General features: G+C 45.1%; 116 protein-coding genes, 4 pseudogenes, 7 riboswitches and 1 other annotated feature (1 of these 128 only partly in view). Of the genes and pseudogenes, 36 read left to right on the forward strand and 84 right to left on the reverse strand.

All coding sequences use genetic code 11. The annotated features are described in order from the left end of the window. Positions 1-141 carry the end of a mechanosensitive ion channel family protein gene (locus tag AC1DN5_RS06260; protein WP_188154010.1) on the forward strand. Its footprint begins 666 nt before the window's first position, so 141 of the gene's 807 nt are visible here — the last part of the coding sequence; the start codon falls outside the window, past its left edge; its stop codon occupies positions 139-141. Between the two features lie 33 nt (positions 142-174). On the opposite strand, the gene AC1DN5_RS06265 is transcribed toward AC1DN5_RS06260, so the two are convergent. The 14 genes from AC1DN5_RS06265 to fadH all read right to left on the reverse strand — a co-directional run bounded on the left by AC1DN5_RS06265 (position 175) and on the right by fadH (position 10,473). Then, on the reverse strand, positions 175-420 hold the full coding sequence (locus AC1DN5_RS06265; protein ID WP_013352084.1) for a YkuS family protein: 246 nt from the start codon (positions 418-420) through the stop codon (positions 175-177). Between the two features lie 60 nt (positions 421-480). Beyond that, positions 481-1,605 (reverse strand): N-acetyldiaminopimelate deacetylase, encoded by a 1,125-nt coding sequence (locus tag AC1DN5_RS06270; protein WP_366969451.1) that lies wholly within the window; start codon positions 1,603-1,605, stop codon positions 481-483. 70 nt (positions 1,606-1,675) lie between these two features. After that, positions 1,676-2,386: a 2,3,4,5-tetrahydropyridine-2,6-dicarboxylate N-acetyltransferase gene (gene dapD / locus AC1DN5_RS06275; RefSeq protein ID WP_016936297.1), complete on the reverse strand. Its 711-nt coding sequence runs from the start codon at positions 2,384-2,386 to the stop codon at positions 1,676-1,678. Between the two features lie 81 nt (positions 2,387-2,467). After that, positions 2,468-2,923 carry a flavodoxin gene (locus AC1DN5_RS06280; protein ID WP_016936298.1) on the reverse strand — a complete coding sequence of 152 codons (456 nt, stop codon included), beginning with the start codon at positions 2,921-2,923 and terminating at the stop codon, positions 2,468-2,470. Between the two features lie 26 nt (positions 2,924-2,949). Next, complete coding sequence (locus AC1DN5_RS06285) at positions 2,950-3,843, reverse strand: WD40/YVTN/BNR-like repeat-containing protein (RefSeq protein WP_366969452.1); 894 nt, start codon at positions 3,841-3,843, stop codon at positions 2,950-2,952. Further along, entirely contained in the window at positions 3,833-4,306 is a 474-nt protein-coding gene (locus AC1DN5_RS06290; RefSeq protein ID WP_366969453.1) for a flavodoxin, read from the reverse strand. Before AC1DN5_RS06290 ends, AC1DN5_RS06285 begins: the two co-directional genes overlap by 11 nt. Positions 4,307-4,417: 111 nt before the next feature. Continuing rightward, positions 4,418-5,299 (reverse strand): transcriptional regulator CcpC, encoded by an 882-nt coding sequence (gene ccpC, locus AC1DN5_RS06295; protein ID WP_198698795.1) that lies wholly within the window; start codon positions 5,297-5,299, stop codon positions 4,418-4,420. A gap of 139 nt (positions 5,300-5,438) precedes the next feature. After that, on the reverse strand, positions 5,439-5,882 hold the full coding sequence (gene cbpB, locus AC1DN5_RS06300; protein WP_003154608.1) for a cyclic-di-AMP-binding protein CbpB: 444 nt from the start codon (positions 5,880-5,882) through the stop codon (positions 5,439-5,441). 143 nt (positions 5,883-6,025) lie between these two features. Continuing rightward, a complete protein-coding gene (gene abbA / locus AC1DN5_RS06305) occupies positions 6,026-6,217 on the reverse strand; it encodes an antirepressor AbbA (protein WP_013352076.1) in 192 nt (63 codons plus the stop codon). A gap of 140 nt (positions 6,218-6,357) precedes the next feature. Further along, positions 6,358-6,876, reverse strand: coding sequence for a ribonuclease H-like YkuK family protein (locus AC1DN5_RS06310; RefSeq protein ID WP_016936302.1), 519 nt, complete (start codon positions 6,874-6,876; stop codon positions 6,358-6,360). Between the two features lie 123 nt (positions 6,877-6,999). After that, positions 7,000-7,239 carry a YkuJ family protein gene (locus AC1DN5_RS06315; protein ID WP_003154613.1) on the reverse strand — a complete coding sequence of 80 codons (240 nt, stop codon included), beginning with the start codon at positions 7,237-7,239 and terminating at the stop codon, positions 7,000-7,002. A gap of 445 nt (positions 7,240-7,684) precedes the next feature. Next, positions 7,685-8,905, reverse strand: coding sequence for an EAL domain-containing protein (locus tag AC1DN5_RS06320; RefSeq protein ID WP_007409615.1), 1,221 nt, complete (start codon positions 8,903-8,905; stop codon positions 7,685-7,687). Between the two features lie 132 nt (positions 8,906-9,037). Beyond that, positions 9,038-9,595: a hypothetical protein gene (locus AC1DN5_RS06325; RefSeq protein ID WP_264820068.1), complete on the reverse strand. Its 558-nt coding sequence runs from the start codon at positions 9,593-9,595 to the stop codon at positions 9,038-9,040. Between the two features lie 113 nt (positions 9,596-9,708). Continuing rightward, positions 9,709-10,473, reverse strand: a complete 765-nt coding sequence (gene fadH / locus AC1DN5_RS06330; protein ID WP_047475261.1) for a 2,4-dienoyl-CoA reductase — start codon at positions 10,471-10,473, stop codon at positions 9,709-9,711. A 143-nt stretch (positions 10,474-10,616) separates the two neighbouring features. On the opposite strand from fadH, the gene AC1DN5_RS06335 reads away from it, so the two are divergent. The 4 genes from AC1DN5_RS06335 to AC1DN5_RS06350 all read left to right on the forward strand — a co-directional run bounded on the left by AC1DN5_RS06335 (position 10,617) and on the right by AC1DN5_RS06350 (position 14,004). Then, positions 10,617-11,480: a metallophosphoesterase gene (locus AC1DN5_RS06335; protein ID WP_264820067.1), complete on the forward strand. Its 864-nt coding sequence runs from the start codon at positions 10,617-10,619 to the stop codon at positions 11,478-11,480. 74 nt (positions 11,481-11,554) lie between these two features. Further along, positions 11,555-12,049 (forward strand): L,D-transpeptidase family protein, encoded by a 495-nt coding sequence (locus AC1DN5_RS06340; RefSeq protein WP_095240832.1) that lies wholly within the window; start codon positions 11,555-11,557, stop codon positions 12,047-12,049. A 75-nt stretch (positions 12,050-12,124) separates the two neighbouring features. Further along, positions 12,125-13,417 carry an MFS transporter gene (locus AC1DN5_RS06345; protein WP_264820066.1) on the forward strand — a complete coding sequence of 431 codons (1,293 nt, stop codon included), beginning with the start codon at positions 12,125-12,127 and terminating at the stop codon, positions 13,415-13,417. 122 nt (positions 13,418-13,539) lie between these two features. Beyond that, complete coding sequence (locus AC1DN5_RS06350; RefSeq protein WP_013352067.1) at positions 13,540-14,004, forward strand: YkyB family protein; 465 nt, start codon at positions 13,540-13,542, stop codon at positions 14,002-14,004. Between the two features lie 42 nt (positions 14,005-14,046). On the opposite strand, the gene cheV is transcribed toward AC1DN5_RS06350, so the two are convergent. Next, on the reverse strand, positions 14,047-14,958 hold the full coding sequence (gene cheV / locus AC1DN5_RS06355; protein ID WP_188154002.1) for a chemotaxis protein CheV: 912 nt from the start codon (positions 14,956-14,958) through the stop codon (positions 14,047-14,049). Between the two features lie 188 nt (positions 14,959-15,146). On the opposite strand from cheV, the gene AC1DN5_RS06360 reads away from it, so the two are divergent. Both AC1DN5_RS06360 and AC1DN5_RS06365 read left to right on the forward strand, forming a co-directional pair. Then, positions 15,147-15,308: a hypothetical protein gene (locus AC1DN5_RS06360; protein WP_366969455.1), complete on the forward strand. Its 162-nt coding sequence runs from the start codon at positions 15,147-15,149 to the stop codon at positions 15,306-15,308. A 201-nt stretch (positions 15,309-15,509) separates the two neighbouring features. Continuing rightward, a pseudogene (locus tag AC1DN5_RS06365) lies at positions 15,510-16,723 on the forward strand (aminotransferase A). Here the strand turns inward: AC1DN5_RS06365 and AC1DN5_RS06370 are convergent. Further along, positions 16,704-18,524 carry a PAS domain-containing protein gene (locus AC1DN5_RS06370; RefSeq protein ID WP_269775181.1) on the reverse strand — a complete coding sequence of 607 codons (1,821 nt, stop codon included), beginning with the start codon at positions 18,522-18,524 and terminating at the stop codon, positions 16,704-16,706. The pseudogene AC1DN5_RS06365 and the gene AC1DN5_RS06370 overlap by 20 nt on opposite strands. A gap of 177 nt (positions 18,525-18,701) precedes the next feature. Next, a complete protein-coding gene (locus AC1DN5_RS06375) occupies positions 18,702-20,834 on the reverse strand; it encodes a peptidoglycan D,D-transpeptidase FtsI family protein (RefSeq protein ID WP_366969456.1) in 2,133 nt (710 codons plus the stop codon). 340 nt (positions 20,835-21,174) lie between these two features. Here AC1DN5_RS06375 and AC1DN5_RS06380 point away from each other — a divergent pair, with 340 nt between their 5' ends. Then, entirely contained in the window at positions 21,175-21,948 is a 774-nt protein-coding gene (locus AC1DN5_RS06380) for a CAP domain-containing protein (protein ID WP_016936316.1), read from the forward strand. A gap of 302 nt (positions 21,949-22,250) precedes the next feature. Beyond that, positions 22,251-22,643, forward strand: a complete 393-nt coding sequence (locus AC1DN5_RS06385) for a hypothetical protein (RefSeq protein WP_016936317.1) — start codon at positions 22,251-22,253, stop codon at positions 22,641-22,643. Between the two features lie 476 nt (positions 22,644-23,119). On the opposite strand, the gene AC1DN5_RS06390 is transcribed toward AC1DN5_RS06385, so the two are convergent. The 16 genes from AC1DN5_RS06390 to AC1DN5_RS06465 form a co-directional block, all read right to left on the reverse strand. Beyond that, positions 23,120-23,191 (reverse strand): ATP-dependent Clp protease proteolytic subunit, encoded by a 72-nt coding sequence (locus AC1DN5_RS06390; protein ID WP_349816684.1) that lies wholly within the window; start codon positions 23,189-23,191, stop codon positions 23,120-23,122. A 6-nt stretch (positions 23,192-23,197) separates the two neighbouring features. Then, positions 23,198-24,064, reverse strand: coding sequence for an NAD(P)-dependent oxidoreductase (locus AC1DN5_RS06395; protein WP_016936318.1), 867 nt, complete (start codon positions 24,062-24,064; stop codon positions 23,198-23,200). A 79-nt stretch (positions 24,065-24,143) separates the two neighbouring features. Then, entirely contained in the window at positions 24,144-26,111 is a 1,968-nt protein-coding gene (locus tag AC1DN5_RS06400) for a methyl-accepting chemotaxis protein (RefSeq protein WP_016936319.1), read from the reverse strand. A 127-nt stretch (positions 26,112-26,238) separates the two neighbouring features. Beyond that, a complete protein-coding gene (gene splB / locus AC1DN5_RS06405) occupies positions 26,239-27,267 on the reverse strand; it encodes a spore photoproduct lyase (RefSeq protein WP_045926894.1) in 1,029 nt (342 codons plus the stop codon). 84 nt (positions 27,268-27,351) lie between these two features. Further along, positions 27,352-27,591, reverse strand: a complete 240-nt coding sequence (gene splA, locus AC1DN5_RS06410; protein ID WP_016936321.1) for a splAB operon transcriptional regulator SplA — start codon at positions 27,589-27,591, stop codon at positions 27,352-27,354. Between the two features lie 87 nt (positions 27,592-27,678). Beyond that, positions 27,679-29,394, reverse strand: a complete 1,716-nt coding sequence (ptsP, locus tag AC1DN5_RS06415; RefSeq protein WP_013352056.1) for a phosphoenolpyruvate--protein phosphotransferase — start codon at positions 29,392-29,394, stop codon at positions 27,679-27,681. Further along, positions 29,394-29,660 (reverse strand): phosphocarrier protein HPr, encoded by a 267-nt coding sequence (locus AC1DN5_RS06420; RefSeq protein ID WP_010334034.1) that lies wholly within the window; start codon positions 29,658-29,660, stop codon positions 29,394-29,396. Before AC1DN5_RS06420 ends, ptsP begins: the two co-directional genes overlap by 1 nt. A 96-nt stretch (positions 29,661-29,756) precedes the next feature. Then, positions 29,757-31,853, reverse strand: a complete 2,097-nt coding sequence (gene ptsG, locus AC1DN5_RS06425) for a glucose-specific PTS transporter subunit IIBC (RefSeq protein WP_045926893.1) — start codon at positions 31,851-31,853, stop codon at positions 29,757-29,759. 230 nt (positions 31,854-32,083) lie between these two features. Continuing rightward, the gene (glcT, locus tag AC1DN5_RS06430) at positions 32,084-32,950 is read right to left on the reverse strand and encodes a glucose PTS transporter transcription antiterminator GlcT (protein WP_016936323.1); all 867 of its coding nucleotides are present in this window, start codon (positions 32,948-32,950) and stop codon (positions 32,084-32,086) included. Between the two features lie 50 nt (positions 32,951-33,000). Further along, positions 33,001-33,966 carry a LacI family DNA-binding transcriptional regulator gene (locus AC1DN5_RS06435; protein ID WP_045926892.1) on the reverse strand — a complete coding sequence of 322 codons (966 nt, stop codon included), beginning with the start codon at positions 33,964-33,966 and terminating at the stop codon, positions 33,001-33,003. Between the two features lie 282 nt (positions 33,967-34,248). Further along, the gene (locus tag AC1DN5_RS06440) at positions 34,249-35,343 is read right to left on the reverse strand and encodes a M24 family metallopeptidase (RefSeq protein ID WP_366969458.1); all 1,095 of its coding nucleotides are present in this window, start codon (positions 35,341-35,343) and stop codon (positions 34,249-34,251) included. 114 nt (positions 35,344-35,457) lie between these two features. After that, positions 35,458-37,371: a heavy metal translocating P-type ATPase gene (locus AC1DN5_RS06445; protein WP_366969460.1), complete on the reverse strand. Its 1,914-nt coding sequence runs from the start codon at positions 37,369-37,371 to the stop codon at positions 35,458-35,460. 243 nt (positions 37,372-37,614) lie between these two features. Next, the gene (gene stoA, locus AC1DN5_RS06450) at positions 37,615-38,109 is read right to left on the reverse strand and encodes an endospore biogenesis thiol-disulfide oxidoreductase StoA (protein WP_366969461.1); all 495 of its coding nucleotides are present in this window, start codon (positions 38,107-38,109) and stop codon (positions 37,615-37,617) included. Between the two features lie 62 nt (positions 38,110-38,171). Then, a complete protein-coding gene (locus tag AC1DN5_RS06455) occupies positions 38,172-39,512 on the reverse strand; it encodes a polysaccharide biosynthesis protein (RefSeq protein ID WP_366969462.1) in 1,341 nt (446 codons plus the stop codon). Between the two features lie 112 nt (positions 39,513-39,624). Further along, complete coding sequence (locus AC1DN5_RS06460) at positions 39,625-40,248, reverse strand: cell wall hydrolase (RefSeq protein WP_366969463.1); 624 nt, start codon at positions 40,246-40,248, stop codon at positions 39,625-39,627. Between the two features lie 272 nt (positions 40,249-40,520). Next, positions 40,521-40,715, reverse strand: a complete 195-nt coding sequence (locus tag AC1DN5_RS06465; RefSeq protein ID WP_012117423.1) for a hypothetical protein — start codon at positions 40,713-40,715, stop codon at positions 40,521-40,523. A gap of 163 nt (positions 40,716-40,878) precedes the next feature. On the opposite strand from AC1DN5_RS06465, the gene AC1DN5_RS06470 reads away from it, so the two are divergent. Next, a complete protein-coding gene (locus tag AC1DN5_RS06470) occupies positions 40,879-41,064 on the forward strand; it encodes a YkvS family protein (protein WP_003232446.1) in 186 nt (61 codons plus the stop codon). Between the two features lie 73 nt (positions 41,065-41,137). Here the strand turns inward: AC1DN5_RS06470 and AC1DN5_RS06475 are convergent, their stop codons facing one another. Further along, positions 41,138-41,413 (reverse strand): DUF3219 family protein, encoded by a 276-nt coding sequence (locus AC1DN5_RS06475; RefSeq protein WP_064778825.1) that lies wholly within the window; start codon positions 41,411-41,413, stop codon positions 41,138-41,140. Between the two features lie 442 nt (positions 41,414-41,855). Here AC1DN5_RS06475 and AC1DN5_RS06480 point away from each other — a divergent pair, with 442 nt between their 5' ends. Then, positions 41,856-42,095, forward strand: a complete 240-nt coding sequence (locus AC1DN5_RS06480) for a hypothetical protein (protein WP_021493770.1) — start codon at positions 41,856-41,858, stop codon at positions 42,093-42,095. Positions 42,096-42,178: 83 nt separating this feature from the next. On the opposite strand, the gene AC1DN5_RS06485 is transcribed toward AC1DN5_RS06480, so the two are convergent. Together AC1DN5_RS06485 and AC1DN5_RS06490 are read right to left on the reverse strand one after the other, a co-directional pair. Then, entirely contained in the window at positions 42,179-42,484 is a 306-nt protein-coding gene (locus AC1DN5_RS06485; RefSeq protein ID WP_366969464.1) for a hypothetical protein, read from the reverse strand. 12 nt (positions 42,485-42,496) lie between these two features. Next, entirely contained in the window at positions 42,497-43,912 is a 1,416-nt protein-coding gene (locus AC1DN5_RS06490; protein ID WP_366969465.1) for a lipase, read from the reverse strand. Between the two features lie 50 nt (positions 43,913-43,962). Here AC1DN5_RS06490 and AC1DN5_RS06495 point away from each other — a divergent pair, with 50 nt between their 5' ends. Next, positions 43,963-44,328, forward strand: a complete 366-nt coding sequence (locus tag AC1DN5_RS06495; RefSeq protein WP_045926886.1) for a DUF1433 domain-containing protein — start codon at positions 43,963-43,965, stop codon at positions 44,326-44,328. Between the two features lie 88 nt (positions 44,329-44,416). Here the strand turns inward: AC1DN5_RS06495 and AC1DN5_RS06500 are convergent, their stop codons facing one another. From AC1DN5_RS06500 to AC1DN5_RS06520, 5 genes and pseudogenes are all read right to left on the reverse strand, one after another. After that, a complete protein-coding gene (locus tag AC1DN5_RS06500) occupies positions 44,417-44,749 on the reverse strand; it encodes a hypothetical protein (RefSeq protein WP_021493772.1) in 333 nt (110 codons plus the stop codon). A 131-nt stretch (positions 44,750-44,880) separates the two neighbouring features. Beyond that, positions 44,881-45,120 (reverse strand): annotated as a pseudogene (locus tag AC1DN5_RS06505) (N-acetylmuramoyl-L-alanine amidase family protein); the annotation flags it as partial. 26 nt (positions 45,121-45,146) lie between these two features. Beyond that, positions 45,147-45,227 (reverse strand): annotated as a pseudogene (locus AC1DN5_RS06510) (M15 family peptidase); the annotation flags it as partial. Further along, a pseudogene (locus tag AC1DN5_RS06515) lies at positions 45,221-45,647 on the reverse strand (peptidase G2 autoproteolytic cleavage domain-containing protein); the annotation flags it as partial. The pseudogenes AC1DN5_RS06515 and AC1DN5_RS06510, both read right to left, overlap by 7 nt. Positions 45,648-45,819: 172 nt before the next feature. Next, positions 45,820-46,566, reverse strand: a complete 747-nt coding sequence (locus AC1DN5_RS06520) for an SDR family NAD(P)-dependent oxidoreductase (RefSeq protein ID WP_366969466.1) — start codon at positions 46,564-46,566, stop codon at positions 45,820-45,822. Between the two features lie 168 nt (positions 46,567-46,734). On the opposite strand from AC1DN5_RS06520, the gene AC1DN5_RS06525 reads away from it, so the two are divergent. After that, on the forward strand, positions 46,735-47,091 hold the full coding sequence (locus tag AC1DN5_RS06525; RefSeq protein ID WP_366969467.1) for a winged helix-turn-helix transcriptional regulator: 357 nt from the start codon (positions 46,735-46,737) through the stop codon (positions 47,089-47,091). Between the two features lie 572 nt (positions 47,092-47,663). Here AC1DN5_RS06525 and queF read toward each other — a convergent pair. From queF to AC1DN5_RS06555, 6 genes are all read right to left on the reverse strand, one after another. Beyond that, complete coding sequence (gene queF, locus AC1DN5_RS06530; protein WP_003154673.1) at positions 47,664-48,158, reverse strand: preQ(1) synthase; 495 nt, start codon at positions 48,156-48,158, stop codon at positions 47,664-47,666. A gap of 18 nt (positions 48,159-48,176) precedes the next feature. After that, positions 48,177-48,908 (reverse strand): 7-carboxy-7-deazaguanine synthase QueE, encoded by a 732-nt coding sequence (gene queE, locus AC1DN5_RS06535; protein WP_327814070.1) that lies wholly within the window; start codon positions 48,906-48,908, stop codon positions 48,177-48,179. After that, a complete protein-coding gene (queD, locus tag AC1DN5_RS06540; protein WP_016936345.1) occupies positions 48,901-49,341 on the reverse strand; it encodes a 6-carboxytetrahydropterin synthase QueD in 441 nt (146 codons plus the stop codon). Before queD ends, queE begins: the two co-directional genes overlap by 8 nt. After that, a complete protein-coding gene (gene queC / locus AC1DN5_RS06545) occupies positions 49,342-50,001 on the reverse strand; it encodes a 7-cyano-7-deazaguanine synthase QueC (RefSeq protein WP_003154679.1) in 660 nt (219 codons plus the stop codon). A gap of 96 nt (positions 50,002-50,097) precedes the next feature. After that, positions 50,098-50,142: riboswitch (PreQ1 riboswitch) on the reverse strand. A gap of 110 nt (positions 50,143-50,252) precedes the next feature. Beyond that, positions 50,253-51,374 (reverse strand): hypothetical protein, encoded by a 1,122-nt coding sequence (locus AC1DN5_RS06550; protein WP_366969470.1) that lies wholly within the window; start codon positions 51,372-51,374, stop codon positions 50,253-50,255. 88 nt (positions 51,375-51,462) lie between these two features. Beyond that, entirely contained in the window at positions 51,463-52,509 is a 1,047-nt protein-coding gene (locus tag AC1DN5_RS06555) for a YkvI family membrane protein (protein ID WP_366969471.1), read from the reverse strand. 348 nt (positions 52,510-52,857) lie between these two features. On the opposite strand from AC1DN5_RS06555, the gene clpE reads away from it, so the two are divergent. The 3 genes from clpE (at position 52,858) to motB (ending at position 56,693) form a co-directional block, all read left to right on the forward strand. Next, positions 52,858-54,954 carry an ATP-dependent protease ATP-binding subunit ClpE gene (gene clpE / locus AC1DN5_RS06560; protein ID WP_366969473.1) on the forward strand — a complete coding sequence of 699 codons (2,097 nt, stop codon included), beginning with the start codon at positions 52,858-52,860 and terminating at the stop codon, positions 54,952-54,954. 166 nt (positions 54,955-55,120) lie between these two features. Beyond that, positions 55,121-55,936: a flagellar motor stator protein MotA gene (gene motA / locus AC1DN5_RS06565; protein ID WP_013352039.1), complete on the forward strand. Its 816-nt coding sequence runs from the start codon at positions 55,121-55,123 to the stop codon at positions 55,934-55,936. Then, positions 55,908-56,693: a flagellar motor protein MotB gene (gene motB / locus AC1DN5_RS06570; RefSeq protein WP_095240808.1), complete on the forward strand. Its 786-nt coding sequence runs from the start codon at positions 55,908-55,910 to the stop codon at positions 56,691-56,693. Before motA ends, motB begins: the two co-directional genes overlap by 29 nt. 35 nt (positions 56,694-56,728) lie before the next feature. On the opposite strand, the gene mhqR is transcribed toward motB, so the two are convergent. Further along, entirely contained in the window at positions 56,729-57,175 is a 447-nt protein-coding gene (gene mhqR / locus AC1DN5_RS06575) for a MarR family transcriptional regulator MhqR (protein WP_016936351.1), read from the reverse strand. 200 nt (positions 57,176-57,375) lie between these two features. On the opposite strand from mhqR, the gene AC1DN5_RS06580 reads away from it, so the two are divergent. Beyond that, positions 57,376-58,893, forward strand: a complete 1,518-nt coding sequence (locus AC1DN5_RS06580) for an ATP-binding protein (protein ID WP_327814060.1) — start codon at positions 57,376-57,378, stop codon at positions 58,891-58,893. Positions 58,894-59,100: 207 nt separating this feature from the next. On the opposite strand, the gene spo0E is transcribed toward AC1DN5_RS06580, so the two are convergent. The 6 genes from spo0E to AC1DN5_RS06610 form a co-directional block, all read right to left on the reverse strand. Next, complete coding sequence (spo0E, locus tag AC1DN5_RS06585; protein WP_016936353.1) at positions 59,101-59,361, reverse strand: aspartyl-phosphate phosphatase Spo0E; 261 nt, start codon at positions 59,359-59,361, stop codon at positions 59,101-59,103. Positions 59,362-59,631: 270 nt separating this feature from the next. Then, positions 59,632-60,171: a 1,2-dihydroxy-3-keto-5-methylthiopentene dioxygenase gene (locus AC1DN5_RS06590; protein WP_064778816.1), complete on the reverse strand. Its 540-nt coding sequence runs from the start codon at positions 60,169-60,171 to the stop codon at positions 59,632-59,634. A gap of 15 nt (positions 60,172-60,186) precedes the next feature. Then, on the reverse strand, positions 60,187-60,816 hold the full coding sequence (locus tag AC1DN5_RS06595; protein WP_064778815.1) for a methylthioribulose 1-phosphate dehydratase: 630 nt from the start codon (positions 60,814-60,816) through the stop codon (positions 60,187-60,189). Continuing rightward, positions 60,774-61,478: a 2-hydroxy-3-keto-5-methylthiopentenyl-1-phosphate phosphatase gene (gene mtnX, locus AC1DN5_RS06600; RefSeq protein ID WP_366969475.1), complete on the reverse strand. Its 705-nt coding sequence runs from the start codon at positions 61,476-61,478 to the stop codon at positions 60,774-60,776. Before mtnX ends, AC1DN5_RS06595 begins: the two co-directional genes overlap by 43 nt. Then, on the reverse strand, positions 61,475-62,689 hold the full coding sequence (gene mtnW / locus AC1DN5_RS06605; protein WP_045925658.1) for a 2,3-diketo-5-methylthiopentyl-1-phosphate enolase: 1,215 nt from the start codon (positions 62,687-62,689) through the stop codon (positions 61,475-61,477). Before mtnW ends, mtnX begins: the two co-directional genes overlap by 4 nt. Before the next feature lie 81 nt (positions 62,690-62,770). Continuing rightward, positions 62,771-62,870, reverse strand: a riboswitch (SAM riboswitch). A 36-nt stretch (positions 62,871-62,906) separates the two neighbouring features. After that, a complete protein-coding gene (locus AC1DN5_RS06610; protein WP_366969476.1) occupies positions 62,907-64,103 on the reverse strand; it encodes a pyridoxal phosphate-dependent aminotransferase in 1,197 nt (398 codons plus the stop codon). A gap of 92 nt (positions 64,104-64,195) precedes the next feature. Here AC1DN5_RS06610 and AC1DN5_RS06615 point away from each other — a divergent pair, with 92 nt between their 5' ends. From AC1DN5_RS06615 to mtnA, 3 genes are all read left to right on the forward strand, one after another. Continuing rightward, positions 64,196-64,975, forward strand: coding sequence for a carbon-nitrogen family hydrolase (locus AC1DN5_RS06615; RefSeq protein WP_366969477.1), 780 nt, complete (start codon positions 64,196-64,198; stop codon positions 64,973-64,975). Positions 64,976-65,067: 92 nt separating this feature from the next. Beyond that, a riboswitch (SAM riboswitch) is annotated at positions 65,068-65,222 on the forward strand. Positions 65,223-65,331: 109 nt separating this feature from the next. Then, positions 65,332-66,516 (forward strand): S-methyl-5-thioribose kinase, encoded by a 1,185-nt coding sequence (mtnK, locus tag AC1DN5_RS06620; protein ID WP_045925661.1) that lies wholly within the window; start codon positions 65,332-65,334, stop codon positions 66,514-66,516. A 6-nt stretch (positions 66,517-66,522) separates the two neighbouring features. Continuing rightward, the gene (mtnA, locus tag AC1DN5_RS06625; RefSeq protein ID WP_366969478.1) at positions 66,523-67,584 is read left to right on the forward strand and encodes an S-methyl-5-thioribose-1-phosphate isomerase; all 1,062 of its coding nucleotides are present in this window, start codon (positions 66,523-66,525) and stop codon (positions 67,582-67,584) included. A gap of 241 nt (positions 67,585-67,825) precedes the next feature. Here the strand turns inward: mtnA and AC1DN5_RS06630 are convergent, their stop codons facing one another. Both AC1DN5_RS06630 and AC1DN5_RS06635 read right to left on the reverse strand, forming a co-directional pair. Beyond that, the gene (locus AC1DN5_RS06630; protein ID WP_060675374.1) at positions 67,826-68,323 is read right to left on the reverse strand and encodes a methylated-DNA--[protein]-cysteine S-methyltransferase; all 498 of its coding nucleotides are present in this window, start codon (positions 68,321-68,323) and stop codon (positions 67,826-67,828) included. Further along, positions 68,320-70,539: a PAS domain-containing sensor histidine kinase gene (locus tag AC1DN5_RS06635; RefSeq protein ID WP_198698768.1), complete on the reverse strand. Its 2,220-nt coding sequence runs from the start codon at positions 70,537-70,539 to the stop codon at positions 68,320-68,322. The genes AC1DN5_RS06630 and AC1DN5_RS06635 overlap by 4 nt, the downstream gene beginning before the upstream one ends. Positions 70,540-70,794: 255 nt before the next feature. Here AC1DN5_RS06635 and AC1DN5_RS06640 point away from each other — a divergent pair, with 255 nt between their 5' ends. Then, positions 70,795-71,817, forward strand: a complete 1,023-nt coding sequence (locus AC1DN5_RS06640) for an acyltransferase family protein (RefSeq protein ID WP_188153987.1) — start codon at positions 70,795-70,797, stop codon at positions 71,815-71,817. 41 nt (positions 71,818-71,858) lie between these two features. Here the strand turns inward: AC1DN5_RS06640 and AC1DN5_RS06645 are convergent, their stop codons facing one another. From AC1DN5_RS06645 to htpX, 4 genes are all read right to left on the reverse strand, one after another. Next, positions 71,859-72,029: a hypothetical protein gene (locus tag AC1DN5_RS06645; protein WP_016936366.1), complete on the reverse strand. Its 171-nt coding sequence runs from the start codon at positions 72,027-72,029 to the stop codon at positions 71,859-71,861. Position 72,030: 1 nt separating this feature from the next. Beyond that, entirely contained in the window at positions 72,031-72,705 is a 675-nt protein-coding gene (locus AC1DN5_RS06650; RefSeq protein WP_366969672.1) for a DUF421 domain-containing protein, read from the reverse strand. Positions 72,706-72,801: 96 nt separating this feature from the next. Next, on the reverse strand, positions 72,802-74,154 hold the full coding sequence (locus AC1DN5_RS06655; RefSeq protein WP_047475329.1) for a TrkH family potassium uptake protein: 1,353 nt from the start codon (positions 74,152-74,154) through the stop codon (positions 72,802-72,804). A gap of 158 nt (positions 74,155-74,312) precedes the next feature. Next, entirely contained in the window at positions 74,313-75,206 is an 894-nt protein-coding gene (gene htpX / locus AC1DN5_RS06660) for a protease HtpX (protein WP_045925667.1), read from the reverse strand. A gap of 148 nt (positions 75,207-75,354) precedes the next feature. Here htpX and AC1DN5_RS06665 point away from each other — a divergent pair, with 148 nt between their 5' ends. Together AC1DN5_RS06665 and AC1DN5_RS06670 are read left to right on the forward strand one after the other, a co-directional pair. Further along, positions 75,355-76,056, forward strand: coding sequence for a DUF1836 domain-containing protein (locus AC1DN5_RS06665; RefSeq protein ID WP_016936370.1), 702 nt, complete (start codon positions 75,355-75,357; stop codon positions 76,054-76,056). A 134-nt stretch (positions 76,057-76,190) separates the two neighbouring features. Continuing rightward, positions 76,191-76,385 (forward strand): alpha/beta-type small acid-soluble spore protein, encoded by a 195-nt coding sequence (locus tag AC1DN5_RS06670; RefSeq protein ID WP_013352019.1) that lies wholly within the window; start codon positions 76,191-76,193, stop codon positions 76,383-76,385. Positions 76,386-76,391: 6 nt separating this feature from the next. Here AC1DN5_RS06670 and AC1DN5_RS06675 read toward each other — a convergent pair whose 3' ends face one another. The 4 genes from AC1DN5_RS06675 to AC1DN5_RS06690 all read right to left on the reverse strand — a co-directional run bounded on the left by AC1DN5_RS06675 (position 76,392) and on the right by AC1DN5_RS06690 (position 80,251). Further along, complete coding sequence (locus tag AC1DN5_RS06675; protein WP_366969479.1) at positions 76,392-77,561, reverse strand: anti-sigma-I factor RsgI family protein; 1,170 nt, start codon at positions 77,559-77,561, stop codon at positions 76,392-76,394. Further along, positions 77,558-78,313 carry an RNA polymerase sigma factor SigI gene (sigI, locus tag AC1DN5_RS06680; protein WP_045925670.1) on the reverse strand — a complete coding sequence of 252 codons (756 nt, stop codon included), beginning with the start codon at positions 78,311-78,313 and terminating at the stop codon, positions 77,558-77,560. Before sigI ends, AC1DN5_RS06675 begins: the two co-directional genes overlap by 4 nt. Before the next feature lie 275 nt (positions 78,314-78,588). Continuing rightward, positions 78,589-79,371 carry a TerC family protein gene (locus AC1DN5_RS06685; RefSeq protein ID WP_045925671.1) on the reverse strand — a complete coding sequence of 261 codons (783 nt, stop codon included), beginning with the start codon at positions 79,369-79,371 and terminating at the stop codon, positions 78,589-78,591. A gap of 244 nt (positions 79,372-79,615) precedes the next feature. Further along, positions 79,616-80,251, reverse strand: a complete 636-nt coding sequence (locus AC1DN5_RS06690; protein WP_436627801.1) for a DedA family protein — start codon at positions 80,249-80,251, stop codon at positions 79,616-79,618. Between the two features lie 135 nt (positions 80,252-80,386). Between AC1DN5_RS06690 and AC1DN5_RS06695 the strand changes: the two genes are divergently transcribed. Genes AC1DN5_RS06695 through AC1DN5_RS06705 form a run of 3 tightly spaced genes read left to right on the forward strand, consistent with a single transcriptional unit; the run spans position 80,387 to position 85,571 of the window. Continuing rightward, positions 80,387-82,792, forward strand: a complete 2,406-nt coding sequence (locus AC1DN5_RS06695; protein ID WP_366969480.1) for a bifunctional diguanylate cyclase/phosphodiesterase — start codon at positions 80,387-80,389, stop codon at positions 82,790-82,792. 59 nt (positions 82,793-82,851) lie between these two features. Beyond that, on the forward strand, positions 82,852-83,733 hold the full coding sequence (gene ku, locus AC1DN5_RS06700; RefSeq protein ID WP_366969481.1) for a non-homologous end joining protein Ku: 882 nt from the start codon (positions 82,852-82,854) through the stop codon (positions 83,731-83,733). A gap of 2 nt (positions 83,734-83,735) precedes the next feature. Beyond that, positions 83,736-85,571, forward strand: a complete 1,836-nt coding sequence (locus AC1DN5_RS06705) for a DNA ligase D (protein ID WP_366969482.1) — start codon at positions 83,736-83,738, stop codon at positions 85,569-85,571. 9 nt (positions 85,572-85,580) lie between these two features. Here AC1DN5_RS06705 and AC1DN5_RS06710 read toward each other — a convergent pair whose 3' ends face one another. From AC1DN5_RS06710 to AC1DN5_RS06725, 4 genes are all read right to left on the reverse strand, one after another. After that, complete coding sequence (locus AC1DN5_RS06710; protein WP_016936379.1) at positions 85,581-86,135, reverse strand: YkoP family protein; 555 nt, start codon at positions 86,133-86,135, stop codon at positions 85,581-85,583. A 176-nt stretch (positions 86,136-86,311) separates the two neighbouring features. Beyond that, positions 86,312-86,776, reverse strand: coding sequence for a MarR family winged helix-turn-helix transcriptional regulator (locus tag AC1DN5_RS06715; protein WP_007610911.1), 465 nt, complete (start codon positions 86,774-86,776; stop codon positions 86,312-86,314). A gap of 142 nt (positions 86,777-86,918) precedes the next feature. Further along, on the reverse strand, positions 86,919-87,101 hold the full coding sequence (gene fbpA, locus AC1DN5_RS06720) for a Fur-regulated basic protein FbpA (RefSeq protein WP_016936380.1): 183 nt from the start codon (positions 87,099-87,101) through the stop codon (positions 86,919-86,921). Between the two features lie 89 nt (positions 87,102-87,190). Continuing rightward, positions 87,191-87,346: a hypothetical protein gene (locus tag AC1DN5_RS06725; RefSeq protein WP_101605506.1), complete on the reverse strand. Its 156-nt coding sequence runs from the start codon at positions 87,344-87,346 to the stop codon at positions 87,191-87,193. A gap of 192 nt (positions 87,347-87,538) precedes the next feature. Between AC1DN5_RS06725 and tnrA the strand changes: the two genes are divergently transcribed. Then, positions 87,539-87,871 carry a MerR family transcriptional regulator gene (tnrA, locus tag AC1DN5_RS06730; RefSeq protein WP_003154734.1) on the forward strand — a complete coding sequence of 111 codons (333 nt, stop codon included), beginning with the start codon at positions 87,539-87,541 and terminating at the stop codon, positions 87,869-87,871. Between the two features lie 37 nt (positions 87,872-87,908). Here the strand turns inward: tnrA and mgtE are convergent, their stop codons facing one another. The 3 genes from mgtE to AC1DN5_RS06745 all read right to left on the reverse strand — a co-directional run bounded on the left by mgtE (position 87,909) and on the right by AC1DN5_RS06745 (position 91,262). Beyond that, the gene (gene mgtE, locus AC1DN5_RS06735; protein WP_045925675.1) at positions 87,909-89,264 is read right to left on the reverse strand and encodes a magnesium transporter; all 1,356 of its coding nucleotides are present in this window, start codon (positions 89,262-89,264) and stop codon (positions 87,909-87,911) included. Between the two features lie 234 nt (positions 89,265-89,498). After that, positions 89,499-89,664, reverse strand: a riboswitch (M-box (ykoK) riboswitch). Between the two features lie 106 nt (positions 89,665-89,770). Then, positions 89,771-89,908 carry a transcriptional regulator SplA domain-containing protein gene (locus AC1DN5_RS06740; protein WP_116746191.1) on the reverse strand — a complete coding sequence of 46 codons (138 nt, stop codon included), beginning with the start codon at positions 89,906-89,908 and terminating at the stop codon, positions 89,771-89,773. Between the two features lie 91 nt (positions 89,909-89,999). Continuing rightward, a complete protein-coding gene (locus AC1DN5_RS06745) occupies positions 90,000-91,262 on the reverse strand; it encodes a glycosyl hydrolase family 18 protein (RefSeq protein ID WP_366969483.1) in 1,263 nt (420 codons plus the stop codon). A 148-nt stretch (positions 91,263-91,410) separates the two neighbouring features. Further along, positions 91,411-91,524, forward strand: a riboswitch (TPP riboswitch). Positions 91,525-91,705: 181 nt separating this feature from the next. On the opposite strand from AC1DN5_RS06745, the gene AC1DN5_RS06750 reads away from it, so the two are divergent. Genes AC1DN5_RS06750 through AC1DN5_RS06760 form a run of 3 tightly spaced genes read left to right on the forward strand, consistent with a single transcriptional unit; the run spans position 91,706 to position 94,665 of the window. Beyond that, a complete protein-coding gene (locus tag AC1DN5_RS06750; protein WP_016936385.1) occupies positions 91,706-92,305 on the forward strand; it encodes an ECF transporter S component in 600 nt (199 codons plus the stop codon). After that, positions 92,292-93,929, forward strand: coding sequence for an ABC transporter ATP-binding protein (locus AC1DN5_RS06755; protein WP_016936386.1), 1,638 nt, complete (start codon positions 92,292-92,294; stop codon positions 93,927-93,929). Before AC1DN5_RS06750 ends, AC1DN5_RS06755 begins: the two co-directional genes overlap by 14 nt. Then, positions 93,904-94,665 carry an energy-coupling factor transporter transmembrane component T family protein gene (locus AC1DN5_RS06760; protein WP_016936387.1) on the forward strand — a complete coding sequence of 254 codons (762 nt, stop codon included), beginning with the start codon at positions 93,904-93,906 and terminating at the stop codon, positions 94,663-94,665. Before AC1DN5_RS06755 ends, AC1DN5_RS06760 begins: the two co-directional genes overlap by 26 nt. Before the next feature lie 45 nt (positions 94,666-94,710). Here AC1DN5_RS06760 and AC1DN5_RS06765 read toward each other — a convergent pair whose 3' ends face one another. Continuing rightward, positions 94,711-95,544 carry an STAS domain-containing protein gene (locus AC1DN5_RS06765; RefSeq protein WP_016936388.1) on the reverse strand — a complete coding sequence of 278 codons (834 nt, stop codon included), beginning with the start codon at positions 95,542-95,544 and terminating at the stop codon, positions 94,711-94,713. Positions 95,545-95,763: 219 nt separating this feature from the next. Here AC1DN5_RS06765 and AC1DN5_RS06770 point away from each other — a divergent pair, with 219 nt between their 5' ends. Both AC1DN5_RS06770 and metE read left to right on the forward strand, forming a co-directional pair. Further along, positions 95,764-96,723, forward strand: coding sequence for a S8 family peptidase (locus AC1DN5_RS06770; RefSeq protein WP_016936389.1), 960 nt, complete (start codon positions 95,764-95,766; stop codon positions 96,721-96,723). Between the two features lie 140 nt (positions 96,724-96,863). Beyond that, a riboswitch (SAM riboswitch) is annotated at positions 96,864-97,018 on the forward strand. An 83-nt stretch (positions 97,019-97,101) separates the two neighbouring features. Beyond that, the gene (gene metE / locus AC1DN5_RS06775; RefSeq protein WP_366969484.1) at positions 97,102-99,390 is read left to right on the forward strand and encodes a 5-methyltetrahydropteroyltriglutamate--homocysteine S-methyltransferase; all 2,289 of its coding nucleotides are present in this window, start codon (positions 97,102-97,104) and stop codon (positions 99,388-99,390) included. A gap of 49 nt (positions 99,391-99,439) precedes the next feature. On the opposite strand, the gene yeiL is transcribed toward metE, so the two are convergent. Continuing rightward, positions 99,440-100,111: a transcriptional regulator YeiL gene (yeiL, locus tag AC1DN5_RS06780; protein WP_047475357.1), complete on the reverse strand. Its 672-nt coding sequence runs from the start codon at positions 100,109-100,111 to the stop codon at positions 99,440-99,442. Positions 100,112-100,193: 82 nt separating this feature from the next. Here yeiL and AC1DN5_RS06785 point away from each other — a divergent pair, with 82 nt between their 5' ends. The 3 genes from AC1DN5_RS06785 (at position 100,194) to AC1DN5_RS06795 (ending at position 102,980) form a co-directional block, all read left to right on the forward strand. Then, positions 100,194-101,378, forward strand: coding sequence for an MFS transporter (locus AC1DN5_RS06785; protein ID WP_366969485.1), 1,185 nt, complete (start codon positions 100,194-100,196; stop codon positions 101,376-101,378). A 120-nt stretch (positions 101,379-101,498) separates the two neighbouring features. Further along, on the forward strand, positions 101,499-101,969 hold the full coding sequence (locus AC1DN5_RS06790) for a nucleoside deaminase (RefSeq protein ID WP_045925683.1): 471 nt from the start codon (positions 101,499-101,501) through the stop codon (positions 101,967-101,969). 183 nt (positions 101,970-102,152) lie between these two features. Further along, positions 102,153-102,980, forward strand: a complete 828-nt coding sequence (locus tag AC1DN5_RS06795) for a BclA C-terminal domain-containing protein (protein WP_366969486.1) — start codon at positions 102,153-102,155, stop codon at positions 102,978-102,980. Positions 102,981-102,998: 18 nt separating this feature from the next. Here AC1DN5_RS06795 and AC1DN5_RS06800 read toward each other — a convergent pair whose 3' ends face one another. The 4 genes from AC1DN5_RS06800 to ohrB form a co-directional block, all read right to left on the reverse strand. After that, positions 102,999-104,126 carry a glycosyltransferase gene (locus tag AC1DN5_RS06800; protein WP_366969487.1) on the reverse strand — a complete coding sequence of 376 codons (1,128 nt, stop codon included), beginning with the start codon at positions 104,124-104,126 and terminating at the stop codon, positions 102,999-103,001. A 4-nt stretch (positions 104,127-104,130) separates the two neighbouring features. After that, a complete protein-coding gene (locus AC1DN5_RS06805; RefSeq protein ID WP_316100906.1) occupies positions 104,131-104,595 on the reverse strand; it encodes a hypothetical protein in 465 nt (154 codons plus the stop codon). Between the two features lie 21 nt (positions 104,596-104,616). Beyond that, complete coding sequence (locus AC1DN5_RS06810; RefSeq protein WP_366969488.1) at positions 104,617-105,207, reverse strand: alpha-helical endospore appendage domain-containing protein; 591 nt, start codon at positions 105,205-105,207, stop codon at positions 104,617-104,619. Between the two features lie 142 nt (positions 105,208-105,349). Continuing rightward, positions 105,350-105,760 (reverse strand): organic hydroperoxide resistance protein OhrB, encoded by a 411-nt coding sequence (gene ohrB / locus AC1DN5_RS06815; protein WP_045925687.1) that lies wholly within the window; start codon positions 105,758-105,760, stop codon positions 105,350-105,352. A gap of 136 nt (positions 105,761-105,896) precedes the next feature. Here ohrB and AC1DN5_RS06820 point away from each other — a divergent pair, with 136 nt between their 5' ends. Beyond that, a complete protein-coding gene (locus tag AC1DN5_RS06820) occupies positions 105,897-106,343 on the forward strand; it encodes a MarR family winged helix-turn-helix transcriptional regulator (RefSeq protein WP_045925688.1) in 447 nt (148 codons plus the stop codon). A 27-nt stretch (positions 106,344-106,370) separates the two neighbouring features. On the opposite strand, the gene AC1DN5_RS06825 is transcribed toward AC1DN5_RS06820, so the two are convergent. The 7 genes from AC1DN5_RS06825 to AC1DN5_RS06855 form a co-directional block, all read right to left on the reverse strand. Further along, complete coding sequence (locus AC1DN5_RS06825; RefSeq protein WP_049628340.1) at positions 106,371-106,796, reverse strand: organic hydroperoxide resistance protein; 426 nt, start codon at positions 106,794-106,796, stop codon at positions 106,371-106,373. Between the two features lie 114 nt (positions 106,797-106,910). After that, a complete protein-coding gene (proA, locus tag AC1DN5_RS06830) occupies positions 106,911-108,158 on the reverse strand; it encodes a glutamate-5-semialdehyde dehydrogenase (protein ID WP_366969490.1) in 1,248 nt (415 codons plus the stop codon). Beyond that, a complete protein-coding gene (gene proB / locus AC1DN5_RS06835) occupies positions 108,155-109,267 on the reverse strand; it encodes a glutamate 5-kinase (RefSeq protein ID WP_366969491.1) in 1,113 nt (370 codons plus the stop codon). The genes proA and proB overlap by 4 nt, the downstream gene beginning before the upstream one ends. A gap of 69 nt (positions 109,268-109,336) precedes the next feature. After that, positions 109,337-109,550 (reverse strand) — a binding site (T-box leader). Between the two features lie 85 nt (positions 109,551-109,635). Further along, complete coding sequence (gene purU / locus AC1DN5_RS06840; protein WP_016936403.1) at positions 109,636-110,538, reverse strand: formyltetrahydrofolate deformylase; 903 nt, start codon at positions 110,536-110,538, stop codon at positions 109,636-109,638. Positions 110,539-110,611: 73 nt separating this feature from the next. Beyond that, on the reverse strand, positions 110,612-110,926 hold the full coding sequence (locus tag AC1DN5_RS06845; protein ID WP_016936404.1) for a DMT family transporter: 315 nt from the start codon (positions 110,924-110,926) through the stop codon (positions 110,612-110,614). Continuing rightward, positions 110,926-111,264 carry a DMT family transporter gene (locus AC1DN5_RS06850; protein ID WP_029575216.1) on the reverse strand — a complete coding sequence of 113 codons (339 nt, stop codon included), beginning with the start codon at positions 111,262-111,264 and terminating at the stop codon, positions 110,926-110,928. The genes AC1DN5_RS06845 and AC1DN5_RS06850 overlap by 1 nt, the downstream gene beginning before the upstream one ends. Positions 111,265-111,330: 66 nt before the next feature. After that, positions 111,331-111,440: riboswitch (guanidine-I (ykkC/yxkD leader) on the reverse strand. A gap of 12 nt (positions 111,441-111,452) precedes the next feature. Then, positions 111,453-111,998, reverse strand: a complete 546-nt coding sequence (locus AC1DN5_RS06855) for a GNAT family N-acetyltransferase (protein ID WP_045925692.1) — start codon at positions 111,996-111,998, stop codon at positions 111,453-111,455. Between the last annotated feature and the right edge of the window lie 77 nt (positions 111,999-112,075).

Raw genomic sequence — 112,075 nt, forward strand, 5'->3', positions numbered from 1 at the left:
CAGGATTTAAGCACATCAGAAATGGTCATCAGAATCATCGCCAAAACAGAAAATATGGAGCAATGGCGGGTTGAACGCGTGCTGCGGAGAGAAATGAAAATCGCGCTCGACCGGTTGAAAAGCGCCTCTTCTGCCGAATAGAAAAACCGAAGCGTAAGCTTCGGTTTTTTCTTTTTAATGAAATTTTTTTTCTACTTCGCTGCAGATTTCGTCAGCTGTCATTCCGGAAGCCGTAATGACGGGAGCCTGAGTTGACGTATCGGCAATGCCTTGGACATTGCTGTCAAGTCCGGTTACGACACAGCAGTCACAATCCTTCGCATCCTCAGGAGTCTTCATCATCACTACGTCATATCCCTTTTGTTTTAACGCCTGTTCTACATCCGATAAAGATTGTTCAATTCCAATTTTTTTCGTCATATTGAACACCTCCGTTACGTAGAATGCTCAAGTTTTGTTAGATTATTCTTCTTTTCGGATTTAATTGGCATACTCCGAAAAATATCCGACCATGACATTTACTGCGGTTTCCATCGCAGCTTCATCCGGATTCAGCTTTGCGTGATGAAGCCCGTGGGAAGAATCGGCACCGAGCCAGAACATGAAGCCGGGATATTTTTTCAGCATATACCCGAAATCTTCTCCGGTCATCGCTTCTTTCGCCGTCTTCACTTCTGCAAGACGATGATCACTGACAAATTGCATAAATTCTTCGGTCAGGCCGCTTGTATTATAAACTTGATGATAAACGGACGGGTACGTGACCTTCCCTTTACAGCGGAAGCCGATTTCAATTCCTTTGACGAGTTCTTCAATCCGCTTTTTCACCATACGCATTGATTCTTCAGAAAGCGTCCGGATCGTTCCTTCCAGATGAGCACGCTCTGCGATGATATTTTGCGCCGTGCCTCCGGTAATCGTTCCGACAGTAATTACCGCGCTGTCAAGCGGGTCCGTATTTCTGGATATGACCGTCTGCAGCTGCGTGACAAGCGTACTTGCGGCGACGACCATGTCGTCTGCTGTATGCGGATATGCCGCATGTCCGCCTTTCCCCTCAAGGTCGATGACAAGCTCGCTCGTATTGGCAAACAGCAATCCGCTTTTGGTAGAGATTGTGCCGACCGGCAGTTCAGGTGCTATATGGAGAGCCGTGATTAAATCCGGCGTCCATTTTTTCAGCACATCGCTTTCAAGCATCGGTTCTGCTCCGCCCGGTCCTTCTTCAGCCGGCTGGAATAAAAAGAGCAGATCATGCTTGACCGGGTGATGGACAAAATGATCAATAATGCCGAGCGCGATGGTCATGTGCATATCGTGGCCGCATGCGTGCATAAAACCGGGATGTTCAGATGCAAACGGAAGCCCCGTCTGTTCTTCAATCGACAAAGCGTCTATATCCGCTCTGTAGGCGAGCATTTTTTCCGGAGCCGTGCCGTTGACTTTGACAAAGATGCCGGTTCTCCACGTTTCGATTTCAATTCGTTCTTCCGAATATTGTTTCAATATATTCAGCAGGTACTGCTGTGTTTTATATTCCTGAAAGCCGATTTCCGGGATGCGGTGCAGATCTCTCCGGATCGCTATGAGCCGCTCTTTTTCCATATGTATTCCTCCTTAAGATAAGAATAAGGCGTGGATTTTATCATCCACGCCCATTCTATCAAACCATTCCTTACAGCTGGCGTAATTCCTGTTTGATTTCTGTTTTGCCTTTTGTTTTTTCATCGATATCTTTGATTTTTTTCGCTGGTGTTCCTGCTACAACGGTATATGGCTCAACGTCATTTACTACGATAGCTCCCGCAGCGACAACCGCGCCTTTTCCGATTGTTACGCCTTCAAGCACAACCGCATTTGCGCCGATTACAACGTCATCTTCTACGACAACAGGCTTAGCGCTTGGCGGCTCAATAACACCCGCTAATACAGAACCCGCTCCGATGTGACAGTTTTTTCCGACAGTCGCGCGTCCTCCGAGCACAACGTTCATATCAATCATTGTGCCTTCGCCGATGACTGAACCGATATTAATGGACGCCCCCATCATGATAACGGCATTGTCGCCGATTTCGACTTGGTCGCGGATAATAGCGCCAGGCTCGATGCGCGCTTTTACATCTTTCAAGTCAAGCATCGGAATCGCAGAGTTGCGGCGGTCATTTTCAATGACGTAATCCTCAATTTTGTCTTTGTTTTCTTCAATTGCCGCTTTAATGTCAGCCCATTCGCCAAAAACAACGCCGGATTGGCCGTTCAGGAATGTTTTAGCGGAATCGCCAAAGCTGATTCCCTCAAGATCGCCTTTTACATACACTTTTACAGGCGTTGATTTTGTACTATTTTGAATAAATGAAATAATTTCATTTGCATCCATCATTTTCATATGTATTGTCCTCCTCTGATTTTCTACCTCATTACTGTAACAAAGGAAGGATGCAAAAACAAGAAAAAAAGGAACAAGCCTTTATTCTGCCGGCTGTCTGCACAGTGCGGCAAACTGTCTTCCGAATTCCCTGAGCTCTTCTTCCTCGCTGCCTTCAGGGTTGTTTTCAATTTTGACCGGTGGCAGCACCACCCGTCCTCCCCGGGCCGTGATCACTTTTTCTAATTCGTCAACCGCTCCGCAAAAAAACGCGTAGGACGTATCTCCGGAACCGAACAGAGCAAATGTTTTCCCTGCAAACTCCAGGTTTTCCATATCTTCAGCGATATCGAGCATTTCATCAGGAAGATCCCCGTCTCCCCACGTATATGTGCCTAATAAAATATACTCATAGTCATTAAAAAGTTCGGCATGGATATCCATCGCTTCATATCTGTCAACAGATGCTTGTGCTTCGATCAGCCCTTTTTCAATCAAATCCGCCATTGCCTCGGTGTTTCCTGACATTGTCGCATAAACAAGCAATACTTTCCCCATCTCCGTCTCTCCTTTATGTATAGAAACTAATGTGCGAGCCGGGCCGCCTCATACGGTCTGACAAACTTACATTCGTAAAGGCCCGCACAAAAAAAGCTTTCTTTCTGATTGGCCACCCGCCATCCGTGACCGCGGATCGTATCAAACCATTTTAATTCTCCGGCGGCGAAATCAGCTTGGTAAATGCGCGAAAATCCGTTTTCGTCCTGTGACGAAGTGACATAAATAATACCGGCATCCTCAGAAACGTCGAGAAATGATTTTTCCCGTACGGCAGGCGCGGCTGAAATGGCAAACGCCTCGTCCGTCCGCACGTTTCGGACGGCAACCTCGCCCCGTTCTCCCTTTGCCGCACCCTTTGCGGCAATGAGCCAGTCCTTCTTGTACATAAGCATGGAAGCCGTCATGCGCTGTCTTTCACGGCTTATACGCCGGATGCGGTCTTCTGTCAGATCGTACGCCCAAATGCCGCCATAATTCATATGAATCCGGGTGCCGATATAAATCGTCTGACCGTGCAAACAAAGCGAGCGAATGACAGGCGGCTCCTTTAAATGTGAAAAGGGCTTAGCCACATGCCAAGTGACGCCGAAATCATCAGATAAGTAGAGGCAGTGCGTGCCGTGCGCACAGACGAACCCGTCATTGCGCCCGGCAACTGCCCAAACGGAGGCGCTGGTCGGAAATCGGGATGCCGTCCAGGTCTTTCCCTGATCGGCCGATCTGAGGACGGCGCCTTTTTCCCCCGCCGCGAATATGTAAGGCCCGATGTAGGTCAGCACATGAATCTTGCTTTTCATCCGGTACAGCCTTTTCCAGCCTTCTTCTGCGGAAAAATGAAAAATGCCTTCGCCTTTTACTGCGACAAAAAAGCCTGAAGACACTGATGCCATGACAGCCGTCGCGCCTTTATGAAACATGGCACCGGTCTCCATGGTGAGCGGCCCATGCAAGAAAACCGCGGACAAATTCTTTGCAGCATTCCTGATCCTCAGCCGTCTCAGGCGCCAATTCGATTTTCAGCGTTTCCGGATATAAATTGGCTCCGGCCTGTTCAAATGCATCGCAAAACAGCGTAACCGCTTCACAAAACTTCGGATAGGCGTGATCGCCTGAACCGAAACAAGCCGTTTTCAGTCCGTTCAGCTGGCGGTGCAGAATATCTTCATAAAAATCTTCCGCTTCGTAAGGAAGATCACCATCTCCCCATGTGTATGTGCCGACAAAAACATAATCATATGCTTCGAGACAATCCGCATCTGCCTCATCCATGTCAAGACAGTCAATTGCAATCTGATGCTCGCTCAGTGTTTCTTTTATAATGCCGGCAATATCCTCCGTATTCCCCGACATGCTTGCGTATATCATTAATGCTTTCTGCATATGATCACCCCGTAATTGATAATGATTTTCAATAACATATACATTACTTTAAATGATAATGATTTTCATTGTCAATAAAAAATAAAAAAAGACAGCCTCATTGCTGTCTTTCTAAAAAGGGCTCTCCTGCTTCAGCATATCTTTGATGACCGAAACGAAAGCCTGCACCTGTTTTAATTCAAATGCCGGCTCATAACCGAGCAGCCATGTGTCGCGGCCGATCGGATGATCCTTTGCATCAAGCAGGGGCATTTTATTTACTTTGTCTTCCTCAGCTAAGGTGACTGACGGCAAAATGGCATAACCGATTCCGTGCAGCGCCATCTGCTTGCACGTTTCAATCTGATCGACGAGGATCGTCTGTTTCGGCGAGGTTTTGAATTTTTGATGCCACCAATGCTGAATTTCCTGAAAATATGTACTGTCACTTTTGAACTGGATAAACGGCCGGTCGGTATGGGCTATATCATCAATGCAGGAAATTTCCGTATCGACCAAATATAAATGATCGGTCATTAGATATTCTTTTCGGCCTTTCCATTCCGGGTTTCCCCGGATAATGCCGATATGTACCTGATCTTCATACAGACTTTTCAGCATTTCGCTGCTCCATCCTGTAATGAGGGAAACCTTTGCATTCGGATAACGCTCCACATATGTTTTTAACACTTTCGGAAGCCAGTGCTGCCCGATAATGGAGGCGACGGCAAGCTTCAATGTGCCGTGAATTTCCCCTTCAAGTTCATCAATATTTTCTCTTATTCTCTCTTGCCGGTCCGTGACATCATTTGCAAATTGTATGATTTTTTCTCCTGCCGGCGTTACCGTGAGTCCTTTTTGAGATCTTAGAAAGATCTTTGTTCCCCAGGCTTTTTCAATGGTCTGCAATCGCTGGGACAGAGCCGGCTGTGACACGAATAACCGTTCGGCAGCCTTCCTCATGTTTAATTCCTCAGCTAAAACTACGAGCATATGAAGCTCTTGAAGCTGCATGTCGTCCTCCTTTTCAATGCCTTTTCGTATTTCTTATCTACCATTCTAATAAATTAAAGGCTGCCGAAGCAAGCGCGACCAATATGTATACGTTTTCTTTTTCTGACATACAAAGAACAAATAGGCTGATCGTGCGAGCCTACTTATTCAATGACCTGATATGACTGCTCAGCTGCTTTAATACGACTCTTCTCGTAAAGATGCCTTCAAAGACGCCTTCATCATTTTCAACGCAGACAAAGCCATTGTTAATGACCATGCTGAACCCTTTGATAATCGGATCATTGATGTGGAGACGGGGAATGTCTTTCAGCATGACCTCCTCAACCGTAATTTGATCCAGCTTCTCAAACTCAATCCGCTCAAGTCCGAAAATGCTGTTCATAATCATATTTGTGCCGATCAAACCGTGCAGACGGTACGAAGCGTCAAGGACTGGAATAGCGGTATAGCCGGTTTTCGTCAGCACTAAAAGAGCATGCTCAAGGTTGTTTCCGACTTGTACGTGCGCCACTTTATCCGCCTCGATCATAAATTGTCCGACTGTTGCATCAAGAAGCTGATCTGATTGTAAGCTAATCATGTCACTTCGACCCCTTTACATTTTTCATCAAACCATGTATTCCCTATATCGCAATAATATAAACATTATCATTTTTTGTCGAAAAGTTTCCGTCAATAAAAAAGATACTCTTTGCAATCGAGTATCAATTTATAGGCCGCTGATTAATTTTCGTTCCGGAAACGGTCATAAAGCGTTACGAGTTTTTTATAAGTGGTTCCATCAACGCTTTTTGACCCTGCTTCTATATCGTTGATTTCGCTGGTCAAAAGCTCAATGGCATATTCATGATTGATCAGGATATTCAGCAGAAGTTTTTGTTCTTCTTCCGTAAATCGTTCACCGATAAGACTCATACGTAATCAGGCCCCCTATTTTTAACTGAATACCTCTGAAAGCAAGATGATATTTGCTTTCAGCTCTACCGCTAGGATAAGTAAACAGAAAAAAATCGTCAACCGCATAATTCGACAATTTGCGGATTCTGTATGACATATTATTTTGTGTAACGATTGGCATAACTGAATGCTGTGCAGGAATCGGGCTTGATTTTCGCTTCAATGCCCATCGAGGTAATACGGCCGGTCATTTCTTGTATCAATTCTTTTGTCAGCCCTTTTTGGCCGATATCCAAGTGCACTTCAAATGTAAGATCCGCTCCTTCATCAGCGAAAGGCAGGAGCAAATCGGTAATTTCCATGAAACGTCCGTCGAGGATATGCGCAGCCATCTCCTGGCTGAATGCGGTTTCCAGCGAAATTTTTTCGCGAAGGCTATGTATCGGTCTGGCGAGATCGTGATTTTTCAAACAGCCCCAAGCTCCCTTGCCTGTACGGTGCAAGTGTATAGCCGTAATAAACTTCGTGAAGTCGCGGTAAACTTGTGAATCAGTCCCCACAGACAGCACGTATGCTGATCGGGGGTCTTTATTGACAAAGCGTTTCAGCCGCTCCATCACGTCTTGAAAGGTCATCTGTGCCTCAGAAAGATTATAAAACAGAAAAGAATCAGCCATGTACGGACACTCCTCTTTCCAAAATCTACAACCAAACGAACGAGCACGGTTCCTTTGCATGATTTAATAAAGCTCCGCTTGCGGAAGACGGGAAGCTTGGTCAGCCTGAAAAATCAAACCAAATTACTGAAGGAGCTCAAAAATTTCAATAGAAATCATGTCAATGTTATCAAACGGATATGTGTTAGGTTTTTCACCTTTTTGGAAAACCGTCAGCTCAAACGTTTGATTCTTTTCAAAATATTTAACACTGCATATTTTCTCACCATTTACTTCGAAGTAACGCTGCATCGGCTCATTAGCCGCTTCGGCTGTTTCTTGCAGACTTTGCAGCCGTGTGATGATACCCATTAATTGTGACATTCTAAAAAAAGACTCCTTTCAAAAAACAACTTCAAATCAACAAGTATTTATTATAATACAAGTTCTACAGAGCATCATACCATAAAGTAGACCGGGATGGCATTTTCCCGCTGGATTTTCAATAAGAAAATAAACGGGAAAACCGTGTTTTCGAATAGTTTGAAGCTTTTTTCGGAATGTCATACACCTTTTATAAATGATTTTTCGCTTTTTGAGCCGCCATTGTCAGATGTATGTGAGAAGAAGCCTTTTTATGCGCAGGAAGGCATAAAAAAACTTGGCGGGGGTAGCGCCAAGCTTTTTCGGATCTTGATCTGATAGAGGGGTTGGGGAACAGAGAGTAACTTCTCTCTATAACTAAATGATAATGATTATCAGTATCATTGTCAATCATTTTTTTAAACTTTTTCACATTTATAAAAAAAAGCGGCTTACAGCAGCCGCTTTATAGTAATCCGTCCTGTTCATATAAATAAGAGTAAGGCAGATCAATAAATAAATACATATTGTCATCCATCGGGTATGAAAAGGTTCTGATCATCTCACCCGTTTCAATATCACTGTACAGGTCACTGAAAAAGCCTTTTCTTGAATTACGCATCTTCATGATGTTTTCTAGAAAGTACGGACGCCAGCTCCAGTTTTTCTCCATGTATTCAGGCTGATAAAGCCATTCGCCGGATTGCTTGAACACATTTCCCGTCAGCTGATAGCCTTCTTCATCACACATATAAATTCTGAAACAGCAGTCCGTCAGGTTTTCCGCCAGTTTCTTAATAAACTCATCATCCGCCTGATGGGTTTTCTTCAGCTCGGAAACTGCCTGATTGACCCGCTTATAAAAATTCTCAGAGTGTTCGTATACTGTCTCGAGCTTCTTTTTTTCTCTTGTGATAAATTGCTGAAACTCTGTTTTCAAGCGTGCTTTTAACAGGCTGCGGTCTATAAAATCGCCGCTCGGCGCCTGCAGATAATAGCCTTGAAAAAATCGGCCTCCGTTTCTCCATGCGTACTGGAGCTGGAAATCAGCTTCTATATCTTCATACAGCAGCGCGGCGCCGATTTTTCTCGCCAGCAATGAAATGCTGTACAGCACATGCTCATATGATGGTGACGGCTGAGATACCTTCAGCGCCTGCAAATCTATTTTCAGAAGGTCCGGTGAAAGGAGCGCGATTCTGTCCAGGTTGCTGCTCTCCTTACCTATATTGTCCACCGCGATTTTAATGCCGTATGTACGATAGTAGGCAAGCATATGGTACAGCTGTTCAATGTCGCCTTCGAAATTGTGCTCGGTGATCTCAAGCACAATACGGTTCAATTCAATGCCCTGCTCTTCGTATTCTTTCAAAAGCTCAAGAAAGCTTTCGCCGTGGTCAAGCATTAATACATTCGCATCCTGATTGATAAAAATCAACAGATCACGATCAGCTTCTTTAAACCTCTCCAGCGCCTGCCTGATGACTCTGTCATCGACCTCAAGCTTATATTCTTCCGGAATGCCGGAATCTAAGAAAAACGGCCCTAGGCTCTCAATCTCCGCATCTGCCAAAATCCGGCCAAGCACTTCGTAGCCTACGACTCTTTGTTCCTCAGCGTTAAAAATCGCTTGGTAATACGGAATGACATCATCAATATTCGTCAGTATATCAAGTGGGTCCAACATGTTATCACCTGCTTCTCTATCTTTGTCTGATTATACACAATTATATCAGCACCACAAATGTTTAGATTAGGGGAAAAGGAGGCAGTATGGCAGCAGCTTAAAGTAAAAGGGGGACATTTTTAAGATCACTCTTTAGACCGGTTCATTAAGGACGTTGTTCATTTGTTTCACAATCACAAATAAAAGTATAAATATAAGAGCATTATAACCGGCAGCTGTCCAAAAGTAATGACTCCAATCGGTACTGTTAAACACCCAATCATCATCATGTTTCAACTGAAAGAAAGTTCCTTTTTTATCTAACGTGCCAAATGTAAGGGTTGTGAACCCGCCAACACTCTTGGAAACGTCAACTCCATACATTGAACCGGCATGATCAGTATGATTTATTGGCATATACGTATAATCAGATAAAATTGTTTCCGCCAGCTTAGTTGGCAGAGACACATATAATACAGCCGATGTATCGCCTCCGAGCCCGCTCAAATACTCCCTGACTTTAATAAATTTCGTTTCATCAGGAAAATCGATGTGATATAGCTTTTCAAATCTGATTATTTCATCAGATGTAAGATGGGTATTTTGATAATACTGTGGAGTAAAAGCACAAATAATAAAGTACCAAATATTAAAGATGATAACTAAACTGCTTAAAAATAGTACAACGAACCATTTTAATAATTTCTTCACTTAATCGCCCCTTAATCTTTCAAAATTATATCATAATTTTGAATAGAAAATAAAACAAGCGAACGGTCGGCTTTGACGTTCGCTTGTTTTGCAAATAGTCAATATACGAAAAATTAAAACGGATAAGGATTCAGCCACTGCCCGCCGTCCATTGTGATACAATCCCCGTTTATGTAGGACGCTTCATCGGAAAGCAAAAACGCTGCCAACGCGGCGATTTCTTCCGGTGTGCCCAGCCGGCCAAGCGGGACACTGTTCATAGTGCGGGACATTGCTTTTTCCGATTCAAACAGCTTCTCCGCACCGCCTGTTCGTTCAATCGGGCCTGGGGCTATCGCGTTTGTGCGGATGCCGTATTTGCCCCCCCATTCAACGGCCAGCGTTCTTGTCAGTGACAATACCCCCGCTTTGGCTGCAGCGGAATGAACGACCCCTGCTCCCGCTCCCCATGCGTATGTGGCGGCCATATTCAATATGACACCCTTCTGCTTTTGCTCGATCCAATGTCTTGCCGCGGCTTGGCTGCAAAAAAAAGTGCCGTTTAAAACAATCTCAATAACCGCTTTCCATCCATTGGGCGTCAGCTTTTCTGCCGGGCAAATAAAATTACCGGCCGCATTGTTAATCAGCGCATCAAGCCGGCCAAAGACTTTTACCGCTTCTGTCATCATGTCTGAAGCGGCGGATTCAGAACGGACATCCATTTGAAAACAGGCGACCTGTCCCTCAAAGGTCTCAATTTCTTTTCTTGTTTCCTCAAGTGCTTCCTGGTTCCTCCCCGTCACCATGACGTGCCATCCCAGTTCAGCCTGTTTTTTCGCCATTGCTTTTCCCATGCCGCTTGAACCGCCTGTAATGATTACTGCTTTCTTATCCATAACAACCCCACCCCTTTTATTGAATGAATAATCATTCATAATTCTATCACAGATGTCTCTGCCCGTCATTACATGCTGAGAAGGGATTTTCCGGCCAAGCTGATGATATAATAGAAAAACTCTTACAAAGGTTGGTTTTACATATGGAGAAAATGACGAGAAGAACATTTTTAAAAAGAGGATTCGGCATTTTTGGCGCGGCTCTTGCGACGGCTTGCGGAGGCTACGGCTATGCCCGGTATATTGAGCCGCGTATGATTGAAATCACCCGGCATACAATTACCAGCCGCCTGATTCCACGCGGCTTTGACAATTTTAAAATCGTTCAATTCAGCGATACGCATCTCAGTGACGTGTTTACAACCGAAGACTTGAATAAAACAGCGGAAAAGATCAATCAGCTGAAGCCTGATCTGCTTATCTTTACGGGAGATTTAATTGATAAGCCGCATTTATATCATGATTATCAGCATGCGCTCGCCGTGCTGCAAAGGCTTGAAGCTCCTTTCGGCAAACTTTGTGTATACGGAAACCATGACCACGGAGGCTACGGCACGAACACGTACAAGACCCTGATGGAAGCGGCTGATTTTCAAGTGCTTCGAAACGGCTATTGTCAGGTGCAGCTGGCAGATGGGAGCCGGATTGAACTTGCGTCTTTGGATGATTTAATGCTCGGAAAGCCTGATTATGAAGGCACTCTATCCCGTCTTTCCGAAGATGCGTTTTCCATTTTACTCGTTCACGAGCCTGATGCCGCACTCAAGATCGGCGGACATCCCGTAAACTTGCAGCTGTCGGGACATACTCACGGCGGTCAGGTGCAGCTTCCGTTTTTCGGGCCTCTCATTACGCCCCCTTACGGAAAAACGTATACCGACGGCATGTATACACTGCATGACACAACCGTTTATGTCAATCGCGGGCTCGGTACGACAAGGCTGCCGTATCGATTTTTAGCAAGACCGGAAATCACGCTGTTCACATTAAAAACTGTACAAAAATAAGACTTTTATCCCGATGCACAAACAGCCCCTCCTTAATATGTATATGGAAAAGAACAAAAAGGAGGGTGATGAAACTGCTGACCTATCAAGTGAAACAAGGAGAAACCATCTCAAGCATTGCACAAGACTTCAGAATAAGCACGGCCGCTCTCCTTCAGGCAAACCCCTCAATCCAATCGGTCATTTATGCGGGACAGCATATTATCATACCGAATCTTCCCGACCCATCCACTATTCCCTATTCCATTGTCGTGTATATCGGAGCGAAGAAACTTGAGTTATACCGCCTTGGCAGGCTCATCCGTACGTATCCGATCGCAGTCGGAAAAATATTGACGACCACACCGACCGGGGAATTTTACATCGTGAATCGCCAGCCTAAGCCCGGAGGTCCGTTCGGCGCTTATTGGCTCAGCCTCTCTAAGCTCCATTACGGCATTCACGGGACAAATAATCCTTCCTCCATCGGCAAAGCGGTATCAAAAGGATGCATCCGCATGTATAATCAGGACGTCACTGAACTTGCCGCTACCGTCCCTAATGGAACAAGGGTGACGATTATAAGATAGAAAGATCTCATTTGTTTATGGAACGAGCTGATGATAATATATTACAGTGGGACCTTTAGGGTAAGGAGCGTGTTTATGGATATATTTAAAAATCGCAATTTTGTCCGTTTATTTTTCGCAGCACTCGCTTCTCAAATGGGAACGACTGTAGGTAATATGGCTTTCGCTTTTTACTTGCTGGATCGCTTTGCCAACCAGCCGGCATACACGACTTTGGCAGAGCTGATGTATTCGCTGCCGACAGTTTTCGTATTTCTGATTGTCGGTGTCGCAGCTGACCGGCTCGACAGGAAAAAGGTCGCAGAAAATTGTGACTGGATCAGAGCGGGACTGACGATCGTATTGTTTGCGGCATTATACAGCGGAAATATTCCTCTCGTATTCTGTATTTTGTTCATCAGAAGCGCCGTGACCAAGTTCTTTTTCCCGGCGGAAGCCAGCCTTGTACAAGCTATTCTGCCTAAGGAGCATTATGCGAAAGCAGCGGGACTTAACCAGATCCTGTTCAGCATCTTTATGGTATTCGGCGTCGGTATGGGTGCGTTTATGTATAAAACGATCGGTGTTCACGGAGCCATTATCCTTGATTTTGTAAGCTTTATTGTGTCAGGCTTTCTGATCCGCGCCTGCCGCATTCCGATAGAAGCCCGTCAGCCGAACGGCCCTTTTAAATGGGGAGATTCGTTTCTGAAAGACTCGGTCGCTGATTTTAAAGAAGGGATCGTATATATTATTAAAAACAAATTGCTTGCTTCTCTTATTTTCGGATTTTTTATTTTTGGATTTGTCAATGGCGGCTTTGCCGTACTTCCGATGTTTACGATGAAATACGGACTTGCGCCCGATCATTACGAATCACACACTTCTATCTTCACCGTCGCACTCGGCGTCGGTTTGCTTGCCGGAAGTGTGATCGGAACGATGATCGCGAAAAAAGTCAAACCGCATCATTTGATGTCGCTTCCGATTTTGGCTGCCGGACTGCTCATTTTTGTCCTCGGCTATACGGATCAGCTGTGGATTTATTATGCGGCGGCTTTTGTCCTCGGCATGTGCATCGGCCCTGTCAATATCGCCATCGGCGGCTGGATGCCGAAAATCGTTCATCCGAAAATAATGGGCCGGGTCAGCGGCTGGCAGGATCCCTTTATGATGTTTGCCCAATCGATTACACTCGGACTTGTGGCCCTGTTATTTCCGAAATTCGTTGCCAATATTGATTACCTTTATTACGGCATGGGAATCGTGATTTTGGCGGTATTTGTGTTCTATTTTATCGCCCTTCCGAAGTACAGCGCCGAGGCGGCGGAAATCGATGTGCAGCAATCATTAAAAGCTGATTCTGAAAAACATGCGAATCCTGTCTAATAAAGGAAAAAAATGCGCCCTTTTCATCAGAAAAAGGCGTATTTTTATATTCAATATTTGCATTTCAACGCTAAAAAAGTATAATCTATATATGAACTTGATCAATGCAAAGGAGAGAAATAATGGACGACCACGCTTATTCGAAAGAGCTGCAGCCAACCATCGAGAATCTTTCAAAAGCTGTTTATACTGTGAACCGCCATGCAAAAACCGCCCCCAACCCTAAATACCTTTATCTGCTGAAAAAACGGGCATTACAAAAGCTTGTGAAAGAAGGCAAAGGGAAAAAAATAGGGCTTCACTTTTCAAATAATCCCAGGTTTAGCCAACAGCAGTCAGACGTACTTATCTCTATCGGAGACTACTATTTTCACATGCCTCCAACAAAAGAAGACTTCCAGCATCTTCCGCATTTAGGTACGTTAAATCAATCGTACCGCAATCCTAAAGCACAAATGTCTTTGACAAAAGCGAAAAACTTATTGCAAAAATATGTGGGCTTAAAGGAAAAACCGCTAGCCGCTAACAGGCAGCAGCCCGCTTATCATAAACCCGTGTTTAAAAAACTTGGTGAGAGTTATTTTTAATTCCGCCGCAAAAAAGCCGATGCATGACGCATCGGCTTTTTTCTATTCAATCACGTACGTATCCACTTTTTTAATTAACTCGCTGATTTCAGGCTTGCTGATCTGTTCATCCGCTCCGACGACTTCGCCCCGGTGGCGCAGGTCATCCGTAATCAGGGACGAAAAGATCATAATCGGCACGTCAGAGCTTTGCGGGTTATCCTTAAGGAGCTTCGTCAAACGGTGCCCGTCCATTTTCGGCATCTCAATGTCACTGATGATCATGTCAATATGGTCTGACAGATTTGCTCCTTTATCCGTCAATTCCATGACATATTCATACGCTTCTTTTCCATTTTCAAACGTAACGATTTCACTGTACCCCGCTTCAGTCAGTTCATCCGTCAAAAGGCGCATAAGAAGCGGCGAATCTTCTACGATAATTAGTTTTTTACCCGCCCGTCTTTCATCAAATCCTTCCTGATGGACATGGTAAGTCTCAACTCCGGATGCCGATTCAATGTCGTAAATGATCTTTTCATAATCAGGTAAAAAGATCATCGTATCTTCCAGTTTAATGATACCCGTTAAGTGCCGCTCCATGCCCTGATTCAGCGAAGTCGGCTTTTCAATCGCCTCCCAGGACACCCTGTGGATCTGTGATACGGAACCGACATGAAAGACGATTTTCCGCTTGTTGAATTCCGTCACGATATATTTATCGTCTTTTGCCCCTTCGGCATCAACGTTGAAAAAGGTGTACAGGCTGATGACGGGAAGAATTTCGCCTCTCAGCTTAATCATCCCTTCTACGTCTTTGTGAGACTGTGGCACAGATGTGACATCTACCGGCTGAATGATTTCCCGGACTTTCATCACATTTATGCCAAATGTATTGACGCCTACTTCAAATTTGACGATTTCTAATTCATTTGTGCCTGAATCCAATAAAATATCGTATTGTTGTAAAGACAATTCAATCCCTCGCTATCCGCATTCAGTATTGTACTGTTTATATCGGCTGTAAACGGAAAAAGTGAATGTATTCGGGCCAACTGGCCATTAACTCTTTATAAAAAGATTCTTTTTTCTGATATCCCATTGACTTTTTGACATCGAGTGGTAAAATAGTCAAGGATTTTTCAGGAAGAAGGGTGTAATAAATGGGTACAGTAGTCATATTCGACCAAGATCAAATGACGGTGTTAGAAGATATCAGCAAAACGGCTTACGTGCAAATGAAAAAAGAAGCGGAAGAGTGTCCCGATAAGCCCGCTCCGTATATTGTATGGCGGGAAAACATCAGCTTTGAATACGGGTATTAATGACATTCGCCACATATCACAATAGATAGATCATGATACAATGAAGACAATCATTTCAGCTGGTTGTCTTATTTTTTTCTGAAAGAAGGTATGTTTTCACATATCGGACATATACTCGGGATAGTTCACTTAAATAGATGACAAATGCTCAGCTAGTGGTAAAATAGGATAAACTCAATATATAGTATAAGGTGATGAATTATGGAACATTTGCTTAATCCGAATGTAAAAGAAATTGAAATTTCAGGAATTCGCAAATTCTCAAATCTTGTAGCTCAGCACGATAATGTGATTTCGCTTACGATCGGCCAGCCGGATTTCTTCACGCCGCACCATGTCAAAGCGGCGGCCAAAAAAGCAATCGACGAGAACGCTACGGCGTATACTCCGAATGCAGGCGGTCTTGAGCTGAGACAGGCCGTACAGCTTTATATGAAGAAAAAAGCGGATCTGAATTATGAAGCCGAAACGGAAATCATCGTCACAACCGGGGCGAGCCAAGCGATTGACGCGTCTTTGCGGACGATTTTATCTCCCGGCGATGAAGTCATTCTGCCCGGACCGATTTATCCCGGCTATGAACCGATTATCCGCATGTCAGGCGCCGTTCCCGTTCATGTGGACACGACGACACACGGATTTAAGCTGACAGCGCGGCTCATTGAAGAATCGCTGACGCCTAAAACAAAATGCGTCATTCTTCCTTATCCGTCAAATCCGACCGGAGTGACATTGTCAGAAGAAGAGCTGAAAAACATCGCAGCCGTACTGAAAGGCAGAAATGTTTTTGTACTGTCGGATGAGATTTACAGCGAATTAACCTATGACAGACCGCATTACTCAATCGCGTCTTTTTTGAGAGACCAGACGATCGTGATCAACGGCCTGTCAAAATCACACAGCATGACGGGCTGGAGAATCGGTTTCATTTTCGCACCGAAAGACATTGCCAAGCACATCTTAAAAGTTCACCAGTACAGTGTGACATGCGCGTCCTCGATCTCCCAGAAAGCGGCGCTTGAAGCGGTGACAAACGGCGTTGATGATGCGCTTATTATGAGAGAACAGTATAAAAAGCGGCTTGATTATGTATATGACCGTCTTGTGTCAATGGGGCTTGACGTCGTAAAGCCGTCAGGCGCATTTTATATCTTCCCTTCCATTAAGTCATTCGGAATGTCATCGTTTGATTTTAGTATGGCTCTTTTAGAGGATGCAGGTGTGGCTCTAGTGCCCGGCAGCTCGTTTTCAAAGTTGGGTGAAGGGTATGTGAGGCTGTCATTCGCATATTCACTGGATACATTGAGAGAAGGTTTGGACCGGCTGGAAGCATTTATTTTAAAAACGAGAGAATCCATGCAGACTATTTAAACAACGGCGTTACGCCGTTGTTTTTTATTGTTTCGGGAATGTAATGTGAAAAGCCGTGCCTTTATCCGGCTTGCTGTCTACTTGGATGGCTCCCTGATGGTTTTTAATAAGGTTGAATGTGACCATCAGCCCCAGGCCGGTTCCTTTTTCTTTCGTTGTCAGAAACGGTTCGCCTATCCGTTTCAGCACGTTTTCCGGTATCCCGTCACCCTCGTCTTTGATCGTCACATTGACGGAATACTCATCTTCTGTCATGAGAATGTGGACCGTTCCCCCATCGGGCATCGACTCAACAGCATTTTTTATCAGATTGATAAACACCTGCTTCAGCTGATTTTGATCACCGTTAATAAACATGCTGTCCCGTTCGTAATCCGTTTTGATGAAAATCCCTTTAAGATTCGCCTGCGTCTCTAAAAGAGCGGTCACTTCACTTATAATTTTCTTTAAGTTTACACGCTCTTTTACGGCATTTTGCTGAGGTTTGGCAAGCATTAAAAGTTCACTTAAAATTAATTCGATTCTGCTCAGTTCAGAAAACACAATGTCAAAATAATGTTCGTTTTCTTCCATCGTCGGCTTCATGAGCTGTAAAAATCCTTTGATCGCCGTCAGCGGGTTGCGGATTTCGTGAGCGATTCCCGCCGCCAGCTGCCCTGCGATAGACAGCTTTTCCGACTTCAGCATTAATTCCTCCGTCTGCTTCCGCTCAGAAATGTCACGCAAAATGACCTGCACGGCCGTTTCTCCGAAAAACGTCGTCGGAATGCAGACCATTTCCGTATAGATCAGCCGGTTTTTAAAAGTAAACCACGATTGTTTAATGATTTCGGACTCGGTCTTTCGGTCGATAATATGTTGAATCCGCTGTTTCACGTCGTCATGATCACAGGGATGAAGCTGATCATAGATGTTTTTTCCGATTAAATCTTCATAGGTTTCTGCTTCAAAAAGCGAAATGCCCGACTCATTCATGAATACCCATTTGTCATTGTGAATCACGGCGATCGTATCAATTGAATTCTGAATGAGGAGCTGATAACGCTCTCTGCTTTTTTGAAGAATCGTCTGGAATTTTTTCCGCGAAGAAATATCAATCAGAAGCAGTAATTCCGCCCGCTGATTTTTATATGTCGTCGGCGCCGCCTTCACTTCTAAATGAATGGGCGTGCCGTCAAGCCTTCTCCACGTCTGTTCAATCATTCCGACTTCCATCCCTTTTTGCATCCGCACAATTCGGTTTTTCACAATGTCATGATACTCTTCTTCGATAAACTCATAAGAGCGTCTGCCGATCACCTCATCTTTGCTGTCGGCTCCCAGCATGGCAAGCATCGCGTTATTGGCGTAGGCGATTGTGCCGTTGATACTGACGTATAGAGGATTCGGCAGCGTTTCAACAAGACGCTCAAATTCGCCGTTTCCAGCCGCTTCTGCTGACTGTTGTTCCGCCTTTTGCTTCTTTTGTTCATACATATAAGACCTGCACGGTGTCTTCTCCTCAAGCACCTTGATTTTAAGGATAATTTCCCGATCTGTCCCCTCCATTTGCGGTGTGACAATTTCCACACCTGCTTCAAGCCAAACAATGGTATGATCTTTTTTAATAAGGCGAAAGGTGCAAGGCATTAAATGATGCTCATTATAGAAGTAACTTTCAACCAAAAATTGATCTTCCTCATGCAGGAACGTTTTGAGAAACGATCCGATCATTTCTTCCTGGGAATAACTGAAATACGATTTGCAGTTTGCAGAAATATACATAATACGCCCATTAGACGTCAAAACGGCATGAAGATCGGTTTTCGATTGAAGCTGTCTGACATGCTGAGTATCCTGTTCCACAGAATCCCTCCTTTGCATTTTACTCACACTGCAGGCTGGTCACGGGCTGATATTAAAAGAATTTCCACTAGATTGATTCGCTAAAAAATGAGCATTCTCCTTCTATTCTTATTGTGAACGTCAATTTTCCTGAATGAAAGAAAGGGCGCACGAGATGTTCGGCCGCCCTTTCATTTGTTATTTTTTATTGTATTTCTTTTCAAGTTCTTTGTAAGCGTCAATTGCTCCTTTGGCAATGTTTTTGCTGACATGATCGTGATCATCCTGAACAGACGGAACGACAACGCTGAATGCCACTCGTGGATGTTCTGACGGATAATAGCCGACAAAGGTCAGGTTATACGTGTATTTCCCCCACCAGTTTTTGTTCGTGCCGTAATAGTGCGTCTCCGCGGTTCCCGTTTTACCGGAAACATCGGCGCCTGAACCTTGGAATGTTGAATAAGCCGTTCCTTGAGGTGAGCTTGTGACCAACTTCATTCCTTTATGAACTTGGTCAAAATCGCTCGGGCTGTTATTTACTTTGTTCAAAATTTTAATATCTCGCTGTTCAATCGCTTTTCCAATTTTGTTTTTGCTGTCCGGTTCATGAATGCTTGTGACGATCCGCGGCTGGACGCGATACCCGCCGTTTGCGATGGCTGAAATATATTGAGCCATTTGAAGCGGCGTATACGTATCAAACTGTCCGATCGCAAAATCCAGCAGCAATCCCCCGACCAATTGCGGATTTGACTGCATTCCCGCTGATTCCTGAGGAAGGTCAATCCCGGTTTTCACACCCAGGCCGAATTGGGCGTAGTAGTTGCGCATTTTTTTAATATCGTCTAACCCGGCAGGCAGCGTGCCGTTCGGGATGTAGGTAATGCCGGCTATATGCATGGCCACATGAAACATATATATGTTTGAACTTCTTTGCAGCGCGGTAAGCTCAGTAATGGTCCCCATTTGTGTCCACGATTGCTTTTCCGTGCCGTCTTTAAACTTAAGCGGTGCATCGACAAACGTTTTACAATGCGGGAGGCCGCTTTGGTAACCTGCGAGAACAGTCGCTCCTTTAACAGCAGAGCCCATCTCATATTGGGTCGTAAATGCTCCGATCGCAAAATCCTGTATTTTATTTGTTTCGAGATCAATGCGTTTCCCCGCCATTGAGAGAATATCCCCGTTGTTCGGGTCCATCATGACGGCAAATCCTCTGTCAACCATATAGTTGCCTGCGGCGCGGCTTCTTCTCAGCTCTTTTTCAATGACTTTTTCGACTTTCGATTGTAATTCCATATCGAGCGAGAGCTGCAGATCGTAGCCCCTGCTGCCTTCATCGACGGGCTTTTGGCTGACGACTTCACCTTTGCTGTTTTCCACATACTCTACTTTTTCTTTATGTGCGTTTAAATAGTCTTCATACTGATATTCGATGTAGCTTTTTCCCACCCGGTCATTCAGTGAGTAGCCTCTTGTGACGTAATAATCTTTCCGTTCGCCTAACAATCCCTGTTCCGGTGTCGTCACACCGCCGAACAGAGAGTACAGCGTTTTGTCGTACGGATATTTCCGTGTCCAGTCATTGATTACGTCAATGCCGGGGAGCTCTTTCAGGTGTTCGGATACGACGGAAACTTCTTCATATGTCAGGTCGCTTTTCGGTTTTTGCTTGTTGTTGTCATGTTCGTCAAGCAGTGAACCGCTGTTTCCGTTTCCGTTCAGCTTATTCGGGTCCATTGATTTGACGACTTGCGGCTGATAGGCGTTGCCGCTTGAAAAACGCGTATAAATCGCCGCAATTTGCAGCTCTTTTTTATCTTTTTTGATCGCATCAATCTCCTGCTTCGGGACGCGTTCAATCTGGCGTTTGTACACTTCTTGGGATTTCAGGCTGTTTTCTGAATCCTTCATAAGCTTTTCCGCCTTCTTCGGATGTGCGGCAAGCCAGTAATCAATGATATTTCGATCCTTCATAAATTCAGTATCAATATGGATCAGTGCGGCGAGATTTTTTGCCGTTTTCAATTTGTCCTTTGCCGAGGTTTTTGAGGTAGAAACGTATACAATTTCAGGCACAGCCTGGTTATCAACCGCCACCCTGTTCCGCTTGTCATACATCTTTCCCCGCGGTGTCGGGTAATAGGCGGTTTTTGCATTTGCCTTCTCCGCATTCTGGCGGTGTTTATCCCCTTCGACAATCTGGACGATGCCGAGTTTAAAAATCAGTGCCGTAAAGAGAAGGAAAACAACTAAAAAATAGAGATTCATTCTCAGCGCTCTGTAACGTTTCGTTTTTTTCTTTGGTTCACGCGCGACTTCAGCCACTTTCTGTTACACCTCTCAAATCATTGAATATATTTACATAAACAGATTTTAATTGTAACATTTTTGTAAAAGTTGTTACAGCGAAAACGGGTAAAAAAAACTGTCAAGATCAAATTATCTTAAAAAATATCTAACACTTCAAATAACTTGAAGTAATGTAACGGATTTTAAAATATAAATACAGATCGTTTTTCCTGATATAAAGCCATTTTTCTATGCTCAATTACAATTATGACAAGAGTTTGTTGTCAAAGGAAATGAATGCCTGCATTATGACAAAAAAGCTGTGATAAGATTTTTCATGTAGAAAAAAACAACTTCTCTGGGAGGCTATAAACTTATGAAGAAAGCATTTCTCTTATCTGCCGCCGCGGCAGTCAGTTTGATTACATTCGGAGGCATTCAGCAGGCATCTGCCAAAGAGCTGTCATGCCAGCACGTCGTTACTGTGAAAAAAGGAAACACCGTACAGCATCTGACTCTTCAAGAGGCTGTTGAAAAACTACATATGAAAAAGAGCGCGAAACAGCTGAGCTTTAAAAATGAGAAAGAACTGAAACAGCAGCTGCAAAAACACGCAAAGCATTCCGATATGACAGTTAAAGACGTTCAAAAAGAAACACCTGCAAAAGCTCCGGCAGCTGCTGAAAAACCGAAAGCCGATCAAAACCAGACGGCTGACAATGCAAAACAGACAGATAACACAAACAACAGCAGCGAGAAAACTCCTTCATCTGTCAGTGCGTATGAAAAGAAAGTCGTTGAATTGACAAACGCAGAGAGACAAAAGCAAGGCTTAAAACCTCTGCAGATTGATGATAAACTAAGCAAATCAGCTCACGCAAAATCACAAGATATGAAAGACAAAAACTATTTCGATCACCAAAGTCCGACTTACGGTTCACCTTTCGATATGATGAAATCTTTCGGAATCACTTATAAAACTGCCGGTGAAAATATCGCCAAAGGGCAGCCGACTCCTGAAGCTGTCGTTAAAGCTTGGATGAACAGTGAAGGCCACAGAAAGAACATCCTGAATCCTGAGTTCACTCAAATCGGTGTCGGTTATGTAGAATCAGGAAACATCTGGACACAGCAATTCATCGGAAAATAAACAAAAAAAGATTGCCCCGCGGGGCAATCTTTTGTCTGTCGAAAAAGTGGCTGAGACGGCGAAAAAAGGGCCTAACACTTTATAAATTTATAAACATTTGAAGCTCCCGGCACGAGGTGCCGGGAGCTTTTTTGTAAAATCATAAACGTGAGGATTAAAATGGTTTTGCTACCCTTTACTTCTTTAGTAATACTTTTTTATAATAAAAAGTAGAATTTACCTATTTTCCGTTGAATATTTTTTCAAAATTTAGTAATATATTGAATGGATTTCTAAATAAAAATGGAGAAAGGAAGTTTCAGTTGAAAAAAATTGTAATGACACTATTCACAGTTGCTCTTTTGACATTCGGGATTTTCTCAAACAGTTCAGAAGCGTTAGCCATGACTTCAAAAGGAGCAATTAAATTCCAAACAGATGCTAATACTTACTCAAAACACGCTACTTCTATTGTCGTAACAGGTACTGTGCCTTCAAAATATGAGGTAAACTGGGGTGTTACAGTTTTTCTTGAAAATAAAAAAGGAGATATAGTCAAATATATAGATGTTAATAGACATAATGTTCGCAATTTTAAAGTAAGCTTTTTGACGAAAAATATTCCAGCAGGCAAGTATGATGTGCAAGTAGCATTGACCTGGGGAACTCAAACCCATATAGGAGAACTGAAACACTATATTACTGTACAACATTAAAATTCATATTGCTAACAAATGGATTTAACGTTGATTTCATCTGGAATTCTCAAAAAACAACATGTAATGATGAAATCTCTGAATCGAGGATGTTTTCGTAAATCTCTTGAATTTTTACGATACATCCTCTTTTATTTTTCAGTTTTGCTAGAAGGCTAATCTATAGAATTTCAATTTTGGATGCCAAATTATTAGGTTTTAATTGCGGGAATCAACTCGATTTATTACTATGTACATTTGGGTTACTCGAATTCATAGTTGAATCAAACATGATACATCCTACTGTTGGAAAGTTGTATTAATCCTTATAATTATTCGGAAATCCCCCTTTTGATTTATAATAGACAGTCTGCATCAAACAAACGAGGGGGATTCCAAACAGTAGAATATTATAAACGGATACACATTAATACATTATCCTGCCAAGTTCCTGTCTTCATTAAGGCCCTAAGAATACAAGATTTGCAGATCATTGTTTATAAAACACTACCAACAATACCGTAAGTATTCGCTTCCTCAGCATCCATAAAATAGTCGCGTTCGGGCAATCTTTTTTATTTCACCCAAAGCTTATAAATGCTTTGAGTTCCGCTGTTTTCTTCTCCTTGCGCGGAAAGCTTGTCGTATAATGATTTGGCCAGCGACAATCCAGGCATTTCTTCTCCCATGAGCTCCGCTTCTTCAAGAGCAATTCCCATGTCTTTAATAAAGTGTTTCACGTAGAAGCCGGGCGCAAAATCGCCTTTCAGCATACGGGGAGCGAGGTTGGACAATGACCAGCTTCCGGCAGCTCCGGTTGTAATGCTTTTCAGCACTTGTTCCGGGTTCAGACCGGATTTTTCAGCGTAAGCCATCGCTTCAGCCACTCCGACCATTCCCGCTGCAATCGCGATCTGGTTGCACATTTTCGTATGCTGGCCGCTCCCTGCCGGCCCTTGATACTGAATATTTTCCCCCATTACGGAGAAAAGCGGCAGACATGCTTCAAACGCTTCTTTTTCTCCTCCGGCCATAATGGCAAGCGTTCCGTTTTGGGCGCCGATGTCACCGCCGGAAACGGGTGCATCCAGGGCGTGAATCGATTTTTCTTTGGCTTTCTCCGCAATCTTCTTCGCCAGAGACGGTTTTGATGTCGTCATGTCAATGACAAACGCCCCTTCTTTTGCATGACGGAGAATGCCGTTTTCACCGAGATAGATTTCCTCGACATCACTCGGATAGCCGACCATGGTAATAATGATGTCAGCTTTCTCCGAAAGGTCTTTGACCGTCTCCTGCCAGACCGCTCCCTTATTCAGAATCTCTTCCGCTTTTTGTTTCGTCCGCGTGTAGACTAAAACAGGATAGCCCGCTTCTAAAATGTGCGATGCCATACTGTTTCCCATGACGCCTAAACCGATAAATCCGACCGTTTTGTTCACTGCGTTTTCCTCCCCTGCTGCGAATCATATATACGATTTCATGTCTATATTACCATATGACAGGCTGATAGAGTCCGCGTTACAAGGTGAATTTAGAAATGGCGCTGATCAGATCTTCGCTCGCGCTCTTTAACATGTCGGTCGATTGCTTCACTTTTTCAAGCGTAACGAGCTGTTCATCAGTTGAGGCATTCACTTCTTCCGCGGCTGCCGCTGATTCTTGAGAAATGGCGGAGATGCTTTGAATCGCTTCTTGGATCGCGGCTTGTTCTTCACTCATTTTTTGAATGTCATTGTAAATATGATCTATTCCTTGAACGAGAGACTGCATTTCCGTCGTAATCAGATTGAGCACTTCGCCCGTTTCATGAATGGCGCTGTTTTGTTCATCATTCATTCTGCTTGCCTCGATCATTGCGTGCGACGCTTCTTTCGTCTCTGATTGAATCAGCCGGACCGTCTCACTGATATGTCCGGAGGAAAGAGCTGATTGTTCAGCAAGCTTGCGGACTTCTTCAGCGACGACGGCAAAACCCCGTCCGCTTTCTCCCGCTCTTGCGGCTTCAATACTCGCATTCAGCGCCAAGAGATTCGTCTGGTCCGAAATGGCGGATATTGCCGTTACGACTTCCTCTATGTTTTTCGTTTGGTTTTCCAGATCGGTCAGCATGGCCTCTACTTTTTTCGTTTCTGAATTGGCTTCGTTTGACTTCATCAGCAGCTGCCCGAGCGCGTCTAATCCTTTGTAGCTGGCGTCCTCTGAAGATTTTGAGAGTTGTTTTATGCTCCCCGCGCGATCGGCGATTCCTCTTATTTTGACTGAGAGATTTTCAGATTTTTCATTGATCGTCTCAACCTCTGACGCTTGCTCAGTCGCTCCGGCGGCGACTTCCTCTATCGCTTTTGCGATTTGTCCGCTCGTTTCATTTGTCTCTTGTGAAATGACGGTTAATTGGTCAGATGTATCGGACACTTTTTCTGAAGAAGTCTTGACCTGTTCGACCATTTCTTTCATATTTTCAACCATTTGGTTAAAGTCTTTTGTTAATTCGCCTACTTCATCTTTTGATTTAGTCTGGGCGCGGACGGTTAAATCTCCCGCTGAGACCGAATTTGTTTTGGCGATCAGCTGCTGAATCGGCCCGGTTATCGTTTTCGCAAGGAAATAGCTGAGCCCGATCGTAATCACAAGGGCGATCAGTGACATAAAAATACTCACTGTATTCATTTTGTCGGCTACTCCCATCAGCTGATCTTTTTCAAACTGCGTTCCGACTTTCCATCCTGTTTCTTTTATCGTTTGATAGACGACCATATTCCCTTGCAGCTCTTTGATGCCTTCTTTGTCTGAGCTGATGTCTTTTAACGCCTGATCTTCCGAAATATTTTTCCCCTGTTTTGACGGATGCGCCAGAAGAGAACCGTTTTCATCCGCTAAAAACGCAAATCCTTTATACGGAACCTTTTGCTGATTGACCATGCTCTGAATGGATGACAGCTTCAAATCTAAGCTCGCCACTCCGATGACGGTTCCGCTGTTTTGAATGGCTTTTGAAGCCGTCACGATCATATCTCCTGTCACAGCATCTTTATAAGGCTCAGTCCAGACAACCGTATCGGGTTTTTCGGCCGCCATTTTATACCACGTTCTATTTGTCGGATCATAGTCTTTGGCAAAGTCAGCCTTCGGATATGTAAACATTTGTTTGTCTGCGGTTCCGACGTATGCAAGCGCGACATATTTGTCATTCTGCCCGATCTGCTTTAACTCATCGTTAAAGAGCCGCGCGGTTTCTTTATTCCCATCTGTTAAAAACGTGCGGGACAATTCACCGCCTGCTAATCTCAATAATACAGTCTCATCATTTTTCAGCTGAAGCTCAATGTTCTGACCGAGTGAATTGGTGACATTTTCTGTCGTGCGTTTTGCTTCATCTGTCATCATCGGCTTTAATGTCAAATATGAAGATACCGTTAAAAAAACAACCGTTACGATAAGCATTGCCGATACAAACACAGCAATTTTGATATGCATTTTTTTAAACATAACCATCCCCTCCTGAGAGTTATATCGGTCTTTCGGCCAAGAAAATGAATAAACCTTGAAATAAATATCAAAAATTTCCGTCATTTGGCGCAGCAAAAAAAAGAGCCGTCATGCCGACAGCTCCGCCTTACGTAAAATATTCGATTTTCGCTTTCGGAAAATAGGTTTCGATATAAGACTCAAGCGTTTCCCTTAAGGTAAGTTCTTCGTCCTTTTGGTATATATATTTGCCGATTCCGTAACGCCCCCATTTGTACCTTCGCTTTTCTTCATCCAGCTCAAGCTTTGTTTTTGGATAGTTCTTCTCGATCACCCGTTTGGCCGGTTTTGTAAAACGGTGCTGGATCAGTTCAAAGGTAATGTCATGCCGGACATCTTCATCAAGTGCCGCATCCAGCTTCTCAAACAGTTCCTTATAGCCTTCCTCCCAGCCATCATGAATATAAATGGGTGCCACGATGAAGCCGAGCGGATAGCCCGCTTTAGCGACTTTGACAGCGGCCTCAATCCGTTTGTCGAGCGGAGAAGTTCCCGGTTCAAAGTTTTTAATGACATAATCCGCATTGATGCTGAATCTGAATCTTGTCTTTCCGTTATGCTTCGCATCAAGCAAGTGATCGACATGATGAAATTTGGTCACAAATCTGAGCTTTCCCAATTCGCTTTGTCCGAAATGCTCAATGGCTCTTTTTAATGTATGTGTCAAATGATCAATTCCGACGATATCAGACGTACAAGAGGCTTCAAATCTTGTAAATTCCGGAGCCCGTTCTTTCATATACTCATCAGCCTGATCCAGAATCTCTTCCACATTGACATATGTCCGGATGTAAGGCTTTGACCCCATCGTCGTCTGCAGATAGCAATAGTGGCAATGCCCCATACAGCCCGTCGCAAACGGAATAGCATATTCGGCGGATGGCTTTGAAGAATCGAATTTCAATGTTTTCCGGACGCCGATCACCAAGGTTGATTTCGCGTTCCGGTATTGCTGCAAATGATTTTTCCCCGGAATATTCCGGACTTGATTATGCGATGTCGTTTCTCTGATTTCAAGCCCCATGTTTTCAAACTTATGTTTCAGCTCTTGTCCTAACGGGTATTCGAGCGCACGCGGTTCAATATAAACAAGCTGGGGAACAAACGGCTTCAGCATAGACAGACACTCCCTTTACATAGTCTCACGTTGTTACTTTCCGTCCAAAAGAGAGTGAATATGCGTTGTAAACATTTCCTTTGATCAGTGGTGCCGGTCTTCTTCAAAAAGCTCGCTGTAAAGCGCTTCCGCTTCTTCATATGTCGAAAAGACCGCATCATCTTCGGCCAGCGGATGATAGGTTTCGTGTAAAAATAGAGACAGTTCCCCCTCATGGTATGGGTGATGAACGATCTCCGCCTCTTTAATATGGGCAACATTGGCGGCATGCGGATTGCGGTAAATGACGTAGACCGTATCCCCCGCTCCAAATGATTTTGTCATGATAATCCCTCCTGTTGAAAGTTATTGTTCCCCCCTTTTTTCCGAATATGAAAAAAACCAGACGGCTTACACCGTCTGGCTGTTGTATTACTTATTGAAAGTTTCTTTAACGAATGCGACAACCTCTTCAGTCGTGCTCATAGACAAGATTGTTTCTTTGAATGATTCAGCTTCTTTTTTAGAAAGCTTGCTGATCTGCGTTCTTGCCGGAAGGATGGATGTAGCGCTCATTGAGAACTCATCTAAGCCTAAGCCGAGAAGAATCGGAATCGCAATTTCGTCTCCTGCCATTTCTCCGCACATGCCGACCCATTTGCCCTCTTTGTGAGCGGCTTCAATGACAAGCGTAATAAGACGGAGAATCGCCGGATTGTATGGCTGATACAGATAAGCCACGCGCTCGTTCATGCGGTCAGCAGCCATTGTGTATTGGATCAAGTCATTTGTTCCGATACTGAAGAAGTCAACTTCTGTGGCAAACTGATCTGCGATAACGGCTGTAGACGGAATCTCTACCATCATACCGACTTCAATATCGTCAGAAACCGTTACGCCGGCTTTGACGAGTTTCTCTTTTTCTTCAAGAAGAATCGCTTTCGCCTGTTTAAACTCGTTTACTGTCGCAATCATCGGGAACATGATTTTTAAGTTTCCGTATGTACTTGCACGAAGCAGCGCACGCAGCTGAGTTCTGAAGATTTCTTGTTCTTCAAGGCAAAGGCGGATGGCTCTGTAGCCCAAAAACGGGTTCATTTCTTTAGGAAGCTGCAGGTAAGGAAGCTCTTTGTCGCCGCCGATATCCAATGTCCGCACGACTACTGATTTTCCTTCCATACGCTCAAGAACCGTCTTATAAGCGTCGAATTGCTCGTCTTCTGTCGGAAGCTGGTCGCGTCCCATGTAAAGGAATTCCGTACGGTAAAGCCCTACAGCTTCTCCTCCGTTTTCAAGAACGCCTTTTACATCATCAGGGGTGCCGATGTTTGCGGCAAGCTCTACATGATGGCCGTCTTTTGAAACAGTCGGTTCATTGACGAGCTTAGCCCATTCAGCTTTTTGCGCCAGGTAGGCACTGTGCTTTTCTTCATATTTCTTTAACGTTTCACTGGAAGGATCGATGATCACATCACCATCGATGCCGTCTACGATCACCGTAACACCGTTTTCAATTGTGCCTGTAGCCGCTTTTGTTCCGACAACAGCCGGGATTTCAAGCGAACGGGCCATGATTGCGGAGTGTGAAGTGCGTCCGCCGATATCAGTTGTAAAACCTTTTACAAACTGACGGTTTAATTGCGCCGTATCAGACGGTGTCAAATCTTCAGCCACGATGACAACCTCTTCTGAGATCATGCTCGGGTTCGGAATTTCCACGCCCAGCAGGTGCCCTGTCACACGTTTTGTTACGTCACGGATATCCGCCGCACGCTCTTTCATGTATTCGTTATCCATTGATTCAAACATGGTCACGAACATGGAAGCCGTTTCTTTCAAAGCGAATTCCGCATTAACTGAATCTGTGCTGATTTTTTCCTTTACCGGGTTTAACAGCTCAGGATCACTCAGAACCAAAAGGTGCGCGGAGAAAATGTCAGCTTTGTCTTGTCCCAGTTCTTTTAAAGCATGCTCTTTAATTTTCTCCAGCTCTTCTTTAGAACGTACAATCGCTTCATCAAAACGGCTTACTTCAGCCGCAGCATCAGCAATGTTTTTCTTTTCAACCGTTAAGTCCGGCTCTTCAAGCCGGTATGCTTTTGCAATCGCAATTCCGGCTGAAGCGCCTATTCCTTTTAATTCTTGCATTACTCGCCGAGTCCTTCGCTTTTCATTGTTTCTTCTAAAGCGTTAAGAGCGTCGTTTTCGTCAGCGCCTGCAGCGGAAATTGTGATTTCAGCGCCTTTAGCGATACCTAGAGACATAACGCCCATGATAGACTTAAGGTTTACTGTTTTGCCGTTATATTCTAAGTTTACGTCAGCATCATATTTGCTTGCAGTCTGTACAAGAACTGTCGCAGGACGAGCGTGGATTCCGGAATCTGCTGTTACTTTAAATGTTTTTTGTGCCATGATTATCATTCTCCTTTAAATTAAAGCTATTTTACTACACAATATTATATCATACAGCCGTACTTGTCATCTGACAAGCACGGCGTATTTATATGCTTATTTTCCGATTTTCACAATATCTTTTTGTTCCCGTTTTACAGTACCTTCGGCCGAAAGGGAAATCGTTTCACCCTCAGCAAGATTTGTAAAGACAATCGGTGTCATTAATGAAGGAACATGAGGTTTAACAGCCTCAAGATCAACTTCAAGCAGCTTTTGCCCCGGTTCAACCCGGTCACCCTCAGAAACAAAAGAAGTGAATCCTTCACCTTTCAGGCTGACTGTATCGATTCCGAAATGAATCAGAATCTCTCTTCCGCCGTCAGACTGGAGGCCGATCGCATGTTTTGTCGGGAAAACATTCAGCACTTTTCCGCGGACAGGCGATACGACGATTCCTTCTTCCGGAAGAATCGCAAAACCGTCACCCATCATTTTCCCTGAGAACACCTGGTCAGGCACATCCGTAATCGGATGGATTTCGCCGGTGATCGGAGAAGCGAACACTTCTTCACCCTGCTCGTTTTGGAGCGGATCCGCGATAACCTCTTCAACCTGCTGGCTGACTTCTTCTTGTGCGGATACTTTCGGTTCAGGGCGCGGCGTGCGTCCAGCGATGATATCCTGCATCTGAGTTTTCAAACCGTCAGAGCGCGGGCCGAAAATGGCCTGAATGTTGTTTCCGACTTCAAGGACGCCTGATGCGCCAAGCTGTTTCAGGCGGGCCTTATCCACTTTCTTCTGGTCGTTGACCGTCACACGAAGTCTCGTGATACAAGCATCAAGGTGTTTAATGTTTTGCTGATCACCCATCGCCTGAAGGATTTCATAAGGAAGGTCGCCGGCTTCGCCTGATGCGCCTGCCCCTTCATCTGCAGCTTCTTCTTCACGGCCCGGCGTTTTCAAGTTGAACTTCCTGATCGCAAACCGGAAACCGAAGTAGTAAATAAGGGCTAATCCTAAGCCGACCGGAATGACAAGCCACCAAGCCGTCCGGTTAGGCAGAATTCCGAACAGGAAGTAGTCAATCAGACCCCCTGAGAAGGTCATGCCGATTTTTACATGCAGCAGCTGCATGACCATAAAGGAAAGCCCCGCGAATACGCAGTGAATCGCAAACAGGATAGGAGCCACAAACAAGAATGAGAATTCAAGCGGCTCGGTGATTCCCGTTAAGAAACTTGTCAGAGCGGCAGAACCCATGATTCCGGCTACAAGTTTTTTCTTTTCAGGCTTCGCTTCATGATAGATTGCAAGCGCTGCCGCCGGAAGGCCGAACATCATAAACGGATATTTCCCCGTCATAAATGTACCTGCCGTCAGCTGTACGCCGTCTTTAATCTGAGCCATGAAAATCCGCTGATCTCCGCGGATAATGTCTCCAGCGGCATCTTTATAGCTGAAAAATTCATACCAGAACGGCGAGTAGAAAATGTGATGAAGACCGAACGGAATCAATGACCGTTCAATCATTCCGAAAATAAAGGCCGCCAAGGTTGGATTCGCTTCCACAAGTCCCGTTGAGAAGGAATTCAGACCATGCTGGATCGGAGGCCAGATTACTAACATAATAAGACCGAGAATTAATGCGGAAATTGATGTGATAATCGGAACGAACCGCTTACCCGCAAAGAATCCGAGGTACTGCGGAAGTTCAATTTTATAAAACTTGTTGAACAATAACGCGGCCAGAACCCCGACGATAATACCGCCGAACACGCCCGTCGCCAAAGTCGGTATCCCCAGCATGTTAATATAGGCCGGATGGTTTTCCGCAAAAAACTTAGCGCGTTCAATTTTGTCAGACGGAATACTGCCGTTTGCCATAAGCACGGCGCTCATGGATACGTTCATGACCAAGTATCCGATAATGGCCGCGATTCCGGCAACACCGTCTCCGTTCGCAAGACCGATCGCAACCCCTACTGCAAAAAGAAGCGGCAGGTTGTCAAATACGATTTGGCCGGCGCTTTCCATAACGTTTGCCACAAGCTGAACGTTATCATTGCTTAAGAAATGCATGACTTGGATCATATCTTTGTTCTGCATGGCATTCCCTAACGCAAGCAAGATCCCCGCAGCCGGTAAAATCGCAACCGGAAGCATAAGAGCACGGCCGATTTTTTGGAGAACGCCGAATAATGCTTTAAACATAAAGAATGTACCTCCCCTGTTAGCTAGTGTGACCTTACAGCGAAAATTCATGACAACGAATTCACAGGCGCAAGTCTTCAGTTTAACCGTTTACATTTGCCCTTTTACACAACAAAAAGCATGAGTAAAAAAGGGTGTGCAAAATAACGGGGCCGTTCTTCCCGTTTTTTACCCTCAATCACTCATGCCTGATCGAATCAGTGACACGTTTTTAAAGGTCTCAACTGAAATTATGAAATTTTATTGGTTAATCGGTACAGATGAAGCGTGAGATAAACCGCTTCCGCCTCATGAACTGGTTTTTTCAGCATTTGCTGTAAGATTTTTATCAGTTTCCAAGCAGTATTGTAGCATAGCGGGTATTCATTTTTCAATAATAACATTAACTTTTCTGGTTCTTTTGTCTGCTCTTCCCGTTTAATCCTATCTATGGTAAATCTGATATGCCGGATCAGCCGCAAATAGTGGACGCTTTCTTTATTGACTTTCATTTGGAAAGATTCCTCTATCACCTGAACGAGCCGGGACATCAGCTGCGAATGCTGGTTGACCTCTGAAAGGGACCGATTCGTCAGGGCGGAGTGGATATGAAGAGCGATAAAGCCGATCTCCCCTTCCGGAAGGCAGATTCCAGTCTTTTCATTAATCATGCCGACGACTTCACGGGCAATCTGAAATTCTTCCGGATAAAGCGTTTCGGTTTCCATAAGAAAAGGGTTTTTAATGTCAAAGCCCTGCTGCAGCCGCTTTACCGCAAAGGCGATATGATCCGTCAGCGCAATATGGATATGTTCATTTAACGGTTGGCTTGTTCGGTTCCTGATATGATAAATGACGTCATTGGAGATGTCGACAAGTGTCTCGTCCACATAACCGAGGAGCTTTTTAAATTGTTTTTGTTCTTTTTCATCCTTTAAGATGAACATCTTGTCATACCCTTTATCTTCAATGACATCCGCTTGTTTTTTTCCAAAGCCGATTCCTTTTCCGATCAAGACGACCTCACTGTATCTATCATGTGTTGCGATCAGCACATTGTTATTTAATACCTTCTCAACTGTAAAGGACCCCTTCATGATCCTCAGCTCCTTTGTCATTCAATACCTCATATCGTACAAAACGAACAGAAAGCGCGTCAATTCTTTTTTTAGACGGTTGATCGTTCAATAAGACGGTAATCAAGAATCTTCCTTGCCGGAGGCCCGCCGCTGATCCGGTTCTTAAGCATGTGAAAAGCCTGCTTTCCCATTTCTTTCGTTTGTATATCTATTGTGGAAATACCTAACATCTTGCTGATATCATGATTGTCGATGCTCAAAATCGCCAGCTCTTCCGGAATGCGCGTCCCGTTTGCCTTGGCTTCAAGGTAAAGACCGGCGGATACTTGATCATTCGCCGCAAACAGCGCAGTCGGTTTGTCATCCCAGCTCTTCCATCTGTGAAAAAGGGCTTTCCCGTCAAGCAGCGTCAGCGCCTTTTCCACAACCAGCTCTTCCCTGTAAGGCCGGCCGATCTTCTTCAGCACCTCTTTGTATGCGGCAATGCGGACTTGACTGTTTTTTCCCTTTTTTCTGGCCAGGCTGATCGCTATTTTTCGGTGACCCTTTTCTATCAGATAATCCAGGCCGTGCCGAAATGCTTCCCCATGCGGATTACTGATTGAGGACAGCTCAGCAGCATCAGTGTGCTGGCAGAGGATAATCGGTTCTTTCACGGTAAGCAGCTGCTCATCGGAAATTGCTTTGGAGCAGATAATGAGGCCGTCCACCTGGCGCTCCTGTAATTGTGATAAAGCAAAGCGTTCTCTTTGCTGCTGATAATCCGTCTGGTATAAAGAAAGATGCACGCCTGACGTTTCGGCAGCCTCGGCAATACCGGCGACAAGGTCTGCAAAATACGGAAGATTCACCGACGGCAGCACAACGCCGATCATATCGGAAAAGCCTTTGGATAAATGCACAGCATGGATGTTGCGCGTATAGCCGAGCGATTGTACCGCTTTTTTCACTCTTTCTCTTTTGTCTTCGCTTACATAAGGATGATCGTTTAATACTCTTGATACCGTTGTAACGGAAACTCCGGCAGCGCCGGCAATGTCTCTGATCGTAGCCATGGCGTCCCCCCTTTCTTTTTTTCCTTGATCTGGAATGCGTTTCATACAGTAAGCTAAAAACAAATACAGCCTATTCATTTGAAAGGAGATTAACGGTGATGGGGATTCTTTGCTTAATCGGTTTGTGTCTGGCTATACTCGGCGGCAGTTATCTTGCTATGCGGCCGTTGCGGGAAAAGCATGATATCAAACCATTTCAGCATTTTGATGACTTTTTCATTTAACAAGGTGATAAAAAAGGACGCTGCGTTCCAGAACCGTCCTTTTTTATCACAAAGCTTTCTATTTCAGGATCGTTAATTCTTTCGGATATTGCGTTAATGCTTCGGCGCCGCCTTTTGTGACAAACACATCGTCTTCAATGCGCACGCCGCCTACATCCGGCACGTAAATCCCCGGTTCTATCGTGTACACCATACCTTCTTTGAGGAGCGTGTCGTTCGCGCTGCTCATTGATGGATATTCATGAACCGAAATCCCGAGTCCGTGGCCGAGGCGGTGGGGGAAATAGTCTCCGTATCCGGCTTTTTCAATAATGCCGCGGGCTTTTAAATCAAGATCGCCGATTCTCACACCGGGTTTGCTTAATTGAAGCGCCGCCTTTTCAGCTTTAAGCACCGTTTCGTAAATCTCTTCCTGTTTCGGGCTGATTGATTGGTATGCGAATGTTCTCGTAATGTCTGAGCAGTAGCCGTCAAGAATAACACCCAGGTCAAACAGAACGAAATCGCCTTTTTTCAGACGGTCTGTACCCGGATTGCCATGAGGCTGGCCTGATTTTTCTCCGAACAGCACCATCGTTGAAAACGACATGCCCTGCACGCCTTTTTTCTTCAGCTCAAACTCAATCTGCGCCAGCACTTCAGTTTCACTCACGCCCTCTTTAAGCGCTGCGACACCGACTTCAACTCCGAAATCCGCAAGTTTTGCCGCTTCCCTGAGAATGCTGATTTCTTTCTCATCTTTTACGAGACGGAATTGGTTGAGCGTTTCTTCTGCCGAAGCGAACGCGGCGCCCCCTGAAGCATGTTTGAGTTGTTCTGAACGTGAAAGCGAGATCGAATCCTTTTCAACCGCGATGGAATCAAGGCGCACATTTCGTTTTGTAAGCTCGGCTTTGATCAGCTCCCACGGGTCTTCGTGATCGCCGTAGCCGATAATTTCATACTCCCACCCGGCGCTGCGGGCTTGTCCGGCTTCCATTCCCGGGCAGACGAAAAACGGCTCCTGTTCTTGAAACAGGAACAATCCCATTAACCGCTCATGCGGATCCGTATAAAAATCAGTTAAATAAAATACGTTTTCCTTTGTATGTATAAACGCCGCATCGTGTCCTTCTTTTTTCAGCCAATCTGAAACACGTTGTAATCTGTTCATTTTTTGTTTTTCCTCCTTACCAAAGTGGCTCTTTATTCATTCTATCAGTTTTCCGGCGTTTATGCTGTGAACGAACATTTAACAAAACAGCCGCCCGATGTGCGGCTGTTTTGTTTATTTTAATAATCTGAGTCCGTTCAGTATGACCAGAATCGTGCTTCCTTCATGCCCGATAACGCCAAACGGCAGTTCCATCACCTGCAGGAAGTTGGCGCAGATCAACAGGCAGATGACCGAGAGCGAAAAAACGATGTTCTGCTTAATAATCCGGTTCATTTTCCGTGAGAGCCTGCACATTTTCACAAGCTTATGAAGATCATTTTTCATCAGGACCAAGTCAGCCGTCTCTAAAGCCACGTCCGTTCCCCCTCCCATCGCAATACCGACGTCAGCGGTTTTCAGAGCGGGCGCGTCATTAATGCCGTCTCCGACCATGGCGATTGTGCCGTACGTTTCTTTCAGTTTCTTTACTTCCTCTGCCTTTTGGTCAGGCAGACAATCGGCAACAACCGTCGTCATGCCAGCCTCTTTTGCGATGGCAGCCGCTGTTTCAGGCTGATCTCCGGTAAGCATGGCCGTTTTAATCCCGAGTGATTCAAGCTCAGCCATTACGGCTTTTGCTTCTGGCCGGATTTGATCCTTTAACGCAAAACAGCCCGCTATCCTGTCATCTTTCTTAACAAAAACCAGCGTACAGCCTTTATCTTTTAACTCATTTCCCGATGTTTTCAAAAAAGCGTCTGCATCCTCTTTCCCTGCAAATCCAGCTTTTCCGATCATCCATTTGGCGCCTTCTATATCGGCCTGAACACCGAATCCGGACGTCTCGTCAATCGATGTATGGCCTGCAGGCACAGCGCCCCGGCTTTCGGCAAATTCAGCTATCGCCTTTGCAAGCGGGTGGCTTGATTGCTTTTCAATCGCATACACCGCTTGCATGACCTCATCCTCATTCACATATTCCGCCGCTTGGAATGCAGCAACTGCAGGCTGTCCCTTTGTGACCGTGCCGGTTTTGTCAAAAGCAATCATCCGGACGCTTCCCAGCTGCTCTAAAAACACACTTCCTTTAACCAACAATCCGTTGCGGGCTCCATTTGAAATAAGAGAAAGCGCAGCAGGCATAATGGAAGCGACAAGAGCGCAAGGGGAGGCGACCACCATAAACACCATCGCCCGGTAAAAGGTTTCACTCCAGCTCCAGCCTAAAGCAAAATGAGGAACGAATAAAAGCAAAGCCACGGCTAAAAGCACGCCTTTTACATAGACACTTTCGAAACGCTCAATAAATGCCTGAGCCGGTGACACGCTGTTTTGAGCCGATTCCACCAGCCGGATGATTTTTCTGAATAGAGACTGCTCATTTGTTTTCGTAACTCGGACCGTTAAAGAGCCGTTTCCGTTTACCGTTCCTGTAAACACAGAGTCTCCGGTTGTTTTTTCCGCCGGCATCGATTCACCCGTCAGCGCCGATTCATCAAGACTCGTCGCGCCTGACTCGATGATCCCGTCTGCCGCTACGCGTTCGCCCGGCTTAATGACGATCATGTCGCCGATCTTGAGTTCAGCGGCCGGCACCCGCTTTTCCTGTCCGTCTTTAAGCAGGGTCGCTTCCTCCGGTTCCAGTTTCATCAAGGAGGTTAAATCACGGCTGCTTTTATTCATCGTATACGTTTCCAGCGCGCCGCTTAACGAAAAAATAAAGATAAGAACAGCGCCTTCCGCCCAATACCCGATAAGGGCAGAGCCGACAGCCGCAAAAATCATCAGCAGTTCAACATTTAAAGCCTTCGTCTCCAGCGTATCTTCAATTCCTTCTTTCGCTTTTGCAAATCCGCCGATCACAAAGGCCAGGATATACAAAGTAACGGACAGGCCTTTTGCTTCGGTGAAAAACCAGGCTGCAAGAATAAGGGCGCCCGATACGAGAGCCGCAATGAGTTCCGCATGCTGGAGCCACTTTTTTCCGGACCGCTCTTCTTGAGTCTGCTGTTGTGAAGGGGTTTGAGTTACCACTTGTTCATTCATTATGAATTCTCCTCTCTAATTGAGAACGCAAATCATCTTCATTTCCCCGATAAAAGCAAAAACTGCCGCCTTACAGGCAGCATTTTCACAGTAATATCGCGGTGTTTTTCTTTATTATAGCATGCCGGCGAAAGATTTCAATTATAATTGTTTTAATTTCTTTTTGATAATAATTATCATTAGAAACCCTTCAGCTGTTCATGATGTGCAAAAAAGGTGCGGGAGGAAATCCCCCGCACCTTTTTATTTCTCAGCCCATTCTTTTAATTGTGAAGCGGTCATCGGACCGATGATCTTTTTTTCGATTTCTCCTTTTTCATTCAGCAGAAATGACGTGGGAATCGTCATGATCCCGTATTCCTTCATAAGCTCGCCCTTAGAGTCAAGAACGACCGGGAATGTGAGATGGTGCTGATTGACAAAGTTTTGAACGGCCTCTTTGTTTCGCTCAGCATTCATGAGATTTACCGTTACAAGACTTACATCATCAGATTGATGCTGTTCATAATACGTTTGAAACTGCGGCAGTTCTTTTTTACACGGCGGACACCACGATGTCCAAAAATGCAAAATGGTTTTCTGCCCTTTATTCGGGACCGATATCTCGTCTCCTTCAATCGTCTTCATCAGAAACACGGCGGGAACTGCCTGTTTTTCTGATGAGGCTTTTGCTTCAGGCATCCAGAGAGAGGCAGCTATCAAAATGACTGCGCATGCAATAAGACGGTTTTTATGCATAAGATCTTCCTTTCACGCGTTTCGGATAGCTTGCCCCTCCTTACTGAAATGTATCAGTCTTTTCAGCTCTCGATCCGGGGTGCTGTTCTTCCGCCGCCGGTCAGGAACACGGAGACACCGAGGTCTTTGCAGATCGTCGCGTAATGTAAACTTGTCAGAAGAATCATGCCGGTATTCATGCCAAGTATAATGCCGAGCATTTGCAGATTCGGCATAGAACCAAGCACATACATCATCGAAAGACCCACAATGCTGCTCCATACATTATGATAAAACGCCGTTTTCACATGACCGATGCCGATCAGACAGGCCTGAAGCGGCATCACAAACAGCTGAAAAAGAAAATACGGCCACAAAAGCTGCAAAAAATACTGCGCTTCCGGAGACTGAAAAAATAAATGGGTCAGCGGGCCGGCGAACTGAAACATGATCCAGACTGCCGGAATGCCATAGCCGAATGTAATAAAAATCGCTTGTCTCAGCCGTTTCAGTACAATGTCATATTGAGACAGCGCGTACGCTTCTGAAATGCTCGGAATCATGACGACCATCAGTGAATGAGCGATAAATGCGGGAAACGAACCGATCGTCACCGCTACACCGGCGAGCATGCCGTATTGATCAATCGCTGCTGCCCCGGCCGCCCCTGAGGCCAGCAGCGCTCCTTTTACTAAAAAAGGTTCAATGGCATTTGTCACCGCGTGAAAAATACGAAGCCCCGTTGTCGGAATGGATACCGCCAGAAGACGTTTCCGCACATCCTTACCGCGGAGATGAATGTGCTGATGGCCGGAAAGCGTCCTCCTCGCCAAAATAAACTGCGTATACAAGTATACGAACACCACGACATCACTTGCGACCAGCACAAATAACGAAATGAGCACGGCCATATCAATTTCAAAAGAGTACCATTGAAAAAAGATAAACAGACAAAGCACTTGAATGATTTTTTTCAAAACATTCGCAACCGCGATTTTCCCCATCTGCTGCACACCCATAAAATAGCCTCTGGCGATGGATGTAAAAGCGACGACGGGAATCAGTCCGATGACAATCCCTTTAATAAAAGGGTGGTACGTATCGAATACAGGAATGAACGGCAGCGCGATACTTGCGGCCGCGGTTGAAAACGCGGTAAATACGGCGGTCATTCTGAAGGCATGCTGGAGCATGCTTTCATGCAGCTTCTGATTGGATTCCGCGATGAATTTTGAGATGGAGATCGGAAGCTCCAGACTGGCGATCACGATAATGAGAAAAATGGTGGGCAGAATGCTCATGTAAAGCCCCATCCCATGCTCGCCAAGCTCCCGCGCCAGTATCATATTCACGACAAATTCCAGACATTCAGCGAAAAAGGCGGCGATGGATAAAAGAATGATCCCTTTCACAAATCGATTCATGGTGTCTCTCCTTGTCTCTCGTTCTTTCATCATCATATGAGACAAGTTCTGAAAATATTTTCGATTTCTTAAAATTGAAAAAAGCATAGCCGGGATATTTGTCCCGCTATGCTTACATAGCAAATACGTGTCTGCCGATCCGTTCGATAATTTTTCGGGAACGGATCCAATGGTCAGAAGCTGTTTTCGGATTGTAGAAAAACAATGCGTTCGTTTCTCTGCCCGGATGGTTAAGCGCCTCATTTGCGGCGGCGATGGAATCCTTATCCGGCTTTTGATTAATGCTTCCGTTTGCTACCGGTTCAAATGCATTCCTTTGATAAATCACACCCCGAATGGTATCCGGGAAGCCTTTCTTTTCAGTCCGGTTCAGCACGACGCTGGCTACCGCGACCTTTCCTTTATAAGACTCACCCTTCGCTTCTGCGTGCACGAGACGTGACAGAAGTTCCCTGTCGGCACTGGAATACGTCTTTTTCGGCGGCTGATAAGCCGTTTTCTCCGGTTTGGCTTTCTGCTCAAGATGAGATGACAGCTTTATCATATGGATCGAATGCTTCTGGTCAGTTTTTGAAAACTTCGGAACCGAACTATTTCTATTTAAATCAGCAACCAGTGTGCTGGACTCTTGCTTTGGCTTCTTCGCTAAAGTAAACAGAGCTTCTGTATGTTCAATTTTTGTTGCAGGCATAAAACAAAGAAAAAAGACAGCCAAGGCAGCAAATTTTGTCGTCATACGCTTTCCTCCTTAAATACTTCACTACCTTAACAAGAGCAGTGCGCAAATTCACGGTTAAAGATTTTCCAGCACTCCCAATCAGCTTTTATGATGGAAGAAGTTCGTTAACGGCCTTATTATTGGCAGAAAAACGGCCGTCATTTTCACAACATTAACCAAATTACAGTAAAAGTATCCATCGGAGGGATTTTACATTTTGTTTACATCTGTTACAGCAAGATGAAATGAGCAGCGAAAACAAAAAAAGACTCCTCATATGCGAGGAGCCGTCAGCTTCTTGGCTGTTCTAAATACTGGAAAACAACATCTCCGCCCTGCTGTGCAATACCGCGGAAATGCTTAAAATCTTCCTGCTTCGATAAAACCGCTCGAAATGCAAGAAAATGTTCTTTCTGCACCCTGAATTCTTTGATTTCACCGGTGCGCATTTGGTTGATACGTTCTGATATTTCTTCAGGCAGCAACGAACACAGCCTCCTTTTCTCGGCTTTTTCCCGAAAATCAATATACCATCTTTCCCCCACTGGGACAATGATCGAGCAGGCCGATACCCATATCGCTTTACTTCTTAAAGAAAATACTGCAAAATATTTTCAAACAGGATTTATGATAAAGGAGAGGAAGCTCGTGAAAATTGCTAAGGTTGGAAACGTCATTGAATTTAAAAACGGATTAACCGGTGTTGTTGAAAAGGTAAATGAAAACTCCGTCATCGTTGATGTAACCATCATGGATAATTATCGTGATCTTGAATTAGATTCCCTCACTGTCGTCAACCATAAAAATTATAAAATCATCAGAGACTCCTATTAACCCCCACTGAACAATCCGAACCATTTACATATCCCGCACAAAAGCTGCCGCCCGGCAGCTTTTTCAAATGATTTCAGATTTCCGTCATTTCAATGAAAAAATCTCCGGTCTCATCTTTATTGTAAAGATTTGTGATGGATGTATGGTAGCTGGTTATTTTGCCGCAGAATTCAAGACCCCGATCGGGCGCCTTAATTTCAAATGTTTTTTCATACAAAAGGACGGCAATGTCATGATACGTTTCAGAGGTCACCTTCAATATAAATGAGATGACGCGCCCGTTTTTGCCCGCACTTTCTTTACAGTCATACATTTCAAGCCTTACACCGTTTAACTCTAACGGCTCCATGACAAACACTCCTTCTTTTTACAGGACATGCTATCATGATGATCATTCATTTACAATTGATCCGCTCCGGATAAGAAAAAAACGGCGCAGGCCTTTACAAACATACGTTCCCTATTTTATAATGAAACAGACGAGCTGCCATCCAGCACCCGTCACGTAATGAAGCGGCGAGTACACTCCCCCCGGGTTTACTCGTCTTTTTCTTTTGTCCAGATGATTTCTCTTTTCATTATACAAGGTCTGTGCGGATATCATGCACCTTTCCGGCGGCGCGCCACAGACGAAAAATACCCCCGCTTAAAAGGCGGGGTTTAGGTTGTAGAGTTTGTAGAGGAGAATTCTACAAACCGTTAAACAAAACCATTGAAATATTGGATTGTCCAAATTTCGGACAATCAAAAGTATTGCAATAGCTGTTATACTGTAAGGAGAGGTGAACGGGATGGAGAAACAAATATTAGAAGCTATTCAGCAGTTATCAAAGGATATTGCTGAAGTTAAACAGGATGTAAAGGAAATCAAGGATACAGTTTCCCGTATAGAGGAAAATGAACCTGAAGAAGTTATGTCGATGCTCAAATTGATCAACAAGAACATCGAACTTGATCATAGTTATAACGATAAGAAATTCTCTAGTTTAGAAAGACGTATTCATGAATTAGAAGAGAGATTGAATAACTGAGTATTTTCGCAGACGTCTGCGAATTTTGCTACATCATAAGTTAAAAAGACCCCCTCACATCTAAAGTGAAGAGGTTGTTTTAATTATTTAGTCCTTATACTCCTCAGAAAAGCACTTCTGTTCTCTGTAGCATTTGTCAGCATTGTCGCATTTTCATTAAGCCTTTGTACTAATACTTCTTTAGCTTTACCTTCAAATGAAGAGAGTAAAGCAACATACACTTCAGCTATAACCTGTTGTGCTGAAGAAAAGTCTGATGCGTTTTTTGTGTCTTCTTTTAGGTTCTGGCAATGAGTTTTTAAACTTGAACCCACAATTTTTTTTAATTCCTCATTCTGTTGTAACCGTCTGTAAAATTCATCTGCATCCATATTAACTCCATATGGCAATTTAAATCCCCCTTATAACCGTAACCAGCTTGCTAATTCATTATCCTTATCTTTTAAATCCTCAGCCATTTTAACAATAAACTCACTAATATCCTCTAAATCTCTAATCAAATAATGAAGAGAAGCCTCAGTTTGATACTGTTCTTCTGAGTCATAAAATGCTGCCCCATCTTTCACATAAGGTGCGTGAAACAATACAGCTTTATCAACATCGCTTGGTTCTAGATCCTTGAATTCTCCCAATCTCTTACCACAAATCGATTTTACGTCATACACCATTTTGCTGTGATCATGAGGGAATCGTTCAATTGCTTGTTTCTTTGTTTTTAAGTCTTCGATAGCTGCCTGTAATCGTTTAGCTAATTCTTTTGCATATTTAGCATCCACTTTAATGGTTTGCCCATTCATACCTGAATAAGCTGAGAACGATTCGATATTCTGGTTATAAATACCTTTGCTGCCATCAACACTCTGGATATTACCATTCTTATCAAATTTAAAATTCGAATCATTTAAACTATGAGTATCAGGATTTTTTGCAAATGCTTGGCCATAGAAAGAAGTAATCAAGTTGGTCAAAATACCAGGAACTCCGTAAGAAGAAATTAGTCTTTGAGCTCGATCTTGACGTGCGATGCTTGGATCTTTCGTATATATGGTTGTTCCGTTGTGTCTGTCGTATTCTAAAAACCATCCTGAGCCCACCATATCATCAGGGTTAATAATTGCCTTATGATACAAATCAAATTCGCCATTTTTGATTTTATTCTGTGTTTCTTCATCGTGCAGTTTAACAATGGAAGGGTTGTTAAAAGCTACACTGTAAACGTTATTGTTTACACCAGCGTATTCCGCATCTGCCCCTCCAAGTGAGTGACCTGTTGTCGAAATCACTGTGTTAGTGCCAGCATACTTTTTCACTTCATTGGCAACGAGCTTATCACCTTGATCAAATTGAGATGTCTTAGTGACAATTTTGTATTCTCCACTCTTAATCATCATTGCTTGTTCCATACTGCCGTTATACTTGGCAATAGCTTTAGAGTTTTCGGACGCATCTTTTTTCATTATGTATTGGACTTTCTTTTTCGGGTCTTTACCCATGACTACGTTGCCGCCATCTGCACTTATAACATCAGCTTTAATTTGTTCCTGATTTGTTCCTTGAAAACCTATAACGACATTTTCTGGTTTTTTTGGTTTTACCCATTTGCCTTCTTTTTTCTTGGCTTGGACAAATACGTAAACATCTAGGCCTGTGTCTGGGTCTTTTTTGATTTTCTCCACGTAAAAAGCCTTTTTTGATCTATTTACAATGGGAGTCTTATTTTCATAGGCTTTTTTCATTTTCTTTTCACTGTATGTATTTTGACTGAGAAAAAAATAGTCTTTATCAGATAAATTAGGTATGTCGGTCTTTGTATTCATGTACAATGCCCCTTCCCTCATGTAAAATGTAAGACAGAAAGGATGGTTTTATGAAAAAATACATAATTATCCTTATAGCTCTGGTTATTATAACACTTGGAGGGATATTTATGAAGGAACAATACGACAAAAAAATGGAAGCCCAAGAAACTCAACAAAAGGAAGAGTTGTACTCTTTGGCTAAAAAAAGAATGACTGACTTTATTAAAACAAACTATAAAGGTATTGAACGAATTGATTACACTGATGATTATGAGGTGAATCCAATGGGTGGTATTGAAATCAATGGTTATCTCAATGGAAATATGAAAAAAGAAATATGGGGAATTTACGACAAAACTAATGACGAAATAGGATCATTTACTGTGGATGCAACCGAGAAGCCTGAGTGCGAAGATAAAGTATGCGAGTATTAAAAAAACCCCTTCACATTATTGTGAGGGGTTTATTTGTTTGGGCAGTCTACATGCCAACAGGAGGATCAAACTTTGCGATTACCATCTTTTATTCTCCTTTTTCTTCTTTATGTCTACAGTAGCCACATAAATCATCTTCTTCAATGTGAACAGCTAAAAGCATTTCTTCCCAAGGAATTTGTTCATAATCCCTTCGGCACTGTGGGACATAATTGATGTCTCCAACACCATGTCTTAAAAATGTATACCACTGCTTGTCAGTTAATCCTTCAGCACCCTTATCAATAATCAAACGGGCAATCCCTAATGCCACGGGATTTTCAATCAAATTATTCGCCAAAACTTCTTCCAGATAATAAGCAAACATGTCTCTTTCTCCTAAAATACGTGCTTTCAATTCTTCTTCTTCATATTTATCCATTAATTGTTACCCCCTCTATAAGTATCCTTAATATACGGGACAACTAAAACAATAGTTTCAAATGTTTGGGTCTTTTTTCCAAATAAATAAAAGAATTCCCTCGAAAATTTTCAAGGGAACTATTTATTTACTTAAACTTGTTTACCGAATTGACCAGAGATGTATCTCCGTTTCCCATCATAAATGACTTCCCAATAACCCTTAGCATTGTTTGAACCTCTTACAGAGCCTGAGATGTTAATTGTCTCACCAAGTTCCAAAATACCGACGTTCTTAGCGTTATTACGGTCTGGTTTGTCCATAACGATTGCAGCGCTTTTTACACCGACAATTTTGATCTTACCAACCGATTTGATGCCTGATGGCTTAGAAGGTCTTCAATCTTAACTGGTTTAGCAGATGAAGCTTTGCCGAATGTATCAGTACCATACCCTTTATAGTTGAATTGAAGATGTGGCTGATCTACAAACCCTGTCCAATAAGTCCAACAATATGCCACTCATCACGCTCCTGTCGTGAAGTGTAGTCTAATTCAGGATCATATCCGGATTGGGCTTAGCAAGGCTTTTCTTTTCAGTTTTTATGTTCCCATCCTTATCTGTGTATTCAACTTCAGTTTCTTCATAGATCAATCCACCGAAATCATTTCTTAAGTATCTGTCATTCCAATAAAACTCAGCACTACCTAATACAACGCCCGCTGTCTCAGAATAACACCTAGCATCTCATCACCTTTTAAAGCCTTGCGAATCTTATCTCCTTCAAGGGTTACAAGGTATCCACTTTCAATCTTTTTGCCATCTGCAGATTCAAAATACTCAGCATAGTCCTTGAAGTTTGAAGCACTTTCAACACGACCAGCACCTAAAATGTTACCGTTTTGTGAGTCTATTTCCCATTAGCATTAGTGGTAGCCCCAGGAAAATGCGAATTTACAACGTTAATCAAATTCAAACATAAAAAAGTCGAATTCCCTGTCCTTTAAGGAGAACGACTTTTTTATACGACTTCTTCAAGTAAATCCCCATTAACCTTTTTTGGGGACTATTTGTAATCTCTGCGCAGTGAAATTATACCTGTGCTAGCCCGCCATCTACGAACAATTCAACACCCGTCAAGTAACTGCTTTCGTCTGAAGCAAGGAAAGATACAGCGTTTGCTACTTCTTCAGGTGTCCCAACTTTTCCAGCTGGAAAAGTATTTCTCGTATTTTCCATGGCTCCTTCAAGTGCATCACCAAAAAGCTCATCGTATGCAGGTGTAAGAATAACTCCTGGACTAACCACATTTACACGGATTTCAGTGCCTTTTAGGTCAAGAATCCAGTTGCGAACTAGTGCTCTTAATGCTGCTTTAGATGCTCCATATACACTAAACGCTGGGTTGCCAATTGATCCAGCAGTAGAGCCCGTTACAATAATAGAACCTACTTTGTCCGGGAATAGTGATAACGCTTTTTGAACAGTAAAGATGGTTCCTTTAACGTTAATGTCGAACGTTCTATCAACCTGCTCTTCAGTAATTTCACCTAATGGAAGGAAGTTGCCGGTGCCTGCATTAGCAAAAAGAATGTCCAACTTACCTTTTTCCTGCTTTATAATGTCATATAGTTTGTCTAAGTCTTCAAGCTTAGAAATATCACCTTGAACACCGGTTACGTTCTTGCCAATTTGGTTAACAGCTTTATCAAGTTCGTTTTGTCTACGTCCCGTGATATAAACATATGCACCTTCGTTTACAAATTTTTGTGCTGTAGCAAGACCAATCCCACTTGTTCCACCCGTTACAAGCGCTATTTTACCTTCAAATTTAACCATACTTAACACTCCTTTAGAATTAATATTATTTTATGTCTAGTACCTTTAAGTACTTGAGGAGCAACTTACAAGATATAGTATCCTTCAGTAAGCACATTATCGGAAGTACCCACTTTTTTGTGATATAGTAACTAAAAAGTAATAAATGTGGAATGGAGAGCTTTAGACATGAAAAAATTTAGCTGTGGGTTTGAAGTGACAAAGGAAGTTATTGGCGGAAAATGGAAAGGCCTTGTATTATACTTTTTGATGAATGGACCAAAGAGAACGAGTGAATTAAAGCGCATTATCCCAAATATAACTCAGAAAATGCTGATTCAAACACTTAGAGAGCTTGAAGCCAGTGGACTTGTGAGCAGAAAGATGTATAATCAAGTACCGCCGAAGGTTGAATATTCATCCACTGAACTTGGAGAATCTCTTAAACCTATCTTGCAGGAGCTCTGTCAATGGGGAGTCCATTATGCAGAGCAAGAGTATGCAGAAGGTGAATATGAAATTGTACAACCAGAACAACTAAGTTAGGATTGATGTAGCTGCTGAAGTAAATGCTAAACAACTTCATCACCTAACAGATGAAGAACAGTCAGAAATAAATGAGATATTCAATTTTGAAAGTGAAGTTCTAATAAGAAGTGTCATGGACATATTCAGGAGAACTTTGATGAAATTCAAAAAAGAGCTGTTTCAAATGTTAAAGAGAAGGTTCAGAAACTTAGCCAAAAAATAAATGAAGATATTGATAATAATATTTAATGCCTGTGATCTCTAGATAGGCATTTTTTCTTTCGGATAAAAAAGAAAAGACGTACAAATTGTACGCCTTTATCTGCTTCTGTACTATCAATTTTTCACTGCATAAAAGTCACAGTTCAGGTTGCACCTCAGGTCACACTTTTTAATACAATTCCATGAGTAGAGCCATTTTCAGATGTGACTTTTCCCACTTTTAGTGTGACCAGGTCACACTCCGGTCACAATTCCGCTGAAAATTAGCACTGAATGTTCGGGTTTTACCGTGACCTCACTCCGTTTCACACTTCGGACCACAATCGGGGGTATTTAGGTTATAGTCCGAGTCCGTACTCCGTCTGAAATTACCGATTATCAATCGTCTCCGGATACATATCATGATTCATCATGCGATGTTCAGCCATTTTTTCATATTTTGTTCCGGGTCTGCCGTAGTTTGTATACGGGTCAATGGAGATTCCGCCTCTTGGCGTGAATTTACCCCACACTTCGATATAACGCGGATCCATTAATTCGATCAAGTCATTCATGATGATGTTCATGCAGTCCTCGTGGAAGTCTCCGTGGTTGCGGAAGCTGAAAAGATACAGCTTTAACGATTTGCTTTCCACCATTTTTTCGTCCGGAATATAGCTGATGTAAATGGTTGCAAAATCCGGCTGTCCCGTTTTCGGGCAAAGCGACGTAAATTCCGGGCAGTTGAATTTAACAAAATAATCACGGTTCACGTGTTTATTCGGGAATGATTCCAAAACCTCCGGCGCATATTCAAATAAATAGTTTGTCCCTTGATTCCCCAGGAGTGTAACTCCTTCTAATTCTGATTCTTTTCTTGTCATGTAAATTCTCCCTTTCTATTAAACTCCCCGTTTATTGCCCCAAAGCAATGTATGAAGCTGAGGCAGGACTCTGACGAGATTCAGATCCGAATCGGCAGAAACCTTATCAACGAGTTTTTCATATTTTTCGAGCAGATGCGTAATTAATGCCCGGTCATCCGTCGTGTGGACATTATCGTTTCCGACCTGAAGATAAAACGGGATATTCGGATACCGCTTATGCACGGTTTTCGCGAATTGCAGATCTTCATCATTAAAAATGACGACCTTTAAGCTGACTGCGCTAAGCCTTTCAGCCGCATCAAGAGAAGATACGATGTGATCGAGCTTTGCAAAGTCGGTTGTCATTCCTGAACTCGGCGGCTTCGGTGAAATTGTCAGGTCGTTAATCATTGTAAACCAATCCTGATAGACCGTTCCCTGCGTTTCTAAAGCGGCGCGCACACCATGCTCTTTCAGCAGCAGAATCAGCGCGTCAAGCTGCTTTAACAGCGCCGGGTTTCCTCCTGAGATGGTAACATGGGAAAAGGCGTCTCCGCCGATTTCTCTCAGCTCACGGTAAATGTCTTCCGCCGTCATCCAGCGGATATCTTTTTTGGCTGAGCCGTCCCATGTAAAGGCGGAGTCGCACCAGCTGCAGGAGTAGTCACAGCCTGCCGTGCGGACGAACATGGTTTTCTGGCCGATGACCATGCCCTCTCCTTGTATCGTCGGTCCGAAAATTTCTAAAACCGGGATTCCTTTAGCCATTCAAATCACCTTTTTTCGGGCGGTATACGCAATAGCTTGTCGGGGTTTCCCTGACAAAAACCTGGACGCAGACCGGCTGATTCTCCAATGTTTCAAGGTAGGACTGAACTTTATCGTAAATCGTTTTGGCTACGACTTCGGTTGTCGGCAGCGAATATCGGTCATCATCGGAAAATTCGTCATGGTCATTCAGCAATGTGTGATCATAAGCGCCGTGCACCAATTTCTTCAGCACGCTGAAATTCACGAGAAAGCCTGAATCATCCAGTTCATCCCCTGCAACTGTAATATTTACTGTATACGTGTGGCCGTGGACTCTGCTGCACGCTCCGGCACTTTCACGGGGAATAAAGTGCGCTGCTGAAATGTGCATGTCCTTATTCAGCTCAAACGAATAAGGATGCTGAACCTGCGGGTAAATTTGAGAAAGCAATTAGTTCCGCTCCCCTTTCATTTTCATATATTCATCGTATCCTTTATTGCGGAGCAGGCATGCCGGGCATTCTCCGCATCCGTCCGCAATGATGCCGTTATAGCAAGTCAATGTGTTATTCTTTACAAAATCAAGCGCGCCGAGCTCGTCAGCAAGTTTCCATGTTTCCGCTTTGTTCAGCCACATAAGCGGCGTATGAATGACGAACGGCTTTTCCATCGCCAAGTTGACGGTGACATTGCAGGACTTGACAAACTCGTCCCGGCAGTCAGGATAGCCGCTGAAATCAGTCTCGCATACACCGGTGATGATGTGGCGTGCGCCGATTTGATATGCAAGAATCGATGCAAAGGATAAAAATACAAGGTTGCGTCCCGGCACAAACGTTGTCGGCAGTTCCCCGTCCTTCGCTTCAATTTCGATATCATCCCGTGTCAGCGCGTTTGGCGCAAGCTGGTTTAAAAGAGACATATCAAGCAGATGATTTTTGACACCGAGCTTTTCGGCAATCGATTTAGCTACATCAATTTCTTCTTGGTGACGCTGATTATAATGGAATGTAACGGTTTCTACTTCTTCAAAGTTTTGCAAAGCCCATAATAAACACGTCGTGCTGTCTTGGCCTCCGCTGAATACCACAACCGCTTTTTCTTTTTTCATGTCTTTCTCTCCCTTATCTATCATTCAATAAAAAAAGCGCCTTTCTCGGAGAAGGCGCCCTAAAAAACATAAAAAAACCGTATCCAAGGATACAGCTCGTCCTTAGTTTTTTATAGAGGGTGTAGCTAGAACCTCTCCCGCATCAATACGGATTTTCTTCTTTTTTTCACTTTTGCTATCATACCATAATGCTGTTTCCCGTGACAATAAAAAAAACAGCCTGAAACTTGTGTCAGGCTGCAAAAACCGATTTAAGCCCGGCTTTTCTTTTTCGGAAATGCCATCAGTGCAATCCCGATCAGCACAAATAAGGCAGGCCAGAAAACAGAAACCGGGATGATCGGCTGATACATCATCGTAAAGCATAGCGCGGTCAAGGTCAGAACCGCAACCGGAATGAGCAGCGCCTTTTGTTTCCCGCCGAACAGCCACAGTTCAAATAAACCGAATGCCGCTGCCAACAGGTAAACAGGCCATGTCACACCGGAATAGGTCCATTGGGTCGCCGTTTCAAAAACAAACAAGATCCCTGTAACCAATAAAATGCCGCCCGGTACAAGAAGTCCTGCGTTTTTGACCAGTTTCGGACCGAAAATCGGAATGTGAAAAGCGGCTGCAAGCAAAAGAATGAGCGCGGGCCAGCCGCGTTCGCTGATGACTTCATTTGCATTGGTGAATATGCCGAAAATGCCCGCGGCGCACAGAACCGCCGCAGCAGTCAAAAGCCCCCTTTTCTTTCTTCCGAACAGCCAGGCTTCAAACAGGCCGAACGCGACGGCAAAGAGGTAGACAGGCGATGTCATAGTTGCGTATGTCCAATCCGTCAGAGTTTCAAACCATAATAACCCGCCAATCACAAGCAATGTTCCGCCCGGAATGAGAAGGCCCGTTCTTTTTTTCGGCTGCATGAAGGCAGCGGCGTGAAACAGAACCGCTACTGCAATGATCAAAAGCGGCCACAGCCCTGTCAACAGCATACCGGCAAAGCATAGGGCACCCGTCCCTGCCAAAATCATAGCAGGAATCAATACGCCGATCTTTCTCCCGCCGAAATACCACAGCTCAAACAGACCGAGAGCAGGCGCCCATATATAAACAGGCCACGTCACGCCTGAATACGCCCATCCCGTTGCGGTCTCAAAACAAAACAGGCAGCCCAGCACAAGAAAAAGACCGCCGGGAACGAGCAGTCCCGTCTGTTCAGGCGTTTTTTTCGAAAAAACAAATCCGGCGTGAAACCCCGCGGACATTATAATGAAAAGAAACGGCCACGCCGAACCCGCGGAAAGATGTATAACTCCCGCCTTCTGTAAAAAAAACGCAATGCCGATACAAATAAAAATAAATCCCAATAATACACGTCGATCTTTCATCCCTTACTCCTCCCCATCATTTCCCAATTCATTATACAGAAATGACAGGAAAAAAGAAGGGGAATTCCCAAAAATACAGACATTTTCCTTATTTATGTTGTTTTTCTTTCGGGACTTTTTTGCAAACCAATGCGCCGATAAAAGCCAGACTCACATATCCAAACACCGGATAAACGGTAGAAATCAGCTGTCCGTAGCCGATTTGACTGACAATAAACGCAAACATCAAAATGCCGCCGTAAATATATGTACTTTTTATATGAAGAAAACTGTTTAATTGTTTTTCCAATCCATATAAATTGCCGATAACTGACGTAAACACTTCCCCGAAAATAATAAACAAATAGATGATATGAAGCGAGCGCGAATACAAATACACAACTTGAGCCATCGGGATGTCAAACTCCAGTACATCCGGCAGCACCGATAATGATAAGAAGCTCGCGGCAAGCACTAGTGTCAAAAGAGCGCCGCCTAAATAAGCCCCCCTTCTGATCACTTTCTCTGAAGACATTTCGTTCGCAAGCGGCACAAGGACGGCTTGGGCAAGCGATAAATTTAACGCGCCGTAAGAGACGGCGGACAAAAGCCAGTTCCACTTGTCAGGCCATACCCATTCGTCCGCGTTTCTCGTGCTTGTAAATACAAATGAATCAGCTGTCACGATAAAAGAGAAAGAAATTAAAAGCGGCACAACCAATATATTGACGCCGAACACACCTTTAACACCGCTTGTCATGACGGCAAAGCTCAGTACGATCGTCAGAAGGATCCCCGCCTGTGCGGGCCAGCCAAGCTGCTCATGAAACAGCGCTCCAGCTCCGGACAGCATGACGGAGGTCACTCCCAGCAAGATAAACATCATAAATATGTTCACGGCGCGGCCGATGGACCGGCCGAATAAATATGTGTTCAATTCCTGATAAGATGCTGCATGAATCCGTTTGGAAATAATCATGATTTTGGCGCCTAAATATGTAAACATCAGACCGCTTACCATAATACCGAACAGACCGATCCAGCCAAACCTCAGAAAAAATTCAACGATTTCCCGTCCCGTGGCAAAACCGGCTCCTACAACCGTTCCTACGTATACGAATGCAAGCTGACTTGCAGAACCTTTTCTTTGTCCCATTTCACCCTCCGGCTATGCGCAGATTTGTCCAGGCCTTTTTATCAGCATATGAGACAAGTCGCCTGAAAAGAAGAACAAATCATCCTTCCCCAAAAACGAATTCAGTTCTCCCCTTTAAGCAAAAATATTGAAAGAAAAAAAGGACCGGCGTATACTCTTCATCAAGAAAGGTCAAACATTTGGAAATGCCGCTTTTCATGCTGTAAACTTTGATTTTTCGCGGTTTAAAACAAAACACTTGAAAGTCAAAGAAGGTCAGAGTATACTATTAATCAAAGAAGGTCAAAGTTAAGGCCTTATTTTCTAATTCATTTGGTCAAAGAAGATCAAACAAGGAGGTTTTGGCAAATGCGTTGTCAACACTGTCACAAAAACGAGGCGACGATTCGCCTGAACATGCAAGTCAATTCCATTCAAAGACAATTCGTTTTATGTGAAACATGTTATACAGAATTAACCCGCAAACCGGCTATGAGCATGGGTCCGCAATCTTTCGGATTCCCGTTTGAGCAAGGCTTCGCTCCCGGTCAAAATAAACAGCAGGACAGCCGTAAAAAGGGTCTGCTCGATGAGCTCGCTCAAAACGTCACAAACGGCGCAAAAGCAGGTCTGATTGACCCTGTGATCGGACGCGATGATGAGGTGGCGCGCGTAATTGAAATTTTGAACCGCCGGAATAAAAACAACCCGGTGCTTATCGGTGAACCCGGTGTCGGCAAAACGGCTATTGCAGAAGGTTTGGCGCTTAAAATCGCTGAAGGCGATGTGCCGAACAAACTGAAAAACAAAGAACTTTATCTGCTTGATGTCGCTTCCCTCGTCGCCAACACAGGAATCAGAGGCCAGTTTGAAGAAAGAATGAAACAATTAATGAACGAATTAAAAGAGCGGAAAAACGTCATTTTGTTCATTGACGAGATTCACCTTCTCGTAGGCGCCGGCTCTGCCGAGGGATCAATGGATGCCGGAAACATCCTGAAACCGGCGCTGGCCAGAGGCGAACTGCAGGTCATCGGGGCGACAACATTGAAAGAGTACCGCCAGATTGAAAAAGACGCAGCGCTTGAAAGACGCTTCCAGCCTGTCATGGTTCACGAGCCTTCTATCGAACAAGCCATCAGCATTCTTGAAGGCATTAAAGATAAATACGAGAAATACCACGGCGTCACATTCAGCGATGAAGCGATCAAAGCGTGTGTTACACTTTCTTCCCGCTACATTCAGGACCGCCATCTGCCGGATAAAGCGATCGACTTGTTAGATGAAGCCGGTTCTAAGGCAAACCTGGAGCTTGATACCGTAAATGAAGAAGATGCGGCTGAGAGACTTAAAGCAATTGACGCGGAGAAAACAAAAGCGCTTCAGGAAGAAAATTATGAGCTTGCCGCGAAACTGCGCGATGAAGAAGCGGCGTTGGAAAAGCAGCTGGCGCATGAAACACCGGCCGTTTCTTCAGAAATCGGGGCGGAGCATATTCAAGCCATCATTGAACAGAAAACAGGCATTCCGGTCGGAAAACTTCAGGCTGATGAACAAGTCAAAATGAAGGAACTTGAAGAGCGCCTTCATGAGCGCGTCATCGGTCAGGAAAAAGCCGTGAAAAAAGTGGCGAAAGCGGTCAGACGAAGCCGCGCCGGCTTAAAATCAAAAAACAGACCTGTCGGCTCCTTCCTCTTTGTGGGACCGACCGGGGTCGGAAAAACCGAGTTATCAAAAACACTCGCAGATGAACTGTTCGGTACAAAAGATTCCATCATCCGGCTCGATATGAGTGAATACATGGAAAAACACGCCGTTTCTAAAATCATCGGTTCACCGCCGGGATATGTCGGACATGATGAAGCCGGGCAATTAACGGAAAAAGTGCGACGCAATCCGTACAGCATCGTGCTGCTTGATGAGATTGAAAAAGCGCACCCTGACGTCCAGCATATGTTCCTGCAGATTATGGAGGACGGCCGTCTGACAGACAGCCAAGGCAGAACGGTCAGCTTCAAAGATACCGTTTTGATTATGACAAGCAACGCGGGAACCGGCGAAAAACAAGCAAAGGTCGGGTTCCAATCTGAAGAAAGCGTCATGGAAGAACAAACGCTGATTGATTCACTGAGCGCGTTCTTCAAACCGGAGTTTTTAAACCGGTTTGACAACATTATTGAATTCCAATCCCTGAAAAAAGAACATCTCGTGAAAATCGTCAGCCTGCTTCTCGCAGAGCTTGAAGACACATTAAAAGAGCGCGGCATCAGCCTGAACGTCACCGATGATGCGAAAGAAAAAATCGCTGAAATCGGCTATCACCCTGCTTTCGGAGCACGCCCGCTCAGAAGAACCATCCAGGAATTGATCGAAGACGAAATGACAGATCTCTTATTGGATGACAATGAAATAAAAGCCTTCCATGTCGTAATGGAAGAAGACGGCATCAAAGTCCGTGCACAATAAGAAAAAGCGGTTCCCTGTCTGGGGAGCCGCTTTTTTGTATCTTTTTCCATGCCGGAAGGCAGAAACTGTGAAGAATTCGGCAACAATTTCACATTCACCCTAAAGTTCCATCCACTGCCACCGATATTAACCATAGAAAGCTAGTATAAAGGATTTGGTGAAAACTATGGATAAAACATCGATTATCGGTATCATCCTCGCCCTGATTGCTTTAAGCGTGGGCATGGTGCTGAAAGGGGTCAGCTTAAGCGCACTCGCTAACCCGGCAGCTATTCTGATTATTTTGTTCGGTACGATTTCAGCGGTGATCATCGCATTCCCCGGAAAAGAAATCAAAAAAGTGCCTGCCCTTTTTAAAGTGCTGTTTAAAGAAAACAAACAGCTGACCATTGCGCAATTAATTCCCATGTTCTCTCAATGGGCGCAAATCGCCAGACGGGAAGGTCTGCTCGCATTGGAAGCAAGCATCGAAGACGTGGATGACGCGTTTTTGAAAAACGGACTGAGCATGGCGGTTGACGGACAAAGCGCAGAATTTATCAGAGATATTATGACTGAGGAAGTTGAAGCGATGGAGGACAGACACCAGGCCGGCGCGGCTATCTTTACCCAAGCCGGCACATATGCGCCGACACTCGGCGTTTTGGGTGCGGTCATCGGTCTTATCGCCGCTCTTTCCAATATGAACAATACCGAGGCGCTCGGACATGCCATCAGTGCGGCGTTTGTCGCCACCCTTCTCGGGATCTTTACGGGATATGTACTATGGCATCCTTTCGCCAACAAGCTGAAACGGAAATCAAAACAGGAAGTCAAACTGCGTGAAATCATGATTGAAGGCGTTCTGTCGGTGCTTGAAGGACAGGCGCCGAAAGTGATCGAACAAAAACTTCTCATGTATCTCCCTGCGAACGAACGAGCAAAAGTCATTGAACAAGAAGGAGAGGCAAACAATGGCGAGAAAAAAGAAGAAGAAGCATGATGACGAGCATGTGGATGAGTCTTGGCTGATCCCGTACGCGGACCTTCTCACCCTTCTTTTGGCTCTGTTCATTGTATTGTTCGCCATGAGTTCTGTCGACGCGGCGAAATTTCAAATGCTGTCTAAATCATTTAACGCCGTTTTTACAGGAGGCACGGGGGTCCTTGAATATTCAAGCGTCACTCCTCCTGAAAACGAAAAAGACGGCGTTGATCAGTTAAAAAAAGACAAGGAAAAAGATAAAGAACAGAAAAAGAAAGAAAGAGAAGCAGCCGACCGCGAAGAACTTGAAGGCGTGCAAAAGCAAGTCAATCAATTTATAAAAAACAAAAAGCTTGAAACTCAGCTGGAAACAAAGCTGACTAAAGAAGGACTCTTAATTACCATTAAAGACAGTATCTTTTTTGATTCCGGACGGGCGGACATCCGTCAGGAAGATATACCGCTTGCCAAGGAAATCTCGAATCTCCTTGTGCTGAATCCGCCAAGGAACATTATCATCAGCGGGCATACGGACAATGTGCCGATTAAAAACTCACAATTTCAATCAAACTGGCATTTAAGCGTCATGCGGGCTGTCAACTTCATGGCTATTCTTACAGAAAACCCGAAACTTGATGCAAAAGTATTCAGCGCCAAAGGTTTCGGTGAGTATAAGCCGGCTGCGTCGAACAAAACCGCGGAAGGACGCAGCAAAAACAGGCGTGTCGAAGTATTGATACAGCCTAGAAACGCCGCGACTGACCAAAATCAGTAATATAAAAAAGGAAGCCTTTCAAATGGCTTCCTTTTTTATTTCTGATGAAAATGTTTAGCGTTTAATCCCACTCTTTTCAGCATTTCCGTACACATTTCTATCTCTTCATCACTCAGCACACTGATCATTTCTTTAATTTCGGCTGCATGATCAGGGAAAATATCGTCCAAAAGACGGATTCCCTTTTCGGAAATCTGTGCGAAAGTCACCCTCCTGTCAGTCGGCGAGGCTTTTCTGATGAGAAGTTCTTTTTTCTCTAATTTGTCAACAACGTATGTAATACTTCCGCTCGCTAATAAAATTTTGTCGCCGATCTGCTGCAGCGGCTGGTTGCCTTTATGATACAGCAGCTCAAGCACAGCAAATTCTGTCGGATTCAGGCCGTGCTTATGAATATGTTTATTCATATGGTCGTTTATGGACCGGTATGCACGCGACAGTACAATAAATAATTTCAATGAGTTTTCTGTTTTATCCGTCATACATTCAATCATCCTTTTTGCAAAAGAAACCGTTACAGAGAAACATTAATAAACAAAATGAAAAATGTCAACAAAAATCTTTCCAAAATTTCTCTTCTTTTTGACGGACCTTAATAAAATAATTTGTTTTTATAGCATTTTGGTTATTTTTTCTTATTAAAGAAGTATAAACAATGATATAATACCTCTATTCAAGTGTAATGTTGGAGCGATGCAGAGTGAATACATTTAAAGGTGCCCGGGGAAAGATCAAACTTTATCTCATATTGGTGATCATCCCGGCACTTATTATCAGCTTTTTCATATATGAAAAAGAAAAGCAGAAAATAGCCGATAAACACATACAGGAAGCCAGTATGATGCTCAATCTTCACCGCAATAAGCTCAATTATTTAATCGGTGAAACAAAAGCCCGGATGACAACACTTGCGATCGCTGTCGATAAGCCTGTCAATGAAGAAAAGATAAATGAAATTCTCGATCAGGCTTTTGAGGATGAACCCAGATTCAGCGGATTGTATATGCTGAATTCCAAAGGTGACGTCATCGCAAGCACGACCGATCTGAAAACAAAGGTGAATTTGGCCGACAGACCGTATTTTACGAAGGCAAAAAAGACGAAAAAAACGGTCATCACAAACGACTACTCCAGCAGAATTACAGGCCAGCGTATCTTTACGATCTGCGTGCCGGTGTTAGACGCAAACCGGGAGGTCACGGATTATTTAGTGGCCGCCATACAAGTCGATTATTTGAGAAATATGATCAATATGCTGAGCCCCGACGTTTATGTCAAGGCAACCCATGAGGATAAAGTGATATTTGCCAGCGGACGGGCAGATCAGTCAGAAGGCGTGAAACCGGTCAGCGGCTATCTGGATGATATTAATTGGAATATCAATGTTTACCCGAAACCGGTAGAGCTGAACGAGCTGACCAAAAGCGTGCTGCTGCCGATGTCCAGTATTGCCGTGCTGCTGAATATTCTGTTCATCCTCGTTCAATATTATCTGCTTAAGCGCAAGACCGAGCTGGAGCGCGCTCAAAACGAGGCGCAAAAATTGGAGCTGATCGGAACGCTTGCCGCAAGCACCGCTCATGAAATACGCAACCCGCTTACAGGGATCAGCGGCTTCATTCAGCTTTTGCAGAAAAAATATAAAACGGAGGAAGATCAGCTGTATTTCTCAATTATTGAGCAGGAGGTTAAACGGATCAATCAGATTGTCAGTGAGTTTTTAGTGCTCGGCAAACCGACCGCGGAACGATTGGAAGTGAACTCGCTTCAGGATATCCTTGATGAGATTATGCCGATTATTTATTCGGAAGGGAATCTTTATAATGTGGAAGTGAATGTGGAGATTCTCGTCAATCGGCCGCTCAAGGTCAACTGCACGAAAGACCATATTAAACAGGTGATCTTAAATGTCGCGAAAAACGCGCTCGAATCAATGCAGGAAGGCGGCAGGCTGTCCATCTATTTAGAGGCCCTCGACCATAAAGCAGTCATTAAGGTGGCCGACAACGGAATGGGTATTTCTGAGGATATGCTTGAGCACATTTTCCTTCCGTTTGTCACATCAAAGGAAAAAGGCACCGGCCTCGGTCTTGTCGTATGTAAACGGATCGTGCTGATGTACGGCGGTTCGATTGACATTCAAAGTGAAGTCGATAAAGGCACAGAGGTCACCATTACCCTCCCTGCCGCTTCACGATGAAAAAACACCCTGAAACAGGGTGTTTTTTATATAAGAAGAATATGTGTAAGAGGATATACCGGGGAACGGCAACATAGCCGGCAGATAGATACGAGGCGCTTCGTGAGCTGTGCCAGCGGAAAAACCCGCTGACTGCACGCGGTCATCTTTCGGATGCGGCGGTTAATCATGAAGCGCATTCAGTCTTCGTTATCTGTTTATCATCAATCATTTGTTTGCTTCATATGCAGGCATGACGTCACCGCGGGAGAACAAGCCTATTTTCTTCACAAGGCCCTGTATTCCTTGGTGATGTGTGCGTTCACGGTTTATCAGCTGCTGATACGCGTTCATCAGACTGTCCAGTTCCTGGCTGTGTCTGATCGTGTCATATCCTGTAAACCCCTGCCTGTTAGCCGCATCTATCATCATTTTCCTCTTTTCATCAATAGATACTAGCAATTTTTCTTGTTCAGAATAACTGCCCATTCACTTCACCCCTCACCGCTAAAAGAATAGGAAACAAGTTTGATTGGGTTATTGAGCATTATTACAGATTATACTTTATTTGTAAACATTTTTTTACTAAATAACTTAATTTTTCATTTCATATTGGAATCTTTAGTATGATTACGAGAATAATACCCATTCAGGTAATGATATAAACAAAATGCGCCCATTTAATGCATAAAAAAACAGAGATTTTATATTACAATAAAAAACCTCTCACGCGGCTGACCGCATGAGAGGTTCGGACATCTATCCGTTTTGCACACTTTCATTTTCATAAATCGGCACCCATCCTTCAGTCGTCACGAAGATTCGGATTGCGACGACCCGGCGGTCCTCCTGAAGCGTAAAGTAGTGGCGGATGTTCTCCGGAACCGAAATCAAATCCCCCGGATTTAAACGGACATCAAAAAAAGTGCCGTCTTTGCCCTGAATGACGAAGATGCCGTGCCCGCTGACGATAAAGCGGACTTCATCATCCGTGTGGTGATGTTCTCTTTGAAAATTTTTCAACAGCTCATCAAGATTGGGTGTTGTATCTGATAAAGAAATGACATCCTGAGACTGATAGCCGCGCCGGGCTGAAATATCCTGAATCTCTTTGTCAAACACCGTGAGAATCCGGTTTTTTTCATCTTCGGTTAGATCGTATTTCTCCGAAAGCTCAGGCGGAAGTTTTTCAATGTTCCACTGCTCATAGATCACCTCTTGTTCGTCTAAAAAGCGCGCTACTTCTTCCTGATGTTCAATGATCGTATTCTTTTCGTCATGAATTCTGATTGTCGCCATTTTGCGTTCCTCCTTTTATTTTACAAGCTGCGGCCGAAGTGACAGAAGCTTGATATGACAGCTGAATAAAAATTCATAGGCTTCCAGCACCCTTTTCGCCTCAAACGCGGTCCGCCCCCATGCCGTAATGCCGTGATTGCGGATTAATACCGCGCCTGATCCGGCGTCTGCATGGCGCGCGAAGCTTTCGGCTAATGCCGGGATGTGCGCCGGATTGTCAATGATCGGAACGGTCACCGACGCGTTTTCCTCCCACAATCCGAGCGCCTTAATCATTTCCTGCCCCTGAAAGGTGATTTGTTTTTCATCCCCGTAGAGCTCTGAGATGACATTATTATTAACGGTATGGACATGCAGACAGCAGCCCGCGTCTGTCTTTTGGTATAAGTACGTATGGAGAAGCGTCTCTGCCGAGGGTTTTAAGGAATGGCCGGTCTCAGCGGGCTCCCCGTTCTCATCGACTAAGAGAAAATCTTCGTCTGTTTCTTTTCGTTTGTCTTTTCCGCTTGCCGTAACGAGAAACGTCAGCGGTGCGTCGGATACTTTGATGGAAAGATTCCCGCTTGTTGCCGGGAACCAGTCTCTTTCAGCCAGCTCGCGCTTTACTTCGGCAAGTTCGCGCCAGCGTTCTTCTTTTGCAGCCATGACTGCACCTCCCCGATATTTTCGATGCCTGCTTTCACTTCATGAAAATCTTGAAAAGGCTGATGCCGAAGACCGAGCTCTTTGCATTCAGTCAAAAGATAATCTCTCGCAAAACACATATCGGATAACTTTGCAGCCTCGACATCCGTCACCGAATCACCGATCATAATGAGAAATTTCTGCCGGTCGGATAGCTTCCGGATGACTGACGGTTTGCAGCAGCCGCACTGATTCGTGCAGGCTTCGTCACAGGCTTGCGGCCAATTGATATGAATATATTCATTGTCAAAGGATGCATGATTGCAGAAGATCCGCTCTTTTTCTACGATGCCTTCTAAAAGCGGATGCACAAAAAAGTCCATCCCCCCGCTTACGATATAAAACGGGAGATCGTTTGACCGGACAAACGAAACAAAATCCAAAAAGCCGTCCCGTATTTTCGCATCCTCCAGAATAAAGTCCGTCAGCTCATCTTTTAAGCTGCTCGGCAGCAGCCCGAACATCCGGCCGACTCCTTCCTGAATTGATATGCTTTTAGACAGAACACCGTCTTTTAATTCAAGCCACTCAGGGGGCGCGAATTCTTTCATCATGCTGACAATGTTGTCGTTCATGGTGACTGTTCCGTCGAAATCACAAATAATCAGCGGTGTGCGGGTCATACGGATTCCGCCTTTCCCCATTTGTCTAATGCGAGCTGAAGATCTTTGCACGACGCGGCTTTTTCTTTAATCGGCTGTGCTTCAAGCACCGCATCAATAATGGCGCGGAACGCTCTTCCGCCGCCCTCGGCTCCTTTCGGATGGCCGTGAATGCCTCCGCCTGCATTGATGATGTGATCAATACCGAAATCACGCATTAACAATGGCACCATGCCTGGATGAATGCCTGCTGACGGGACGGCAAACGTCGGATGAAAGACGTCTTCCTTTACACATTCATGATGGATCGCAAGTGCGGACTCCTTCGGAAGAGCGACGGATCCGTATGGTGACGGAAATAAGCTGAAATCGGCGCCGCAATAGCGGTTCAGCTTGCCGAGCAAAAGTGCGTGCGATAAACCGTAAACGGGAGATGATGTAAACGCGCCGCTGACCGCCGGATGCGCCATAATCGGAAGCGGGATTTCCCCATCTTCAGCAAGACTTTGCATGACGTCTAAGCCGTAGGCGAATACATTCAGTAAGAGGGCGTCTGCCCCGAGTTCTGCCGCGCGTCTCGCTTTATCCCGCAATTCAGAAGTCCTCCCCGTCAGGTTTACGGCGTACAGCGTCTTATGCCCCGTCTCCTCCCGCGTTTCCTTCAGGACTTGTTTTCCTTCGATAATGCGGGTTTCAAACGGAGCCAGTTCATTTTCAAAGAAAATTTCGTCATCTTTAATAAGATCCACGCCGCCGAGCGCCTGCTGTCTGAGCTGTTCTTTAATGTCGGCGAGATCCCGTCCGATCACGCCTTTAAAGATGCTCATCAGAAGCGGTCTTTCAAATTCGCCCAGCAGTTTGCGGATGCCGTATATACCGAATTTCGGCCCGGGAAGGGAGCGTTTAAACCCTTCGGAAAATTCAAGATCAGTCAATTTTATTTTTCCGTCCAGTGACAGCTTTCCGAATACCGTCGTCAGGACGGCCGGAATATCTCTTGAAAAGTTCGCCTCAGGATAGGCGATGGTGATGACGGATTGTGTTTCGTTTTCTTTGGCCCCTTCTTTTTCCTCAACTTTCACGACCCGGCCTTTATGCTTTCTGAGCTGTTCCTGTTTCACCAGGGGCAGATCCGTCCAGGAGCCTACCGTCAGCCCCGCCGCAATCTGTTCCGCCCGCTTTTCACTGTCCGTTGTGTCTGTCAGAAGATATGTTGCCAATACTTCGCTCATGCGTGAACGCCTCTCTTTCTTTCGCAAAACATAAAAAAGCCTCTTCCTTAAGAGCAGAAAGAGGCTTCGTGTTATGTCCGAATCTTATCTCTCAGCTCCTGCTGCAAGAATTAGCACCGTGCTTTATCAGTCGGTTGCCGGGCTTCATCGGGCTCGTCCCTCTGCCTGCTCTTGATAAGAATAATGATTTTATAAAGTATTTTGAATTATCGCATTGTTATCCTGATATGTCAATGCTTTTTCGGGTGAAAAGATTCAGCTTCCCGATCCGTTCCGCAGCTTCTTTAAGTCTTTCTTCACTTGTCAGAAGACCGACTCTTATATAGCCTTCTCCGAATTTTCCGAACCCGTTTCCGGCTGCGACCGCGACATCCGCTTTTTCCAAAAGCAGATCTGAAAACGACTGCGACGTATATCCGTCCGGCACCGGAAGCCATGCAAAAAAGGAACCCGCCGGAGCCGTCACATCCCAGCCGATATCACGGCAGGCTGCAATCCAGGCATTGCGTCTCGACTCATATCTGTCATTTTGCGCTGCGACGCATGTCTGATCCGCCAAAAGAGCGGCGGCTGCAGCCTGCTGCGCCGCGGGAAACAAGCTGACAAACATATGATCTTGATAAAGATTGATCGCTTCGATGACAGACGCGTTTCCTACCGCAAATCCGACCCGCCAGCCCGCCATGTTATACGTTTTGGACAAAGTATAGATTTCAATCCCCGTTTCTTTTGCGCCTTCTGTCTGCAAAAAGCTCAGCGGTTTATGCCCGTCAAAACCGACAGCCCCGTATGCGAAATCATGAACGACACAAATGCCGTTTTGTTCCGCAAAGCTGACCGTCTCCTCGAAAAACGCCTCTGTTGCCACAGCACCGGTCGGATTATTCGGATAATTGAGATACAGCAGCTTTGCCTCGTTCTGCACCGTTTCAGGAATTGCGCTGTAATCGGGGAGAAACCCTCTATCTTCCGTCAGCGGCATCATTTCCATTTTCGCTTTCGCAAGGGCGACCCCCGACCAGTAGTCAGGATATCCGGGATCAGGCACAAGAATGGTATCTCCCGGGTTCAAAAGACATTGCGGAAGTTCAACAAGCCCCGCCTTGCCTCCGAACAGCACGGCTACTTCCGTTTCCGGATCAAGCGTCACCCCGTACTCCCTTTCATAAAATTCAGCCGCAGCTTTTTTGAAGCTGTAAGCGCCCCGGAATGATGAGTATTTATGATTTTCCGGCCTTTCGACGGCACGCTTCATTTCTTCAACGATATGCTGAGGTGTCGGCTGATCAGGGTTCCCCTGTCCTAAATTGATGATGTCTTTGCCTTCTTTCAGCTTTTGATTGACCTTTTGCACCAAAGATGCAAAAAATTGTTCCGGCAGCTGTTTGAGTACATCTGAGACTTCAAAGTTCATATTTTCACCTTCTAAAAATGTCTTGAAATGATAGTCCATCATCATATATGGTTAAATAAAAAAAGTAAAGAGAAACTTGAGGTGTATAAAAAATGAAATGGACCGTTTCCTGTTTGCAATTTGATATTTCATACGGAAATCCTTCAGAAAACTTCAAAAAAGCAGAATCTTTGATTGAGCAAGAAAGCCGCCATGCTGATGTCATCGTGCTTCCTGAGCTGTGGACGACCGGCTATGATCTCACACGGCTTGACCAGCTGGCGGATGAAAACGGCGAAGTTTCGGCACAATGGCTTAAAAAAACGGCCAAAGCATACAACGTACACCTCGTTGCCGGATCTTTTGCCGTCAAAGAAGGCGAAAATGTCTATAACACTATGTACATCGCCGATAACAGCGGGCAGATCGTGAAGCGCTATCAGAAAGCCCATCTGTTTCAACTGATGGATGAACATCTGTATCTGACAGCAGGAAACAGTGATGGTTCCTTTGAGCTTGACGGTGTCAAGTGCGCCGGGCTGATCTGCTATGATATCCGTTTCCCCGAATGGATCAGAAAGCATACGTCCCAAGGAGCGAATGTCCTGTTTATCTCTGCGGAATGGCCTCTGCCCCGCCTCGATCATTGGCGGAGTCTGCTTGTCGCCAGAGCCATTGAAAACCAATGTTTTGTCGCAGCCTCTAACTGCACGGGGTCAAATCCCGATAATGAATTTGCCGGCCACAGTCTGATTATTGACCCGTGGGGCAGGATTTTAGCGGAAGGAGATCGGACGGAAGGCGCAGTCCGGGCGGAAATCGATGTTTCAGAAAGCGCGTCCGTACGCGAGACCATCCCGGTTTTCAAAGATTTGCGGCGTGATTTATATTAATTTTCAAAAAAATGTTGACAAGAATATCCGGCACCTGCTAATATTTTCATCAACTGATTAATCCGAATTGTGATACAAATCAATATATTTTTCTCTTATCGAGAGTTGGGCGAGGGATTGGCCTTTTGACCCCAACAGCAACCGACCGTAATTCCATTGTGAAATGGGGCGCGTACATTTTGCGCCGAGACGATTGTCTCATAGGGCACGGTGCTAATTCCATCAGATGTTATCTGAGAGATAAGAGGCGGACTGCACTGTTTCGGCCTCCTTCTCTTTCAGAGAAGGAGGCTTTTTTTCGGGCGTATTCTCCGTCACGATCTCTTACTGCCACTACATAATTGGAGGGTAAATCCATGTCTGCAACTAAAACAAGTCTTTATGAACAATTAACGGAAAGCTCCGCCGCAGCGTTAGCTGTGAAGCTCGGCTTATTTCAAAGCAAAAGCACTCTCACATGCCGTGAAATCGGCGACGGCAATTTAAATTACGTCTTTCACGTTTTCGATAAAGAAAACAAAAAGGGACTGATTATCAAACAGGCGATTCCTTACGCGAAAATCGTCGGGGAAAGCTGGCCGCTTACGATTGACCGGGCGAGAATCGAAAGCAGCGCCCTCATCCGCCAGGGCGAACACGTGCCCCATCTCGTTCCGGCCGTTTACTATTCCGATACTGAAATGGCGGTTACGGTAATGGAAGACCTTTCGCATTTGCGGATTTCAAGAAAAGGGCTGCTGGAAGGGCAGCATTATCCGAACTTATCGGTTCATATCGGTGAATTTCTGGGAAAAACGCTCTTTTACTCATCCGATTATGCGCTTGATGCAAAAGTAAAACAGCAGCTCGCAAAGCAGTTTACAAATCCCGAACTTTGCAATATTACAGAAAGGCTTGTGTTTACAGAACCGTTTCTCGACCATGAAACAAACGATTTTGAAGAGGAGCTGCGCCCATACGCAGAAAAAATTTGGAACAATTCCCGCCTGAAAGAAGGCGCTGATGAATTGAAAGCCGTCTTTCTGAATTCCGCGGAAACATTGGTTCACGGCGATCTGCATACGGGAAGCATCTTCGCCGATGAACATGAAACAAAGGTCATTGATCCCGAGTTTGCTTTCTTCGGACCGATCGGCTTTGACATCGGCCAATTTATTGCAAATCTGCTGTTAAACGCACTCAGCCGGGACGGTGACGACAGACAGCCATTATATGACCACACCTCCGCCGTATGGGACACATTTGTAAAAACATTCAGTGAAGCATGGGAGAAAGACTGCCTGCCTTCCTGCAGACACCTGCTGGAAGATACACTGAAAAACGCGTTTGAGGAAGCGGTCGGTTTTGCGGGATGCGAACTGATCCGGCGCACGATCGGGCTCGCCCATGTGGCTGACTTGGATGAAATCACTCCGTTTGATAAACGAATTGAACGGAAGAAGCTGGCGCTTGAAATCGGCGCCTATTATATCGAAAACAGAAAAGAACTGAAGCATATTACTGAGGTTCTGGATCAATTTAAGCTCCGTGTAAAGGAATGATGCAGCATGACAAATGAATTTGCCATCCCCCGTTCCGTGGAATGGAAAGAAACACACATCCGCATTTTAAATCAGCAAAAGCTCCCTGAGGTCACTGAGTATGCGGATCTTGCAACAAAGGAAGATGTATTCGACGCGATTGTCACACTGAAAGTAAGGGGCGCTCCGGCCATCGGTATAACTGCGGCGTTCGGACTCGCGCTTGCCGCCAAATCGTTTGAAACACGCGATCTTTCTGATTTCCGCCGTCAGCTCGCCGATGTCAAAGCATATTTAAACAGCTCAAGACCGACTGCCGTCAATCTCGCTTGGGCGCTTGACAGACTGACGGATTCCATCAGGAATGCAATCTCAATCAATGAAGCGAAGACAACGCTCGTTCATGAAGCCATTCAAATTCAGGTTGAAGATGAAGAAACATGCCGGATGATCGGCCAAAATGCGCTGCACCTTTTTAAAAAAGGCGACCAGATCATGACCATCTGCAATGCGGGTTCAATTGCCACAAGCCGGTACGGTACGGCGCTTGCTCCCTTTTACTTAGCGAAACAAAAAGACCTCGGCCTTCATATTTACGCATGTGAAACAAGGCCCGTTCTCCAAGGATCGCGGCTGACGGCGTGGGAGCTGATGCAGGGCGGGATTGATGTCACGCTCATTACTGACAGCATGGCCGCCCATACAATGAAGGAAAAACATATTTCAGCGGTCATTGTCGGCGCTGACAGAATTGCTAAAAACGGAGATACAGCCAACAAAATCGGAACGTACGGCCTCGCGATCTTGGCAAACGCCTTTCAGATTCCGTTTTTTGTGGCCGCACCGCTTTCGACCTTTGACTTGCAGATTGAAAACGGCGATCAGATTCCGATTGAAGAAAGAGATCCGGATGAGGTCAGACAAATCTCCGGCATACGCACCGCTCCCGAAGATGTGCCGGTCTTCAATCCGGCCTTTGACATCACACCGGGCAGCCTGATTTCAGGCATTATCACCGAGAAAGGAATTGTGACGGGTTCTTACACGGAAGAAATTGAACAATTATTCGCAGACTGCCAGCTGAGCTGAAAAACCGCTGATGATGTTGCCTCAGGCAATGTCAGCGGTTTTTTTGTCTGCATAATGTCAGCACTTCATCTTTTTGGGCGGCTGAAATCAGATGCATTTTAAAAAACAGCTCTGCATAACCGGCTATCTTTTGCGGACGGCTCATTTTCATCAGGCTTCGTCCTCCTTTTTCATCAGACCAACTTTTTTCACTTAATAAAATGATATGTCGGACGTGAAAAAACGGAACGTGCCATATGCTTTATTTTTCTTTATAGGATATTTGTTCGATGTTCAGCAGCGCCGCTTTTACATCCGTCTTCGTGCCCGCGTATCCCGTTAAGGCGCTGTTTTTGCCGATTACCCGATGGCACGGGACAAAAATCGGCAGCCGGTTGCGTTTATTGGCCTGTCCGATGGCGCGCACCGCTTTCGGCTTGCCGATCGCTTCAGCTACATCGCCATAGCTTCGTGATTCACCGTAAGGAATCATCGCCAGCGCGTTCCATACCTTTTCCTGAAAGAGTGTGCCTTGTTGTTTCAGAGGCAGAGAGAAATGCTTTCTCTCTCCGGAAAAATATGATGTCAGCTGCTGTTTCGCCTCCGACAGCAAATCGGTTTCGCAAAATTTCACGCCGGGCGTATCTTTCCGCCATTCCTCAAAATCTTCCCCGGTGAGAAACAGGCCGGTAATAAAGCCCTCTTCCTCCGTCAGACTGACCGTTCCAAACGGTGCTTTCACACTTGTAAAGCAGATCATTCGCCGCTCCTTCTTTCTTCTGTATTCTGCCGGATCGGAAGCGTCAAATGAAAAACCGTTCCCTTCCCTTCTTCACTTTCCACATGAATGCGGCCCTGATGCTCTTCGATGATTTTATAACTGACCATGAGACCGAGACCCGTCCCCCTGTCTTTTGTCGTGTAGAATGGCTCGCCCAGACGTTTTAATTTGTCTTCAGAAATGCCTGTTCCTTCATCTTGAAGGGATATCAGAATGTGGTCTTTATCAGAAGGCTGGATCGTCACGTAGATATTGCCGCCGCCCGGCATGACTTCAATGGCGTTTTTTAAAATATTGATAAACACCTGTTTTAATTGATTCGGCTCACAATAAATCGGCGGGATGTTCCCGGTCTGGTTCAAATGGATCTGCACATTGACAAGATTGGCCTGGGCATTCAAGAGATCAGCCGTGTCTTTCATAATCTGCGTCACGTCTTTTTCTTCATATAATATTGCCTGAGGTTTCGCTAAAATTAAAAATTCGGTAATGATAGACTCGATGCGTTTTAATTCTGAGGTAATGACGTTAAAGTACAGGGAATATTCGCCTTCAATGCTTCCTTGCAGAAGCTGAATGAACCCTTTCAGCGCCGTCATCGGATTTCTGATTTCGTGGGCGATGCCGGCCGCCAGCTCCCCTACGACGTGAAGAGTGTCGGATTTCCGCAGCCTCTCCTCAAGCTCTTTGGCCTCGGTGACATCTTTAAAGATGGCCAGGTTCATATTTTGAATGATATTCCTTTTGAAGGAAAATTCCAATTTGCGGCTGTCACTGCTGCTTAACAAGAAGGGGATTTCATTATCCATTCCTTCCAGATCGATCTTTTTGGCGGGTACACCCGCGTTTTCAATTTCAAATAAAGAAAGAATATCCGGAACGGTATGCGCTCTCAGCTCATGATCGGGCATGCCGAGTATACGGCTTGCGAGAGGATTCGCGTCAATTATGCGGAATTGGTTGTCAAACAAGACTTTTCCATCCATTGAGCCGTTGAATACTTTTCTGAACTTCAGCTCGCTTTCCCGCAATTCTTTTTCCATCCGCTTACGATCGCTGACATTTCTTAAAATGGTTAAATGCTGACCTTCGAGTATGGTTCGTTTTGATGTGAACTCAAGCTCTTTGTATTGGCCGTTTGCCATTTGAAACAGCATCTCTTCCCGGATTTCCCCGTATTTTTCATATTTCTTCTTAATCTGCTTGTATTTTTTCTGCGGATCAACGATAAACGTACATAAATTCGTCTCCACCAGCTTATCCATCGGCAGCTCGAAAATGCGGCACGCCGACTCGTTTGCTTTGGCGATTTTTCCGTCATCAGACCAAATGACAATCGCGTCCATGGCGTTTTCAAAGATTTCGCGGAAGCGCTCTTCGCTTTTAAAAAGTTTCAATTCCATCGACCGTTTCTCCGTTATGTCTCTCATAATAGACATGTAAAACCCGCTGATTAAGTTGGACGTAATCGTAAACTCAAACAGCTTCTCCTCGCCCGACCGAAGCTTGACCGGCAGTTCTCCTTTGGCGTTTCCTTTTCTCCGGAGGGTGTCCCAGATTTCTTTCAGGTGCTTTTTGTTTTCTCCATCGGTAAAATGGCGGAGCGACAGATGGGACAGTTCATTCTGGCCGATCTCAAAGCTTTTGCAAAAAGAGAGGTTCGCATCAATAAAACCGCCGTCCTTATCAAACAGCACGATGCCGTCGACAGCTCTGTCAAACAAATCTTTGAACAGCTGCTCGTTCATGGAGAATTCACGCTCTAAGATTTTTTTAGAGGAGATATCCCTCATTACCACAAAAAAATAATCCTCCCCAATTCCGTCTCTGGCGAGGAATTCAATGTATTTCGTCGCGCCGCTGTCAAGCTTAATCGGCACCTCTTTCCACAGATAGCCCTTTTTCAAAAATTTTTTCACGGCCTTATTCAGTTCTTCCTGAGGCACGGAATATAAAAAGTCCAGAACGGAGCGGTTCATGAGGCTCTCTGCCTCAATCTGCATCATCCGGGCCGCGGCCTCGTTCGCCTGGACGATTTTCATTTCCTTATGGCATATAAAAATGGCATCAAGCGTGTTATTCATAATCACATGATACCGGTTCAAATCACTCTTCAGGCGGTCATTTTCCTCCTTCAGCCGCTTCAGCTGCTCTTTCAGCGACTCCTTTGTCTGCAAATCCAGAGTTTCAGCCATTCAGTACACTCCTTCTTCAAAAACCTATCCTTCAATATTTCTACAAAATACCTCATCTTCCTTCATTCGCCCTATACATTTCAGAAAATTTCAATGATATGACAAGTTAGAGTCTTTTTCTACGATCCTTACCTCCCCGTTACATCATCCTAACAATCCCTTTTTTCCTCCTTCAATTTTTTGTTTTTTATTTTAAAATGAACATCATCAGGAAATAATCATGCAGTGGATGATTTTTGAAGAGAAGGTGATGCTATGACAAAATCGCGAGACAGTTATTTTGACAACGCCAAGTTTATCTTGATTTTTCTGGTGGTGTTCGGCCATATCCTCCGGTCATTTATTAACGGAAATGAGTTTATGCTCCATCTCTACAAATTCATTTATACTTTTCATATGCCGGCCTTTATCCTGGTTTCCGGCTATTTCGCAAAAAACTTTAAGCGGAAAGGTTATGTAAAAAAGCTGGCTGTGAAGCTGATTATTCCGTACCTGATTTTTCAGGGCATCTACTCGGTTTTTTACTATTTGATTCAGGATGAAAGCATGACGAGCGTCAATCCGATTGATCCGCAGTGGTCTCTCTGGTTTTTAGTCAGCTTATTCTTTTGGAATCTGCTGCTGTATCCCTTTACGAAGCTGCCGAAAATGTGGGCGCTTGGGGCAAGCTGCGGGCTTGCCGTCATGATCGGGTATCTCGATTTCGTCAGCAGCACGCTGAGTCTTTCACGGACGTTTGTTTTTCTTCCGATGTTCCTCGTCGGGTTTTATTTAAAAAAACAGCACTTTGATTTACTTCGGGCTAAAAGGGGCAGGCAGATTGCCGCGGGCGTACTGGGCATTGTTTTCCTCTTATGCTGGTGCATTGATTTTGATTACTCGTGGCTGTTCGGATCGGAGCCTTATTCTACATTCGGCACAGTGACGCTTTTGAGCGGTCTGTCGCGGATCGGCTGGTATGTATTGGCCTTTGCCGCCACCTTCAGCTTTTTGGCGCTCGTTCCGCAAAAGCGTTATTTCTTTACGAAGTGGGGGACGAGAACGTTTTACGTCTATCTGCTGCATGGATTCATTATAAAAACGCTGCGGCAGATCGGGCTTGAAGATCATCTGTCTGATTACCAGAATTTGGTCATTCTCTTGATTTTAACGGCCGCCCTCACATCCATTCTCTCCAGCAATGCGGTGAAAACGGCCGCACAGCCGTTTATTGAATTGCGGATTACCGGCTGGCTTCAAGCGATTAAAGGAACAAGGAACGGGGCTTATTCGAAATAATGTGAAATACCTCTTAAGCGTTATCGCCTAAGAGGTATTTTTTATTTTTTGCCGTCTTCTTTTTTCTTTGGCTTCGTCTGTTCAAGCGTTTCAATCCATTTTCCGGCGTTATAATCTCCGAGCTCACTTGAAAATTCTTCTTCAAGCAATTTAGGGTCCATCGGCTTTTTATGATTTTGCATGTCTTTGCTGTGCCGGTTTGTTTTCGTCATATTATTCGCCCCCTTGTCTGCCGTGCTTTGATTTGCGGTTTGCCCCTCTCAGTCCGGGATCGCCGTCATATTGTGTTTTGTATGCATCTTTATCCATGCTCTCAGTCGGTGTATTGTTGTTGGTCAAAGCTTCATTCTTCGCTGCTTTTCGTTTCATTTGATTTCCTCCTTCTGTCTGCAGATCTGTTTTGAATTCATCAAACATTTTTTTCAGGTCGCGCACTGTCACATTTTTGGCATCATCAATGAGCTCATAGCCGATCTGTCCGTTCGGCTCAAGCAGCACATATTTAAAATCCTCTATGTCCCCGAGGCCTTCCTGCCTGATCCGCATGGAGAGCTGCGCCTCGGTGAAACGCATCTTTTTTAAATTTTCCGGGATGACTTTTCCGTCTCTGACAACGGCGATAGTTTTCCCCGAAAACAAAAACTCAAAAAAGTTTGATTTGATTTCTAAATATTCCATCAGAATCAGTACTGCGATAAAAATCGACGCCGCGAAAATGGTTTCCCATAAATTATGTTCAATAAACGGCTGAATAATAATCGAGCCGATGGAAATCATGATGACCGTCTGAGTCACCGACAGCTGGCTGATCGATTTCCGTCCGGCAATTCGCAATAAAAAGGTACCGACAGCTATCATAATCAAAGATTTCCAAAAAACGGCAAGCAATGACGTCACCTCTTTACGAATTAGAATCTCCAATGAAACGGTTTCCACCCATCCATTTTCTGGTAATAAAAAAACACCGCTTTTCAAAAAGCGGTGTCAGCCGATAATGATTCTTTCCTTCGGATAGTGATAATTTGCTTCGATTTCTTTTCTGCCGATTAAATAAAGGAACGTCAAAATACCGATTCGGCCGATAAACATGACCACCATGATCACGCATTTTCCGATGTCGCTTAAATGCGGAGTGATTCCCAGCGAAAGCCCGGTCGTTCCGAAAGCGGAACAAACTTCAAACAGCAGCCCCAGCAGCGTCTGATTTTTCTCCGTCACTGCCAGAATCAGCGTTGACCCAAATACGAGCAGAATCGCCATCATCGTAACGACCAGCGACTTTATGACATCAGCCTGATGAAGCTCACGCTTAAAGACCTTGACCGCTTTATTTCCGCGGGCAAAATGAAACAGGGCAAGAAGATTGAGCGCGAATGTCGTCGTACGGATTCCGCCGCCGACCGAGCTCGGCGATGCGCCGATGAACATAAGGGCGCAAATGAAAAATAATGTCGGCGCGGACAGCTGGCTGATATCAATCGTCGCAAGCCCGCCGCTTCTCGTAGCGGTTGATTGAAAGAGACATAAAAATAAAACATCATGCCAGCTTTTTCCCTTCATGACATGGCTGGCTTCAAGCGCGTATATTCCGACAGCCCCGAACAAAACGAGCAGTCCGAACGTTACGGTCGTAATTTTCGTGAACAGCGTAAATGAGTATCTGCGCTGTTTTGAAAACAAAAAGTCCTTCACTTCTACGAGCACCGGAAACCCGATCGCACCGAAAACAATCAGAAGCATCGTAATAAACTGCACGAAATAGTCATGCCTGAACGGAACGAGTGAATTTCCCGTAATATCAAAACCGCCGTTTGTCGTGGCGCTGACGCTCGCAAAGAAGCCGTGCAAGTACGCCTGTTCAAACGAATTATAGTACGTTAAAAAATATGTTCCTAAAATGATGCCGCCTAAAAACTCGATTAATAAAATCAAAAACAGCACTTGCTTCATCAAGTTGACGATACCGGAAAACTGCGATTGATTCTGGTCCACCATAATGAGCTTCCGTTCCCGCAAACCGATCCGTTTGCCCATAATGAGCCAGACGAATGTTCCGAGCGTCATAATGCCGATGCCGCCGAATTGCAGCACGAAAGCCAAAATGACAATTCCAGCAGTACTGAACGTGTCAGCCGTGCTGACGACCGTTAAACCGGTGACACTGACTGAGCTGACCGCCGTAAACAGCGCGTCTATAAACGACCAGCTGGCCCCTTGTTTGTGGGCGGCCGGCAGACTTAACAAAATAAATGCCACCGTCACAGCAAGAAAATAATATAACGCGATCAGCTGTGCAGGCGACAAAACCTGTATGAATTTCTTCAGCTTTAATTTCATAAGATAGTTCCTTCTGCCTCTCAAATGTAGTACGTAATTATTCTAATGATATTGGGAGATTTTTTAAAGGGCTTTTTAGAAAGATTTTTCATTACCTTATGTAATTTGCCGATCTTTAAACAAAAAACCTCTGAAATGATTGTCAGAGGTTTTGTTGATTATTTGGCTTCCAGCCTGCGGATGCGCTCATCCAGATCAGGGTGTGTGGAGAACAGTGACGAATGCTTTTTGCCGTTAATTTTTAACGTCTGCACCGCCGTCTGGTCCTCTTCATTCACATGTCCCGTATAAGACTTCAGCGTACGCAGGGCGTGAATCATTTTATCCTTTCCGGCAAGGTCGGCACCGCCGCGGTCAGCGTGGAACTCTCTGTGACGCGAGTATGCGAAGACGACAAGACTGCCGAGAATGGAAAAAATAATCTGAAACACGATCATCGCGATAAAATGCACGACCGGCGCGAGATCTTCTTTGACAAAGCGGCTCGCAATCCATGCCGCGATACGGGAGAGGAATACGACGAACGTATTGACGATTCCCTGAAGCAGCGTCATCGTGACCATGTCACCGTTTGTAATGTGTGCGACTTCATGGGCAAGAACCCCTTCCACCGCAGCATCATCCATCTGCTGCAATAAACCTGAGGAAACCGCAACAAGCGAGCGGCGCTTAGAAGGCCCGGTCGCAAAGGCATTGACCTCAGATGAATGATAAATGCCGACTTCAGGCATTTTCGTCATCCCCGCTGCACGGGACAATCTGTGCACACGGTCAACCAATTGCTGCTCTTCATAGCTGAGTGACTGCTTCTTCGGATTTAACACCCGGACGCCCATCATCGTTTTTGCCATCCATCTGGACATACCGAGAGAAATAAAAGAACCGACAAAACCGACGACAAGACTGAATACGAGCAATGCCATCAGATCGACGCGGCCATTTTGTATATACGAGCCGACACCGGTAACGCTTGTAATAATCGTAAGCACAATTCCGATTGTCGTAATGACCAAAAGGTTCGTTAAAATAAACAGAAATATTCTTTTCGCCATAATTACCTCCGTCTTTTTTAAGATCAAAAGAACTTATTTAATTAAATTATAAATGATCTGTTTGAAAATGCAACAATTTCGACGTATGATGTTAATGTAATTCTCAGTGATATAAGAAAGTGAACACGTAATCAATCAGAGGTGAATCATGAACACGTTTAAACTGACCCGAACCGATATGGTGCGGCTTCTTTACGCGTTAAAAGGCCAAGGAGACGCAACCCCTCTCCAAATCTTACTGCAATCAGCGGACATGACATTGGATGAAGCGGAAAGCCGGCTGCACATCCCTGAATTTCTGACGAGATTCGAACGAAAAAAAGAGAAAAAGGAATACGGGCTTTCAACAAACGAGATTGTCGAGCTGGGAAACCTGTGCGAGCTGACGTCTTTAAAATCAACCGCCGTCCAAAACTGGGTGAAGCGCGATATTAAAGATTTAATCGGACACCCTTTACTCGGAAAAAAATATACAATTGAACAAGCTGTCATCCTTCTCATTGTACGTGATTTAAAATCAATTTATGACTTCGAACATATACGCGCCATATTAAAAATCGCTTTTAACACGATCACCGACAGATCAGATGACGTCATCAGCCCGATCAGCTATTACGAGAGCTGCGCCCAGGTGATTGATTATCTTCATCATAAGACAAACCCGCCGATGAAGGAAACGAGCCTGCAGGAGCTTGTTGAACAGCAGACGGACAAGCTCAGAGGCTGCTTTCAAGAACTCGAAAGCGGGCAATGGAACAATATCAGGGCCATACTCGCGGTTACCGTGCTCTCCGTCTTGACTTTCCATATCCAAGCCTCCGCTTACAAAATGACCAGCCATTTATTATAATTCATACGTTTTTTGCCCCGGTGTCTGCGCCGGGGTTTTTTCAGGTGCACAACAATTGCCAGCATAATCAATGCCGTTCCGTTTGAAACTAAAACGCGTAAAAACATCTTGCCAGAGAAAAGGAGATGAAAAAGATGGCGAGCAGAAATAAACTCTTAGTTCCAGGGGCCGAGCAGGCACTTGACCAATTTAAATATGAAGTGGCTCAAGAATTCGGCGTGAACCTTAGCTCTGATACAGCAGCACGCGCAAACGGCTCTGTAGGCGGGGAAATGACAAAGCGGCTTGTACAGCAGGCTCAATCACAATTAAACGGCAAAACTCAATAATGCAGCTTATTCGCCGGGATTTCTCGGCGAATTTTGATGTTTATCGGCATTCTCCCTTCCGTGCCGGTAGCCGTTCGGGTTCCTTCGGTCTGACGGATCTTCATAGCGCCGATAGGATTCCCAATGTTCATTTCGTTCATGATTCCAGTAATGATTGTTATATCTCTGCTTAGGCTCTTTGTCATTTCCGTTTTCCTGAGGATTTTGTGTTGGGGGCTGCTCTGTTTCCCCATCTTGTTCCTTCTGAGTATTTTCCTCTGATCCGGAAACTGCATTTTTTTCGTTTTGCTGATTGCCGTCTTGACTGTCCGGCTTCGCATCTTCCGTGCCGGGCGTTGTTTCATTGTTTTCCGGCTGCTCTGCTGCCTTTTCTTCATCAGGAGCCGTCTTGTCATCAGCCGCCGGTTTTTCTGTGTCCGGCTGCTTATTTTGATCGGTATCTGTTTCAGTGTTTTTCTGATCTTTCTCACTATCGTCGGTTTTCTTTTCAGGCTGTTTATCTTCTGTTTTCTTTTCGTTTCTTCTTATGTAGCTGCCTGTTGACATCCCTTCCTGTTTTGCTTTTTCCCTTGTTTCCATATCTGATTCAAGAGATTGAAGCTGGTAGGTGCCCTTATATTTTTCAGTCATGTCAGCCAGCTGTTTTTTAACGCCTTTTTTATATGTATTGTCATCTGTATTTTCGTAAACCGTGGAAATTAAAATCTCTTTTGATTCCTTTACATATCCATGCTTGCTGCAATCGGTAATAATATTACTGATGACTTCCTTAAAATCGCTGCTTTTCCAGTCTCCGATGTCACTTATGACCTTTTGGGCGTCATGGTTCAGCGGTGTGAGTTCAATGACTTCGTATTTGCTGTTTAAAGCCATTTCAATGCTTGGATTAATGTCAAGCGTCATATACGCGTAAGCTTTGTTATCAGAAAAAACCGGGAGCATGATTAAAATAAATAGGATAATAGCAGTCATTGTAAACACTCCCAATTTAAAAGGGCGCAGTTTCAGAAAATCAAAAAAGCTGGCCCTTCTTCCCATACGCGTTTCGCCTTCAAACGTAATTTCCTCTCCAATTTCACAAGCACGGTGATCATTTTTTGTTTTCAAAAATTGTCCGTCAGGGGTTAGCAACGTGACGAATTTTTTATTTTTCTCTACTATGATCCCTCTTCTCATGAGTGCAACACCCCTTTAAGATAATCTTTTAAATAAATATAATCACCGGAAATAATAATACTCATGGCGATGATATATTTTCGGTTCCGTTCGATCGTTTTTCTGCTGACCGACACGAGCTGCTCCAGCTGTTTGACCGGAAGCTGTTTCTTCTGGTGCAAAATAGACGCCAGCTCTTCATTTTCCACAAGCGTGTAGGCTACCTTAATCGCATTCTGCCTCGCATCTGTATGCTTCGGCGATTGTTCCAGCAGCTCTTTAAAAGACAGACCGTATTGTTGCAGCTGCTTCTGAAAAAAAAGAATTTCTTCCCGGCGCTGCTCCTGTTCTATCTGTTTGCGGTATTCATCAATGGAAAGCTCCGCTTCAATAAGGCTTTGCGAAGACTCCTGGTCGTCGCCTTCCTGCACATCCATATTGATATGCTGGGCGGCTCTTGCTTCTTTTCTGATATAATCTATTACTTTTCTTTTTATAATCAGCTCTGCAAATGCAAGCAGCGAATTACCTTTTTCAGCCGAATATTTTTCAATGGCTTCGTTAAACGCGATCAGCCCGATGCTGAATTCGTCGTCTTTTTCATCTATATATCGTTTACAAACGGATGAAACCGTCTTCGCGATAAAAGGCTTATATTGCTGTATTAAATCGTTCTGCAGATCTTTGTCGCCTTTTTGTATTTTTTCAACAGATGTTTCAAGCGTTTGCTTCTTTTTTCCCAATTTAAACAAAAGGCTAAGCACTGGTTTCACCTCAGTTCCTCCCTATAACTACTCATAATCATAGCTAATTTAGTAGGGATTCGCAAAGGAAGAAAAAGAGAAATCGATTTCATTTGTCTCAATTATGACAAGCCAATAAGACGTACTATACATGATTTCGTGCGCTCGGGCAGAATTAAGGGGGTTTTCTCTGTGTTTTTTGTAACAAGGCTGTTATAAAATTGTTATCATATGTCTTAAATGTAAGCGTTTCAAATAAAAAAGGGAACCTGTTTTTTTAAAAAAACAGTCCCCTAAGATTCCTTTTATGCATGTTCTCTTTCCGCCGATGCCGCGTCCTGCTCTATTTGTTTTCTTCCTGACATAAACCATCCGCAAACCGCAATGGCTGCCAAAACCGTCCAGAAAATGATTTTCCAAGCCGCAGAATGAATAACATCCGCCGGAATGGCGCCGAGTTCCTCATGAGCCAGAGTATAAAGAGCGAGCTTCACGCCTACCCACCCGACAATAACAAATGCCGCCGTTTCAAGGCCCGGCCTGGTTTTTAATAAGGAAACAAACATTGACGCTGCAAAGCGCATGATGATTAAACCGATAACACCGCCGGCTAAAATAACGAGAAACTGACCGCCATCCAAGCCGCCGATGGCAGGAAGCGGCGTTTCCGGAAGCGTTACGGCAAGCGCGACCGCCGCTAAAATGGAGTCAACGGCAAAAGCGATGTCAGCCAGCTCCACTTTCAATACAGTCTGCCAAAACCCGCTCTCTTTCTGCGTTTTCTGCCCTGTGCTATGTTTGAATACATACCGCTTCAGCAAATGACTGACCGCGATGTAAAGGAGATATAAGGCGCCCAGGGCCTGAACCTGCCATACATTCACCAGAAAAGAAATGGCGAACAGCGACCCGAAACGCAAAATAAATGCGCCCGCCAATCCGTAAAATAAAGCCTTCTTCCTTTGTTTTTCCGGAAGATGCTTCACCATCACAGCCATCACCAGCGCATTATCCGCCGCTAAAATCCCTTCCAGCCCGATTAAAACGAGAAGAACCCATCCATACTCCAATAATAATGCAAAGTCCAATCCATTCCCTCCGTTTCTTTTCTATCATCCGAGCTTATATCGGCGTTTTTTTACGCAAAAAAGACCTTTGCCGATATAAGGCAAAGGTCTTGCTAGACATGAATGATTGGCATGCCAACAAAGCCGATGGATATGATCCATGAATTGACGACTTTGTTTCCGGAACATCCGGACGCTACTCCCCTTTGGGATTTCAAGAAATATTTTGTTTATACGCTCATGATAAAGCCTGTTTCATCATTTGTCAACGCTTAACTTTTTTAACAAATTGAGAAATTTTTTCTGTTTTATCCCGTTGCTTTCCTCTCTTTAAAAACAGATAAAAGACAAGAAGCAAGACAATGAATATGGCGAGCGGCAGCATATATTGATCAAGAATAGAACCGACGCTTTTCCAATTTTCCCCGAGCTTCATTCCGAGGTATACGTAAACAAACGTAATCGGGAGCATCGCTGCATATGTATAAAGAGAAAACACCCAGACATTCATTTTCGCGATTCCGCACGGCAGAGAAATCAGCGTCCTGACCCCCGGTATAAAACGGCCGCTAAACGCTACCAAACCTCCGTGTTTCTGAAAGAAATGGTCTGATTTCTGAAGCGATTCGGGCTTTATCCATATATACTTTCCATACTTCAGCAAAAACGGCCGGCCTCCCAGCCTTCCGATTCCATATAAGACCAGCGGACCCGAAACACCGCCGAGCGATCCGGCAATCACGGCTCCGGCAAGCGTCATATCCCCTTTTGACACCCAGTAGCCTGCAAGCGGAAGTACAATTTCCGCCGGGATGAATTCTATACTCAGCGCCAAAAAAATTCCGGCGTAGGATAAGCTTTTAAACGCTTCTATTATTGATATGATAAAACCTTCGATGATTTATCACTCCAGGCATTTTGTATTCCGAATCTTAAGAATCATTTTAACACAAAACCTCGAAACTGAAATATTTTTATGCCGCGCCGATATAAATGAGGATCGTTTCAGATCGGTAGTAGTAGGAGGAATCATCTTTTGGAATTACATGTACAATACAATGTCCCGCTTGTCGGGCTATCCATCCTGATTGCTTGTCTGGCGGCGTTTACTTCACTTGAAATTTCCAGAAAAATAACGTTCAAAACGGGGATTCACAGTAAGCTGTGGCTGTTTGCGGGTTCAGTTATCATGGGTTTCGGCATATGGTCAATGCACTTTGTCGGAATGCTTGCCGTTTATATGAACATGCATATGAATTATGAAGCTGTGCCGATGTTCTTTTCTGCAGCCGCCGCGATTTCCGGATCTTTCGCGGCTTTATACATCGTCAGCCGGAGAATCTTAACATTCAGCCGGCTGATTACCGGATCTGTTTTTATGGGAGCGGGAATTTCTCTCATGCATTACATGGGAATGTCGGCCATTTCCCGGGTAATGATTATGTATAATCCCTTTTTGTTCTGTATGTCTATTCTGATTGCCATGGCTTCTTCTTTCATTTCGCTGAAAGTATTTTTCGGTTTGGCAGCGAAGAAACCGACGGAACCTTTTACTTTTCACAAAATCATCGGTTCTGTTTTCATGGGCGCGGCTGTCTCAGGGATGCATTATACCGGAATGATGGCTGCCTCATTTTATGAAGACATGAGAAAGCCGGAAAACGATATGGAAATTCATTCGTTTCATTGGTCCGTTTTTATTACGCTGATCATCTTTTGTTTTCAGATGTTATTGTTTTTCAGCTCACATTTCGATCGTCAGTTTTTCCGCCACAATGAACGGATGAAAGACCATGAACAGCGGTTTCAATCATTAATCAATCATAATATTGACCCGATTTTCATCCTATCTCCTGACGGTAAAATTCTTTACTCTAATGAAGCAGGAGCCGAGATGAAACACAATTTCGGACTGGACAGCCAAAATTGGCGCAGGCATATCAGCAGACAGCTGAAAACCTATTTTAAACAGGTAAAAAAAGAACAGCAGGCCCTGCATATTGATGCTGATCTGAAAACAGACGTCGGCTTATTTTATATTAATGTTACCTTTATCCCTGTTTTGGTCGATAACGGACTGGACAGTGTATATGTCATCTGCAAAGACATGACCAAACAGCGGAAAGCCGAGAAGGACATTCACCGTATGGCGCATTATGATTCTTTGACAGACCTGCCGAACCGCCGGCATGCCGTTCAGCGGTTGACAGAAATTCTGGAAAGAGATCATTCATTCGGACGCTTGACCGTTGTGTTCTTTCTCGATTTAAATCGGTTTAAAATTATTAACGATGCGCTCGGGCACAATGCCGGAGACGGACTTCTTCAATCAGCGGCTCAGAGACTCTCCTCCATCATCCCGGATAATGGTTTTATCGCCCGTCTTGGCGGTGATGAATTTATTATTATTTTAACTGACGTCCCTTCTGAGAACGATGACATTGATGATTTAGCAAAACAGATCATCCTGCAGTTCGAAAAACCGTTTACCATTCAGGAGCATGAACTGATCACCTCCGTCAGCATCGGAATCGCTGTCTCTCCAAAAGACGGGTCGGACGGGATGGAACTGATGAAAAAAGCCGATATGGCGATGTACGCCTGCAAAGACCGAAACAAAAGCAAATACAAATATTACTCTGCCCAAATCGGAGAAAAAGAAGCGAAAAAGCTTCGGCTTGAGATGGAGCTGAGAGAAGCGATTGAGAAAAAAAGGTTCGTCCTTCATTATCAGCCTCAATACAGCTCTTCTGATCAGCTCATCACGGGAGCTGAAGCACTTCTGAGAGTGGCCGGCGCGGATGGGAAACTGAAGAATCCCGGAGACTTTATCCAGGCCGCCGAAGAAACCGGGCTGATTATTGACCTCGGCAAATGGATCATTACCGAGGCGTGCCGGCAGGCGAAGGAATGGCATGAAAAAGGATACCACCTTCCAGTCGCCATTAATATTTCGGCCAAACAGTTTCAATCAGAAGAACTGGTTCCGTTTATTCAGAAAACACTTTCCCATTACAAGCTTCCTCCCCGGCTGCTTGAAGCAGAAGTGACCGAAAGCATGACAATGGAGGATCACGAGCACAGCAAAAAAGTGCTTACCGCACTAACTGAGCTGGGAATCAGTGTAAGCATTGATGATTTCGGAACGGGTCACAGTTCTCTCAGCTACTTAAAGGACTTTCCGATTCACAGATTGAAAATAGATAAATCATTTATAGATGATCTCCAGACACATTCTAAATCTGCACAGATCACCGGCGCCATTATTGCCATGGGCCATCAGCTTTCTCTTTTAGTCGTTGCTGAAGGGGTTGAAACGGCGATGCAAAAAAAGATTTTAGATGAAAAAGGATGCGATTTTCTTCAGGGATACTATTTCAGCAGGCCATTGCCTCCTGAGGAGATTGAACGGCTCCTCAATGAAGCGCCGCGCCACCCATAAGTTTCTACACATGGAACGGACCCGATTATCCACAATAAAGAAAAAAGGAGTTTTTATTCATGCACACGATGTGGAAGGGTTCGATCAGTTTCGGCCTCGTCAATATCCCGGTCAAGCTCTTTGCGGCCACTGAAGATAAAGATATAAAATTCCGCAGTCTTCATAAAGAAGATCATGCGCCGATTAAATACGAAAAGATCTGTACCGGGTGTGAAAAGAGTCTGGAGCCGGATGAGATCGTTAAAGGCTATGAGTATGTAAAGGGAAAATACGTCATTTTGACAGACGAAGACCTGAAAGACGTAAAACAGGAACACGAAGAAAAAGCGGTTGAGATTGTTGACTTTGTCCAGTTGCAAGAGATTGATCCGATTTATTTTAACCGGTCTTATTATGTCGGCCCTGGAGACAACGGCACAAAAGCCTATACACTTTTGCGGGAAGCGCTGAGGACGACCGGTAAAATCGGGATTGCCTCTATTACGATCCGTTCTAAACAGCAGCTTGCGATTCTTCGGGTGTATAACAACTGCATCGTGATGGAATCCATTCATTATCCGGATGAAGTCCGAAACGCCGGACATGTGCCAGGCGTTCCGGAGCAGACAGCTGTTAATGAAAAAGAGCTGCAGACGGCGATTACGTTAATTAATGAGCTGACAACCGAGTTTGAGCCAGAGCAATACGAAGACACATACCGGAAAGCCCTTCTCGCCAAAATTAATGATAAGCTTGAACATGAAGAAGCGGGCGTAACACCGGCTGCTGCCGGCCCGCGCGAAGATGTCATTGATCTTGTCAGCGCCCTTCAGGCAAGCATCGACCGGACGAAGCGGCCGAATCGCGAGCAGGCTGCACCGGCACGGACAAAAGACGCCGCACCTGCAGGCGGCGAAGGCAAAAAGCGGAAGACGACCAGACAAAAAGCCGGAACGTCTTAATCATGGTGCTGACGATGCAGCCGATTCTGACCTCTTCACCGCCCATAGGCAGTGAGTGGCGCTATGAGGTAAAGTATGACGGATTCCGCTGTCTTCTCCGCATAGACGAAAGCGGCGTCACATTGACCAGCAGAAACGGCCAGACGCTGACGAATCAATTTCCGGAAATCACGGCTTTTGCGGCACGGTGTTTTCAGCACATGAAAGACCGGTTCCCCATTACGCTTGACGGAGAGCTTGTCTATTTAATCAATCCGTACAGATCGGACTTTGAACATATTCAAATCCGCGGGCGTTTAAAACGGGCGGAAGCCATTGAAAGCACCGCCAATAGACGGCCGTGCCGCTTTCTGGCATTTGATCTCCTGGTTCTGGAAGGTGCCGGCACCGCCTCATTGCCGTATGTGAAGCGGAAGGGCGCCCTTTTCAAACTGTTTGAAGAAGCAAATCTTCCGAAAAGCCCCCATCACTTAGCGGAGGAAGCGATTCAGTACATTCCGGAGCACACTGACTTTGAAGCGCTATGGGACAAGGTCGTCCGGTATGACGGAGAAGGAATAGTAGCAAAAAAAGCATCAAGCGGCTGGGCGGAAAATAAACGGTCTCCCGACTGGCAGAAGTATAAACATATGAAAACGGCTCATGTGCTATTAACCGGGTTTAATCCGAAGAACGGGTATGTGACGGCCTCGGTATTAAAAGACGGCACCATTGTCCCGATCGCTTCCGTTTCCCACGGCATGCAGACGGAAGAAAAAAACGCCGTCAGAACCATTATGGAGACTCACGGCAAAAAACAAAAAAGCGGCGAGTATACACTTGAGCCTTCCATCTGTATGACCGTGCAGTATTTAACCATATTGCAGGACACGCTGCGTGAAGTATCTTTTGTTTCTTTTCAGTTTGAAATGGATTGGACTGAATGTACGTATCAGCAGCTTATCCTCCGTTCTAAAACGCTGCCGCCGAAACTGCAGTTCACAAGCCTGGACAAGACCGTTTTTAAGAAGTCTGAAAAAAAGAAAGAGGATTTCCTTTGCTATATGGTGAAGATGAGCGATTTTCTTATGCCCTTTCTTAAAGATCGGGCCGTCACGGTGATCCGTTATCCGCATGGGGCGCCGGGCGAATCTTTTTTTCAAAAAAACAAACCGGATTACACGCCGGACTTTGTCTCAAGCGTATTTGACGGAAGCCACGAACACATCGTATGCAGCAGCGTACCGTCTCTTTTATGGCTCGCCAATCAGCTGGCGCTGGAATTTCACGTTCCGTTTCAGACCGTGCATTCTGAAAGGCCCGCAGAAATCGTCATTGACCTTGATCCTCCGTCAAGGAACGATTTTCCTATGGCCGTGGAGGCGGCGCATGTGCTGAAACAGCTGTTTGATTCATTCAGCATTACATCATTCCCGAAGCTCTCCGGGAATAAAGGCATTCAGCTCTACATCCCGCTTTCACCGGAAGCATTCACCTATGAGGAGACCCGCGCGTTCACAATGCTCATCGCCGATTATTGCGTCAGGACGCGTCCGGATCTTTTTACGACAGAGCGGTTTATCAAAAACCGAAACGGCAGGCTCTACCTTGATTATTTGCAGCATGCCGAAGGAAAAACGATCATCGCTCCTTATTCGACCCGGGGCAATGAACTAGGAACGGTTGCCGCCCCTCTTTATTGGAACGAAGTCAACTCCTCTTTAACACCCGATGATTATACGATTGATACAGTGGTGAATCGGGTCAGGACAGAGGGAGATCCGTTTTATGATTTTTACCGGAATCCGCAGGACGGCCCGCTTTCAAACGTGCTTGAGCAAATCAAGAGAAAGAGCTGACGCTTTTCGTCAGCTCTTTTCAGTCTGATACGTGCACATCAGTTTTTCTTTGGAAATGAATAAATAGCAGGAATAAGGAATGTTTTTGAGGGTGAGCTGTTTTTCAGTAAAATATAATATCGGAATATGTGCCGCTTTTTTAAACAGCCTGTAGCAGCAGCTGGACGGCTTTATCACATCAAATCCGAGTCTTGCCGCCCCTTTATGAAGCATCGTAATGCCGACGACGCCTTTAATCTCGTCTTTCCGTTTATGCTGGTTAATATAATCAGCTAAATGAGGCATGGATTGATAAACCTTCTGATATAGCATAATCCCCCTTCTGACCGCGCTTTCAATAGGCTGCAGCTCTTTCAGGAGTTTGACGTTATGAAGATGAATCTTGACTAACACGTCGTTTTTTTTAATTCTGGTTCCGTCGCTCAGGATGACCTCTTTCCCTTTATATCTTGTCAAACGAACGCGGAATACATTCGATTGCTGTTTATCAATCAGCGTCAGCCGGGTAAAGAAGAAATAAAGCGGATCAAGTAAGTACCATATAGTCAGCAGACAGCTTCTCACACGTTCACCTTCTTTATATTCAAAGCACTTTCATATTTTGGCATGGGGCATGTCACATTATGATTGGTAAATAATGATGCCGCCCTGTATCAGCATATGCAAAATCCGCTTCAGGCTCTACCGTCGGACAGAAAAAAACACTCTCCTTGAAGAAGAGTGTTTGTATCCGCTTTCTTTTAACGGAAAAGCAAGTGCTGGCTGTGAATCCCCGCTTTTTTCAATAAGGCGATCAGCTGTTCCTGTTCCTCAGGCATAAGTCCTGAAAACGCTCTCGCAATTCTCAATGAATGAATCGGATAAATTTTGTCTAAATACTCATTTCCTTTATCAGTTAAATGGGCGTAAACAGACCGTTTGTCCTTCGGGTCTTGTTCTCTGACCAAAAACCCGTTTCTTTCAAGCTTGTCGATGACATAGGTGACATTCCCGCTGACAAGCAAAAGACGCGACCCGATTTGCTGGAGCTTTTGCGGGCCTCTCGTATACAGCAGCTCCAAAACGGCAAATTCAGTCGGATTAAAACCGTGTTCTTTACTGTCGCGGATGCTGTGTTCAGATACACTTTTGAAAGCCCTTGCAAAAACTTTGTACAAATTCATCGAACGCATCACTTCTTCTTCATTAAATGATAATCTCATCATATCTACCCCGTATTTAAGATTTTTATAAAAAAATAATGTAAACCCTTACAATTCATAAGAGTCGTTCTTTGTTTTATATTCTATTCGTGCCGTTTTTCAGAATTCCTTCTTTTTTATATAAAAAAATACCCTTATACATCATTTAATTTGTATAAGGGTTTCGTTCTTTATAGGGAATGTTCCGGAAAAAATACGCGTATTCCTTTCTCAGCTCCGTGATTGTCATGGAGTTCAGTATTTCTTTCGTATAGACTCCGATTTGAAGAAGCTTTTTGGAATAATGGTTTCTCTCTTTGTCCAGTGCATTTTGAAACAAATGACTCATGACGCCCTCCTTTGTTTTCCGTTATTCTATGATCAGAATACCGCTTTTATTTCAATGACGTATGAAGCCATTGTAAAACTTATGTGGAATTATGATGTTTTTCGGTAAAGTCCGTTCTGAACGGCTCTGAGCAGCGGAAAAGCGTGTTCCCCGGCAAGCTGCATAAACGTCTCCAGCATTTCATCGCGTTTCATATCTAATTCAATGATTTCTTTTGCCAGCGAAACTGCTTTTTCTTTCTCCATTCATATCCTTCCTCTCATTGTATCTGTAAAGTAAGCATAAAACGGGATACAGAGCCATGCATTAACCTTGTTAATTTTTCTGACGCTTTTTTTCTAAAATCTTCTATTTCACGTCAGAAAACCTGACAAGCGTCAGGTTTTTTCTCTTTTTTTCTTATATAATATGAGTAAAAGACATCCAGGGGTGGAAAAATGACGACAGACGAACAATCTTACAAAGATAAAAAAGTAATCTCGATCGGCATTGTAAGCGAATTAACCGGATTGTCAGTCAGGCAGATCAGATACTATGAAGAACGGAAATTAATTTACCCGCAGCGCTCATCGCGGGGAACGAGAAAATATTCCTTCGCGGACGTTGAGCGGCTGATGGATATCGCCAACAAGCGTGAGGACGGCGTGCAGACGGCTGAGATTTTAAAAGACATGCGCAAAAAAGAGCAGGCCCTCAAAAACGACCCGCAGCTCCGCAAGAAAATGCTGGAAGGACAGCTTAATGCTCATTTTAAATATAAAAACCGCTGACAAAAAAAGTCCGCCTCCTAATGAGACGGACCTTTTTTTATAAAGCATGAAGAAATGCAGTTGCAATGCCGAAATAAATTAATAAGGACAAAATATCGTTCAGCGTCGTAATCAGCGGCCCGGATGCAATCGCCGGGTCTATGTTCAGTTTATGAAGAATAATAGGGACGATCGTTCCGGCCATCGTACCGATAATCAGCGTTGCAAGCAGCGATGAACCGACGACAAAACCGAGCGTTAAGTCTTTCTGCCAGACGGTTGCGACAATCGTAATCGCAATCGCACAGACAATACCGATGTAGATGCCGGCTCTTAATTCCCGGAAAATCAGTTTAAAGATGGTTTTTTTATTCATTTCTTCTTTAGCCAATCCTCTGATAACGACAGCGAGCGACTGTGTGCCTGTATTTCCCGTCGTTCCCGCGATCATCGGCATGAAAAATGCGAGGGCGACCACTTTTTGCAATGTATCTTCAAAATAATTCAGGATGCTTCCGGAAATCAATCCGATAAACAAAAGGAGAATGAGCCACGGCAAGCGGCGGTACGCCGCCACGTACGCTTTCGTATCAAATGTAATCGCCTTACCGGAGGCGGCGAATTTTTCGTAATCTTCATCAGCCTCTTTAATCACGACATCGATAATATCATCGACAGTGACGATGCCGACAAGCACATTATTTTCTTCAACGATGGGAATGGCTAAAAAGTCATACCGCTGGATCAGCCGGGCGACTTCTTCCTGATCCTGGAGCACCCCGGCCGAGATGACACGCGTAAACATGAGATCCTGCACTTTATCGTCAGGCTCGCCGAGAATTAAATCTCTGTAAGACAGCACCCCGACAAGCTGCTTGCTGTCATTAATCACGTACAAGTAGTTAATTGATTCTGCGATTTCCGCAAAGCTTTTCAGCTTCACGACCGCATCTTTTACTGTATAATGCTGCGGAATCCAGACGAAGCGGTTCGTCATCATCCGGCCCGCGGATTCTTGCGGATAGTTCATCAAAAGCTGTACGGCCTTTGATTCCTCGGCCTCCATGCTGGACAAAAGCTGCTCTTTCAGCTCTTCATCCATCTCTTCCAGCAAAGCGGCGAGATCGTCGTTATCCATTTTATTCATTGCGAGAGTGGCTTTCGTTTTACCGACTTTATGGAGAACGGCAAGCTGAAATTCCCGCTCCAGCTCTCCGATCATGTCGGTGATGTCATCAACCGTCATATATGACAGGTAGCGGGCCCGGTGCTTTTCCGGCATTTCTTTAAATAAAAAGGCCATATCATAGGGCTGAAGCTCGTCTATCATGTTTCGGAATTCTTTTATTTTTCCGTCCCGCAATAAAATGATAATGCGTAATATGAGTTCGTCATAGGTCATGTTTTGGACCATCGGGACTCGTACCTCCTTTACGGAGACGCGCCGTCCGTCAAGGGAAGTGCGGCGGTTTGTCTCCTCATCATGTCGTCACTGGTTATCTGGCTGTATATGGGTACTTCTTCTGACATACTCGAATGGGGAGAATCCATACTCCGCACCTCCTTATCATGCTCAGTCATGTACGTTTTGAGGCATAAAAAAAACCTTCCGAAATGAAGGCGAAAACAAGCACGGCAAATAAACGTGCGGGGCCTTCATTCGTAGAGCTTTAGCACTGTATGGCATAGGACAATCATCCAGCTGCGTTAAGAATCACCTTATGTCGATGATTCCTGTTGACCCATTGGCGTCTTTGGACATTTTTGGGCAGCAGCGTATCTCCATACAGGAGCCTCACCTAACGAAGTTGTTATTTGAATTGACACACTGAGATTACAGAAAAAAAAGGAATGTGTCAACCTTTAAATTGTTATTTCAGCATATGCCTATAAAATAAACGGAATAAAGGCATAAAGCCCTTATTCCGGCAAATCGCTTTCATCTTCTTCTGAAAGTAAATGATATGATTCATGCAGCATGAGCGCGTATTCCCCTTCTTTTGTCGGGTGCGGTACATACTCAGCCTCGTTGATATACTGCTCTTCCCTTTTCTTCACAGAACAGACCTCCTTTTCAACTTTAGATTGTCCAAAAGAAGATCCGTTATCATAAGAAAGAAAAACTCTCCGCAAAAGCGGGGCAATGCAGTCATATCTTTCGGATGGTGAAAAAGTTCCGCAACAGCCACGGACCCGGTTTGAAGCCGAGCGTTAATTGCCACGCGCCGATCGCCTGCAGTCCGAATTCCCGCACGAGAACCATTTTTTCACTCATGCTCCGCACATCCTCGAACCATACTTCATGCGTTCTTCCATTTTCATCCGTATACCGGAAGTAAGGGGAACGATCCCTCTGAGAGTAGCGGATCACTGATTGATATTTCATGGCGGTTTCCATGGCGCGCTGATTGGAGATCGCCGATCCGATCGTCCCGGGGCGGTACGGAATCACCCAATCATATCCGTACAGCGGCACACCGAGAATCACCTTTCTTCTCGGCACCCTGCTGATGGCAAAATTGATGGTTTCTCTGACCTCCGTCAAAGGCGCTACGGGTCCAGGCTCACTGCCGGCATGGTGCCAGTCGTACGCCATGATGAACATATAATCGACGACGGCTCCGATTCCGCCGTAATCATATCCCCTCAGCCACGGCACCGCTTCATTTGTTTTCGCCGGAACCGATATCGTTAGCGCGAGCTGATGCTCTGAGAGCCTGGTTTTTAACTGCCGGAGAAATCCTGTAAACAGGTCCCGGTCGGCTTCCCTGATCCGTTCAAAATCAATATTGACACCGCCGTATCCCTTTCTTACGGTCAGGTAGACGATATTATTGACGAGGTTCGTTCTCGCCGTCGGGTTCTGCAGGACTTGATGGGCTAATTCCGGGCTGAACCCTCCTTCTGTCAGATTCGTGATAACCGCAAGCGGCCGCACCCTGTTTTGCCATGTGGTTTCTATCGCGGTTCTGTCGTTTAAATCATTCATGATATCTCCGTTCGGGCCAAAATGATATTCAAACAAAGAAATCGCCGATGAATAGGGTGCAAAATCATTAATGAGCTCTCTGTCCGCTTCAGGTGTCCGAATGACATAAAATTGCAGGGTTCCCGCCAGATAGTTGGAGATAGCCGGAATTCTCACTTTCAAACCCGGCCGCAGCCGGTTCGGCGGAATATCCGGGTTTGCCTGCATCAGCTGCATCTGCGGCACATAAGTTTTACTTGCGATAACGGCATACGTATCATTCGGCTGAACCGTATATTCATTAAGAGGGATCAAAAGCGCCTGCCCCGGAACGATATTCGTTTCCTCAAGCCCGTTGACGCTTCTGATGCTGTCAACAGGGTATCCGTACTTTCTGCTGATGGAAAATAACGAGTCGCCAGACTGCACTGTATGAACAAACATAGATGTCCTCCGTTTCCTTTTGATCAAAAGGGCTCTTCTTATCTTTATGAATGATCTTCCGGTCCGATTCCAAACTCTGTTTAGAGAAAGGCTGTTTACAAATCAGACATGATCAACTATGATGATGTCATCATAAAAAACTGTATAGGAAACGCACTAGGGGTGCTGTTATCGGCTGAGATAAAACATGCGGCAGGCGTGTTTTGATCCCTTATAACCCGATCTGGATAATACCAGCGTGGGGAAGTGCAGATTGACCGGAGCGCAGGGTTTTTTCCATGCGTTTTCGTTCTGCTGCTGCATATTCCCTCGGATATGCAGTTTTTTATTTTTCATTAAAAAACGGGGGAGGACACTGCAATATGAAACTTACGATCAATCGTCTTTCGTAAAATCAACTCTTTCATACATACGACTATCCGATAAGAAAGCAGGAGATCACAATGAAAAATTGGAAAATGAGAGAAATTGTCGTCATGTCCGTCATCAGTGTTGTATTTGCTGTCGTTTATTTATTATCAACTCATGCAAGCAATATAGCGGCAGGGTTTTTCGGCCGGATGAGCTACGAACCGATTTACGGTATTTGGTTTATCGTCTCGGTGATTGCCGCCTACATTATTCAAAAACCGGGAGCGGCGCTCATTTCTGAAATCATCGCCGCGTTTGTGGAGTGTTTACTCGGAAATCCGTCAGGGCCGATGGTAATTCTGATCGGCATCGCGCAGGGAATCGGTGCGGAAGCGGTCTTTTTTGCGACACGCTGGCGGGTGTATACCCTGCCCGTGCTCCTTTTATCCGGTATGGGGTCTTCTGTTGCGAGCTTCATTTATGACTTGTTCATTTCCGGATACTCTGTTTTGAATCCGGGTTTATTAGCCGTCATGCTTCTCATCCGCCTGGTCTCAGGTGCGCTTCTTGCCGGCCTTCTCGGCAAAGCAATCAGTGATGCGCTGGCTTACACAGGGGTGCTGAACGGCATGGCGCTCGGAAAAGAATTCAAGAAGAAAAAGAAACAGGTGAATCAAGATGCAGGCATCTGAACCCCTTCTATCGGCCCGCCGTCTTACCTTTTCTTATGAGCAGGATGAGAAGCCGGTTTTTCAAGACGTGTCATTTCAGCTCCGCAAAGGAGAACGGGTTTTATTGCTCGGGCCGAGCGGATGCGGCAAAAGCTCGCTCGCACTTTGTTTAAACGGTCTGTACCCGGAAGCTTGCGATGCGGTTCAAACGGGAACCGTTTCCTTATACGGAACACCTCTTTCGGACCTGTCAGAACCCGCCGCCCGATCCATCGGGGTCGTGTTTCAAGATCCGGATCAGCAGTTTTGCATGCTGACGGTTGAAGATGAAATAGCCTTCGGTCTGGAAAATTTGCAATATACAAAAGAAGAGATGGACTTAATTATTGAGGACGTTTTGGAAAAATTAGAAATCACTCATCTGAAAACACGGACGATCGCCTCGCTGTCAGGCGGTTCAAAACAAAAGGTCGCGCTCGCCTGTATCATTGCGATGGAACCGGAACTCATTATTTTAGACGAACCGACGGCACAGCTTGATCCATATTCCGTGCGTGAATTGGTGCGGCTGATCAAAGAACTGCAGGCCCAAAAAGGCTTCGGACTTCTTGTTATCGAGCATCAGCTTGATCATTGGGCGCCGTGGATGGACAGGACAATTGTCCTTGACGGAACGGGTCAGAAAGTGATGGACGGAGAGACGGGCGCGATCTTTGAAACAAAACTTGAAGAGCTGACGCAGCTCGGCATTCCGATTCCGCGGGTGATCTCATTGCAGGAGCACGTCAGCATTCCTTTTACATTGTGCAAAGAAAGACTGTTTCAAGAACCTGTACCGCCCTTTCCCGGCCCCCGGCCCGCCGCGCTTTCGGCAGAGGACGCGCTGAGTGTTCACGGGCTGTCATTCATAAGAGGAACAGACATCATTTTTCAGGACGTGAGCTTTTCCGTAAAAAAAGGGTCAATCACCGCGATTGCCGGCCCTAACGGAACCGGAAAATCAACGCTCCTGTCCGCCGCGGCCAAGCTCATCCGTCCTGTGAGCGGAGACATCAAAATAGACGGCAGACCGGTAGATTCCTATTCGGAAAAAGAGCTTCGGCGGCTGATGGGGTATGTTTTCCAAAATCCTGAACACCAGTTTGTCACAGATTCCGTCATTCAAGAGCTGCTGTTCGGCTTTGAAAACGGTCAAGCCGCAAAGGAGAAAGCTCTTCAGCTCTTAACCCGGTTCGGCCTGAGACGCTATGCCTCACAGCATCCATTCTCTTTAAGCCAAGGACAAAAACGCAGGCTCAGCGTCGCCACGATGCTTATGCATCAGGTGAAAGTTTTGCTGCTTGATGAACCGACTTTCGGGCAGGACGCAAAAACGGCGCGTGAGTGCATGCTGATGCTTCAGGAGATCCAAAAGGAAGGAACGGCCGTTTTAATGGTGACACATGATATGGAGCTCGTCTCAGATTATGCCGATACGATCCTTGTGCTCTGCGGCACGAAGCTGGTGTACCGCGGAACGCCCGACTCATTGTTTTCTGATCATATCGGAATCGCGGAGCGGGCGCATTTAGCTTTGCCCCTGCGGTATGAATGGATGAAACACGACAGGAGGCGGAGAAATGAACCTGCGGCTGGAGGCTGTTAACCCGTCAATTAAGGCGGCGGCTGTTTTGTTATGCGTTGTTATGCTTTCGTTTATTTATAACCCGTACACGCCTGCTTTGTTTTATATTATCATTGCCGGAGGCGTCCTCTTGGCGGGACGTGTGCCGCTGAAAAAATGGCTGCTGTTTACGGTTCCGTTTGTCATTCTTGCCTTCGGTTCTTTATGGACAGCCGTCGTATTCGGAAACGTCCCGACAACCGAAAGCAATCTGCTGTTTAAGCTCGGACCGATTGCCGTCAACAGTGATAATGCGGCGCTCGGGATTTCTATCGCGTTTCGTATTTTATGTTTTTCCGCTTTGTCGATGATGTTTCTTTTCACAACCGATCCGATTCTGTTTATGCTCAGTCTGATTCAGCAATGTAAGCTCCCGCCGAAGCTTGCTTACGGCGTGATCGCCGGGTTCCGGTTTCTTCCTCTTCTGAAAGATGAAATCCTGATTATCAGACAGGCGCACAGAATCAGAGGCGCGGCATCTGATTCCGGGCTGAAAGGAAAGCTCTTTGCCTTCAGGCGCTTTACCATCCCGCTTTTGGCAGGCGCCATCAGAAAGGCGGAACGCACAGCGATCGCAATGGAATCTAAAGGCTTTACAGGGAGCCGAAACCGCACGTTTTACAGAACGGTTACTGTGCGCCGCGCCGACTGGTTCTTTTTCATGCTCGTGCTCCTTTTATTCGGCGCAAGCTGTCTCATTTCACTGTTGTTTGTATAAAAACAGGCCGCCGGAGTGATTCGGCAGCCTGTTCTTATATGTATGTTACTGATGATAATTGAGAGCCTGGGCGAGGTTGGATTTAACCGTAATATCCGAGAAATTAATGCCGAGCTGTACGGCGGTTTGGGCAATTTCCGGCCTGATCCCGGATAAAGTGGACGAAACGCCGATCAGGTTCAGCGCTTCAATTAATTTAAAAATCTGGTGCGCCACCATTGTATCGACAACCACTACGCCCGACAAGTCGATTAACAGATGCTCAATCAGCCGGTTTGCACATGTACTCAGCGTATTTTCAAGAATGTATTTGGCGCGTTCCGTGTCAATATTGCCGACAAGCGGCAGAAGCCCCGTCCGATTGCTCAGCGTAATAACCGGCGAGCTTAATTCTAAAATCATTTCTCTTTGCGCATTCAGCTGCATTTTCGAATTATATTCGGCGTGATCGACAAAGGTGTAAATCGTAAAATCAAATACTTGAACGATTAAATTCTCCCATCTCTTCCTTTCTCCCTCGGCAAACGAAGATTCATGTTTATCGGCAAACGCATCATAATAACTGATGTACAGTCTCCGGTTTCTCATGAATTCACGGACCACATACTGGACCGGGGTATCCAGATGCTTCTGGTCTTTCGCAAGCTCAATCACCCATCGCTCGAACTCTTCTAAAAATTCTTTTTCCGGCATGATATACATTTTATTAATATGCCGGTAAAATTCTTTATCTTGCTCCATCAGCTCTTCTATGATGACGGGATTTGTCAAAGAGTAAATCGAATTCGGATCCGAATCTTCCATCGTTTCAATCCATTCTTTCGCAATTTGATCCACCCGTTCGGAAAAATAGTCGTACAATGCTTCACTTATCTTCATACCTCTTCTCCTTTCCCATTTCCAATTATAGCGTCAGCTGGTGCCGAATCAAAATAAAAGCCGTTGAACCATCCAATTATTTGAAATTATTTAGTGCAATAGATTGCGCCTTTTTTATGAAAATGCTTCAAATGACTCTTTCCGAACGGCATAATCTGCCATAAAATAGTAGCAACACCCTTGAATCCACTCGCAAGCATAAAAAAGGAGGGCTTTTTTATGAATGGTGAAATGCGGTTGATTCCTTATGTCACGGATGAGCAGATCATGGATGTGAACGAGCTTCCTGAGGGTATTAAAGTGATTAAGGCGCCAGAATTGTGGGCAAAAGGGTTTAAAGGAAAGGATATTAAAATCGCGGTGCTTGATACAGGCTGCGACATTAATCATCCTGATTTGAAAGACCGGGTTATCGGCGGAAAAAACTTCACCGATGATGACGAAGGCAAAGAAGACGCGATTTCCGATTACAACGGCCACGGGACACATGTTTCCGGAACGATTGCCGCCAATGATTCAAACGGCGGAATTTCAGGTGTTGCGCCGGAAGCGAGCCTTTTAATCGTTAAAGTTCTCGGCGGTCAAAACGGCAGCGGCAAATACGAATGGATCATTAACGGCATCAACTACGCCGTTGAACAAAAGGCGGACATTATTTCCATGTCACTCGGCGGACCGAACGATGTGCCTGAACTGAAAGAAGCCGTCTCAAATGCGGTAAAAAGCGGTGTACTGGTCGTTTGCGCAGCAGGAAATGAAGGTGACGGAGACGAGCGGACAGAAGAACTGTCGTATCCGGCCGCTTACAACGAAGTGATCGCCGTCGGATCAGTCTCAATCGCCCGTAAATCGTCAGAATTTTCAAACGCAAATAAAGAAATTGACCTCGTGGCGCCCGGAGAAAACATTCTCTCCACCCTTCCCAACCATAAATACGGGAAGCTGACGGGCACTTCAATGGCCGCCCCGCACGTGAGCGGAGCGCTGGCCTTAATAAAAGGGCTTGAACAGGACTCGTTTCAGCGGACGCTTTCTGAAGCCGAAATTTATGCCCAGCTTGTGCGGCGTACTCTTCCTTTGAACATCTCCAAAACATTGGCCGGGAACGGGTTTCTGTATTTAGACGCGCCTGATGTGCTCATGGAAAGAGCCGAACAGGCACAGCTGCTGTCTTTCTGATATTTTTCTCATATAATGATTGATCCGCTTGTCAAAATCACCAATTTTTAAAATGTGAGATTTTCTATTGACAGTGATCTGAATAAGCTGATAAGATAACCAACAAATGATGTAACTTTTCAAAAAAATTGAAATATTTTCTCTTATCGAGAGTTGGGCGAGGGATTGGCCTTTTGACCCCAACAGCAACCGACCGTAATTCCATTGTGAAATGGGGCGCGTGATTTTTGCGCCGAGACGATAGTCTCCTAAGGCACGGTGCTAATTCCATCAGACGTGATCTGAGAGATAAGAGAGGCTTAAATTTTGATGTTAAAGCCTCTTTCTCTCATGAGAAAGAGGCTTTTTTGTTACATCTCACTTAAAGGAGGAGACTTAATGACTACAATCAAAACTTCAAATCTCGGTTTTCCGAGAATCGGCTTGAACAGAGAATGGAAAAAAGCACTTGAGGCTTATTGGAAAGGAAACACTGATAAAGAAACGTTTCTTAAAGAGCTTGACGGTTTATTCTTATCGGCTGTCAAAACGCAGCTTGACCAACATATCGATATCGTGCCGGTCTCTGATTTTACTCATTATGATCATGTGCTTGATACCGCCGTCAGCTTTAACTGGATTCCGGAAAGATTCCGCAGCATCACGGATCCCGTTGATACATATTTCGCGATTGCCCGCGGTGTTAAAGACGCCGTTTCCAGTGAAATGACAAAATGGTTCAACACCAACTACCATTACATCGTTCCTGAATATGACGAAAGCATTGAATTCCGTCTGACGAGAAACAAACAGCTTGACGACTACCGCCGGATCAAAGAAGAATTCGGAGCGGAAACGAAACCTGTCATTGTCGGTCCGTATACATTCGTCACGCTTGCGAAAGGATACGAAGAATCAGAGGCGAAAGCGATTCAAAAGCGCCTTGTTCCTCTTTATGTGCAGCTGCTGAAAGAGCTTGAAGCTGAAGGCGTCAAATGGGTTCAGATTGATGAGCCAGCCCTTGTGACAGCCTCTGCTGAAGATGTCCGCGCCGCAAAAGAACTCTATGAATCTATTGCAAAAGAGCTTTCAGGGCTGAATGTCCTCCTGCAGACATACTTTGATTCGGTTGATGCATATGAAGAACTCGTTTCGTATCCTGTACAAGGAATCGGGCTTGATTTCGTGCATGATAAAGGCAGAAACCTTGAGCAATTGAAAAAGCACGGCTTCCCGAAAGATAAAGTGCTGGCAGCCGGTGTGATCGACGGCCGAAACATTTGGAAAATCGATGTTGAAGAACGCCTTGATGCGGCTTTGGATATCCTCAGCCACGCTGATGTTGAGGAGTTATGGATTCAGCCTTCAAGCAGCCTTCTGCACGTGCCGGTGGCGAAACACCCTGACGAGCATCTTGAAAAGGATTTGCTGAACGGCCTGTCATACGCTAAAGAAAAACTGGCGGAACTCGGCGTCTTAAAAGAAGGGCTTCTGTCCGGCAAAGCGGCTGTCAGTGAGCAGATCGAAGAGTCAAAAGCGGCACTTAAAGCTTTGAAAGCATTCGCGACAGGGGCGAACTCAGCTCAAAAAGAAGAATTGAATCAGCTGACAGAAAAAGATTTCTCCCGCCCTGCAAGCTTTGAAGAACGATTGGCGCTGCAAAATGAATCACTCGGTCTTCCCCTTCTGCCGACAACGACGATCGGAAGCTTCCCTCAATCTGCAGAAGTGCGGAGCGCACGGCAAAAATGGCGGAAAAAAGATTGGACGGATGAACAGTATCAAGCGTTTATTAATGCGGAAACGAAGCGCTGGGTTGAGATTCAGGAAGAAATCGGCTTAGACGTGCTCGTTCACGGAGAATTTGAACGGACGGACATGGTCGAATACTTCGGTGAAAAACTGGCCGGGTTCGCCTTTACGAAATATGCATGGGTGCAGTCTTACGGTTCACGCTGCGTACGTCCGCCTGTCATTTTCGGAGATGTCGAATTTATCGAACCGATGACGGTAAAAGATACGGTCTATGCCCAATCGCTGACAGAAAAGCACATGAAAGGCATGCTGACGGGACCTGTCACCATTTTAAACTGGTCATTCCCGCGCGTGGATATTTCAAGAAAAGAAATCGCCTTCCAGATCGGGCTTGCCCTCAGAAAAGAAGTAAAAGCGCTTGAAGATGCCGGTATTCAGATTATCCAAGTGGATGAACCCGCGCTCCGCGAAGGACTGCCGTTAAAAACGCAGGATTGGGATGAATATTTAACTTGGGCCGCAGAAGCTTTCCGATTAACGACGTCTTCTGTGAAAAATGAGACGCAGATTCATACGCATATGTGTTACAGCAACTTTGAAGATATTGTCGATACGATCAATGACCTTGACGCTGATGTCATCACAATCGAACACAGCCGAAGCCACGGAGGATTTTTAGAATATCTGAAAGATCATCCTTACGTGAAAGGCCTCGGACTCGGTGTATACGACATTCACAGCCCGCGCGTGCCGGCTACTGAAGAAATCTATCAAATTATCGATGATGCGCTTGAAGTGTGTCCGACAGACCGTTTCTGGGTAAACCCGGATTGCGGGCTGAAAACAAGACAGCAGGAAGAAACCGTTGCGGCATTAAAAAATATGGTCGACGCTGCGAAACAGGCGCGAAAAAAACAAGCTCAGCTTGTATAATAAAGAAACAGCCATCCCTAATGTGCGGATGGCTGTTTTTTTGGGTTTGCTACTTATTCTTCAGCGCCTCTGCAAGTTCACTTAGTGAATCATGCTGCTTAATTTGATAGCCCCGCCCTTCTTTCTGCAAATACCCTTTTTGGCAGAATTGCGTCAGCACATGCAAGAGATGACGGTAAGATACACCTAAATAATCACAAACCGTTACGTGCTTCTCTTTATAAAATCCTTCATAAGCCGTCTGCAAAATGAAATCAGCAAGCCGGTTTTCAACCGGGAACGCCAGACTTTGTGAATACTTTGAAGCCATAAGCGTTGCTTTATCACTTAAAAACTTAGCCAATTCACGCAGAAAATTCGCATCCTGCAGCAATTGCGCGCGGCAGCGGCAAATCGGCAGAGCGAAACACACAGTCTTCGCTGAGGCCTGAATGCCTTTTGTGTAATATACTTCATGTAATAGTTCCATCTCTCCAATGTAATCATTTTTGTTGATAAAATTAATTAACGATACTTTTCCGTTTTGATGGGTTACATATATTTTCGCTTTTCCTTCAATCACGTAAAACAGGAAGTCCGGCCTCATGCCCTCTTGAATAATCCATTCATCCCGCTGATATTCCCGCACTTCCATATACTCTTCAGCGGGAAAAGAAAATAAATGCGCGATTGAGTGTTTTTCTATATGATGCCGTTTTTTCTCACCTTTATAAATTTCCATCGTCCACCCCGAAATATATGAGATATCTCATATTATCTTTACGTTTTACATGATAACATGCCAATGAAAAGGAGGAACGGCAATGAACGCATATCGCTGGATGAGTCTGCATTTTTTTAGCTTTTTTATGACATGGGGGATTTTTCTGCCCTATTGGACGGGATGGATGGTTCATATAAAAGGGGTTTCTGTATCCGAAGCCAGTTTCATTATGAGCTTAGGTCTGGCGGCAAGAGGAATTTCCACATTGCTTTTCTTTCCTTATTTATCCGGAAAATTCAGCAGCAGAGCCATATTGAATGGAGCCAGAATCGGTACGCTTCTTGCGCTTTTATGTTATATTCCGGCTGACTCTTTTCTAAGCCTGCTTCTTGTCACATTAGGGCTGCATGTGTTTTATCCGGCTTTGATGCCTGCTTTGGACAGCGCTTGCGGCGTTTTGGTACAGCATAATGAATTAAGAGATTACGGGACCAGCCGGCAGTGGGGGTCGGCCGGATTTGTTTCAGCCGGCGTCATCCTGTCCGTCTTTACAGGTATATTTGGAGATCAAGTGATTTTATGGGCACTGCTTTTGGGCACTCTGATATTCGTATGCCTCAGCTTTATGCATGCGCCCGCTGTTCTTTCAAAACGGCCGGAAACAGATTGTACAAAAAAAGAGGGCATGCTTGCCTTATTCCGCATCAAACATTTCGGTCTGGTGCTCGCAATCGTTATCTTGCTGCAGGCGGCACATGCGTCTTACTACAATTACGGTTATCTCTTTTTGCAGGAAATCCATGCACCCGCATATGCAATCGGAATCATCATCAACATCGCCGTTATTGCGGAGATCATTTTCTTTGCAATCGCTGACCGATGCTTTCATCAATTTACGGCTGGCGCTTTGCTTGCTTTGGCGGCGCTTGGTGCTACCGTACGCTGGGTACTCGTCTTTGCCTTTCCGCATGTCATCATTTTCTGCCTCGCGCAGACGCTGCATGCCTGTTCATTCGCGATGGGACACTATGCATTTATGAAATACTTAATTAAACATATTTCCCCTGCGCAAGTCCCGAAAGCCCAAGGCATATATTCAGCGCTTGCGCTCAGCTGGAGCACTGCGGTATTTACTATTTTCGGAGGTTTTTTATATGAAATTGAACCCCGGTATGCCTTTATCGGAATGGTTGTTTGTACGATCCCCTCTATGCTTCTTGCCCTTTTATACAGAAAACTGGAAATGAAAAAGAGAGTTTTTGCAGGACATGCACAAGATATATAGACAAAGCTTTCTTTATATATATGATCCCATTTCCAGCTGTTATTTTGACCGATTTGCCACTGTTTTGCGATGTATCTTCCGCTATAGTTAAAGTATTCGATCAACCGAGGGGGATTTGAAATGAATCAGCACACTTCATTTTTAAAGCGGGCGGTCACGCTGGGAGTTGAGAGCGTGGATGAAGGCGGAGGGCCTTTTGGCTGCGTCATCGTTAAAAACGGCGTCATTGTCGCCGAAGGGCAGAACAATGTGACATCCTGCAACGATCCGACAGCCCATGCTGAAGTAACGGCGATCCGGAATGCGTGCCGGACGCTTCAAACATATCAGCTTGATGATTGTGTGATTTACACAAGCTGTGAACCTTGCCCTATGTGTTTAGGCGCCATTTATTGGGCGAGGCCAAAAGCGGTATATTACGCATCCAGCCACTCAGATGCCTCTGACGCAGGCTTCGATGACACCTTCATATATGATGAAATCAAGAAACAGCGGACGGAGAGATCAATTCCTTTTTATCATCTCAGCTTCTCCGATCATACCGCGCCCTTTGACGCCTGGAAAACTTCCGCCCGCAAAAAAGTATATTAATCCAGAATAACCTGCTTACAACGCAGGTTTATTTTTCGTGAACGCAATTGAGTAATTAAGGTCATTCATTCAGAAAAATGGACAGCATAAGTGAATATATTGATACAGTACTGCTTTACGCTTTTTTTCGGGGACTTTATACGTAATGAAGACATTTTCTGTCAACACATAAGGAGGGACATTGTGTCACAGCCTAATGTACCTAACATCACCCCTGTCGTGATCCATTCCAGAGACGATACCATTGACCTTCTTCTTTCATCAATTGCGATGGAAGAGCTGGGAATGGCCCATATTCTGGATGCAGAAGGAGAAAAAATCCAATATGCGCTCGGAACGATTCCAGGATTAACAGGGCCGCCGTCAAGTCTTGCGGATATTTTGAACTTGAATGAGAGCGTCCGTCATACGCTTGACAACTTAATAAAACAGGAACTTCTTCTCGGTTCAAAATTGGACAGTATCACAAATGTTCCTTCACTGGCGGGGCCGACTGGACCGACCGGGCCCACAGGCATCACTGGTGCTGCCGGAGCCACCGGATCGACCGGAGGCACGGGTATCACTGGAGCCACCGGCGCTGCGGGTGTCACCGGAACAAGTTTAACGGCGACTTCCGGATTTGCAAGTAATACGGACGGCGGTGTTGTCGCTGTTGTTATCAGCGGCACAGCCATTTCCTTGCCGAATGATCAAAACCTTTCCGCAGATATTACGGCTAATGCTGCTAATACTGTGTTTACCGTTGCGCCGGCAGGACGGTACTATATCTCCTACCAGATTAATTTAGCAGCGGGCCAGCTTGTAAGTTCACGGGTCCTGATTAACGGCACCCCGCCTGCAAGTTCAATTATTGCACCTGCCGTGTCATTGGCAAACTTCAACAACTCCTTCATTGTGAATTTGTCAGCAGGCAGCACCATCCAGCTTCAGCTGTTCGGATTATTAGGTGAGGCGGCATTGCTTGGGGGAAGTGCCGGTGCGGCGTTGAACATTATTCGATTATCTTAACAGGAACAAAAAAAAGGATCAGGCGTTTGTCCGCTGATCCTTTTTTAATTGTGTCAGAAGTTCTTGTGCAGGTTTAAATTGAGGATTAGATTTCACGGATTTTTTGGCGTAAGCGACAGCCGTCATATCATGGTTTAATGCAGCATGGCATTTCGCCATATGATAAAAAGCTCTGAAATCGCCGGCACCTTTTAATTTTAAGTGGCCAGCATTTTCTTCTTCAATCTTCGTTCCGTTTTCAAATGCTTTGATAGCCGCTCTGTACTTTCCCAAATGATATAATATAAGGCCCTTATAATAATGAAGATTGCTGTAATCAGGATAAAGCCTGAGCACCTTTTCAATCCCTTGCTCCGCTTCTTCATACCGTTTGAGTTCAAGCAATATTGTATATTTTAAATGATACAAGAGAGACGGGGGCATTCGTTTTTCACTTAAAAATTGAAAAATTGATCCGTTGACAAGATGTAATGCTTTTTCATAGTCTTTTATTCTGCAGCATTCGCTTGCCAAATGATAAATAAGCCACGGATCCGGATTTTCTTCTGAAAGCTCTTCATTTAAAATGCTGATATTCCGTTTATGTTTTTGTTTGATCTTTTCTTCCTGCTCCAAATAACCGTAGTGATGAATCACACAAGGAAGCGTAAAAAAAGTATTGTTTTCTTCCTCATTGGAAGAGGTAATATTTTCGTGAATTCTCCCTTGGTACAGAAGGCCTTCATGATTGCGGAACAGTCTCGGCTGCATGCTTTCAAACGCTTCATTTTCATCCAGCTGCTTCCCCGTGTAATTGATGATTTTTAAAAGACCCCGGCTCGGTAATTCATCATGAAGCAGCGAAGTGATAAAGCGGCCGCTCTCCTGATCGAGCTCTTCATCCGCGTCAAGCATTAAAATCCAATCCCCATCGGCATGCTGCAGGCCGTAATTTCTCGCCTTGGCGAAATCATTCTCCCATTCTAAATCAAACACTCTGGCCTGAAAGCTTTTGCAGATATCTTTTGTATTATCTTGTGACCCGGTGTCTACAATGACGATCTCGTCCACAATATCTTGTACACTTGATAAACACCGGGAGATATATCTCTCCTCGTTTTTTACAATCATGCAAAGCGTCAGTTTACATTCAGCATTTCCGCTCATGTTCTCACCTTTCCCGCTTTTGGAGTTGTTGATTGAACCAAGGCTTCTCAGGAGTGCCGTTCATCGTTACGAAAACAGGCCGCACCCATCTGACGGCAGGTTCGGCAGATGATTCCGGATCCCATTCCCGAAGCTGCCTGACCGCCCGTTTCGTAATGGGATGCGTCCGGAATTCTGGCGGGCTTTCAGAAATGAATTTTTTCGTTCGTTCCGTCACTGTCTTCATTTCATGAAAGTGCCGCTCATACATCCGCTTCTGCTCTCTTTCCATGCTGATCATTAAAAACAGCCGCCCGCCTGTTTCCGCCTGCCAGCGGCACAATGCGGAAAACAGCCTGATTTCTTCTTTGTAATTTGAATCCTTTCTTTTATCAACGGTCACAGCCAATATATGTAACAGCGCAATTGTGAGACAATGCATCGCTTCAAAAGATGTCTGTTTCGCTTTTGAGAGGCTTGGATACGGCATATGCTTCACCCATCTCTTCCTTTATGAACGCTCCCCGCCTTTTCTCCTCCATTCGCATTCCTCACAGTCCCCGCACTCACAGCAGCCAATGCGGCCGTAAAACAGACCGTCGCACGGATCTTCGGGCGGAGGATTCGGAAAGCGCGGATCACATGAGTCGCTTGGATTGTCGCACGGGTCATCAGGATCATCACGATCGCAAGGTTCATCTGGGTCCCACGAGTCATCAGGATCATCACGATCGCAGGGTTCATCTGGGTCCCACGGGTCATCAGGATCGTCCGGGTCACTCGGATCGCTTCGGTCATCAGGATCCATGCAGGCTTCAGAATCCTGTAAGTAGATAATGTCCTCAAGCTTTGTCTGCAAAAGGAGCTGGGATTTCATGACTGTGCGCAGAAGCCGTTCGGTGCTTCGATTGATTGCTGACAATTCCCCCAGAGAAGGATCGCCGGAAGCGCCGAGAAACGTTTGAATTCGATCTGCTTCCGCCTGCAGAATATGGGATAGCCCGATTTCTTCCATAGCCACAGATGAAAGAAGGAAGTTCAAAGTCTCACATTTGGAGAGTGTAATGTCGGGGGTGATGTTCGGGATATTTGGAAGAGACATCGATTTCTCCCTCGTTTCTCTTGGTGTCATTATGCAAAAGTGCTATATCGTATTCTTATTCCGGGAGAGAAGAGTTCATTACTGATGTTTTCGTTAATAAAATATCCCGGATCTTATATATCCGGGATATTCGTTCATTTATTTATTTGAGTTCAAGTTTGACGTCAACATTTCCTCTTGTTGCTTTTGAATACGGGCAGAACTCGTGAGCGGCCTGTACAAGCTTCTCCGCCGTTTCTTTATCAAGGTCTTTTGTATCAATGACGAGCGTTACGCCAATTTTGTATCCCCCGTCACTCTCATCTTTTAAAAGGCTGACCTGCCCTTCAATTTCAGAAGTCAGGTCGATATTCTGTTTTTTGGCAGCGAGCTCAAGCGCTCCCCCGAAGCAGGCAGCATATCCTGCCGCAAAAAGCTGTTCAGGGTTTGTGCCCGTTTCTCCGTCTTTTTTTGCATTCGGCATGATGATGTCAAAATCCAGCACTCCGTCTTCGGATTTAATATGTCCTGACCGTCCGCCGACTGCGGTCGCTTTTGCAGTAAATAATGCCATAATTATCAGCCTCCTCATTGTACTTATTGTTTATATTACCCATGCTCATATTTTTAAACATATTAGAATAGGAAATGGGCCGTTTTTCGGCTACAATAGGGGTAACGTTAACAAACAAAGAGTTGGTGAAGAAGTTATGGCAGAAAAAGAATTTGAACATATGAAACTGGAGAATCAGCTTTGCTTTTTGCTGTATGCAAGCTCAAGGGAAATGACGAAACGGTACAAGCCGCTGCTTGATAAGCTCAATGTGACCTATCCGCAATATTTGGCGCTTCTTTTATTATGGGAGCATGAAGAACTGAATGTAAAACGGATGGGTGAGCTTTTGCACCTGGATTCAGGAACGCTGACACCGATGCTGAAACGGATGGAGCAGCGCGGAATCATTATAAGAAGGCGGTCGCCTGAAGATGAGCGCTCCGTGACGATCAGGCTGACAGATGAAGGATGGGCTATGCAGAAAACGGCGGCGGATATTCCCATTGCCATGCTGGAACAGACGGGACTGTCAAAAGAGGAATTAAAGCAGGTAAAGCAGTCGCTTTATGAGGTTTTAAGAACGCTGCACGGCGAAAAATAAGGATGCCCCGAATGGGCATCCTTATTTTTATTCTGCTGCCAGAAGCTTTACTTCTATATTTCCCGCCGTCGCTTTTGAATACGGGCAGACACCGTGCGCTTTTTGGATAAGTGCTTCCAGCTCCTGTTTCTCAATGCCGGATGCTTTAACCTCAAGCGTAACGCCGAGTTTATATCCTTGATCTGCTTCATCTTTCAGCAGACTGACATGCGCAGTGACCTCTGTTTCAATACTCAGGCGCTCTTTTCTCGCTACGAGCTGAAGGGCGCTGTCAAAGCAGGCTGAGTACCCTGCAGCAAACAGCTGTTCAGGGTTTGTGGCGTGTTCGAGACGTTTCGCTCTTGGCGTTCCCGGCATGGCAACATCAAGATTCAGCACACCGTCAGAAGACGTGACTTTTCCCTCCCGTCCGCCGGCGGCTGATACTGTTGCTGTAAATAATGGTTTTGTCATGTGAATTCACCTCTTTTATATTTTGTACAATTAAATTTTACACAATATATAGTGAATCGTCAATCTTTCTGTATAAAAAAAAGCCTACCCTTTTTTCAGGATAAGCTTAAGAGACTATACTCGGATTTGTCCGTTTCCTTTGATGATGATTTTTGTAGATGTTAACGCCGGAAGCCCCATCGGCCCTCTTGCGTGAAGCTTTTGCGTGCTGATGCCGATTTCGGCTCCGTATCCGAATTCAAAACCGTCTGTAAACCGGGTTGAAGCATTATGATACACGGTAGCGGCGTCTACGGCCGTCTGGAAGTATGCGGCATGCTCGCCGTTTTCCGTCAGAATGGCTTCTGAATGGTTTGTGCCGTACTGCTGAATATGGCGGACCGCCTCCTGTACGTCCTGCACCGTTTTTACACTGAGAATCGGCGCCAGGTATTCCGCTCCCCAATCGGCCTCTTCGGCTTGTTTCGCTGCAGGCTCCAGTCCGCAAATCACCTGATCTCCGCGAAGCTCCACCCCTTTTTCTGTCAGCTGACGCAGCAGTTTTCGCCCGTGTTCTTCCGCCCATTTTTCATGAATCAAAAGAGATTCAATCGCATTGCAGACGGAAGGACGCTGTGTTTTGGCGTTGATGACGACTTCGCTTGCCATATCTGGATCTGCTGACTCATCTATGTACACGTGGCAGTTTCCCGCTCCGGTTTCTAACACGGGTACGGTGGATTCCCTGACCACAAGATCAATTAAATTTTTGCCGCCGCGCGGGATCAATACATCCAGACCGTCATTTAATGTAAAGAGCTGTTTCGCGGTTTCTTTGCTTGTATCTTCTATGAGCTGAATGGCATCAATCGGAAGCTTTGACAGCCCGAGTGCGCGTTTCATCACACTGACAAGCGCTATGTTGCTGTGGATGGCTGAAGAACTTCCTCTGAGGACAACCGCGTTTCCGGTTTTCAGGCAGAGTGTGGCAGCATCTACGGTAACGTTCGGTCTGGCTTCATAGATCATGCCCACTACTCCGAGGGGCACGCGGATTTTTTCAATGAATAATCCATTCTCTTTTTGAATGGTCTCCAATGATTCACCGACGGGATCTTCAAGACCGATTAACAGTTCCACAGCGTCCGCGATATCGAGCAGGCGTTTTTCATCAAGAGTCAGCCTGTCAATAATGTCAGGGGTCAATCCTCTTTTCTGTCCTGCTTCAATGTCTTTCTGATTCTCTGTTAAAATCAGCTGCCGTTCATTTCTGAGTCCGTCTGCGATACATTGGAGCGCTTCGTTTTTCTCAGCCGTCGTTTTCATGACCATTTCGGCAGCGGCTTCTTTTGCCAAGGCTGCTTTTTGCAATACTTCACTCATTTGTTTTCCCCCTCGTCAAATAAATTCACCCAATCATCTCTGTGAATCACTTCCACCTGCTTCGTGCCCGGAAGCTGATCGCTCCGCTTCCCTTTAGCTTCTAAAATCTCATCGGATGAGTAAAGCGTCTGGCCTTTTCCGATGATGCCGCCGGGCCCTCTGACTTCCACCACAGCCCCTTTCGGAAAACTGCCGCAGACACCGGCGACACCGGCCGGGAGCAGACTTGACCCGTTATGGATCATCGCCTGCTCCGCTCCCCCATCAATGATGATTTCCCCTGATATCGGAGAATGAAACATGATCCATTGCCGTGTATTATTCACTGAGGACAGCTCTTTATCGCCGATATATGTGCCGTCACCTTTTCCGTCTAAAATCACCCTCAGTTTTTCCCGCCCGGAGCCGGTGCCGATAAACACCTTCACTCCGAGCGACAATGCGGTCTGGGCGGCGAGAAGTTTTGACTTCATGCCGCCGGTGCCGACCTTTGAGCCTGTTGATCCGGCATACCCGAGCAATTCAGGTGTGATGTCATTCAGATAGTCAAACCGCTTTGCGTCCGGGTTTTCATTCGGATTGGCATCGTACAGGCCGTTAATGTCTGTGAGAATCACTAATTGGTCTGCATGAATCAAACCGCTCACAAGCGCCGACAGCATGTCGTTATCACCGAACGTCAGCTCTTCAACAGATGTGGAATCATTTTCATTGATAATCGGCACGACTCCCCGCTCCAGCAGCTCCATTACCGTAGCGTACGCATTTCTGTACCGCTCTCTTTTTGAGAAATCATTTCTTGTTAATAAAATTTGCGCCGGCGTCAGTCCGTATCTTTTTAAATGGTCCATGTATTGCTGCATTAAAAGCGTCTGGCCGACCGCGGCAGCCGCCTGCTTTCCTTTTATCGTAACGGGGCGCGACGGATAGCCGAGAGCGGAAAAACCCGCGGCCACAGCGCCTGAGGTAATGAGAATGACTTCATGCCCGTCTTCTTTTAATAATGAAATGGCTTCCGTATGCTCTTTGATTTTGGTTTCATCAATGCTTCCGTTACTGTTGGTGAGCGAGCTGCTCCCGATTTTCACAACAATTCTTTGCTTTTTCATCGTTTCTCCTCCGTGGCAATCAATCCAAACCGGCTTTCTTCAATAAAAAAAGCCCATTCCGTCCTGAAAAATAAGGACGAAATGGGCTTTCCGTGGTACCACCTTGTTTGAACGCGTTTTGCACGCGTCCCGCTTTCCTGTAACGCCAGGTTATCGCGCCTGAGTTTTCCCCTCAGGACTCCAAGGCAGGTTCGGCAGGTTTCTTGCGGCAAAATGTTTCAGCGGGCCATTTTGCTCTCTGTCACAGAAATTTCTGCGTACTGATCCTCTTCAACGCTCAATGATTTTTTTATATTATGCAAAGAAAAAAGGTTCTTGTCAAGACATTTTTATCCATAAAAACAGCCCGCCTCCCCGGCGGGCCGCTATCAATTAAATACGATCGTTTTGTTTCCGTGAACGATGACACGGTCTTCCAAGTGCCATTTTACGGCTCTCGCCAACACGCTGCGCTCAATGGTTCTGCCGATATTCTTCAGATCCTCCGCGTGGTCTCTGTGATCGACGCGTTCTATATCCTGTTCAATAATCGGGCCTTCGTCAAGATCGTCCGTCACATAGTGAGATGTCGCCCCGATTAATTTCACTCCGCGCTCATAAGCCCGTTTATACGGATTAGCGCCGATAAAGGCCGGCAGGAATGAATGGTGGATATTAATAATCCGATTCGGATGGGCAGATACAAAATCAGACGTCAAAATCTGCATGTAGCGGGCAAGAACGATCACATCAATTTCATATCGCTCCAGCAGCTCAAGCTGGCGCCGCTCCACTTCGGCGCGGATGTCTTTGTTAGCTTTCATGTAATGGAACGGAATATTCAGCGGCTCGACCACTTCTTTCGCCTCTTCATGGTTGCTGATGACGACCGCAATTTCGGCCATCATATTGCCGCTTTGCCACTCCCAAATGAGTTCATGAAGGCAGTGCAGCTCTTTGGATACAAAGATCGCCACGCGCTTCAGCTCACTTGCCAGAGAGAGGCTCCATGTCATGCCGAATGTCTGGGCGATTGAAGCGAACGCCTGCTTTAAATCCTCTTTTTTCTCACGAATGCCCTTGCAGTCGAATTCAATCCTGAGAAAAAACCGTCCGCCTTCAGGGTCAGTCGTATATTGATTTGATTCAATAATATTCGCGCCGTGGTCAAACAAAAACGCGGACACAGCCGATACAATTCCCGGCTGATCGGGGCAGCTGACAAGCAGGCGCCCTTTTTCCTCATTCCCGTCGCGGTATTCTTTCAGCCGCTGTGTCATATATGAATTCATATGCTTTAATCCCTCGTATCTTCATAATTCGTAACTTATTATAGATTATACTGAAAATTTGATAAAAATCAATTTACGAAAGAATTTTCAGCCCTGCGGCTGCGCACAAAATAAGCGCAATGAAAAAGATGCGCTTCGCATCCTTCTGCTCGCCGTAGAAAAGAATGCCGGCTAAAGCGCCGCCCGCCGTGCCGATACCGGTCCAGATCGCATAGGCCGTTCCCATCGCAATCGTCTCCATCGCATAAGAAAGCAAGGAAAAAGAAGCCGCAAAGCCTGCGATAATGAAAAGAATCCATTTGACTTTCTTTTCTTTTTGAAATTGATTCATCAAAATGACCCCGAGCATTTCACAAAGGCCCGCGGCTATCAGGCTGATCCAATGCATTACGCCTTCTCCTCCTTCGTCTCAGGCTTATCCTGCGTCACCAGCTTTAATCCGATAACACCGATCAGCAAAACGCCGATCAGCACGATTTTCACCGGATCGGCCTGCTCTTTGAAAAGCAGAATTTCACTGAGCACGGTGCCGGCTGTTCCGAGCCCGGTAAAGACCGCATATACCGTTCCTACGGGCAGGCTGTCTGTCGCCTTGATTAATAGATAAAAACTGATGATGATTCCTGTAATCGTGGCGCTCCACGCCAGTGCCGAATCAGCATGTTTCAGTCCGGTGACCCATACCACTTCAAATACGGCGGCTATGACCACTAAACCCCATTTCATGTTCTTCACCCTTTCTTGTTCCGGACAATACAAAAAAGCCCGGATAGTCGTCTCACATGAGATTGACTCTCCCGGGCTTTTTTCCCTCCGTGTGCATATGCGGGAATATGTCCGCATATGTGTTTTCTCTCGGACCAGGCCATGTATGAACATGCGGAACCCTAGAAAACATGTCTGTTCGTATCATACTACACTTCGCTGAAACGTTCAATGTCAGATGTAATATCAAAAACCGTCAGCTGCCTTTCCCATTTGTTAACGGTCTCGCCCGGCACCATGCCGATTTTTTCCGCGACGCGGACGGAAGCAAGATTATCCGGGTCAATCAGCGCCGCGATGCGTCCGTATTGTTTCGTTTGAAAACCATACTTCAGACAGGCTTTCGCAGCCTCTGTCGCATAACCGCATCCCCAGCAGCTGCGGGCAACCATATAGCCGATTTCCATCAATGTGTTTCCGTTTACCGTCTGCGGAACGATTCCGCATTGACCGAGAAATGCGCCCGTCTCTTTATCCTCTGCGATCCAAAGACTGACGCCGTATCCTTTGGCCAGCCGTTTGTTCCAGGCAATCCATTCCTTTGTTTCACGCCTGCTTTTAAGAGAAGGATAATATTTCATGACCTCTTTGTCGGTAAACAGCCCGTACAAATTTTCTTCATCGTCATCCCGCATGGTCCGCAGGCGGATACGCCCGGTTGTCAGGATGGTGCCGGAAGATTTATGTTTCATCATACACGCCACGCTCCTTTCCCTGTAATAGATTATGGATCCGGCGGGAAAAGTCCTTTTTCAGCGTAAAAAAACCGCTT

Source organism: Bacillus sp. 01N42_2, assembly GCF_056399565.1.

What these genes read in the sequence shown, in the direction of transcription:
- fadH (WP_047475261.1), bottom strand. Translation starts at nt 10,473, where the DNA reads ATGGATAAGAAAGCAGTAATCATTACAGGCGGTTCAAGCGGCATGGGA.
- AC1DN5_RS06315 (WP_003154613.1), bottom strand. Translation starts at nt 7,239, where the DNA reads ATGTCACAATTAATGGGTATCATCACACGGCTGCAAAGTCTGCAAGAA.
- ohrB (WP_045925687.1), bottom strand. Translation starts at nt 105,760, where the DNA reads ATGGCATTATTTACTGCAAAAGCGACCGCAGTCGGCGGACGGTCAGGA.
- AC1DN5_RS06805 (WP_316100906.1), bottom strand. Translation starts at nt 104,595, where the DNA reads ATGCCGTATCCAAGCCTCTCAAAAGCGAAACAGACATCTTTTGAAGCG.
- AC1DN5_RS06500 (WP_021493772.1), bottom strand. Translation starts at nt 44,749, where the DNA reads ATGGATAAATATGAAGAAGAAGAATTGAAAGCACGTATTTTAGGAGAA.
- ptsG (WP_045926893.1), bottom strand. Translation starts at nt 31,853, where the DNA reads ATGTTTAAAGCATTATTCGGCGTTCTCCAAAAAATCGGCCGTGCTCTT.
- AC1DN5_RS06480 (WP_021493770.1), top strand. Translation starts at nt 41,856, where the DNA reads ATGGAGAAACAAATATTAGAAGCTATTCAGCAGTTATCAAAGGATATT.
- motA (WP_013352039.1), top strand. Translation starts at nt 55,121, where the DNA reads ATGGATAAAACATCGATTATCGGTATCATCCTCGCCCTGATTGCTTTA.
- AC1DN5_RS06335 (WP_264820067.1), top strand. Translation starts at nt 10,617, where the DNA reads ATGGAGAAAATGACGAGAAGAACATTTTTAAAAAGAGGATTCGGCATT.
- yeiL (WP_047475357.1), bottom strand. Translation starts at nt 100,111, where the DNA reads ATGGAAATTTATAAAGGTGAGAAAAAACGGCATCATATAGAAAAACAC.
- AC1DN5_RS06640 (WP_188153987.1), top strand. Translation starts at nt 70,795, where the DNA reads ATGACAAAATCGCGAGACAGTTATTTTGACAACGCCAAGTTTATCTTG.
- dapD (WP_016936297.1), bottom strand. Translation starts at nt 2,386, where the DNA reads ATGAAAATGATGGATGCAAATGAAATTATTTCATTTATTCAAAATAGT.
- queF (WP_003154673.1), bottom strand. Translation starts at nt 48,158, where the DNA reads ATGACAAGAAAAGAATCAGAATTAGAAGGAGTTACACTCCTGGGGAAT.
- proB (WP_366969491.1), bottom strand. Translation starts at nt 109,267, where the DNA reads ATGAAAAAGCAAAGAATTGTTGTGAAAATCGGGAGCAGCTCGCTCACC.
- AC1DN5_RS06855 (WP_045925692.1), bottom strand. Translation starts at nt 111,998, where the DNA reads ATGATGAAACATAAATCTTCCGGCACCATCCTGACAACCGGGCGTATC.
- AC1DN5_RS06655 (WP_047475329.1), bottom strand. Translation starts at nt 74,154, where the DNA reads ATGAAATTAAAGCTGAAGAAATTCATACAGGTTTTGTCGCCTGCACAG.
- AC1DN5_RS06580 (WP_327814060.1), top strand. Translation starts at nt 57,376, where the DNA reads ATGTTGGAGCGATGCAGAGTGAATACATTTAAAGGTGCCCGGGGAAAG.
- AC1DN5_RS06440 (WP_366969458.1), bottom strand. Translation starts at nt 35,343, where the DNA reads ATGAACAGATTACAACGTGTTTCAGATTGGCTGAAAAAAGAAGGACAC.
- AC1DN5_RS06590 (WP_064778816.1), bottom strand. Translation starts at nt 60,171, where the DNA reads ATGGCGACAATCAGAATTCATGACGAAAAGAATACGATCATTGAACAT.
- AC1DN5_RS06495 (WP_045926886.1), top strand. Translation starts at nt 43,963, where the DNA reads ATGAAAAAATACATAATTATCCTTATAGCTCTGGTTATTATAACACTT.
- AC1DN5_RS06435 (WP_045926892.1), bottom strand. Translation starts at nt 33,966, where the DNA reads ATGGCTACGATCAGAGACATTGCCGGCGCTGCCGGAGTTTCCGTTACA.
- AC1DN5_RS06265 (WP_013352084.1), bottom strand. Translation starts at nt 420, where the DNA reads ATGACGAAAAAAATTGGAATTGAACAATCTTTATCGGATGTAGAACAG.
- ku (WP_366969481.1), top strand. Translation starts at nt 82,852, where the DNA reads ATGCACACGATGTGGAAGGGTTCGATCAGTTTCGGCCTCGTCAATATC.
- AC1DN5_RS06715 (WP_007610911.1), bottom strand. Translation starts at nt 86,776, where the DNA reads ATGATGAGATTATCATTTAATGAAGAAGAAGTGATGCGTTCGATGAAT.
- metE (WP_366969484.1), top strand. Translation starts at nt 97,102, where the DNA reads ATGACTACAATCAAAACTTCAAATCTCGGTTTTCCGAGAATCGGCTTG.
- AC1DN5_RS06665 (WP_016936370.1), top strand. Translation starts at nt 75,355, where the DNA reads ATGAACACGTTTAAACTGACCCGAACCGATATGGTGCGGCTTCTTTAC.
- mtnA (WP_366969478.1), top strand. Translation starts at nt 66,523, where the DNA reads ATGACAAATGAATTTGCCATCCCCCGTTCCGTGGAATGGAAAGAAACA.
- AC1DN5_RS06360 (WP_366969455.1), top strand. Translation starts at nt 15,147, where the DNA reads ATGGGTACAGTAGTCATATTCGACCAAGATCAAATGACGGTGTTAGAA.
- AC1DN5_RS06820 (WP_045925688.1), top strand. Translation starts at nt 105,897, where the DNA reads ATGGCAGAAAAAGAATTTGAACATATGAAACTGGAGAATCAGCTTTGC.
- AC1DN5_RS06630 (WP_060675374.1), bottom strand. Translation starts at nt 68,323, where the DNA reads ATGATCTGCTTTACAAGTGTGAAAGCACCGTTTGGAACGGTCAGTCTG.
- AC1DN5_RS06850 (WP_029575216.1), bottom strand. Translation starts at nt 111,264, where the DNA reads ATGAAATGGGGTTTAGTGGTCATAGCCGCCGTATTTGAAGTGGTATGG.
- AC1DN5_RS06645 (WP_016936366.1), bottom strand. Translation starts at nt 72,029, where the DNA reads ATGACGAAAACAAACCGGCACAGCAAAGACATGCAAAATCATAAAAAG.
- AC1DN5_RS06670 (WP_013352019.1), top strand. Translation starts at nt 76,191, where the DNA reads ATGGCGAGCAGAAATAAACTCTTAGTTCCAGGGGCCGAGCAGGCACTT.
- queE (WP_327814070.1), bottom strand. Translation starts at nt 48,908, where the DNA reads ATGGCTAAAGGAATCCCGGTTTTAGAAATTTTCGGACCGACGATACAA.
- AC1DN5_RS06525 (WP_366969467.1), top strand. Translation starts at nt 46,735, where the DNA reads ATGAAAAAATTTAGCTGTGGGTTTGAAGTGACAAAGGAAGTTATTGGC.
- AC1DN5_RS06790 (WP_045925683.1), top strand. Translation starts at nt 101,499, where the DNA reads ATGAATCAGCACACTTCATTTTTAAAGCGGGCGGTCACGCTGGGAGTT.
- AC1DN5_RS06280 (WP_016936298.1), bottom strand. Translation starts at nt 2,923, where the DNA reads ATGGGGAAAGTATTGCTTGTTTATGCGACAATGTCAGGAAACACCGAG.
- AC1DN5_RS06285 (WP_366969452.1), bottom strand. Translation starts at nt 3,843, where the DNA reads ATGTTTCATAAAGGCGCGACGGCTGTCATGGCATCAGTGTCTTCAGGC.
- AC1DN5_RS06555 (WP_366969471.1), bottom strand. Translation starts at nt 52,509, where the DNA reads ATGGGACAAAGAAAAGGTTCTGCAAGTCAGCTTGCATTCGTATACGTA.
- AC1DN5_RS06345 (WP_264820066.1), top strand. Translation starts at nt 12,125, where the DNA reads ATGGATATATTTAAAAATCGCAATTTTGTCCGTTTATTTTTCGCAGCA.
- purU (WP_016936403.1), bottom strand. Translation starts at nt 110,538, where the DNA reads ATGAATTCATATATGACACAGCGGCTGAAAGAATACCGCGACGGGAAT.
- AC1DN5_RS06800 (WP_366969487.1), bottom strand. Translation starts at nt 104,126, where the DNA reads ATGAGCGGAAATGCTGAATGTAAACTGACGCTTTGCATGATTGTAAAA.
- AC1DN5_RS06635 (WP_198698768.1), bottom strand. Translation starts at nt 70,539, where the DNA reads ATGGCTGAAACTCTGGATTTGCAGACAAAGGAGTCGCTGAAAGAGCAG.
- AC1DN5_RS06290 (WP_366969453.1), bottom strand. Translation starts at nt 4,306, where the DNA reads ATGCAGAAAGCATTAATGATATACGCAAGCATGTCGGGGAATACGGAG.
- proA (WP_366969490.1), bottom strand. Translation starts at nt 108,158, where the DNA reads ATGAGTGAAGTATTGCAAAAAGCAGCCTTGGCAAAAGAAGCCGCTGCC.
- queC (WP_003154679.1), bottom strand. Translation starts at nt 50,001, where the DNA reads ATGAAAAAAGAAAAAGCGGTTGTGGTATTCAGCGGAGGCCAAGACAGC.
- mtnW (WP_045925658.1), bottom strand. Translation starts at nt 62,689, where the DNA reads ATGAGCGAAGTATTGGCAACATATCTTCTGACAGACACAACGGACAGT.
- AC1DN5_RS06675 (WP_366969479.1), bottom strand. Translation starts at nt 77,561, where the DNA reads ATGAGAAGAGGGATCATAGTAGAGAAAAATAAAAAATTCGTCACGTTG.
- AC1DN5_RS06350 (WP_013352067.1), top strand. Translation starts at nt 13,540, where the DNA reads ATGGACGACCACGCTTATTCGAAAGAGCTGCAGCCAACCATCGAGAAT.
- AC1DN5_RS06705 (WP_366969482.1), top strand. Translation starts at nt 83,736, where the DNA reads ATGGTGCTGACGATGCAGCCGATTCTGACCTCTTCACCGCCCATAGGC.
- splB (WP_045926894.1), bottom strand. Translation starts at nt 27,267, where the DNA reads ATGCTGAAGCCGTTTGTTCCCCAGCTTGTTTATATTGAACCGCGTGCG.
- AC1DN5_RS06320 (WP_007409615.1), bottom strand. Translation starts at nt 8,905, where the DNA reads ATGTTGGACCCACTTGATATACTGACGAATATTGATGATGTCATTCCG.
- AC1DN5_RS06825 (WP_049628340.1), bottom strand. Translation starts at nt 106,796, where the DNA reads ATGACAAAACCATTATTTACAGCAACAGTATCAGCCGCCGGCGGACGG.
- AC1DN5_RS06750 (WP_016936385.1), top strand. Translation starts at nt 91,706, where the DNA reads ATGAAAAATTGGAAAATGAGAGAAATTGTCGTCATGTCCGTCATCAGT.
- mhqR (WP_016936351.1), bottom strand. Translation starts at nt 57,175, where the DNA reads ATGACGGATAAAACAGAAAACTCATTGAAATTATTTATTGTACTGTCG.
- AC1DN5_RS06400 (WP_016936319.1), bottom strand. Translation starts at nt 26,111, where the DNA reads ATGTTTAAAAAAATGCATATCAAAATTGCTGTGTTTGTATCGGCAATG.
- stoA (WP_366969461.1), bottom strand. Translation starts at nt 38,109, where the DNA reads ATGCATAAAAACCGTCTTATTGCATGCGCAGTCATTTTGATAGCTGCC.
- AC1DN5_RS06845 (WP_016936404.1), bottom strand. Translation starts at nt 110,926, where the DNA reads ATGCATTGGATCAGCCTGATAGCCGCGGGCCTTTGTGAAATGCTCGGG.
- mgtE (WP_045925675.1), bottom strand. Translation starts at nt 89,264, where the DNA reads ATGGTCCAAAACATGACCTATGACGAACTCATATTACGCATTATCATT.
- mtnK (WP_045925661.1), top strand. Translation starts at nt 65,332, where the DNA reads ATGTCTGCAACTAAAACAAGTCTTTATGAACAATTAACGGAAAGCTCC.
- AC1DN5_RS06460 (WP_366969463.1), bottom strand. Translation starts at nt 40,248, where the DNA reads ATGACGACAAAATTTGCTGCCTTGGCTGTCTTTTTTCTTTGTTTTATG.
- mtnX (WP_366969475.1), bottom strand. Translation starts at nt 61,478, where the DNA reads ATGACCCGCACACCGCTGATTATTTGTGATTTCGACGGAACAGTCACC.
- AC1DN5_RS06770 (WP_016936389.1), top strand. Translation starts at nt 95,764, where the DNA reads ATGAATGGTGAAATGCGGTTGATTCCTTATGTCACGGATGAGCAGATC.
- AC1DN5_RS06380 (WP_016936316.1), top strand. Translation starts at nt 21,175, where the DNA reads ATGAAGAAAGCATTTCTCTTATCTGCCGCCGCGGCAGTCAGTTTGATT.
- AC1DN5_RS06445 (WP_366969460.1), bottom strand. Translation starts at nt 37,371, where the DNA reads ATGAATGAACAAGTGGTAACTCAAACCCCTTCACAACAGCAGACTCAA.
- AC1DN5_RS06610 (WP_366969476.1), bottom strand. Translation starts at nt 64,103, where the DNA reads ATGAACTTTGAAGTCTCAGATGTACTCAAACAGCTGCCGGAACAATTT.
- AC1DN5_RS06785 (WP_366969485.1), top strand. Translation starts at nt 100,194, where the DNA reads ATGAACGCATATCGCTGGATGAGTCTGCATTTTTTTAGCTTTTTTATG.
- spo0E (WP_016936353.1), bottom strand. Translation starts at nt 59,361, where the DNA reads ATGGGCAGTTATTCTGAACAAGAAAAATTGCTAGTATCTATTGATGAA.
- AC1DN5_RS06310 (WP_016936302.1), bottom strand. Translation starts at nt 6,876, where the DNA reads ATGGCTGATTCTTTTCTGTTTTATAATCTTTCTGAGGCACAGATGACC.
- splA (WP_016936321.1), bottom strand. Translation starts at nt 27,591, where the DNA reads ATGACAAAATCATTTGGAGCGGGGGATACGGTCTACGTCATTTACCGC.
- cbpB (WP_003154608.1), bottom strand. Translation starts at nt 5,882, where the DNA reads ATGATTAGCTTACAATCAGATCAGCTTCTTGATGCAACAGTCGGACAA.
- fbpA (WP_016936380.1), bottom strand. Translation starts at nt 87,101, where the DNA reads ATGAGTCATTTGTTTCAAAATGCACTGGACAAAGAGAGAAACCATTAT.
- abbA (WP_013352076.1), bottom strand. Translation starts at nt 6,217, where the DNA reads ATGAGTCTTATCGGTGAACGATTTACGGAAGAAGAACAAAAACTTCTG.
- AC1DN5_RS06420 (WP_010334034.1), bottom strand. Translation starts at nt 29,660, where the DNA reads ATGGCACAAAAAACATTTAAAGTAACAGCAGATTCCGGAATCCACGCT.
- AC1DN5_RS06550 (WP_366969470.1), bottom strand. Translation starts at nt 51,374, where the DNA reads ATGAAAGATCGACGTGTATTATTGGGATTTATTTTTATTTGTATCGGC.
- AC1DN5_RS06725 (WP_101605506.1), bottom strand. Translation starts at nt 87,346, where the DNA reads ATGGAGAAAGAAAAAGCAGTTTCGCTGGCAAAAGAAATCATTGAATTA.
- motB (WP_095240808.1), top strand. Translation starts at nt 55,908, where the DNA reads ATGGCGAGAAAAAAGAAGAAGAAGCATGATGACGAGCATGTGGATGAG.
- clpE (WP_366969473.1), top strand. Translation starts at nt 52,858, where the DNA reads ATGCGTTGTCAACACTGTCACAAAAACGAGGCGACGATTCGCCTGAAC.
- AC1DN5_RS06520 (WP_366969466.1), bottom strand. Translation starts at nt 46,566, where the DNA reads ATGGTTAAATTTGAAGGTAAAATAGCGCTTGTAACGGGTGGAACAAGT.
- AC1DN5_RS06490 (WP_366969465.1), bottom strand. Translation starts at nt 43,912, where the DNA reads ATGAATACAAAGACCGACATACCTAATTTATCTGATAAAGACTATTTT.
- ccpC (WP_198698795.1), bottom strand. Translation starts at nt 5,299, where the DNA reads ATGCAGCTTCAAGAGCTTCATATGCTCGTAGTTTTAGCTGAGGAATTA.
- AC1DN5_RS06755 (WP_016936386.1), top strand. Translation starts at nt 92,292, where the DNA reads ATGCAGGCATCTGAACCCCTTCTATCGGCCCGCCGTCTTACCTTTTCT.
- AC1DN5_RS06615 (WP_366969477.1), top strand. Translation starts at nt 64,196, where the DNA reads ATGAAATGGACCGTTTCCTGTTTGCAATTTGATATTTCATACGGAAAT.
- htpX (WP_045925667.1), bottom strand. Translation starts at nt 75,206, where the DNA reads ATGGCGAAAAGAATATTTCTGTTTATTTTAACGAACCTTTTGGTCATT.
- ptsP (WP_013352056.1), bottom strand. Translation starts at nt 29,394, where the DNA reads ATGCAAGAATTAAAAGGAATAGGCGCTTCAGCCGGAATTGCGATTGCA.
- tnrA (WP_003154734.1), top strand. Translation starts at nt 87,539, where the DNA reads ATGACGACAGACGAACAATCTTACAAAGATAAAAAAGTAATCTCGATC.
- AC1DN5_RS06810 (WP_366969488.1), bottom strand. Translation starts at nt 105,207, where the DNA reads ATGTCTCTTCCAAATATCCCGAACATCACCCCCGACATTACACTCTCC.
- AC1DN5_RS06270 (WP_366969451.1), bottom strand. Translation starts at nt 1,605, where the DNA reads ATGGAAAAAGAGCGGCTCATAGCGATCCGGAGAGATCTGCACCGCATC.
- AC1DN5_RS06765 (WP_016936388.1), bottom strand. Translation starts at nt 95,544, where the DNA reads ATGAAGATAAGTGAAGCATTGTACGACTATTTTTCCGAACGGGTGGAT.
- AC1DN5_RS06475 (WP_064778825.1), bottom strand. Translation starts at nt 41,413, where the DNA reads ATGGAGCCGTTAGAGTTAAACGGTGTAAGGCTTGAAATGTATGACTGT.
- glcT (WP_016936323.1), bottom strand. Translation starts at nt 32,950, where the DNA reads ATGACAAAGGAGCTGAGGATCATGAAGGGGTCCTTTACAGTTGAGAAG.
- AC1DN5_RS06595 (WP_064778815.1), bottom strand. Translation starts at nt 60,816, where the DNA reads ATGGCTGCAAAAGAAGAACGCTGGCGCGAACTTGCCGAAGTAAAGCGC.
- AC1DN5_RS06745 (WP_366969483.1), bottom strand. Translation starts at nt 91,262, where the DNA reads ATGTTTGTTCATACAGTGCAGTCTGGCGACTCGTTATTTTCCATCAGC.
- AC1DN5_RS06455 (WP_366969462.1), bottom strand. Translation starts at nt 39,512, where the DNA reads ATGAATCGATTTGTGAAAGGGATCATTCTTTTATCCATCGCCGCCTTT.
- AC1DN5_RS06760 (WP_016936387.1), top strand. Translation starts at nt 93,904, where the DNA reads ATGAACCTGCGGCTGGAGGCTGTTAACCCGTCAATTAAGGCGGCGGCT.